Annotated in this window: 119 protein-coding genes and 1 riboswitch (2 of these 120 only partly in view); of the genes, 35 read left to right on the top strand and 84 right to left on the bottom strand. The window is 62.2% G+C overall.

Annotated features, from left to right (window positions below):
- Positions 1–290 carry the 3' portion of a glycosyltransferase family 2 protein gene (locus VWZ81_RS02580; protein ID WP_416542005.1) on the top strand. 832 nt of this gene lie to the left of the window's left edge, so the window shows 290 of its 1,122 coding nt (coding positions 833–1,122); its start codon lies beyond the left edge, outside the window; it ends in the stop codon at positions 288–290.
- A gap of 29 nt (positions 291–319) precedes the next feature.
- On the opposite strand, the gene VWZ81_RS02575 is transcribed toward VWZ81_RS02580, so the two are convergent.
- The 16 genes from VWZ81_RS02575 to VWZ81_RS02500 form a co-directional block, all read right to left on the bottom strand.
- A complete protein-coding gene (locus tag VWZ81_RS02575; protein WP_416542004.1) occupies positions 320–1,936 on the bottom strand; it encodes an AMP-binding protein in 1,617 nt (538 codons plus the stop codon).
- 1 nt (position 1,937) lies between these two features.
- Positions 1,938–3,098, bottom strand: coding sequence for an acyl-CoA dehydrogenase family protein (locus VWZ81_RS02570; protein ID WP_260104928.1), 1,161 nt, complete (start codon positions 3,096–3,098; stop codon positions 1,938–1,940).
- A 102-nt stretch (positions 3,099–3,200) separates the two neighbouring features.
- Entirely contained in the window at positions 3,201–4,004 is an 804-nt protein-coding gene (locus VWZ81_RS02565) for an enoyl-CoA hydratase family protein (RefSeq protein WP_416539075.1), read from the bottom strand.
- Entirely contained in the window at positions 4,001–4,459 is a 459-nt protein-coding gene (locus VWZ81_RS02560; RefSeq protein WP_260104930.1) for a MarR family winged helix-turn-helix transcriptional regulator, read from the bottom strand. Before VWZ81_RS02560 ends, VWZ81_RS02565 begins: the two co-directional genes overlap by 4 nt.
- Complete coding sequence (locus VWZ81_RS02555) at positions 4,459–5,217, bottom strand: SDR family NAD(P)-dependent oxidoreductase (RefSeq protein ID WP_340546107.1); 759 nt, start codon at positions 5,215–5,217, stop codon at positions 4,459–4,461. Before VWZ81_RS02555 ends, VWZ81_RS02560 begins: the two co-directional genes overlap by 1 nt.
- On the bottom strand, positions 5,214–7,508 hold the full coding sequence (locus VWZ81_RS02550; protein ID WP_340546108.1) for a bifunctional salicylyl-CoA 5-hydroxylase/oxidoreductase: 2,295 nt from the start codon (positions 7,506–7,508) through the stop codon (positions 5,214–5,216). The genes VWZ81_RS02555 and VWZ81_RS02550 overlap by 4 nt, the downstream gene beginning before the upstream one ends.
- Positions 7,509–8,182: 674 nt before the next feature.
- Positions 8,183–10,423, bottom strand: coding sequence for a phosphoenolpyruvate--protein phosphotransferase (ptsP, locus tag VWZ81_RS02545; RefSeq protein ID WP_340546109.1), 2,241 nt, complete (start codon positions 10,421–10,423; stop codon positions 8,183–8,185).
- Positions 10,424–10,468: 45 nt separating this feature from the next.
- Complete coding sequence (locus VWZ81_RS02540; RefSeq protein WP_340546110.1) at positions 10,469–11,707, bottom strand: aspartate kinase; 1,239 nt, start codon at positions 11,705–11,707, stop codon at positions 10,469–10,471.
- A 157-nt stretch (positions 11,708–11,864) separates the two neighbouring features.
- On the bottom strand, positions 11,865–13,313 hold the full coding sequence (locus VWZ81_RS02535) for a TrkH family potassium uptake protein (RefSeq protein ID WP_340546111.1): 1,449 nt from the start codon (positions 13,311–13,313) through the stop codon (positions 11,865–11,867).
- Between the two features lie 64 nt (positions 13,314–13,377).
- Entirely contained in the window at positions 13,378–14,142 is a 765-nt protein-coding gene (locus VWZ81_RS02530) for a hypothetical protein (protein ID WP_416542003.1), read from the bottom strand.
- 370 nt (positions 14,143–14,512) lie between these two features.
- Positions 14,513–15,616, bottom strand: coding sequence for a GTP cyclohydrolase FolE2 (folE2, locus tag VWZ81_RS02525; protein ID WP_416535065.1), 1,104 nt, complete (start codon positions 15,614–15,616; stop codon positions 14,513–14,515).
- A gap of 212 nt (positions 15,617–15,828) precedes the next feature.
- Complete coding sequence (gene metZ / locus VWZ81_RS02520; protein ID WP_416542002.1) at positions 15,829–17,019, bottom strand: O-succinylhomoserine sulfhydrylase; 1,191 nt, start codon at positions 17,017–17,019, stop codon at positions 15,829–15,831.
- 60 nt (positions 17,020–17,079) lie between these two features.
- Positions 17,080–17,158: riboswitch (SAM riboswitch) on the bottom strand.
- 99 nt (positions 17,159–17,257) lie between these two features.
- Positions 17,258–17,872, bottom strand: coding sequence for an inner membrane-spanning protein YciB (locus VWZ81_RS02515; protein WP_416542001.1), 615 nt, complete (start codon positions 17,870–17,872; stop codon positions 17,258–17,260).
- 69 nt (positions 17,873–17,941) lie between these two features.
- Complete coding sequence (locus tag VWZ81_RS02510; RefSeq protein WP_340546116.1) at positions 17,942–18,844, bottom strand: EamA family transporter; 903 nt, start codon at positions 18,842–18,844, stop codon at positions 17,942–17,944.
- A 97-nt stretch (positions 18,845–18,941) separates the two neighbouring features.
- On the bottom strand, positions 18,942–20,156 hold the full coding sequence (gene ftsY / locus VWZ81_RS02505) for a signal recognition particle-docking protein FtsY (protein WP_416542000.1): 1,215 nt from the start codon (positions 20,154–20,156) through the stop codon (positions 18,942–18,944).
- A gap of 125 nt (positions 20,157–20,281) precedes the next feature.
- Positions 20,282–20,959 carry a lysoplasmalogenase gene (locus VWZ81_RS02500; RefSeq protein WP_416541245.1) on the bottom strand — a complete coding sequence of 226 codons (678 nt, stop codon included), beginning with the start codon at positions 20,957–20,959 and terminating at the stop codon, positions 20,282–20,284.
- Positions 20,960–21,210: 251 nt separating this feature from the next.
- Between VWZ81_RS02500 and VWZ81_RS02495 the strand changes: the two genes are divergently transcribed.
- Positions 21,211–21,624, top strand: a complete 414-nt coding sequence (locus VWZ81_RS02495; protein ID WP_340546119.1) for a hypothetical protein — start codon at positions 21,211–21,213, stop codon at positions 21,622–21,624.
- Between the two features lie 19 nt (positions 21,625–21,643).
- Here the strand turns inward: VWZ81_RS02495 and xseA are convergent, their stop codons facing one another.
- Positions 21,644–23,224, bottom strand: coding sequence for an exodeoxyribonuclease VII large subunit (gene xseA / locus VWZ81_RS02490; protein WP_416541998.1), 1,581 nt, complete (start codon positions 23,222–23,224; stop codon positions 21,644–21,646).
- A 134-nt stretch (positions 23,225–23,358) separates the two neighbouring features.
- Here xseA and purD point away from each other — a divergent pair, with 134 nt between their 5' ends.
- From purD to VWZ81_RS02475, 3 genes are all read left to right on the top strand, one after another.
- Positions 23,359–24,624, top strand: coding sequence for a phosphoribosylamine--glycine ligase (gene purD / locus VWZ81_RS02485; RefSeq protein WP_416541997.1), 1,266 nt, complete (start codon positions 23,359–23,361; stop codon positions 24,622–24,624).
- Positions 24,625–24,986: 362 nt separating this feature from the next.
- Positions 24,987–25,868 (top strand): bestrophin family protein, encoded by an 882-nt coding sequence (locus VWZ81_RS02480; RefSeq protein ID WP_416541996.1) that lies wholly within the window; start codon positions 24,987–24,989, stop codon positions 25,866–25,868.
- Positions 25,869–26,087: 219 nt separating this feature from the next.
- Entirely contained in the window at positions 26,088–26,702 is a 615-nt protein-coding gene (locus VWZ81_RS02475) for a LuxR C-terminal-related transcriptional regulator (RefSeq protein WP_416542444.1), read from the top strand.
- Positions 26,703–27,018: 316 nt separating this feature from the next.
- On the opposite strand, the gene VWZ81_RS02470 is transcribed toward VWZ81_RS02475, so the two are convergent.
- From VWZ81_RS02470 to VWZ81_RS02460, 3 genes are all read right to left on the bottom strand, one after another.
- Positions 27,019–28,794 (bottom strand): DUF1217 domain-containing protein, encoded by a 1,776-nt coding sequence (locus tag VWZ81_RS02470; RefSeq protein WP_416541995.1) that lies wholly within the window; start codon positions 28,792–28,794, stop codon positions 27,019–27,021.
- A 189-nt stretch (positions 28,795–28,983) separates the two neighbouring features.
- On the bottom strand, positions 28,984–29,853 hold the full coding sequence (locus tag VWZ81_RS02465; protein ID WP_416541994.1) for an FG-GAP repeat domain-containing protein: 870 nt from the start codon (positions 29,851–29,853) through the stop codon (positions 28,984–28,986).
- Positions 29,853–30,176 (bottom strand): 2Fe-2S iron-sulfur cluster-binding protein, encoded by a 324-nt coding sequence (locus VWZ81_RS02460; protein WP_340546125.1) that lies wholly within the window; start codon positions 30,174–30,176, stop codon positions 29,853–29,855. Before VWZ81_RS02460 ends, VWZ81_RS02465 begins: the two co-directional genes overlap by 1 nt.
- Positions 30,177–30,509: 333 nt before the next feature.
- Between VWZ81_RS02460 and VWZ81_RS02455 the strand changes: the two genes are divergently transcribed.
- Together VWZ81_RS02455 and VWZ81_RS02450 are read left to right on the top strand one after the other, a co-directional pair.
- On the top strand, positions 30,510–31,085 hold the full coding sequence (locus VWZ81_RS02455; RefSeq protein ID WP_416541993.1) for a peptidoglycan-binding domain-containing protein: 576 nt from the start codon (positions 30,510–30,512) through the stop codon (positions 31,083–31,085).
- 39 nt (positions 31,086–31,124) lie between these two features.
- Positions 31,125–31,877, top strand: a complete 753-nt coding sequence (locus VWZ81_RS02450; RefSeq protein WP_340546127.1) for a Crp/Fnr family transcriptional regulator — start codon at positions 31,125–31,127, stop codon at positions 31,875–31,877.
- A gap of 617 nt (positions 31,878–32,494) precedes the next feature.
- Here the strand turns inward: VWZ81_RS02450 and VWZ81_RS02445 are convergent.
- The 7 genes from VWZ81_RS02445 to VWZ81_RS02415 form a co-directional block, all read right to left on the bottom strand.
- Positions 32,495–34,009 (bottom strand): Do family serine endopeptidase, encoded by a 1,515-nt coding sequence (locus VWZ81_RS02445; RefSeq protein WP_416539086.1) that lies wholly within the window; start codon positions 34,007–34,009, stop codon positions 32,495–32,497.
- 255 nt (positions 34,010–34,264) lie between these two features.
- Positions 34,265–35,155 (bottom strand): protease modulator HflC, encoded by an 891-nt coding sequence (gene hflC, locus VWZ81_RS02440; RefSeq protein ID WP_340546129.1) that lies wholly within the window; start codon positions 35,153–35,155, stop codon positions 34,265–34,267.
- On the bottom strand, positions 35,155–36,306 hold the full coding sequence (gene hflK / locus VWZ81_RS02435) for an FtsH protease activity modulator HflK (protein ID WP_416541992.1): 1,152 nt from the start codon (positions 36,304–36,306) through the stop codon (positions 35,155–35,157). The genes hflC and hflK overlap by 1 nt, the downstream gene beginning before the upstream one ends.
- Positions 36,307–36,374: 68 nt before the next feature.
- Positions 36,375–37,730, bottom strand: a complete 1,356-nt coding sequence (gene gor, locus VWZ81_RS02430) for a glutathione-disulfide reductase (protein ID WP_340546130.1) — start codon at positions 37,728–37,730, stop codon at positions 36,375–36,377.
- Positions 37,731–37,880: 150 nt separating this feature from the next.
- Positions 37,881–38,393, bottom strand: a complete 513-nt coding sequence (locus VWZ81_RS02425) for an AAA family ATPase (RefSeq protein WP_416541991.1) — start codon at positions 38,391–38,393, stop codon at positions 37,881–37,883.
- 39 nt (positions 38,394–38,432) lie between these two features.
- Entirely contained in the window at positions 38,433–39,221 is a 789-nt protein-coding gene (gene rpiA / locus VWZ81_RS02420; RefSeq protein WP_340546131.1) for a ribose-5-phosphate isomerase RpiA, read from the bottom strand.
- A gap of 176 nt (positions 39,222–39,397) precedes the next feature.
- Positions 39,398–39,790 carry a hypothetical protein gene (locus VWZ81_RS02415; RefSeq protein ID WP_416541990.1) on the bottom strand — a complete coding sequence of 131 codons (393 nt, stop codon included), beginning with the start codon at positions 39,788–39,790 and terminating at the stop codon, positions 39,398–39,400.
- Between the two features lie 200 nt (positions 39,791–39,990).
- Between VWZ81_RS02415 and VWZ81_RS02410 the strand changes: the two genes are divergently transcribed.
- The 3 genes from VWZ81_RS02410 to VWZ81_RS02400 all read left to right on the top strand — a co-directional run bounded on the left by VWZ81_RS02410 (position 39,991) and on the right by VWZ81_RS02400 (position 43,167).
- Entirely contained in the window at positions 39,991–40,722 is a 732-nt protein-coding gene (locus VWZ81_RS02410) for a glutathione S-transferase family protein (protein WP_416541989.1), read from the top strand.
- Positions 40,722–42,095 (top strand): L-serine ammonia-lyase, encoded by a 1,374-nt coding sequence (locus tag VWZ81_RS02405; protein ID WP_416535053.1) that lies wholly within the window; start codon positions 40,722–40,724, stop codon positions 42,093–42,095. Before VWZ81_RS02410 ends, VWZ81_RS02405 begins: the two co-directional genes overlap by 1 nt.
- 109 nt (positions 42,096–42,204) lie before the next feature.
- Positions 42,205–43,167, top strand: a complete 963-nt coding sequence (locus tag VWZ81_RS02400) for a DMT family transporter (protein WP_416541988.1) — start codon at positions 42,205–42,207, stop codon at positions 43,165–43,167.
- 10 nt (positions 43,168–43,177) lie between these two features.
- Here VWZ81_RS02400 and VWZ81_RS02395 read toward each other — a convergent pair whose 3' ends face one another.
- Complete coding sequence (locus VWZ81_RS02395) at positions 43,178–43,840, bottom strand: thiamine diphosphokinase (protein ID WP_416541987.1); 663 nt, start codon at positions 43,838–43,840, stop codon at positions 43,178–43,180.
- Positions 43,841–43,979: 139 nt separating this feature from the next.
- Between VWZ81_RS02395 and VWZ81_RS02390 the strand changes: the two genes are divergently transcribed.
- Complete coding sequence (locus tag VWZ81_RS02390; RefSeq protein ID WP_416541986.1) at positions 43,980–46,250, top strand: chemotaxis protein CheA; 2,271 nt, start codon at positions 43,980–43,982, stop codon at positions 46,248–46,250.
- A gap of 107 nt (positions 46,251–46,357) precedes the next feature.
- Here the strand turns inward: VWZ81_RS02390 and VWZ81_RS02385 are convergent, their stop codons facing one another.
- The 19 genes from VWZ81_RS02385 to VWZ81_RS02295 form a co-directional block, all read right to left on the bottom strand.
- Positions 46,358–47,338, bottom strand: coding sequence for a phage late control D family protein (locus VWZ81_RS02385; protein ID WP_416541985.1), 981 nt, complete (start codon positions 47,336–47,338; stop codon positions 46,358–46,360).
- 2 nt (positions 47,339–47,340) lie between these two features.
- Complete coding sequence (locus tag VWZ81_RS02380) at positions 47,341–47,547, bottom strand: tail protein X (protein WP_416541984.1); 207 nt, start codon at positions 47,545–47,547, stop codon at positions 47,341–47,343.
- Complete coding sequence (locus tag VWZ81_RS02375; protein ID WP_416541983.1) at positions 47,544–47,987, bottom strand: phage tail protein; 444 nt, start codon at positions 47,985–47,987, stop codon at positions 47,544–47,546. The genes VWZ81_RS02380 and VWZ81_RS02375 overlap by 4 nt, the downstream gene beginning before the upstream one ends.
- Entirely contained in the window at positions 47,980–50,991 is a 3,012-nt protein-coding gene (locus VWZ81_RS02370; protein WP_416541982.1) for a phage tail tape measure protein, read from the bottom strand. The genes VWZ81_RS02375 and VWZ81_RS02370 overlap by 8 nt, the downstream gene beginning before the upstream one ends.
- A 166-nt stretch (positions 50,992–51,157) precedes the next feature.
- Positions 51,158–51,427: a phage tail assembly protein gene (locus VWZ81_RS02365; protein WP_416541981.1), complete on the bottom strand. Its 270-nt coding sequence runs from the start codon at positions 51,425–51,427 to the stop codon at positions 51,158–51,160.
- A gap of 27 nt (positions 51,428–51,454) precedes the next feature.
- Positions 51,455–51,967 carry a phage major tail tube protein gene (locus VWZ81_RS02360; protein WP_416541980.1) on the bottom strand — a complete coding sequence of 171 codons (513 nt, stop codon included), beginning with the start codon at positions 51,965–51,967 and terminating at the stop codon, positions 51,455–51,457.
- Between the two features lie 23 nt (positions 51,968–51,990).
- Complete coding sequence (locus tag VWZ81_RS02355; protein WP_416541979.1) at positions 51,991–53,157, bottom strand: phage tail sheath subtilisin-like domain-containing protein; 1,167 nt, start codon at positions 53,155–53,157, stop codon at positions 51,991–51,993.
- Between the two features lie 4 nt (positions 53,158–53,161).
- Positions 53,162–53,617, bottom strand: a complete 456-nt coding sequence (locus VWZ81_RS02350; RefSeq protein WP_416541978.1) for a hypothetical protein — start codon at positions 53,615–53,617, stop codon at positions 53,162–53,164.
- A 13-nt stretch (positions 53,618–53,630) separates the two neighbouring features.
- Positions 53,631–55,316 carry a hypothetical protein gene (locus VWZ81_RS02345; RefSeq protein WP_416541977.1) on the bottom strand — a complete coding sequence of 562 codons (1,686 nt, stop codon included), beginning with the start codon at positions 55,314–55,316 and terminating at the stop codon, positions 53,631–53,633.
- Positions 55,309–55,872 carry a hypothetical protein gene (locus VWZ81_RS02340; protein ID WP_416541976.1) on the bottom strand — a complete coding sequence of 188 codons (564 nt, stop codon included), beginning with the start codon at positions 55,870–55,872 and terminating at the stop codon, positions 55,309–55,311. The genes VWZ81_RS02345 and VWZ81_RS02340 overlap by 8 nt, the downstream gene beginning before the upstream one ends.
- The gene (locus VWZ81_RS02335) at positions 55,862–56,578 is read right to left on the bottom strand and encodes a phage tail protein I (protein ID WP_416541975.1); all 717 of its coding nucleotides are present in this window, start codon (positions 56,576–56,578) and stop codon (positions 55,862–55,864) included. The genes VWZ81_RS02340 and VWZ81_RS02335 overlap by 11 nt, the downstream gene beginning before the upstream one ends.
- A complete protein-coding gene (locus VWZ81_RS02330) occupies positions 56,571–57,494 on the bottom strand; it encodes a baseplate assembly protein (RefSeq protein ID WP_416541974.1) in 924 nt (307 codons plus the stop codon). Before VWZ81_RS02330 ends, VWZ81_RS02335 begins: the two co-directional genes overlap by 8 nt.
- Entirely contained in the window at positions 57,491–57,838 is a 348-nt protein-coding gene (locus VWZ81_RS02325; RefSeq protein ID WP_416541973.1) for a GPW/gp25 family protein, read from the bottom strand. The genes VWZ81_RS02330 and VWZ81_RS02325 overlap by 4 nt, the downstream gene beginning before the upstream one ends.
- A gap of 2 nt (positions 57,839–57,840) precedes the next feature.
- A complete protein-coding gene (locus VWZ81_RS02320; protein ID WP_416541972.1) occupies positions 57,841–58,131 on the bottom strand; it encodes a PAAR domain-containing protein in 291 nt (96 codons plus the stop codon).
- Entirely contained in the window at positions 58,131–58,514 is a 384-nt protein-coding gene (locus VWZ81_RS02315; RefSeq protein WP_416541971.1) for a phage baseplate assembly protein V, read from the bottom strand. The genes VWZ81_RS02320 and VWZ81_RS02315 overlap by 1 nt, the downstream gene beginning before the upstream one ends.
- Positions 58,511–59,005 carry a hypothetical protein gene (locus tag VWZ81_RS02310; RefSeq protein ID WP_416541970.1) on the bottom strand — a complete coding sequence of 165 codons (495 nt, stop codon included), beginning with the start codon at positions 59,003–59,005 and terminating at the stop codon, positions 58,511–58,513. Before VWZ81_RS02310 ends, VWZ81_RS02315 begins: the two co-directional genes overlap by 4 nt.
- An 8-nt stretch (positions 59,006–59,013) precedes the next feature.
- Complete coding sequence (locus VWZ81_RS02305) at positions 59,014–59,436, bottom strand: hypothetical protein (RefSeq protein ID WP_416541969.1); 423 nt, start codon at positions 59,434–59,436, stop codon at positions 59,014–59,016.
- 4 nt (positions 59,437–59,440) lie between these two features.
- Positions 59,441–60,391 carry a hypothetical protein gene (locus VWZ81_RS02300; RefSeq protein WP_416541968.1) on the bottom strand — a complete coding sequence of 317 codons (951 nt, stop codon included), beginning with the start codon at positions 60,389–60,391 and terminating at the stop codon, positions 59,441–59,443.
- A complete protein-coding gene (locus VWZ81_RS02295; RefSeq protein ID WP_416541967.1) occupies positions 60,388–61,335 on the bottom strand; it encodes an XkdF-like putative serine protease domain-containing protein in 948 nt (315 codons plus the stop codon). Before VWZ81_RS02295 ends, VWZ81_RS02300 begins: the two co-directional genes overlap by 4 nt.
- Positions 61,336–61,491: 156 nt before the next feature.
- Between VWZ81_RS02295 and VWZ81_RS02290 the strand changes: the two genes are divergently transcribed.
- From VWZ81_RS02290 to VWZ81_RS02255, 8 genes are all read left to right on the top strand, one after another.
- Positions 61,492–62,754, top strand: a complete 1,263-nt coding sequence (locus tag VWZ81_RS02290; RefSeq protein ID WP_416541966.1) for a phage portal protein — start codon at positions 61,492–61,494, stop codon at positions 62,752–62,754.
- 14 nt (positions 62,755–62,768) lie between these two features.
- Complete coding sequence (locus VWZ81_RS02285; protein ID WP_416541965.1) at positions 62,769–64,505, top strand: terminase large subunit domain-containing protein; 1,737 nt, start codon at positions 62,769–62,771, stop codon at positions 64,503–64,505.
- On the top strand, positions 64,502–64,924 hold the full coding sequence (locus VWZ81_RS02280; RefSeq protein ID WP_416541964.1) for a hypothetical protein: 423 nt from the start codon (positions 64,502–64,504) through the stop codon (positions 64,922–64,924). The genes VWZ81_RS02285 and VWZ81_RS02280 overlap by 4 nt, the downstream gene beginning before the upstream one ends.
- 36 nt (positions 64,925–64,960) lie before the next feature.
- Positions 64,961–65,506 carry a glycoside hydrolase family 108 protein gene (locus VWZ81_RS02275; RefSeq protein ID WP_416541963.1) on the top strand — a complete coding sequence of 182 codons (546 nt, stop codon included), beginning with the start codon at positions 64,961–64,963 and terminating at the stop codon, positions 65,504–65,506.
- The gene (locus VWZ81_RS02270; RefSeq protein ID WP_416541962.1) at positions 65,503–65,709 is read left to right on the top strand and encodes a hypothetical protein; all 207 of its coding nucleotides are present in this window, start codon (positions 65,503–65,505) and stop codon (positions 65,707–65,709) included. Before VWZ81_RS02275 ends, VWZ81_RS02270 begins: the two co-directional genes overlap by 4 nt.
- Positions 65,709–65,927 carry a hypothetical protein gene (locus VWZ81_RS02265; RefSeq protein ID WP_416541961.1) on the top strand — a complete coding sequence of 73 codons (219 nt, stop codon included), beginning with the start codon at positions 65,709–65,711 and terminating at the stop codon, positions 65,925–65,927. The genes VWZ81_RS02270 and VWZ81_RS02265 overlap by 1 nt, the downstream gene beginning before the upstream one ends.
- 261 nt (positions 65,928–66,188) lie before the next feature.
- Complete coding sequence (locus VWZ81_RS02260; RefSeq protein WP_416541960.1) at positions 66,189–66,635, top strand: DUF1353 domain-containing protein; 447 nt, start codon at positions 66,189–66,191, stop codon at positions 66,633–66,635.
- Positions 66,625–66,828, top strand: a complete 204-nt coding sequence (locus tag VWZ81_RS02255) for a hypothetical protein (protein ID WP_416541959.1) — start codon at positions 66,625–66,627, stop codon at positions 66,826–66,828. Before VWZ81_RS02260 ends, VWZ81_RS02255 begins: the two co-directional genes overlap by 11 nt.
- 86 nt (positions 66,829–66,914) lie before the next feature.
- On the opposite strand, the gene VWZ81_RS02250 is transcribed toward VWZ81_RS02255, so the two are convergent.
- From VWZ81_RS02250 to VWZ81_RS02170, 17 genes are all read right to left on the bottom strand, one after another.
- Complete coding sequence (locus VWZ81_RS02250; RefSeq protein WP_416541958.1) at positions 66,915–67,403, bottom strand: hypothetical protein; 489 nt, start codon at positions 67,401–67,403, stop codon at positions 66,915–66,917.
- Positions 67,404–67,785: 382 nt separating this feature from the next.
- Positions 67,786–68,448, bottom strand: a complete 663-nt coding sequence (locus tag VWZ81_RS02245; protein WP_416541956.1) for a hypothetical protein — start codon at positions 68,446–68,448, stop codon at positions 67,786–67,788.
- Between the two features lie 55 nt (positions 68,449–68,503).
- Complete coding sequence (locus VWZ81_RS02240) at positions 68,504–68,896, bottom strand: hypothetical protein (RefSeq protein ID WP_416541954.1); 393 nt, start codon at positions 68,894–68,896, stop codon at positions 68,504–68,506.
- Entirely contained in the window at positions 68,872–70,245 is a 1,374-nt protein-coding gene (locus VWZ81_RS02235) for a hypothetical protein (RefSeq protein ID WP_416541952.1), read from the bottom strand. The genes VWZ81_RS02240 and VWZ81_RS02235 overlap by 25 nt, the downstream gene beginning before the upstream one ends.
- Positions 70,242–70,472: a hypothetical protein gene (locus VWZ81_RS02230; RefSeq protein ID WP_416541950.1), complete on the bottom strand. Its 231-nt coding sequence runs from the start codon at positions 70,470–70,472 to the stop codon at positions 70,242–70,244. The genes VWZ81_RS02235 and VWZ81_RS02230 overlap by 4 nt, the downstream gene beginning before the upstream one ends.
- Positions 70,473–70,482: 10 nt before the next feature.
- On the bottom strand, positions 70,483–70,719 hold the full coding sequence (locus VWZ81_RS02225) for a hypothetical protein (RefSeq protein WP_416541948.1): 237 nt from the start codon (positions 70,717–70,719) through the stop codon (positions 70,483–70,485).
- Between the two features lie 266 nt (positions 70,720–70,985).
- Positions 70,986–71,474, bottom strand: coding sequence for a regulatory protein GemA (locus VWZ81_RS02220; protein ID WP_416541946.1), 489 nt, complete (start codon positions 71,472–71,474; stop codon positions 70,986–70,988).
- A 64-nt stretch (positions 71,475–71,538) separates the two neighbouring features.
- Entirely contained in the window at positions 71,539–71,781 is a 243-nt protein-coding gene (locus VWZ81_RS02215; RefSeq protein WP_416541944.1) for a hypothetical protein, read from the bottom strand.
- 69 nt (positions 71,782–71,850) lie between these two features.
- A complete protein-coding gene (locus VWZ81_RS02210; protein WP_416541942.1) occupies positions 71,851–72,123 on the bottom strand; it encodes an HU family DNA-binding protein in 273 nt (90 codons plus the stop codon).
- Between the two features lie 172 nt (positions 72,124–72,295).
- On the bottom strand, positions 72,296–72,832 hold the full coding sequence (locus tag VWZ81_RS02205) for a host-nuclease inhibitor Gam family protein (RefSeq protein WP_416541940.1): 537 nt from the start codon (positions 72,830–72,832) through the stop codon (positions 72,296–72,298).
- 13 nt (positions 72,833–72,845) lie between these two features.
- Positions 72,846–73,094 (bottom strand): hypothetical protein, encoded by a 249-nt coding sequence (locus VWZ81_RS02200; RefSeq protein ID WP_416541938.1) that lies wholly within the window; start codon positions 73,092–73,094, stop codon positions 72,846–72,848.
- A gap of 28 nt (positions 73,095–73,122) precedes the next feature.
- Positions 73,123–73,848, bottom strand: coding sequence for an AAA family ATPase (locus tag VWZ81_RS02195; protein WP_416541936.1), 726 nt, complete (start codon positions 73,846–73,848; stop codon positions 73,123–73,125).
- Entirely contained in the window at positions 73,841–76,102 is a 2,262-nt protein-coding gene (locus tag VWZ81_RS02190; protein ID WP_416541934.1) for a hypothetical protein, read from the bottom strand. The genes VWZ81_RS02195 and VWZ81_RS02190 overlap by 8 nt, the downstream gene beginning before the upstream one ends.
- A 3-nt stretch (positions 76,103–76,105) precedes the next feature.
- Entirely contained in the window at positions 76,106–76,315 is a 210-nt protein-coding gene (locus VWZ81_RS02185; protein ID WP_416541933.1) for a TraR/DksA C4-type zinc finger protein, read from the bottom strand.
- Positions 76,312–76,530 carry a hypothetical protein gene (locus VWZ81_RS02180; protein WP_416541932.1) on the bottom strand — a complete coding sequence of 73 codons (219 nt, stop codon included), beginning with the start codon at positions 76,528–76,530 and terminating at the stop codon, positions 76,312–76,314. Before VWZ81_RS02180 ends, VWZ81_RS02185 begins: the two co-directional genes overlap by 4 nt.
- Positions 76,527–76,670 (bottom strand): hypothetical protein, encoded by a 144-nt coding sequence (locus VWZ81_RS02175; RefSeq protein ID WP_416541931.1) that lies wholly within the window; start codon positions 76,668–76,670, stop codon positions 76,527–76,529. The genes VWZ81_RS02180 and VWZ81_RS02175 overlap by 4 nt, the downstream gene beginning before the upstream one ends.
- 35 nt (positions 76,671–76,705) lie before the next feature.
- Complete coding sequence (locus VWZ81_RS02170) at positions 76,706–76,990, bottom strand: hypothetical protein (protein ID WP_416544445.1); 285 nt, start codon at positions 76,988–76,990, stop codon at positions 76,706–76,708.
- Between the two features lie 135 nt (positions 76,991–77,125).
- Between VWZ81_RS02170 and VWZ81_RS02165 the strand changes: the two genes are divergently transcribed.
- Positions 77,126–77,824 (top strand): XRE family transcriptional regulator, encoded by a 699-nt coding sequence (locus tag VWZ81_RS02165; RefSeq protein WP_416541929.1) that lies wholly within the window; start codon positions 77,126–77,128, stop codon positions 77,822–77,824.
- A gap of 325 nt (positions 77,825–78,149) precedes the next feature.
- On the opposite strand, the gene VWZ81_RS02160 is transcribed toward VWZ81_RS02165, so the two are convergent.
- From VWZ81_RS02160 to nthA, 5 genes are all read right to left on the bottom strand, one after another.
- Positions 78,150–78,395 (bottom strand): DUF2842 domain-containing protein, encoded by a 246-nt coding sequence (locus VWZ81_RS02160; protein WP_340546138.1) that lies wholly within the window; start codon positions 78,393–78,395, stop codon positions 78,150–78,152.
- A complete protein-coding gene (locus tag VWZ81_RS02155; RefSeq protein ID WP_416535050.1) occupies positions 78,395–79,708 on the bottom strand; it encodes an adenylosuccinate synthase in 1,314 nt (437 codons plus the stop codon). The genes VWZ81_RS02160 and VWZ81_RS02155 overlap by 1 nt, the downstream gene beginning before the upstream one ends.
- A 648-nt stretch (positions 79,709–80,356) precedes the next feature.
- Positions 80,357–80,698, bottom strand: a complete 342-nt coding sequence (locus VWZ81_RS02150) for a nitrile hydratase accessory protein (RefSeq protein WP_416539093.1) — start codon at positions 80,696–80,698, stop codon at positions 80,357–80,359.
- On the bottom strand, positions 80,695–81,408 hold the full coding sequence (gene nthB, locus VWZ81_RS02145) for a nitrile hydratase subunit beta (protein WP_416541928.1): 714 nt from the start codon (positions 81,406–81,408) through the stop codon (positions 80,695–80,697). Before nthB ends, VWZ81_RS02150 begins: the two co-directional genes overlap by 4 nt.
- On the bottom strand, positions 81,405–82,031 hold the full coding sequence (gene nthA / locus VWZ81_RS02140; protein ID WP_416539095.1) for a nitrile hydratase subunit alpha: 627 nt from the start codon (positions 82,029–82,031) through the stop codon (positions 81,405–81,407). The genes nthB and nthA overlap by 4 nt, the downstream gene beginning before the upstream one ends.
- A gap of 245 nt (positions 82,032–82,276) precedes the next feature.
- Here nthA and secG point away from each other — a divergent pair, with 245 nt between their 5' ends.
- The 3 genes from secG to VWZ81_RS02125 all read left to right on the top strand — a co-directional run bounded on the left by secG (position 82,277) and on the right by VWZ81_RS02125 (position 85,697).
- Entirely contained in the window at positions 82,277–82,639 is a 363-nt protein-coding gene (secG, locus tag VWZ81_RS02135; protein WP_340546143.1) for a preprotein translocase subunit SecG, read from the top strand.
- Positions 82,640–82,901: 262 nt separating this feature from the next.
- Positions 82,902–84,545 carry a CTP synthase gene (locus tag VWZ81_RS02130; protein ID WP_340546144.1) on the top strand — a complete coding sequence of 548 codons (1,644 nt, stop codon included), beginning with the start codon at positions 82,902–82,904 and terminating at the stop codon, positions 84,543–84,545.
- A gap of 249 nt (positions 84,546–84,794) precedes the next feature.
- Positions 84,795–85,697: a fructose bisphosphate aldolase gene (locus tag VWZ81_RS02125; protein WP_416541927.1), complete on the top strand. Its 903-nt coding sequence runs from the start codon at positions 84,795–84,797 to the stop codon at positions 85,695–85,697.
- 102 nt (positions 85,698–85,799) lie between these two features.
- Here the strand turns inward: VWZ81_RS02125 and VWZ81_RS02120 are convergent, their stop codons facing one another.
- Entirely contained in the window at positions 85,800–86,585 is a 786-nt protein-coding gene (locus VWZ81_RS02120) for a crotonase/enoyl-CoA hydratase family protein (RefSeq protein WP_340546146.1), read from the bottom strand.
- Positions 86,586–86,712: 127 nt separating this feature from the next.
- On the opposite strand from VWZ81_RS02120, the gene VWZ81_RS02115 reads away from it, so the two are divergent.
- Positions 86,713–87,822, top strand: a complete 1,110-nt coding sequence (locus VWZ81_RS02115) for a pyridoxal phosphate-dependent aminotransferase (RefSeq protein ID WP_416541926.1) — start codon at positions 86,713–86,715, stop codon at positions 87,820–87,822.
- 24 nt (positions 87,823–87,846) lie between these two features.
- On the opposite strand, the gene VWZ81_RS02110 is transcribed toward VWZ81_RS02115, so the two are convergent.
- On the bottom strand, positions 87,847–89,103 hold the full coding sequence (locus VWZ81_RS02110) for a pyridoxal-phosphate-dependent aminotransferase family protein (protein ID WP_340546148.1): 1,257 nt from the start codon (positions 89,101–89,103) through the stop codon (positions 87,847–87,849).
- A gap of 375 nt (positions 89,104–89,478) precedes the next feature.
- Between VWZ81_RS02110 and VWZ81_RS02105 the strand changes: the two genes are divergently transcribed.
- From VWZ81_RS02105 to VWZ81_RS02095, 3 genes are all read left to right on the top strand, one after another.
- Positions 89,479–91,320 carry an ABC transporter ATP-binding protein gene (locus tag VWZ81_RS02105; RefSeq protein WP_416542443.1) on the top strand — a complete coding sequence of 614 codons (1,842 nt, stop codon included), beginning with the start codon at positions 89,479–89,481 and terminating at the stop codon, positions 91,318–91,320.
- Between the two features lie 55 nt (positions 91,321–91,375).
- A complete protein-coding gene (locus VWZ81_RS02100; RefSeq protein WP_416541925.1) occupies positions 91,376–92,116 on the top strand; it encodes a YgfZ/GcvT domain-containing protein in 741 nt (246 codons plus the stop codon).
- 101 nt (positions 92,117–92,217) lie between these two features.
- Positions 92,218–92,787 carry a hypothetical protein gene (locus VWZ81_RS02095; RefSeq protein ID WP_340546150.1) on the top strand — a complete coding sequence of 190 codons (570 nt, stop codon included), beginning with the start codon at positions 92,218–92,220 and terminating at the stop codon, positions 92,785–92,787.
- Between the two features lie 92 nt (positions 92,788–92,879).
- Here the strand turns inward: VWZ81_RS02095 and efp are convergent, their stop codons facing one another.
- Positions 92,880–93,443 (bottom strand): elongation factor P, encoded by a 564-nt coding sequence (efp, locus tag VWZ81_RS02090; protein ID WP_340546151.1) that lies wholly within the window; start codon positions 93,441–93,443, stop codon positions 92,880–92,882.
- Positions 93,444–93,659: 216 nt separating this feature from the next.
- On the opposite strand from efp, the gene VWZ81_RS02085 reads away from it, so the two are divergent.
- Together VWZ81_RS02085 and VWZ81_RS02080 are read left to right on the top strand one after the other, a co-directional pair.
- Positions 93,660–93,977, top strand: coding sequence for a DUF6280 family protein (locus VWZ81_RS02085; protein WP_008207990.1), 318 nt, complete (start codon positions 93,660–93,662; stop codon positions 93,975–93,977).
- A 187-nt stretch (positions 93,978–94,164) separates the two neighbouring features.
- The gene (locus VWZ81_RS02080; RefSeq protein WP_340546152.1) at positions 94,165–95,625 is read left to right on the top strand and encodes a cobyric acid synthase; all 1,461 of its coding nucleotides are present in this window, start codon (positions 94,165–94,167) and stop codon (positions 95,623–95,625) included.
- 62 nt (positions 95,626–95,687) lie between these two features.
- On the opposite strand, the gene VWZ81_RS02075 is transcribed toward VWZ81_RS02080, so the two are convergent.
- From VWZ81_RS02075 to VWZ81_RS02055, 5 genes are all read right to left on the bottom strand, one after another.
- Positions 95,688–97,028 carry a hypothetical protein gene (locus tag VWZ81_RS02075; protein ID WP_416541924.1) on the bottom strand — a complete coding sequence of 447 codons (1,341 nt, stop codon included), beginning with the start codon at positions 97,026–97,028 and terminating at the stop codon, positions 95,688–95,690.
- 129 nt (positions 97,029–97,157) lie between these two features.
- The gene (locus VWZ81_RS02070; RefSeq protein WP_340546154.1) at positions 97,158–98,576 is read right to left on the bottom strand and encodes a TolC family outer membrane protein; all 1,419 of its coding nucleotides are present in this window, start codon (positions 98,574–98,576) and stop codon (positions 97,158–97,160) included.
- A gap of 139 nt (positions 98,577–98,715) precedes the next feature.
- Entirely contained in the window at positions 98,716–99,369 is a 654-nt protein-coding gene (locus VWZ81_RS02065) for a protein-L-isoaspartate O-methyltransferase family protein (protein ID WP_340546155.1), read from the bottom strand.
- A gap of 105 nt (positions 99,370–99,474) precedes the next feature.
- Entirely contained in the window at positions 99,475–99,990 is a 516-nt protein-coding gene (locus tag VWZ81_RS02060) for a PhnA domain-containing protein (RefSeq protein ID WP_416539103.1), read from the bottom strand.
- Positions 99,991–100,244: 254 nt separating this feature from the next.
- Entirely contained in the window at positions 100,245–100,556 is a 312-nt protein-coding gene (locus VWZ81_RS02055) for a TraR/DksA family transcriptional regulator (RefSeq protein WP_416535039.1), read from the bottom strand.
- A 244-nt stretch (positions 100,557–100,800) separates the two neighbouring features.
- On the opposite strand from VWZ81_RS02055, the gene VWZ81_RS02050 reads away from it, so the two are divergent.
- Positions 100,801–100,950 carry an entericidin A/B family lipoprotein gene (locus VWZ81_RS02050; protein WP_340546158.1) on the top strand — a complete coding sequence of 50 codons (150 nt, stop codon included), beginning with the start codon at positions 100,801–100,803 and terminating at the stop codon, positions 100,948–100,950.
- A 68-nt stretch (positions 100,951–101,018) separates the two neighbouring features.
- Here VWZ81_RS02050 and VWZ81_RS02045 read toward each other — a convergent pair whose 3' ends face one another.
- Positions 101,019–101,258, bottom strand: coding sequence for a hypothetical protein (locus VWZ81_RS02045; protein ID WP_416541923.1), 240 nt, complete (start codon positions 101,256–101,258; stop codon positions 101,019–101,021).
- 542 nt (positions 101,259–101,800) lie between these two features.
- Between VWZ81_RS02045 and VWZ81_RS02040 the strand changes: the two genes are divergently transcribed.
- Positions 101,801–102,634, top strand: a complete 834-nt coding sequence (locus VWZ81_RS02040) for a DUF3800 domain-containing protein (RefSeq protein WP_416541922.1) — start codon at positions 101,801–101,803, stop codon at positions 102,632–102,634.
- A gap of 212 nt (positions 102,635–102,846) precedes the next feature.
- On the opposite strand, the gene lepA is transcribed toward VWZ81_RS02040, so the two are convergent.
- Positions 102,847–104,661 carry a translation elongation factor 4 gene (gene lepA / locus VWZ81_RS02035; protein WP_340546161.1) on the bottom strand — a complete coding sequence of 605 codons (1,815 nt, stop codon included), beginning with the start codon at positions 104,659–104,661 and terminating at the stop codon, positions 102,847–102,849.
- On the opposite strand from lepA, the gene VWZ81_RS02030 reads away from it, so the two are divergent.
- The 4 genes from VWZ81_RS02030 (at position 104,608) to VWZ81_RS02015 (ending at position 108,443) form a co-directional block, all read left to right on the top strand.
- Entirely contained in the window at positions 104,608–106,323 is a 1,716-nt protein-coding gene (locus VWZ81_RS02030) for a hypothetical protein (protein ID WP_416541921.1), read from the top strand. The two genes, lepA and VWZ81_RS02030, sit on opposite strands and share 54 nt — an antisense overlap.
- 173 nt (positions 106,324–106,496) lie before the next feature.
- Entirely contained in the window at positions 106,497–106,679 is a 183-nt protein-coding gene (locus tag VWZ81_RS02025) for a hypothetical protein (RefSeq protein WP_027246833.1), read from the top strand.
- 297 nt (positions 106,680–106,976) lie between these two features.
- Positions 106,977–107,288 (top strand): hypothetical protein, encoded by a 312-nt coding sequence (locus VWZ81_RS02020; RefSeq protein ID WP_340546163.1) that lies wholly within the window; start codon positions 106,977–106,979, stop codon positions 107,286–107,288.
- Positions 107,289–107,477: 189 nt separating this feature from the next.
- Complete coding sequence (locus tag VWZ81_RS02015) at positions 107,478–108,443, top strand: LysR family transcriptional regulator (RefSeq protein WP_416535035.1); 966 nt, start codon at positions 107,478–107,480, stop codon at positions 108,441–108,443.
- A 7-nt stretch (positions 108,444–108,450) separates the two neighbouring features.
- Here VWZ81_RS02015 and VWZ81_RS02010 read toward each other — a convergent pair whose 3' ends face one another.
- The 5 genes from VWZ81_RS02010 to meaB all read right to left on the bottom strand — a co-directional run.
- Complete coding sequence (locus VWZ81_RS02010; protein WP_416541920.1) at positions 108,451–108,891, bottom strand: low molecular weight protein-tyrosine-phosphatase; 441 nt, start codon at positions 108,889–108,891, stop codon at positions 108,451–108,453.
- A 148-nt stretch (positions 108,892–109,039) separates the two neighbouring features.
- Positions 109,040–109,510, bottom strand: coding sequence for a copper chaperone PCu(A)C (locus tag VWZ81_RS02005; RefSeq protein ID WP_416535033.1), 471 nt, complete (start codon positions 109,508–109,510; stop codon positions 109,040–109,042).
- Positions 109,511–109,563: 53 nt separating this feature from the next.
- Positions 109,564–109,920, bottom strand: a complete 357-nt coding sequence (locus tag VWZ81_RS02000; protein WP_416541919.1) for a DUF2946 family protein — start codon at positions 109,918–109,920, stop codon at positions 109,564–109,566.
- A 177-nt stretch (positions 109,921–110,097) separates the two neighbouring features.
- On the bottom strand, positions 110,098–110,388 hold the full coding sequence (rpmB, locus tag VWZ81_RS01995; RefSeq protein ID WP_260088093.1) for a 50S ribosomal protein L28: 291 nt from the start codon (positions 110,386–110,388) through the stop codon (positions 110,098–110,100).
- Positions 110,389–110,684: 296 nt separating this feature from the next.
- On the bottom strand, positions 110,685–110,840 hold the end of the coding sequence (gene meaB, locus VWZ81_RS01990; protein ID WP_416541918.1) for a methylmalonyl Co-A mutase-associated GTPase MeaB. Its footprint extends 882 nt past the window's final position; only the last 156 of its 1,038 coding nucleotides appear in the window; its start codon lies beyond the right edge, outside the window; the stop codon is at positions 110,685–110,687.

The raw sequence follows: 110,840 nt of genomic DNA, 5'->3' as shown, positions 1-110,840 counted from the left end.
ATCTCTCCATCCAGCGCCGCCTTCCGGCAACGAAAAAGGAACTGACCCGGCTCAAACGGCTCAAGGGGATCAAGGCGCTGCATGACGCTGCGGTCACCGCCCACCGCAGCAAGATCACCGAGCTGATGGCGCGCGACGACATGAAGGCCTTCTACGAAGAGATCTCCTCGGCAAAGCTGACGCTGCTTTCACGGCATCTGAATTTCGTCTCCCGTGCCCAGTTCAACGATGGCCCGGACGCAATCTCTCCCGACCTGATACGGCGGCTGGAACAGGTGCCTGTCCTCTAGCGGCCGGAATCCCGAGGCGAATCCCTGCGCTACTCCGCTTTCAGGCGAAACCGCTGGATCTTGCCGGTTTCGGTTTTCGGCAGCGCGTCGATGTAGACGATATCGCGGGGATATTTATAGGGCGCGATGGTCGCCTTGACGTGGTCCTGAAGCGCCTTGGTCAAAACATCCGACGGGCTGCTGCCCTCGGCCAGCACCACATGCGCCTGCACAATCTCTCCGCGCGCCTCATCCTTGGCGCCAATGACCGCGCATTCGGCCACCGCCTCATGCGACAGCAGCGCCGCCTCAACCTCCGGGCCTGCGATATTATACCCGGCCGAGACAATCATATCGTCATTGCGCGCCGCAAAATGCAGATAGCCATCAGCGTCCATCACAAAACTGTCGCCGGTGATGTTCCAGCCATCGCACACATAGCTGTCCTGACGCCTATCCGCCAGATAGCGACAACCCGTCGGCCCCTTGACCGCCAGCCGGCCAACCTCACCGCGCGGCGCCTCTTTGCCCTCCGCATCCAGGACCCGCACCTGATACCCCCGGACCGGCTTGCCAGTACAGGCCGGGCGATGATCGTCGAACCGGTTGGAGATAAAGATATGCAGCATCTCCGTCGCCCCGATTCCATCCAGCATCGGTTTGCCAGTCTGCGCCATCCAATCCTCATAAACCGGCGCGGGCAGCGTCTCGCCCGCGGAAACGGCCGCCCGCAGCGACGACAGATCGGCCCCCTCCTCCATCGCGCGCAACATCACCCGATAGGCGGTTGGCGCGGTAAAACAGACGGTCGCCCGGTATTTCTCGATAATCTCGATGAGATTCGGCGGCGAGGCATTCTCCAGCAATGTCGCCGCCGCCCCGAACCGCAGCGGAAAAATCGCAAGCCCGCCAAGACCGAAGGTAAACGCCAGCGGCGGCGAGCCGACAAAGATATCTTCGGGCGTCACGCCCAGTACCTCCGCCGCATAGCCATCCGCAATCATCAACAGATCACGGTGGAAATGCATGGTCGCCTTTGGCGCGCCGGTGGTGCCCGAGGTAAAGCCCAGCAGCGCCACATCGTCCCGGCCCGTGGCCACAGCCTCGAAACTCACCGGCTTTTCCAGCGCCAGCCGGTCCAGCTCGGCATCATGGTTGGAGGTGCCATCAAACCCCACAACGGACGTCAGATATGCCGAGGTCTTGGCGCAGCTCACCAGCTCCTCCATCAGCCGCGTGTCGCAGAGCGCATGGCTGATCTCAGCCTTGTCAACGATCTTGGCCAGCTCCCCCGTCCGCAGCATCGGCATGGTGTTCACAACCACCGCCCCCGCCTTGGTCGCTGCCAGCCAGCAGGCCACCATGGCCGGGTTATTGGCCGAACGGATCAGCACCCGGTTGCCCGGCTTCACCCCCAGATCCTCGACCAGAACATGGGCCAGCCGGTTGGTCCAATCGGCCAGTTCCTTGTAGGTGCGTCGCCGCCCGTTGCCGATCAGGGCGGTATTGTCGCCAAATCCCCTGGCCACCATGGCATCGGTCAGTTCGACCGCGGCATTCAGCCTCTCGGGGTAGTCGAACCCCTCCATCAGGAACTCCGGCCACTGATCTGCCGGCGGCAGGTTATCGCGGGTGAATGTGTCGATATGTGCGCTTGGTCCCAGCATCTCAGCCCCCTTTTTGAAACGCGGAAATCGCCTGACGGGCGATCACCACACGCTGCACATCCGAAGCCCCCTCGTAGATCCGCAACGCTCTGATATCGCGATAGAGTTCCTCGACCTTCTGGCCCTGCCGTACGCCGTCACCGCCATGCAGCTGTACCGCCCTGTCGATGACCTGCTGCGCCTGGTCGGTAGAAAACAGCTTTGCCATGGCGGCCTCGCGGGTGATCCGCGCCGCGCCGCTGTCCTTGGCCCAGGCGGCGCGGTAAACCAGCAGGGCGCTTGCATCCACATCCAGCGCCATATCGGCGATATGACCCTGCACCATCTGCAAATCCGCCAGCGGCGCGCCCTGCACATGGCGCGTCGTCACCCGTGCCAGCGCCTCGTCCAGCGCCCGGCGGGCAAACCCCAGCGCAGCCGCCGCCACGGTGGAGCGGAATACATCCAGCACCGACATCGCAATCTTAAAACCGGCCCCCGCCTCCCCCAGCAGGGCGCTGCGCGGGATCCGGCAATCTGTGAACCTCAGCCTCGCCAATGGATGCGGCGCCAGTGTCTCCAGCCGCTCCACCACCTCAAACCCCGGCAGGCCCGCAGGCACCACAAAGGCCGAGAGCCCCTTCGCCCCCGGTCCCTCGCCGGTACGGGCAAACAGCGTATAGACATCGGCAATCCCGCCGTTGGAGATCCAGGTCTTCTCCCCGTTCAGAACGTAATGATCGCCATCCAGCGTCGCGGTCATGGTGGAATTGGCCACATCCGACCCCGACTGCGGCTCCGTCAGGGCAAAGGCCGCGATCGCCTTGCCCGAGCGGGTCAGCGGCAACCACTCCTGCTGCTGTGCCGCGCTGCCAAACAGGGAGATCGCCCCGGTCCCCAGCCCCTGCATCGCAAAGGCGAAATCCGCCAGACCGTCGTGCCGCGCAAGCGTTTCGCGGATCAGGCAGAGCGTGCGCACATCCAGTGCCTCTCCGGCCATGGCGCCGGAATGCTGCGTCCAGCCGCCTGCACCAAGCGCCGCAACCAGCGCCCGGCAGGCCGCGTCGGTATCGCCGTGATCGATGTCCGCCAGCGCCCCGGCAGCCCAGCTCTCCAGCTCCTCAGCCAGCGCCCGATGGCGTTCTTCGAAAAACGGCCAGCTCAGAAACGTCCTATCCGCCATATCGCTCCTCCCGGGACAGGGCAGCGCCTGTCATCTTTCCCCAAATACTCCCGCCGGAGGCCTCTGCGCCCTCCTCCGGCGCCGCGGTCTCCGGGGATCGGATCAATCCCCTTCAAACAGGGGTTTTTCTTTCTTCACAAAGGCCTGATAGGCGCGCTCGAAATCGGCCGTCTGCATGCAGATCGCCTGCGCCTGCGCCTCGGCCTCGATGGCCTGTTCGATCGACATCGACCATTCCTGCGCCAGCATGGTTTTGGTCATCATGTGACCAAAATTCGGACCCGAAACGATCCGCTCGGCCCAGTTGCGCGCCTCAGCCATCAGCTCGTCAGCCGCCACGATACGGTTGTGAAACCCCCAGGCATGGCCCTCATCCGCGCTCATGGATCGCCCGGTATAAAGCAACTCCGCCGCCCGTCCCTGACCGATGATCCTCGGCAGGATAGCACAGGCCCCCATGTCGCAGCCTGCCAGCCCGACGCGAGTGAACAGAAAGGCCGTCTTGGCCTCGGGCGTGGCGATCCGGATATCCGAGGCCATCGCGATGATCGCACCGGCCCCGACACAGACGCCGTCCAGCGCGGCGATGATCGGCTTGCCACAATTCACCATCGCCTTGACCAGATCGCCGGTCATGCGGGTAAAGGCCAGCAGCTCCTTCATCGACATCTGCGTCAGGGGGCCAATGATATCATGCACATCGCCGCCGGAGCTGAAGTTGCCGCCGTTGGGTGCAAAAACCACCGCCTTTACGTCGTCATCGTAATGCAGCTCGCGAAACCAGTCGCGCAGCTCGGCATAGCTCTCAAAGCTCAGCGGGTTCTTCCGCTCGGGCCGGTTCAGCGCAACCGTTGCGACACCCGCGTCAACAGAGCACAGAAAATACTTGGTATCCGTCGAGATCATCCCTTGCGTCCTTCATTCTCAAGCCGTTTAGCCACCTGATCCAGCGCGTCGGACAGTGTCTGCACCTCCGCCTCCTGCACGCTGTCAAACATCCGGTCGATCCAGGCCTCATGCGCGGCGGCCTGGCGGGCAAATTCCGCCACCCCCGCCTCGGTCAGCCGCACCCGGCTGGCGCGCCGGTCACCGGGGACCTTTTCGCGCTGCACGTGGCCATCATCCACCAGCCGCTCGACGATGCCGGTCACATTGCCGTTGGAGACTTTAAGCACGCCGGAGAGTTCACTCATCTTCAGCCCGTCAAGATGCTGGCTTAGCGCTGCCATCACGTCAAAACGCGGCAAAGTCGTGCTGAACTCCTGCCGCAGGTTCTCGCGGATTTCGCTTTCCACGGCGCGGGTGGCCTTCAGAACCTTGAGCCACAGCCGCAGCCGGTCCTTGGAGCGGTCGGTCTGCATCAGATCTCGCCTCCGGTGATCGGCAGCGCACTGCCATTGATGGATGCGGCAGCCGTCCCGGCCAGATAGAGCGCGGCATCCGCCACCTCCTCCGGCTGGATGAACCGCCCCTGTGGATTGCCTGCACGCAGGGATTTCGCCGCGTCTTCAGCGCTCATGCCGGTGGTCGCCACAATGGTGGCGATCGACCGCTCCAGAAGCGGCGTCTCAATGAACCCCGGACAGATCGCATTCACCGTGATCCCGCTGCGCGCCAGCTCCTGCGCCAGCGCCCGTGTCAGACCGATGACCCCGTGTTTGGCCGCACAATAGCCCGCGACATAGGGGTATCCCTTTAGCCCCGCAGTGGAGGCCACGGCGATCATCCGTCCCCAGCCTTCGGCCTTCATATCGGGCAGCGCCGCCTGCCACAGGTTGAACACCCCCGACAGGTTGACGGCAAGCGCCGCTGCGAAATCGCCCTCATCCATTCTGGCAAAGGGCTTGGAAGGCGCCGCACCCGCGTTGGCAATGGCAATGGTGATCGGGCCCTGCTGTTCACGGGCCGCCGCAAGCGTCTCGCGGACCGCCTCGGCATCGGTGACATCACAGGCCAGTGGCAGGCCATCCACCTCGGCGGCGACCTCCTCCAACGGTGCCTTGCGCCGCCCCAGCAGCGTTAGCCGCGCGCCCTGCGCCGCAAAGCCCCGCGCAAGGGCGGCACCCACGCCAGAGCCGCCGCCGGTGATCACCACATGTTTCCCGCAAATCTCGCTCATGCCCGGATCACCTCCGCCTCGCGGTCGGCCAGACGCCAGGCCTGATCGCGCCCGGCCTGATAGGGCAACGGCCAGTCTGCATGGCGATCACCGATCCGCGCCGCCTCATGCAGCGTCCAGTAGGGATCTGCCAGATGTGGCCGCCCGACACAGACCAGATCCGCCCGGCCGGCCATCAGGATCGAATTGGCGTGATCCGCCTCATAGATATTGCCCACCGCCATGGTCGCAATGCCCGCATCATTGCGGATCCGATCCGAAAACGGTGTCTGGAACATCCGGCCATAGACCGGCCGTGCCTCGGGTGTGGTCTGTCCGGCGGAGACGTCGATGATATCCGCGCCCGCCGCGGTGAACGCCCGCGCAATCTCGACCGCCTCTTCCGGCGTGACGCCTTCATCGCCGACCCAATCGTTGGCGGAAATACGCACGGACATCGGCTTGCTTGCAGGCCAGGCTGCCCGCATCGCCTCAAACACCTCCAGCGGGTAGCGCAGACGGTTTTCCAGCGCGCCGCCATACTCATCGGTTCGAATGTTGGATTTGGGCGAGATGAAGGATGAAATCAGATAACCATGCGCCGCGTGAAGTTCGATCATGTCAAACCCGGCACGATCCGCCATCTGAGCTGCGGCCACGAATTGCGCCTTGATGGCCTCCATTTCCTGCGCTGTGATCTCGCGCGGGGCCGGATTATCCTCAGTCCACGCAAGAGCAGAGGCCGAAACCGTCTCCCAGTTCCCCTCTGGCAGCGGCGCGTCCATGGTCTCCCAGCCCAATTGAGTGGAGCCTTTGCGGCCCGAGTGGCCGATCTGACAGCAGATCTTGGCGTCGGTCTCGCTGTGTACGAACTCCGTCAGCCGCGTCCAGGCGGCCTCATGCTCGGGCGCGTAAAGCCCCGGACAGCCGGGCGTGATCCGCCCCTGCGCCGACACACAGGTCATTTCGGTATAGACCAGCCCTGCTCCGCCCTTGGCGCGTTCGCCGTAGTGGATCAGATGCCAGTCGGTCGGGCAGCCATCCTTGGCCTTGTACTGCGCCATCGGCGACACCACGACACGGTTCTTCAGCTGCATCTCCCGCAGCCGGTAGGGGGCGAACATCGGCGGGCGCACCGGGGCATCCTCGCTGGCACCCGCCCGCGTCTGGAACCATTTCTCAGCCGACGCCAGCCAATCCGCATCCCGCAGGCGCAGGTTTTCATGGGAAATCCGCTGCGACCGGGTCAGCAGCGAATAGTTGAACTGCACCGGATCCATATCCAGATAGCGTTCCACATCCTCGAACCACTCCAGGGAGTTGCGCGCCGCCGACTGCAACCGCAGCACATCCAGCCGCCGCTCCTCCTGATAGCGGACAAAGGCCTGTTCCAACGTCGGTTCGGTGCTGATGAACTCCGCCAATGCGATGGCGCTGTCAAAGGCCAGTCGCGTGCCCGACCCGATGGAGAAATGCGCCGTGGCCGAGGCATCGCCCAGCAAGACCACGTTCTGATGATACCATGTTTCGCAAAGCACACGGGGGAAGTTGATCCAGACCGCCGAGCCGCGCAGGTGATCAGCGTTGGAAATCAGCGCGTGCCCATCCAGATGATCGGCAAAAATCGCCTCGCAGGTGCGCAGGATCTCGTCCTTGCTCATCGCCTCAAAGCCCCAGTTTTCCCAGGTCTGGGCCGAGCATTCAACGATCACCGTCGCGGTGTCAGCGTCGAACTGATAGGCGTGGATCCACATCCAGCCATGCTCTGTCTTCTCAAAGATAAAGGTAAAGGCATCATCGAATTTCTGCTGTGTGCCCAACCAGATAAACTTGCAAGGGCGCACATCGACGTTTGGTTTGAAATGCGCGGCAAACTCGGTTCGCACCCGCGAATTCAGCCCATCGCAGGCCACGACCAGATCATAATCCGCCTGATAGCTCGCGGCCGATCCGACTTCGGTTTCGAACCGCAAATCAATACCCAGTTCGCGCGCCCGCTCCTGCAGGATCACCAGCATCGCCTTGCGACCGATGCCCGCAAACCCATGCCCGCCCGACACGGTCCGCACGCCGTCATGCACCACGGCGATATCGTCCCAATAGGCGAATTTATCGCGGATCCGCTCGGCGCTGACAGGATCATTGGCGGCCAGATTGTCCAGCGCGTCATCAGACAGCACCACACCCCAACCAAAGGTATCATCGGGCTTGTTACGCTCAAAAACCGTGATTTCGGCATCCGGCTGACGCAGCTTGGTCGAAATCGCGAAATACAGGCCAGCGGGGCCGCCTCCCAGACAGGCGATTTTCATGGTGCCACTCCCCTATTGCGATCAAAGCTGAGCACAGGATAAGCGCACGGCAATAAATTTCAAGCTTAAACTTTTAAACTTGAAGCTTTTGCCAGACCTGCAGGAGATCCGCGTTAAGGGAATATTCATCTCCGCCCTGCAATACTGGCAAGAGCATGACTCTTGCCCCGGTTTTCTCGGACGCCATCGCCATGGGCGCGGGAAACCCAAGCTATTCAGCCATAATTTCCCGATAAATTTCAAGTGGATAAGCCTCACAATTGATGTAGAGAACTTGTCTCAAACGGGTCATCCGATCTCCCGCAAAACCACAATTAATTCAATGTTTTCAGATAGATAAAACAACCTGAACAACAGGGACGGCGCTGTGGATAAGTTGGGGGACAGTTTGGGCATTCTCAACCCAAACGAGACACCCTGCCGGGACATTCAGAACCGACAAAAATATCGAGATAAGTCAATTTTGGAAGGTATTAACAAAATGTTAAAGAGTAAATTCGATTGCGCAGTCACGATTCATCAAGAGCAAACCAAAGCCACCAGCCAGACCCGTTACCTACGGCTATCCACAACACACTCATAGGCTGCAGCCCCTGACCTGATACTCAGTCAAAAAATCCGCGCAGCCTCGGCTGCGCGGTCCCAATGCAGACTATGGTGCGAAGGATCCCGGCTCAGAGCTCTCGCAGATATTGCATCACAGCCGGCCGCACCGTTTGCTCGCCTCGGTGGCGTGCGTCAGCAATGATTTTTCGAATAGCATTCAGATCGACACGCATCAGCAGCGATTTGACCGGGCCAACCGAGGCAGGTCGCATCGACAGAACCCGCAACCCCATCGCCGCCAGGCAGACCGCCTCAATCGGGCGCCCGGCGTCCTCGCCGCAAAAGCTGAGCGGTGTCCCGGAAATCTCGCAACGCTCAACGATTTGCGCGATAAAGCTCAGGTAGCTCACGTTCAATGTGTCGTAACGCTTGCGCACCCTCTCGTTTTCACGGTCCGCAGCAAAGAAAAACTGCTTGAGGTCATTGCCGCCGATCGACAGGAATTCGACCTCGTCGAAAAACTTCTGCGGCGCAAAGGCCAGCGACGGGGTTTCCAGCATGGCCCCGACTTCCAGTTTTTCCGGCAGCGGATGCCCGAGGCGCCGTTCGCGTTCCAGCGTCTTGGCGACCTCGGCCTTGGCGGCGCGGAACTCCTCGAACTGCGCCACAAACGGGAACATGACCGTCAGCGGACGCCCGTTGGCGGCGCGCATCAGCGCCTGCAACTGCATCCGCATCACACCGGGCTTGTCGAGACCAACCCGGATCGCCCGCCAGCCAAGCGCCGGATTCGGCTCATCGGTCGGCTTCATATAGGGCAGCACCTTGTCCGACCCGATGTCCAGCGTGCGGAACACCACCCGCTTGCCGCCAGCCGCATCCAACACCCGCTGATACAGCGCCACCAGTTCGGATCGTTTCGGCATCTGGTTGCGGACCAGAAACTGCAACTCGGTTCGGAACAGCCCGACGCCTTCGGCACCGGAGTTTTCCAGCGACGGCAAATCGGCCATCAGCCCGGCGTTCATCAGCAGGTTCACACGTGTGCCGTCGCGAGTCAGCGCCTGTTTGTCACGGATCGAGGCATAGCGTTCCTGCGCCTTGGCCTGCATCGCGATCTTGTCGCGAAAGGCCCCCACAACGGTGTCATCCGGCCGCAGATGCACGACGCCCTGCTCCCCGTCCACCATGATATGGTCGCCGTTCAGCGCCTCGGTGGTGATGCGTTTGGTGTGAACCACCAGCGGAATGGCCAGCGCGCGGGCAATGATCGCCGCATGAGAGCCGACAGAGCCTTCCTCCAGCACGATGCCACGCAGGTTGCGGCCATATTCCAGCAGTTCACCGGGGCCGATGTTCCGTGCAATCAGCACCGGGTCCTCGGGCAGCTCAGCACCGGTTTCACGGCCCTGCCCGGTCAAAATCCGTAGCAGCCGGTTGGACAGATCATCCAGATCGCTTAGCCGCTCGCGCAGATAGGCATCCTGCACCTGCCCCATGCGCGCCCGCGCCTGGGACTGCTCTTTCTCCACCGCCGCCTCGGCACTCAGACCGCGGCCGATGTCCTCTTCCATCCGCCGCATCCACCCTTTGGAATTGGCGAACATCCGGTAGGCTTCCAGCACCTGCAACTGTTCCTTGTCACCGGTCTGGGAGACCTCCAGCATCTTGTCGACGCCGACCCGCAGCTCCTCGACCGATTCATGCAGGCGCTCAAGCTCGCGGTGCGGGTCATCGGCAATCGGATTGGTCACAACAACGCGCGGCTCATGCAGCCAGACGTGGCCTTCAACAGCGCCTTCCTGCGCGATGGTTCCCCGCAGCAGAACCGGTTGCTGGTGCAGGGGCGACAGCGCCGCGCCCTCGCCAACAAAGGCGCCAAGCTCGGTCATTTCGGCAATCACCATCGCCACCACTTCCAGCGCATAGACCGCATCGGCGGAGAATTCGCGCGCGTCCTTGGACTGCACCACCAGCACGCCCAGCATCTCGCCAAGCCGCTGAATCGGCACCCCCAGGAAAGAGGCATAACGCTCCTCCCCGGTTTCCGGCATATAGCGGAACCCCTTGGCGTTGGGGGCATCCGGGGTGTTGACCACCTTGCCATAGCGCGCCACACGGCCCACCAGCCCCTCGCCGATCCGCATACGGGTCTGGTGTACGGATTCAACGTTCAGACCCTGAGTCGCGCAGAGCTCAAGCGTCTCCTCGTCCCGGAACAGATAGACCGAGCACACCTCGCTGCGCATGCTATCGGCGATCAGCTGGGTGATCTTGTCCAGCCGGGCCTGACCGGCATCATCACCGGCCATCGCCTCGCGCAAGCGCATCAACAGATTGCGACTTTCGGATTCGGTCGTCTTTACCATGGGGGCCGTTCACACAGGTTTCGGTGTCAGGCAGCCAGGTCCAGATCAGGCCGCCTTGTCCAATTCAAAGGCATCATGCAGTGCTTGCACTGCAAGTTCCATGTATTTCCGGTCGATCAGAACCGAAATCTTGATTTCGGAGGTGGTGATCACCTTGATGTTGATGCCCTCGTCCGACAGCACCTTGAACATCTTGGCTGCAACCCCTGATTGTGAGCGCATACCGATGCCAACCACCGAGACCTTGGCAACATCACGGTCAGCCAGCAGTTCGGCGTAGTTCAGCTCGCCCTTCTGCTTTACCGCCTGCAACGCCTGTTCGGCGCGCGCCACCTGATCGGTCGGGCAGGAGAAGGTCATATCGGTGCGACCCTCGGCCGAGATATCCTGAACGATCATATCGACGTTCACACCTGCATCGCTCAGCGCGGTAAAGATATGTGCCGCGATGCCGGGACGGTCGGCGACCGATTGCACGGTCAGCTTGGCTTCGTCACGGGAATAGGCCACACCGGCCACAACATTGGATTCCATGATTTCCTCCTCGTCGCAGACCAGGGTTCCGGCCTCGTCGGACTGTTCCTCAAAACTCGACAACACGCGCAGCTTCACCTTGTAGCGCATCGCCAGTTCAACAGAGCGGGTTTGCAGGACCTTGGCGCCCAGCGAGGCCAGCTCCAGCATTTCTTCAAACGCGATCCTATCCAGTTTGCGCGCCTTATCGCAGATCCGCGGGTCGGTGGTATAGACCCCGTCCACATCGGTATAGATATCGCAGCGCTCCGCCTCAAAGGCCGCGGCAAAGGCAACAGCGGTGGTATCCGAACCGCCCCGGCCCAGCGTGGTGATACGGCCTTCGGGGCTGATCCCCTGAAACCCTGCAACCACGGCGACGCGCATGCCTTCGCCGAACTTCGCATTGATGTTCTCCGGCGGGATCTCTTCGATCCGGGCCTGACTGTGGGCGCTGGTGGTTTTCAGCGGCACCTGCCAGCCCTGCCAGCTGCGCGCGGGGATATCCATCTCCTGCAGCGTCAGCGCCATCAGACCCGCCGTCACATTCTCGCCCGAGGAGACCACAGCATCATATTCGCGCGCATCAAACAGCGGCGAGGTCTCATTGACCCAGCCGACCAGCTCATTGGTCTTGCCCGACATGGCAGAGACGATAACGATCACGTCATAGCCCTTGGCCACCTCAACGCCCACGCGTTTCGCCGCGCGGCGGATGCGGTCCAGATTGGCGACAGATGTACCGCCGAATTTCATCACAAGAACGGGCATTGGGCAAAACTCTCCGTGCGCTTGCGGGTTTCAACTCCCCGCCTCTTATGCGAGCGGCCCCACAAGGGCAAGCCTGCGGATTGTAGCGATACACGCAGAAACGCCGGTGCAACACGCAATTTTGATGCGTCAAAGCGGCGCGTTTCGGTCGATCTGCCTAGTTGCGCCAAAAACGGATGGTCAGAATGGCATAGACCGCCATCAGCTCCAGCCGCCCGATCAGCATCGCTGCGCTCAGGATCCACTTGGCCCCATCGTTCAGCGTGGAGAAGTTGCCCGCAGGCCCGATCCGGTCGCCAAGGCCGGGGCCGATATTGGCCACAGCCGTTGCCGCCCCCGACACCGCCGTCACAAAATCAAGGCCGGTCAGCGCCAGCGCCCAGGCCACGATCCCCAGCGTGACCACAAAGAACATGAAAAAGGAGATCACCGAGCTCAGCACCTCGGCGTCCACCGCCCTGCCCTGATAGCGCGGGACAAACACCCCATGCGGCGAATGAATGCGCTGGATCTGCACCCGGATCGAGGCGAACAGCAGCTGATAGCGGAAAATCTTGACCGAACAGGCGGTTGACCCCGCACAGCCGCCAATCAGCCCGATAAAGAAGAACAGCATCACCAGAAAGCTGCCCCACTGCATGTAATCGACGCTGGCGTAGCCGGTGCCGGAGATGATCGAGGTGATATTGAACAGCGCCTCGCGCACCGCCTGCTCGGGGTGGTGAGGAAACACATAGACCAGCACACAGGCCGTCACCACGACAAGGATCAGGATGGTGGCCAGAAAGGTCTGGATCTGGCTGTCACGAAACAGCGGCTTGGAATGGCCGTTGACCATCTGCACATAGCGCACAAAGGGCAGCGCCGCGAGGATCATGAACACCGATGCAGCATATTCAGGCGCGCCGGTAAAGGTGCCGAAAGACGCATCATAATTGGAGAAACCACCGGTGGAACATGTGGTCAGCGCATGCACCAGCGCGTCAAAGGGCTGCATCCCCAACAGCATATAGACCACCATGCAGGCCACGGTCAGGCCGACGTAAATCAGCGAAATCTGCTTCGCGATTGCCTGCGCGCGCGGCAGGATTTTCCCCATCGTGTCAAAGGCTTCGGAGCGGAAAATCTGCATGCCGCCAACCCGCAGCTCCGGCAGGAACACCATGGCCACCACGATGATGCCGATGCCGCCCAGCCATTGCAGGATGCCCCGCCACAGCAGCAGTCCGCGCGGCAGACCATCAAGGCCCGAAATCACGGTGGAGCCGGTGGTGGTAAGGCCGGACATCGCCTCGAAGAACGCATCGACAAAGCGCAGTTCAGTGGCGCCCAGCATCAGGGGGATCGCCCCGAACACCGGCAGCGCCACCCAGACCAGCGTCGTCAGCAGAAAGGTCTGCTGGATCGTCAGCCCCTCGCGCACCCCATTGGCACAGGACAGCGCAATCAGCCCGCCGCCGAGGATGGTGATGACGGCACTTTCGAGAAAGACCGGCCATTCCCCCTGCCCGTCGTATAGATCGACAGCCAGCGGGAACACCATGGTTGCCCCAAGGATGGCCACCAGAAGGCCAATGACATATCCAACCGGACGCAGATCCAACATGCGCGCAGCGTTGGCCTCCACCGGGCGGAGTGTCAAGAGACTGCGCGACTGTTGCGACCCGGGGTTAGGGTTTTGTCGACTTCTGTGACACCGTGCCGACCTTCGCCGTCATCGCACTGGCCGACGTGCCGCCCCCCCCGCCCTGACCGGTCATCAGCGCCTGAGTGCTGGTGGTTCCGGCCTGTTTCGCGCCAACCGGCGACAGCTGAGCCCGCGAAGCGGGCTGCGATGCAGGCGAAGATGCCGGGGCCGGATCCTTGGCGGGCATCGCTGCCGGTTTCGACGGCGCGCGGGTGGTTTTGCGGCTTGGTCCGGCGGCGGCGGCCTTGGCGGCGGGCGTATCGGGTGTCACGGCGGCAGCAGCGGCAGGGGCCGCAGGTTTTGCCACATCGGCTTCGCTCGTCGCGACCTTGCGCTTGCTGGAAAAATCGGACGCCCCGGCTGTATCCGCCTTGTCGGTGGGCTGCGGCGTTGGCGCAACCGTCGGCGTGCTGGTCGCCGCCTTGGTCCGTGCCGGGCGGGTTTTCTTGCGGGCAGGCTTGCGCTGCGGGGCGGGCTTTGGTTTTGCGGCCGCAGGTTTCTCCGCAGCGGTTGCGGCAGGCTCGGCACTGCGGCTGGCTGCCTCCGTGCTGCGCGCGGCGGTGGTCTTGACACGGGTCTGGTTCAGCCCCACCGCAATCGCATGGCTGGCAACCGCCATCTGCGCGGCGGGCATTGCCCCCATCAGGGCCACGGCCCCACGCCAGAACCGCATCTGGCGCCCAACAAGCGTACCTGCCAATGCAGCAGGTGTCCGGGGAAGGTCGGTGAAGTCGAGTAGAGGGATCATCAAAATCTCCTGTTTGGCGGGTGGCATCCGCCGCGATATGGCTGCGCCAGACATCAGGGCCAGCGATCAGACGGCCTTGCTGGCGCAGATGAACAAGAGACATTGGTCTGACCATCTTCCGAACCCGGTAAGCTCGGCGCGACAGCCCTGGCACGAGGCCCCCTCCGCCCCTCGGACAGGGGGAACGACGCAGCGCGCACCCCCACAGGTTGCAACTCTACCTGATTCCTTTTGCATTGCAGCATAAATAATGCCGCATTGCAGAGGCGCCCGTAAAAAGCGCGAAAAACCGCCGCCTAATCAGGCAGCGGTGTCGGGTCTATGTCGGAAAATGGGGCGACAGGCACGATTGGCGTCCTGCGCGCCCGGATCACCCCTGATGGATCAGGGTTGCGAACATCCGCGGGTCGATGCTGCGCGCCGCAAAGGTCGGCCCCTGCGTCAGCACGCTGATCGCATCATGGCTGTGCAGGCTCTCCTGATGGCTGGCCACCACCCGAAAGTCGCCGATACGGGAATCCGATTGCAGCGCCTCGCAAAACAGCCGCGCGGCATCTTCGACAAAGATCGGATTGGCCGCGTTCAGCTCGGCAAAGGCCTGCTCATCCTCGCGCTTGACCATGACCTGGGTCTCGGTCGGCACCGCGCGGCGGCAATGGTCGATCACATCCTCGAACCACAGAACCGGCGCGCCCGGCTCCTGCACCAGCGAAATCCGCGCCACCGAGCGCTGCGAATGCGGCGTCGCCAGCTGGCCACGGGCACTGCGGGCATGTTCGCTCAGCTCAAGCGAACAGGGACAGGTCGAGGAATAGACGTAATCCAGATGGATGATCTTCGTCCGCTCGCCATCGTGATCCACGATTTCCAGAGCGATATCATAGTATTGATAGCCCGACAGGCCAGAACGCAGGCTTTGCACCTTCACCGGGAAGGAAAACCGCATCTGCAAACGTGCATCAAGGCTTTCGAGATCGGTGAGGTAATCATCAAGCGCCGCTTCCATCACTTCAAAGCTGAAAGTGCGTTCAGCGTGTTTGTAAAACGACCGCATGATCCGGGACATATTGATGCCCTTCTTGTCGGCATCCAGGCTGACGGTGCCGGTCACGCTGGTTTCCAGCGTCAAATCGCCATTGTCGCGGGTGTGAAAGCGAATCGGCAGGCGAAAATTGGAAATTCCGACGTGCTGGATCTGCTCATGGGCGCCTCGGATCAGGCTGGACGGCCCGTTCTGCAGGTCCGGCAGGGTCGCACGATAGCTGCTATCGGCCTCAAACTCCTCAGGGTAGTGGCGCGACAGATCGGGATAATTACCAACGGGTGCATCCGGCAGAAGCCGTGCAACCACAGGGTTTAGTTGAGCAATTTCGGTCTCGGTTGCCGTGCTGGCCCATTTGCGCAACAGCTCGAGTGCATCCTCTGCATCTGCTCGATCAGGCGCCTTGGTCAGATTACGCGAGTGAGAGTTCATGAAACAGAGACCTCCGCTGACGCTGCCCGATCATCAGGCAGCAGGATTAGTTTTAGTCTGTTACGCAGCAGATCGCAAAACAGATCATTCAAAAGCGTCGTGTTTTGCGCATTTACGGCGATTGACGCCAGATCCTTTTGGATCACGCTTGGCATCGGGGGCAGCGGCGACGCGCGCGCCCTGCCCCCTTATCGCCGTCGCTATTCAGCCGATCAGGCCTCCGCCACCGCCAGGGCCTGTGTCAGATCCGCGATCAGATCGGCGGCATCCTCAAGCCCGACCGAAAACCGGACCAGACCGGGCGTAATGCCCAGTTCGGCCTTCAGCTCATCAGACAACCGCTGATGGGTGGTGGTGGCCGGATGGGTGGCGATGGATTTCGCATCGCCCAGATTGTTGGAAATCACCGGGATGGTCAGCGCGTTCAGGAACCTGAATGCAGCCTTCTTGCCGCCCTTGAGGTCCAGCGACAGCACCGTGCCACCTTTGCCGCCCAGCTGGCGCTGCACCAGTGCGTATTGGGCATGGGTCTCAAGGCCGGGATACATCAGCCGGCTGAGTGCGGGATGTCCGCTCAGCGCCTGCGCCAGTTCCAGCGCTGTATCGGCCTGGGCGTTGACCCGCAGGGAAATCGTCTCCAGCCCCTTCAGCAGCGTCCAGGCATTGAACGGGCTGAGGCTGCCGCCGGTGTGCTTCATATAGGGTTCAACGGTGCCCCGGATGAACTCGCGCGTGCCAAGGATGACGCCGCCCAGCACCCGTCCCTGCCCGTCGATATGTTTGGTCGCGGAATAGATCACCACATCCGCGCCCTGCGCGATGGCATTGGAAAACACCGGCGTCGAAAACACGTTATCGACCACCACAGTGGCCCCGACCTCATGGGCCAGCTCGGCCACTGCGGCGATATCGATCACCTCAAGTGTCGGGTTGGACATCGACTCGAAAAACACCGCCTTGGTGTCAGGGCGCAGCGCTGCGCGCCACTGTTCAAGGTCGGTGCCATCGACAAAGGTCACCTCAACCCCGAACCGGGTCAGGATCGTCTCGAGAATATAGAGACAGGAGCCAAACAGAGCCTTGGCCGAAACCACATGGTCGCCTGCCTTCAGCATCGAGGTCAGCGCGCCATTGACCGCCGCCATGCCGGATGCGGTGGCAAAGGCGTCCTCGGCCCCTTCCAGCGCGGCAATGCGCTCTTCGAACATCGCCACCGTCGGGTTGCCATAGCGGGCATAGATGAATTCATCGGGGCCGGTCTCGATAAACCGCGCCTCGGCCTGTTCGGCGGTGTCGTAAACAAAACCCTGCGTCAGGTAGATCGCTTCGCTGACCTCATTGTACTGGCTGCGGCGGGTGCCGCCATGCACCAGTTTCGTGCGCTTGTTCCAGGTCTCGCTCATCTTCTGTCTCCTTGCGCGCGTTGCGCATTAAAAAACCCCCGTTCGGCCAAGCGAAAGGGGGTCCTTCACATCCTGACCTCTTTAGCGGGATTGTTTTACGTGGCCCGCAATCCGGTAACAAATCGCCACGATATATCCGTACCGGATAAGCCCAAACCGCCGTTTGGTCAAGTCCGCTGCGCGCAGATCGCGACACGCAGCGACACCACCGGGACGGGTCGCTGCGGCCCTGCCCGCGTCACTCGCTCTCGTCCACCTCGGCGTCCGGCATCGCATAGGCCTGAAAGACCCGCGCCTGTGTCATGAAAAAGGCAAACATCGCCAGCGACAGGCCAAAGGTCTTGAAATAAACCCAGGTGTCGGTGCTCTGCGTGCGCCAGATCAGCTCATTCAGGAGCGCCAGCGCGAAGAAGAAGTAACACAGCCGCCGCGTCAGGATCATCCAGCCTGCGTCCTGCAGCGGCATCAGCTCATCCATCGCCACCTTCAGATAGCTTTCCCCCCGGATCAGACCAATCGCCAGCGCACCGCCCAGCAGCACATAAAGGATCGTCGGCTTCATCTTGAAGAACCGCTCATCATTGAACCAGACCGACAGCCCGCCAAACAGGACCACAATCACCAGCGTCCCGACCTGGAGTCTGGAAATATGACCGGTCAGCCGCCACAGTGCCAGGCTCGACAGCACCATCAGCGGAATGAAGGCCGCCGTCACCACGATAAAGCCCTTGTACTCCTGTCCACCGATCATCAGCAGCTCATCGCGCAGGCGCAGATAGCCGACAAAGAACAGCACCAGCGGGCCGTATTCCAGCACCAGTTTAAGGGTTCGGTTGATCGGTTTTCCCGCCATTTCTATTCCTGTTCCTAACCTGAATTCACCGGCGGTGATCGCCGAGGCCTGGCCGCTGTGCCAGCCGGATCAGCCGCCCATCTCCACTATCACGGCCCCCAGCGCGATCAAAGCCATCAGGGCAATCCGTCGCGGCCCCACGGTTTCCTTCAACACCAGCCAGCCGATAAGCGCGGCAAAGACCGTGGAGGTTTCGCGCAGCACCGCCGCCTCTCCCACCTTGTCCAGCCGCGTGGCCAGCATGACCGCCCCAAAGGAGCCAAAGGCGATAAGCCCGCCCAGCAGCCCCTTGGCCATCAAAGGGCCGGGGTCCGGGCGCGGCACCATCGCCCGCCAGCGCAGATAGGCATAGGGCGGCATCGCCAGCCCGTCGATGAAGAAGAACCACGCAAGAAAGGTGAACGGATCCGCCGTCGCGCGAATGCCATAGGCGTCATAGGTGGTGTAGAGCGCCACAAAGACGCCGGTCGCCACCGCCAGCGCCAGGGCGCTGCCCAGGGTTTCGCGATTGTCGGTCAGATTGCGGTAATTGTAGAGCGCCAGTCCAAAAATCCCCGCCAGCAGCACCAGAACCCCCAGCCACTGCACCGCTGTAAAGCCTTCGTCAAACAGCATCGACGCGCCCAGCACGGTGAACAGCGGCCCGGTGCCGCGCACCACCGGATAGACCACCGTGTAGCTGCCCTTGCTATAGGCCAGCCCCTGCAGGATCTTGTAGAGCACATGGATCAGCCAGACGCCCGCAAAGATCGGCCACATATGCGGCTCGGGCCAGGGCACCACGAACAGCGCCAGCGGCAGGGCCATCAACCCATAGGAGAAATCAATTGCACCGCGCGACAGCCAGGGGTCATATCGCCCCTTTTGCAGCGCTCCGAACACCGCGTGCAGGATCGCCGCCATCAGCGCCAGCGCAAGCGCCGCATGATGCCCCGCCTCGGTCCCCTCCAGAGAGATCAGCCAGTCGCTCAACCGCAGTACCTTTGCTCCAGAACAGATCGCCGGGGGTTTTCCACCCCCGGACCCCCGAGGATATTTTCAGCCAGAAGATGCGGCTGGCGCGCGCGGCTCAGGAGGTTTCCAGCCCGGTCAGGGCGGCCGCAAATTCTTCGGGATCAAACGGGGCAAGGTCGTCGATCTGCTCGCCCACACCGATGGCATGGATCGGCAGGCCGAATTTATCCGCCAGCGCCACCAGCACACCCCCCTTGGCGGTGCCGTCCAGCTTGGTCATCACCAGCCCCGACACATCGGCCAGTTTCTGGAAGGTTTCCACCTGATTGAGCGCATTCTGCCCGGTGGTGGCATCCAGAACCAGCAGGGTGTTATGCGGCGCGGTCTCGTCCTTCTTGCGGATCACCCGGACAATCTTTGCCAGTTCTTCCATCAGATCGGCGCGGTTCTGCAGGCGGCCGGCCGTGTCGATCATCAACAGATCCGCCCCCTCTTCCTGCGCCCGTGTCATCGCATCAAAGGCAAGGCTGGCAGGATCCGATCCCTCGGGCGCAGTCAGGACCGGCACACCTGCACGGTCGCCCCAGACCTGCAACTGCTCCACTGCCGCGGCGCGGAAAGTGTCGCCTGCGGCGATCACCACTTTCTTGCCCGCGGCCTTGAACTGGCTGGCCAGCTTGCCGATTGTGGTGGTCTTGCCGGAGCCATTGACGCCCACCACCAGCACCACCTGCGGGCGTTTCTGGTAGATTGGCATCGGGCGGGCGACCGGTTCCATGATGCGGGCCACCTCTGCGGCCAGCAGCTCCTTGATCTCACGCGTCGAAAGCCGCTTGCCAAACCGGCCCTCGGCCATATTGGCAGTGACACGCAGCGCGGTATCGACCCCCATGTCGGCGGCAACCAGAAGATCCTCCAGCTGCTCCAGCATGTCGTCATCCAGCGCGCGGCGCGGCTCTTCCGCCTTACCGCGCCCTATCAGACGCCCCAAAAGCCCAGGCGTTGCCGGAACCGGGTCCGGGGTCGGCGCGGGCATCGGCTTCATCGCCGGTTTCGCCATCGGCTCTGCTGTGCGGGCGGGCTGTGCGGGTGTCTCTGCGGGGATCTCGGACGGCGCCTCAGACGGCACCTCCACTGGCGGCGCCTCTGGTGCCTCAACAGGCTGTTCAGACGGCACCTCCACTGGCGGTGCGGATGGCGGCACCTCGGGCGTCTTCTCCGGTGCGGGCTGTTGTACGGCTGCGCCCTCTTCGACGATGGCATCAAGCCCTTCCTCAAGCTTGTTCGACGACTTGAACAGCCGGTCCTTCAGTTTTGAGAAAAACGCCATGTCGGTCTCCGCATATTGGGTCTGTGCGAGTTGTCACGCGGACACCTAATGCGGTTTTGCGGCAAGTGCAAAGCACCTCGGTGCGCCGACCGCCACAAAACCGATGCAGGAGCCGGCCTAAGCCGCTACAGAAACGCCAGCAGAAACCCCGCCTGCGCCCCCCAGTAGAGCGGCCAGACCGCATAGGGCGTGAACCGCCGCGCCGGGTGATCCTCGGTCAGCACAAAGGTTTCAAAGGCCAGAACGATATCGGACGCCATGAAGGCGAGCGCCGCAGGCAGTACCAGCGCCAGCCCTTGCAGACTGCCCCCCAGCGGCAGGGTCAGGGCTGCCAGCCCCATGCTGATGATGATCGGTACATAGGCCAGCACCGGAGCTTTCAGGGCACCGGCACGCGGCGCCAGCAATCGCGCCATGGCAATGCCCGCCAGCGCCAGCACCACAACGCCGATCAGCTGCGGCATCTGCAATAGCCGCGCGGCCTCGCTGCTGTCCTGACCGAGGAACAGAAACACATAGACCAGATGCCCCGCTGCAAAGGCCCCGACCCCGGCCATGAAAGCGCCTTCGCCATCCCGCGACAGGCAGAAATCGCCAATGGCACAAAGCCCAAGCGCGAGGGTCAGCAGCACTGGCCCACCGCCAAGCCAGGCGGCAATCGCCAGCAGCAGCACCGCCAGGGTCTTGGTCGCGCTGCGCAGCACGCTGGTCGGCCGCGCGGTCAGCCCCAGATACACAAGCGCAAATAGCGCCGCCGCGCCGATCAACGCATCCCCCATAGGGCTGTTTCCCAATTCCGGCATCCCACTCTCTCCCCTCGCTCTGGCCAATGACCTCAGCCGCACCGATCTGCACCAATCTGCACCGGGCAACCACCTGAGGCTGCGGCTTTTTTCCACACCGATGTTGCCCAGCACACCGGCCCCGGTCAAAGGTGACGCCGCGCAACCCTGCGCCCGCGCCGCCGTGCCCGAGGCATCGCGCGATTCTGCCTGTCATCGCCCCCGCTGCGGAAACCATGGTCAGGGCGATACGGCTCTGGCACAGTCGATCCATGCGAATGCTCTGTCTGATTCTCTCGGCGATCCTGTTGAGCAGCGCCCTGCAGGGCCGTCCGGCCGCCGCCGGTGCGCCTCTGACAGCGGATCAGTTCGACCGCTACACCCAGGGCCGCACCCTGTTCTACGGTTTTGATGGCGTGCCCTATGGGGTTGAGCGCTATCTGCCCAACCGCCGGGTGATATGGTCGTTTCTGGATGGCCGCTGCCAGAACGGCGAATGGTATCCGCAAGCCGATCAGATCTGTTTTGTCTATGACGAGATCGGCACGCCGCAATGCTGGCAGTTTTCATTTGGCGACAACGGGTTAATTGCCCAGTTCGAAGGCGACCCGGAGGCAACCGAGCTTTACGAGGCGGAGGAGCTGGGCCAGGAGATGCTCTGCCTCGGCCCGGACGTCGGCGTCTGAGCACGCGCCAGAGGCCGGCTCAGAACAGGGAGCCTTGATCCCCCGGGTCTGATGTGTCGCGCTTCTGGCTGGTGGATTTGGACCGGTCGTCCGACGATGGCGCAACGGAGACCGCATCGGATTTGACGGCAGGGGCTGCTTCGCCGCCTGCGGTCGTTGTCACGGTTGGGGTCACCTCGATCTCGGCGTCGGCAAATTCGATATGAAGCCGCGCCTGCGATGCCGCCTCTGCGGCGCGGGTGATCACCGTCTCGCCGCTGCGCACCACCGCATAGCCGCGCCGCAGCGTGGCCTTGTAACTCAGAATATCCAGCTGACGCCCGGTTGCCTCCAGCCGTTGCCGCTGCCGGTCCAACCGCTGTGCCTGCACGGTGTCGAGCCGCTGGGCCAGCTGGCCGAGGCGGTCCTGCTGACGCGCAAGATCCTGCCGGATCGGGCGCAGGCTCAACCTTGAAGAGAGGTTGCGCAGCCGGTCGCCACGGGTGCTGACCAATTGGCGCAGGGTGCTGGGACGCAGCGCAGCTGCCGCCTCACTCAGCCGCAGGCGGCGACGCTCAACCCCCCGGATCAGCGCATCGGGCAATTTGCCCCCCCACAGATCCAGCCGCTGACGCGGGGTTTCCAGCAATGTGTCGGGTTTGGGCAGCGCGCGGGCCAGATCATTGAGCCGCTGGCGCCGCTGCTGCACCGCCAGACCGGCAGACCGCACCAGCCGCGCGCCCTGATTTTCGGTCCAACCCATCAGCTCCAACCGCACCGGCACCGCCAGCTCTGCCGCCGCCGTCGGTGTCGGCGCCCGGCGGTCGGACACAAAATCAATCAGCGTGGTATCCGTCTCATGCCCCACGGCAGAGATCAGCGGAATCTGCGAGGCTGCGGCGGCGCGGGCGACGATTTCTTCGTTGAACCCCCAGAGATCCTCGATCGAGCCACCACCCCGGGCCACGATGATCAGATCGGGCCGCGGCAGCGCGCCGCCCGGTGTCAGCCGGTTGAAGCCGTCGATGGCGCGGGCCACCTCCGGTGCGCAGGCCTTGCCCTGCACGGCGACCGGCCAGACCAGCACCTTGCGCGGGAAGCGGTCGCGCAGCCGGTGCAGGATATCGCGGATCACCGCACCCGATGGCGACGTGACCACGCCGATGATCTGCGGCAGATAGGGCAGCTGTTTCTTGCGTTCCGGCGCAAACAGCCCCTCGGCCTCCAGCTGCATCTTGCGCTTTTCCAAGAGCGCCATCAGCGCCCCCTGCCCGGCAACCGCCACCTCGTCGACGTTCATGTTGTACTTGGACTGCCCGCCAAAGGCCGTCAGCCGACCGGTGACCACGACCTCCAGCCCCTCCTCCGGCACCACCGAAAGGCTGGAAATCTGCCCCTTCCAGGTGGTGCAGGCCAGCACCGAGCGGTCGTCCTTGATGTCATAGTAAAGATGCCCGGACCGCGCCTTGAATACCCGGCCCACCTCGCCGCGCACCCGGATCCGGCCGAAAGTGCCCTCCAGCGTGCGTTTCACCTCGCCGGAGATTTCCGAAACGGTGAATTCGGGGGCATTCTGCCCGGGCCGGTCAGCCGGGGTGGGATCGTCAAACAGGTCGGACATCGGCGGGCTGCTCTCCTGCGTCACAGGTGGTTCTTGTTTTGAAGTCGCGCGCAGCATAGAACCCGCCGCAAGCAAGGCAAGCCCCGGCAACCGCCGACGGCGCCATTGGTGCAGGCAGATCGGAGAACACGGACATGAACATCCTTATCCTCGGCAGTGGCGGGCGGGAACATGCGCTCGCCTGGGCGGTGATGCAGAACCCCAAATGTGACAAGCTGATCGTGGCACCGGGCAACGCGGGCATCGCCCAGATCGCCGATTGCGCCACCTTTGATATCGAGGACGGCGGCACGGTGGTGACCTTTGCCGAGGAAAACGCCATCGACTTCGTCATCGTCGGGCCCGAGGCACCGCTGGCCGCAGGTGTTGCCGACCGGCTGCGCGAGGCGGGCCTTCTCGTGTTCGGCCCCTCCGAGGCCGCAGCAAAACTGGAAGCCTCCAAAAGCTTCACCAAGGAAATCTGCGACGCGGCAAACGCCCCGACCGCAGGCTACGGCCATTTCACCGACGCGGACGCCGCCAAGGCGCATGTGCGCGAGCACGGCGTGCCGACAGTGGTCAAGGCCGACGGTCTGGCGGCCGGCAAAGGCGTCATCATCGCGATGACCGAGGAGGAGGCCATGGCCGCCATCGACGACATGTTCGGCGGCGTCTTCGGCGGTGCCGGCGCCGAGGTGGTGATCGAGGAGTTCATGGAAGGCGAAGAGGCCTCCCTCTTCGTGCTGGCGGATGGCGAGGACGTGCTGGCAATCGGCTCCGCGCAGGACCACAAGCGCGTCGGCGAAGGCGACACCGGCCTCAATACCGGCGGCATGGGCGCCTACTCCCCCGCACCGGTGCTGTCGGCTGAGGTCGAGGCAAAGGCGATGGAAGAGATCGTGAAGCCCACCATGCGGGTGATGGCGGAACGCGGGATGCCCTATCAGGGCGTGCTCTATGCGGGTCTGATGATCAAGGACGGACAGCCGCGGCTGGTCGAATACAACGTCCGCTTCGGCGACCCGGAATGCCAGGTGCTGATGATGCGCCTCGGCGCCCAGGCGCTGGACCTGATGCAGGCCGCCGCCGAGGGCCGCCTGGGTGACGCGCAGGTGAACTGGGCCGATGACCATGCGATCACCGTGGTGATGGCGGCAGAGGGCTACCCCGGATCTTACGAAAAATTCACCGAGATCAAAGGCCTGGACGCGCTGCCCGAGGACAGCAGCAATATGGTGTTCCATGCGGGCACCAAGGAACAGGACGGCAAGGTGCTCGCCGTTGGCGGCCGGGTGCTGAACGTGACCGCCCGTGGCGCTTCACTGCAAGAAGCCCGCGACCGCGCCTATGCGATGGTGGAGGGTGTCATCTGGCCGCAGGGCTTCTTCCGCCGCGACATCGGCTGGCGCGCGCTGAAGTAAGACCGGCCGAGCAGGCACTCCCGTCTGTTTCAGAACCATCACAGATGGCTCAACACAGTTGGGCATGGCCGGGCGCTGCTGCGCCCGGCGGCGCAAGCGGCAAGCCCCGACGCCCAGTGAGGATACCGCACGCCGGGCTGTCCAGACCCGCCCGGTCGAATCCGACAGGACACCGCGCAAACTCCCCCCAGTCTGACGTTTTCGGCCACGTGCAGCGGTGGGGCGGGCCCTAGGTTGCAGGCGCGCCAAGGCGAGCCTCCCCTTTCGGGACCGGCACTCTCAGTTCCCGGTCTCGGATCCCCCGTCAGCCAGTTGCGCAATTGCCCTAGTCCCGCCTTTGAGCGAAGCGGAGTCCACTTTCGATGATCCTACGCGACAAACCCGGCCTGATGCAGCTGCTGTTTGCGCTGCGCGGCTCTGTCCTGCCCCGCATTCTGCCCCGTATCCTCGGCCTCTCCGCCCTGTCGGCGCTGGTGCTGTGGATTGACGCCGATATCACCCGCCTGCCCCATACCAATGCCGCGCCTTTTGCGGTCTTTGGCATCGCGCTCTCGCTGTTTCTTGGGTTTCGCAACAATGCCGCCTATGACCGCTGGTGGGAAGGTCGCAAGCTCTGGGGACAGCTGGTCGCGGACCTGCGCAGCCTCAGCCGTGAGGTGGACCTGTTTGTTGCCGACTCGCAGAGCCGACGCCGGATCCTGCGGCTGGCCCTTGCGTTTTTGCATCTGCACCGCATCAACCTGCGCAAAGAACGCGACACCAGCGCCGCAACCCGCTGGGCAGGCGACGATTTCACCACCGCGCCACATCCGCCCTGCGCAGCGCTCGACGCCCTTGCCGCGACGCTCGCAACAGCCGCCGACGATGGGTTTGCCCGCAAGGCGCTGGCCGAACGCACCGCCAGCATGGCGCTGGCTCAGGCGGGCTGCGAACGCATTGCCACCACGCCGCTGCCCTATGTTTATTCACTGCTGGTGTTTCGCACGACCTACCTCTATTGCCTGCTGCTGCCCTTTGCGCTGATCGACAGCGCGGGCTGGCTGACACCGATTTTCGTCGGCATTGTCGCCTATGTCTTCTTCGGCCTTGCAGAGGTGACCGAGGAGCTGTCTCACCCCTTTGGCGAAACGGTGAACGGCCTGCCGCTGGATGCCATCTGCCGGACCGTTGAACGCAGCCTGGCCCCAAAGCTGGGCGAGGAGGTACCGCCACCGCTGCAACCGATCGACTATTACCTCTCCTGACCCCCACAGGATCAGCATGCCGGCTGGCAAGCACCTGTTTTCACGCTGCCTTCACTCCGCTAAGATCCTTGTAACAGCGACCGCCCCCGCTCCCGAAGGCTCAGCCCTGCCGCGGAGCTGCGGTCGCCGCGACAGGCAGGACATATGCAGGAACAGCAGGACCAGATGACGGCCAATAGCCAGCAGCCCCGCCCCGGCCTCGACGTCGGCACAGCGCCCATGGGCGATCCCGGCGACGAGACGCTCGACCAGCTCTTTGCCACCCGTGACCTGATGCAGCTCGCCTATGATTTCCTGCCGGTGGGGATCGTTGTCACCGAAAACCGGGTCCTGCGCGACTGCAACCGGCGGTTCTGCGAGATGTTCGGCTACACCCGGCTGGACCTGCTCGATCAGCTCTTTGCCTTTCTCTACCCATCGCAGGAAGAATTTCTCAACCTGCGCAACCGGGGAAATGAGACATTGGGAGCCGGCGCGCCCTATTGGGACGAACGGGTGATGCGGCGCAAGGACGGCAGCCTGTTCTGGGTCCGGGTCCGTGGCCATAGCTTCACACCGCAAGAGCCGCTGGCACGCGCGGTCTGGAGCTTTGCCGATCTGTCCCGATCCCGACCCTATCAACCCCTGACCCGGCGCGAACGCGAGGTCTATTCGCTGCTGTGCGAAGGCAAGACCAGCAAGGAAATCGCCCGAAGTCTGGAGCTGAGCTACCGCACCGTCGAGGTTCATCGCGCCCGGCTGTTGAAGAAGGTCGGCGTCAGCAATACCGCCGCGCTTTTCTCCTCTCTGGGTGATATCGACGGCGCCCATGTGGTGGGCACGCCCAGCCCGTGACGGCGTGAAATGCGCTCGCAATCGCACCGGGGCCCGCAAGATCCAACCGCTGTCACGGGCTGGGCGCGGGTTGCTCCACCATAGCCCTCCCCGGTTCCGGTTCCGGTTCCGGTTCCGGTTCCGGTTCCGGTTCCGGCAAAGATCGCGCCTCATGCCGCCGAAGTCGATCACGGGGCCGAGCGTCGGCACAAATTCCGCAGGCGTGGCCGATCAGATCAGCCCGCGTCCCTGATCGTACCGGGTAAGGCGCCAATGTCACGAAGGGTGACCGCAGGGGCCGACACTGGCCCGGCACCTTTGTCGCACTACCCGCGCGCTATCGGAACAGCGTGAAGACGGGATCGCTGAAGCCGCTCGACGCCAGATCACTGTTCAGCCCGCTCAGCAACAGGAAGCGGTTTCTGAACTCGTCCAGCTTGTCAGGCTTCAGAAGATCCGCCGGATGGCTGGTGCCAAAAGACGACTGCGCACGTTCTTTCATCTCATCGACCTGGCGATCCACGTTCAGCTGGCCAAAGCTGGATGGCAGGCCCAATGCCGTCTCAAACACCGCTTTCAGCGGCGGTGAGCCGATGATGCCGAACCAATGGGCATCTTCGCTGCCACCGGCATCCGCGATCGCTTGCAGCTCGCGCTCCAAGGCAAGGGCAAGGCGCATGTTCGGGTCACTCTCCCCGATGGCGGCCTCGAAATTCCGATCCTTGTATAGACCCGCGATCTCCTCAGCGAAACCCGCGGGATAGGTGCGGTCATTGGTACCGGGGTTAAAAGCAAAAGCATTTGCCATAGCCTTCAGGTTCGGATCCCGATGCAGGTTTGCATAAGAAATTTCGGAGGACAGATCGGACTCAAACGCCTTGATCATCACGTCAAAATCAAGCTGCCGCTCGCTGATGTTGAACACATCCAGCCCCGCCTCAAAGGCATCGAAATCAAACACGAACTGCCGTGGCAGCTCATAGTTCTCCAATTTGCCGTCGACCTCATCGGCCAGCACCTTCATCCGGCTTGGCGCGGTGGGCCATTCGTTCTGAAACGCCTCGGCAAAATTATGGAACGCAAGATTTCCGGGCTGATTCACAAAAGAGCTTGGGTCCGAGAGATCGGACTCCAGCACATCACGCAGATAATCCTCGCCTGGGTTGCTCAGGTAGAACTGCTCCAGCGCATCCGCGAGCAGTTCAGGCTGCGACAGCAGCTCGTCGGGGCTGGTGAAACTGTTGATATCGGGGATCCCGAAACCAAAGGCGCGCGACATCGCCAGATAGCGCGGATCCTCCTGCTGGTTGACGGGCGATTCCGGATCATAGGGGTTTGATTCTAGCATCCGCTTGAGGAAGATCGAGTTGGTATATTCCAGATCGAAACTGTCCACGACTGCCTTCAGCAGATCCTCATTGGCCAGCAGCTCATCCGCATTGGCCGGACCATTGCCATCGTTCACGGCGAGGAATTCGCCCACCAGCGCCTCCATGCTGGTGCTGTAATCCGGCGGCCGGTTGAATTCGAACGCCTTGGCAAAATCCGCCAGTTTCGTATCGCTCAGCCGGTTCACAAAAGAGTTCGGATCGGTGGTATCGGATTCCAGGACCCGCATCAGAAAGAACTCGTTACCGGCGTATTTCTTCAGGCCAAAGTCATCCAGAGCCTGATTGAGCAGGGTCTGGTTCGACAGCAGATCCTCCGGGCTGGCGACCGCCACATAGGGTTTTTCTATGCTTGTGCTCGGCAGCTGCGGGCCGCTCTCACTGCCAAAGCCAAAGGTCTGCGCAAGACCAAGATAGCGGCTGTCGTTCAGCCGGTTGGCAAAAGAGGTGGGCTCAGACAGATCTGATTCCAGCACCTTCTTGATGAAGGCGCGGTTGTTGATGTCCTCTTCCAGACCAAAGGCGCCCAGGGCAACCTTCAGCACGTTATAGTCGCCGAGCAGCTGATCGGCGGTCTGGATATTGTCGATTTTCCGCGTGAAGTCCTGCACCGCGCGATCAATGATCGGCGATTTTTCAAAAATCTCCTGCTGCTGGGCGCGGGTTCGGTCCAGAAAATTCCATCCGGCGATACCGGTTCCCAGCACATAGGGTGAAAAGGTCACGCGCCTGTCTCCTGCTTGCAAACGGGTTCCGCCACCGGCTGCGACAGCGCAATCCGGGGGGTCTTGATCAAGAGAATACGCGCAAAGTGGTGAACAAATCTGCAACGCAGGGGCGCACTGCGGCAACAGCCGGCAAGAAAATAAACCCAACTTTACCGAAGCGGCGCCGAGCATCTGCCGCCTGCCCGCTCAGTCGGCCTGAACCGGCCCCTCGCACCGCAGCGCCGCCGCCAGACCCGTCGCAGGCGAATATGCACCAATCTCCCGGCTGATCACGCGACCAGCCACAAGGGTGCTGACCATGATCCGGCTCCACCCGGCGTCCACAGTCAGCAGCTGCGGGCCATCGCCGCAGTCCCGCAGCCCCGAGGTGATGAAACCCTCCCCGATGCGATGGTTCGTCAGCCCGGACCGCTGTGCGACCTGATGCAGCGCACCGTCGCGATAGCGCCAGATCCGTAGGGTTTTCGCCAGATGAGGACGGTCGATATAGGCGATCTCGATATGGCCGTCGCCATCCAGATCAGCCGCCGCGATCGGGGCCAGCCAGCGAAATCTCGTGCCGATATGCGGCGTCGCTGCCATCTTGCGCAGCGCCCCGTCATGCAGACCATAGATCGCCAGCTGCGCGCCCCTGTCCGGATCGCTTTCGACCACCACCACCTCCGGCAGCGCATCGCCAGTCACATCCCAGAGCCGTGGCGCCAGGTCCTCGAAGACCGCACCAGCGACAGGCAGGGCCACACGATGGCGGGTGCCCCGGCTGTCCTGCACCACCAGGGCCGAATACTCGATGTGATCGCCCAGCACCCCATGCGGATAATGCGCGGTGGGTGCGGCGAATTCAGCACTCGTGAGCCGGAGCGGATCCTGCGCCGCCGCAGCCGAAACCATTGCGGACAGCAGCCCGCCTGCACAGATCGCCCGCGCCAATGCGCCAGGAATGGCAGGGCCCGCCCAGGACCCCGCCCGCCACGGGCGCAGCGCCTGACCTGCGCGGCGTCGAGACAGGGGCCAGGCGCGCCACAGATGACGCCGCGCCTGCGGCCCCAGCCGCATCAGATCTGTTTTTCGGGCATATGCACCACGAGACCGTTCAGATCATCCGTCACCTTGATCTGGCAGGTCAGACGCGAGCGCGCGGGATCCGGCTCATAGGCGAAATCCAGCATATCCTCTTCCATGTCGTCCTTGGCGGGGAGCTTCTCAACCCAGGCGGCATCGACGTAGACATGGCAGGTCGAACAGGCGCAGGCGCCGCCGCAATCCGCTTCGATCCCGGGAATATTGTTGTCGCGCGCCCCTTCCATCACGGTCAGGCCATTGGCCACATCCACAACATGTTCGGCACCATTGTGTTCGACATAAGTGATCTTTGCCATCGTCAGCTGCATCCTTTTTCGCGTTGCGTCCGAGGTTGTAGCCAACCGCTGGCCACCGCGCCAGTCAGAAACCACCCGCAGGGCAAAACTCCTGCGCCGCGTTGCACCAGGCCCCTGCCCTCCCTGCGTCCTCCCCCTTTGGGTTGGTGGCCGGTCACGCGCCTTAGCTGAGCCATCAGAGGATGGAACACCAACAGGCCCGGCGATAACGGGGCTTTGCGCTGGGGCGCGAACTGCGGTAGCCTAGCCCCGGATGCGCTCCGACGCGGGGCCATCCCGGCATCACGGCTGCCGGTATTTCGACACAGGTGTTTCGACACGGGGACTTTGTTCATGTCTGACCTCTTGCGCCCGCACGGGCCCTGGCTGGGGCAGGCCTTTTTGCGGCATATCTGCCGAGGCACAGTCCTGCCGGCCACGGCGGGGCTGGTGGTGCTGCTTGCGGCCTGTACCGCGCCACAGACCGGTAGCAGCAGCCTGCAGGTGTCGCGCAATGCTCCCGCCGCCCCGCCCGGCGCTGCCCCCGGCAGCTGCTGGGGCACCCATACCACACCCGCCGTGATCGAAACCGTCACCGTTCAGGTGATGACCCGACCGGCCAGAACCGCCGCCGACGGGCAGGTGCTGGAACCGGCGCGGTTTCGCCGCGAGACCCGACAGGACATCGTGCGCCCGCGCCGCGAAAGCTGGTTTGAAACCCCCTGCCCGGTGGATATGACGCCGCAATTCGTCGGCTCGGTCCAGCGCGCCCTGGCGGTGCGTGGCCTCTACCAAGGCCAGATCACCGGCATCCTGGATCGCGACACCCGGGCCGCCGTGCGCAAATTTCAGGAACGCGACGGGTTTGACAATGACCAGCTGTCACTGGTCAGCGCCCGCAGACTGGGGTTGGTAGCCGTTGAGAACTGATCCCCGCCCCGCCCCGTCCCCTAGCACCGAAGGTCTGACATGAGCCCATCTCCAGCCACCGGTGCCCTGCACAGTTCGGGCAGCTCCTCCGGCAACAGCACCGGTCGCGCGGCCTCCTCGGCCCGCCGCAAATGGCTGTTGCCCGACCGCGGGTTCCTCTCTGGTGCCTCCGACCGGTTGCTGGAAATGCTTGACAGCCAGGCCAGTGAAGTCCTCCTGCAGGCTGGCGAAGAACTGTTTGAACAGGGGGATGAGGGCGACGCGCTCTATGCCATCGTCAGTGGCGCGATTGAATTCTCCACCCTGTCCTCTGCCGGGCGCAAACTGTCGCTGGACATCATGCGCCCCGGTGCCGTCTTCGGCGAGATCGCCCTGTTTGACCCCGGCCCCCGCACCGCGACCGCAACCGCGCTGGAGCCCAGCCGCCTGCGCCGACTGCGCAGCGGCGACGTGCTCGCCAAGCTGCAACACCATCCCTCGCTCGCCGGAGATCTGCTGCGCCTCGCTGGTCAGCGGATGCGCTGGATGAACACGCAATACAGCGAACAGGTGTTTCTGCCGATGCCGGTGCGGCTGGCGCGCAAACTGCTGTATCTCACCACCGAAGGCGGCGACGGGCGGCTGTCGCTGTCACAGAGCGAGCTGGCTGAATTTGTCGGCGCCACCCGCGAGGCGGTCTCCAAAACCCTGTCGCAGTGGAAACGCAGCGATGTGATCGACATCAGCCGTGGCGGTCTTACCATCCGCGACCGGGCTGCGCTGCGGCTGCTGTCGGACCCCGACATCGGCTGACAAAGCCGCAGGCTCGGATCTCCGCAGGCCCCGGACCCTCCCGCCGCACCTTTTCCCAAAGACTGCCCTCGCCAGCCGGGGAGCCCGCCGCGCGCGGGACCGGCAATCGGACAAATCTTAATCCATTGTGAACTGGGTTACAGACCAGACCGCTCCGGGCAGGGCATGGTCATGACAGGATGCCGTTATCCGTTCCATCCCAACGGCATCCTGTCCCATCAAGAGCCATGTGTCACGGCACATGGCTCGACGGGACCCAGGGACATCCGCCGGGCGCAACCGGGGACCAATGCGCCATCTGGGGCGGCGGATATCTACGAACAGCTTGTTGGATCGAACAGAAGGTGCCTGGGGGGTGCCTGGGGTCATTGGACCCATGTGCAGACGCCTCCCGTCGGCGTGAGTCCGTGACACGCCGGACCTGTGGGCCGGGGGCAATTTCGCCACCCTGTGATGATCCACGCAAAAGGGCCGAGCATCCCTGCCCGGCCCTTTTGTTATTGTATCTGCTTGTTATGGTATCTGCCTTACGCGCACGTCAGGCGCCTGTCTGCGGCCTGTCTGTGGCAGGTGACCGGACAGATCGGGCCGCCCACCGACGGGCGGCCCTTGACGGATCACTCCGACAGGTTCAGCGCCACGAACCGCGGCTCACCGGCACGGCGCACCAGCAAGAGCAGCGACTTGCGACCGGCTTCCTTGGCTTCGTCGATACGCGCTTCCAGCTCACTGATCGAGGTCAGTTTCTGCTGGCCCGCCTCGGTGATCAGATCGCCGGCACGCATGCCTTTTTCCCAGGCTTCTGAACTTTCATCCACCGAGGTGATCACCAGACCATCCATGCCATCGGGCACGTTCAGCTCGCTGCGCTGCTCATCGCTCAGACGGCTGACGGTCAGACCCAGCAGCTGTTTCTCCGCCGTATCCGGCGCGCTGTCATCACCAGCGGCAGGCGTGCTCTGGCGCTGCGCATCTTCGCGACGGCCAAGGGTCACCCGCAGGGTTTCGGTCTTGCCTTCGCGGAATACCCGCACCCGCACGGCTTTACCGACTTCGGTATTGCCGACCTGACGCACCAGACCGCGGGTGTCCTTCACATCGACCCCGTCAAAGGACAGGATGACATCACCCGCCAACAGGCCGGCCTCTTTCGCCGGGCCTTCAGGCACATCGGTCACCAGCGCGCCCTTGGCACTGTCCAGCCCCATTGCCTCGGCCACATCGGTGGTCACATCCTGAATGCGGACGCCCAGCCAGCCGCGGCGGGTTTCGCCGAACTCTTTCAGCTGGTTCACCACCTTGCTGACCACATTGGAAGCCATCGAGAAACCGATCCCGATCGAGCCGCCATTGGGCGACAGGATCGCCGTGTTCACACCGACGACCTGACCATCCATGTTGAACAGCGGTCCGCCGGAGTTGCCCCGGTTGATCGCCGCATCGGTCTGGATGTAGTCGTCATAAGACCCCGACAGCTCGCGGTTGCGCGCCGACACGATCCCGGCAGACAGCGAGAAGCCCTGCCCCAGTGGGTTGCCCATCGCGACAACCCAGTCGCCAACGCGGGCCAGATCACTGTCGCCAAATTTGACAAAGGTCAGCGGCATCGGCGCATCGACCTTCAACAGCGCGATATCGGTGTTGGGGTCAGTGCCAACCACCTTTGCGGGCAGCGGCTGCGACGGCTGGCCTTCACCGGGGAAGAATTCGATCTCGATCTCATCGGCTTCTTCGATCACGTGGTTGTTGGTGACGATATAGCCATCTTCAGAAATCACAAACCCCGATCCCAGCGCCGAAGAGCGGCGCGGACGGTCGCCCTGATCGCCGTTGCGGTCCTGGAACTCCCGAAAGAAATCCTCAAAAGGTGAGCCCTCGGGCACGATGCCCTGCGGACCGGTGCGTCCCTCAACAACAGTTGTCGTGGTGATATTCACCACCGCCCGGCTCACCTTGTCGGCCAGCGGGGCCAGGCTTTCAGGCCGGGCCTGGGCGATGGCCACCTGCGCCAGCACCATCAGGGTGCTGATCATGGCCAGCCAGAGCAGGCGCCACTGCGTCGCCTGCCGCGCGGGGGCGCGGGCAAGGGCGCGGGCGCCGCTGATTGTGTTGTTCTTTGCCTGTGGCTGCACGAAACTACTCCTTAGTTGTCGCCATATTCCAAATCCTGCGGCGGGCCTGGGCGGGCGGGCGCCTCTGGATCCGCTGCGGGTCATGGGCGTTAATGTAGTCTTTCCAAGAACCGTCACAACGAATGTTGCACGTATTCAATTCGAAGTGAAACCCGGTGAGCTGCCGCCGGGGAAGCTTTTACAGAAAAGGGGCCAGCCTCACGGCCAGCCCCTGTCTGATGTCTCGTCAATCCACGCAAAGCTTCTGCGGGCCGATCATTGCTGCGCAGCCGCTGCCGGTTTGCCGCTTGAGGATTTCAGATAGTTGAAAAACTCATTGTTCGGCGACAGCACCATGGTGGAGTTCCCGGCCTGCAACGAGGTCGCATAGGCATTGAGCGAACGGTAGAATTCAAAGAACTCCGGGTCCGCGCCATAAGCCTGCGCAAAGATCGCGTTGCGTTCGGCGTCCGCTTCACCGCGGATGATCTCCGCTTCGCGCTGCGCATCTGAGACCAGCTCAACCACGGTCCGGTCAGCCTGCGCCCGGATCCGCTGGGCGGCCTCGTTACCACGGGCGCGCTCATCGGTCGCTTCGCGCACACGCTCCGCCCGCATCCGCTCAAAGGTCGCGTCGAGGTTTTCGGTGGGCAGGTCGGTCCGCTTCAGCCGCACGTCGATGATGGTGATCCCCAATGAACGGGCATCGCTGATAGCCCCGTTGCGGATCCGCAGCATCAGCGCCGCCCGGTCCGAGGACAGGATGTCGTTTGAGCTGACAGAGCCGAGGATCTCACGGGTTTGCGCCCGCAGGATCGAGTCCAGCCTGTTTTCAGCCGTTGCGATACCACCGGCACCCACCGCCTGACGGAACCGGTTCACATCGGTGATCCGATAGCGGGCAAAGGCATCGACCACCAGACGGCGGTCATCCGACGGGGTGATTTCCAGCGGGTCGATATCCCGGCTCAGAATGCGGTCGTCATAACGCACCACTTCCTGGATCAGCGGGATCTTGAACGCCAGCCCCGGCTCTTCCTTGACCGAGACAACCCGGCCGAACTGCAGAACCAGCGCCTTTTCGCGCTCGTCGACGATGAACACCGACGACAGTGCCGTGATCGCCACAATCACCAGCGCGGGCAGCAAGAGAGTTGATTTACGCATCAGTTGCTTCCTCCACGGCGCAGTTCATTAAGCGGCAGATATGGCACCACGCCCTGTCCTTCGCCGGTTTGCTCATCCAGGATGATCTTGTCGACGCGGCTCAGCACCTTCTCCATGGTCTCGATATAAAGACGCTTGCGGGTCACATCCGGGGCCTTTTCATATTCGGTCAGAACCGCAGAGAAACGGCTGGCTTCACCCTGGGCTTCGTTCACGACACGTGCACGATACCCTTCGGCTTTCTCCAGCAGTTCCGCCGCCTGACCACGGGCCTCGGCCAGCGCGTTGTTGGCATAGGCATCCGCTTCGTTCTGGCGCCGGTCACGTTCCTGTTCAGCCGCCTGAACATCCCGGAACGCCGCGATCACCGATGCGGGCGGGTCGGCCTTGTCAAAGTTCACCCGGATGATGTTGATCCCACTGTCATAGTCATCCAGCGTGAACTGGATCAGGTCCTGCAAACGCGAGGCAATCGCGCCCCGGTCCCGGTTCAGGATCGGCGCCAACTCGGACTGGGCGATAATCTCGCGCATTGCCGATTCCGACACCGCGCGGATCGTGGTGCGGGCATCGCGCAGGTTGAACAGGTATTTCGCCGGATCATTGATGTTCCAGACCACCTGAAAGTCGATATCGACGATGTTCTCGTCGCCGGTCAGCATCAGCCCTGCATCGGAGCTGATACCGCCACCGACGCCGATGTCTTCGGTTTGTTCACGGGTCACGGGAATCACCTCAGCTGTAACAACCGGCCAAGGTGCGAAGTTGAGACCATCGTTACGCACTGCATGAAACTCGCCAAAGAAAAGTTCAACCGATTTTTCGAAGTTCTGAACCCGATAAAAACTTAAATATAGCCACAGGAAAGTTACCCCCAACAGGCCCAGCACCACTATGCCCTTTGTCAACTCTGGACCGCCGCCGCCAGCACCACCGCGACCGCCGCCGCCGGTGCCACCACCGCGACCGCCCATCAGAACGCGCAGCTGCTCCTGGCCTTTCTTGACCAGCTCGTCGATCTCGGGGATCTGACCTTCATCAGGACGACGTCCGCCGCCCCGGTTGTCGTCACCGCCCTGGTTGTTGCCTCTGTTGCCTGAGCCGCCAGAAGAGCCGCCGCCCCCCCAGGGGCCACCATTATTGCCCGCCATATGTGTCCAATCCCTATCTTGCCGCCCATCGCGGCTTGGTGTTCTACCTGTGTGTTCTGCCTGAAAAATCAAGCCGTCCGCACCGGTGTCTTCATCGTGACCAGCTCTTCCGACATCGTCGGATGCACCGCCACGGTGCGATCAAAGTCTTCTTTTGTTGCGCCCATTTTTACGGCGATGCCAGCCAGCTGGATCATTTCACCCGCACCGGGGGCGACAATATGACATCCCAGCACCTTGCGCGTGGCCTTGGAGACGATCAGCTTCATCAGCACCCGCTGCGCCCGCCCGGCAAAGGCCTGCTGCATCGGTTTGAAGGAGGTCGCATAGACCTCGATCTCCTCCTGCTCTGCCGCCGCTTCCTCGCTCAGCCCCACGGTGCCCATTTCCGGCTGGGTGAAGATCGCCGTCGGAATAAGGTCATGGTCCGGGCTGGTCGGATTGCCGTTGAACACCGTCTCGACAAAGGCCATGCCCTCGCGGATGGCGACCGGTGTCAGGTTCACCCGGTTGGTCACATCCCCCACCGCATAGATCGAGGGCACGCCAGTCTGGCTGTACTGGTCAACCACGATGGCGCCCGCGCGATCACGGGCAACGCCCAGATCCTCCAGGCCGAGGTTGTCGGCATTGGGGCTGCGTCCGGTGGCGAACATCACTTGATCGAACAGGTTCTCATCGCCATTGGTCGCTTTCACCCAGATCTTGTCGCCTTCTTTGCGCATCTCCAGCACATTGGTGCCCAGATGCAGATCAATACCGGACTGGCACATCTCTTCGGAGATCAGCCCGCGTGCCTCATCATCAAAGCCGCGCAGGATCTGCGCACCGCGATAATACTGCGTGGTCTTGACCCCCAGCCCGTTCATGATGCCGGCGAATTCGCAGGCGATATAGCCACCGCCGACAATCAGCATGGTTTCGGGCAGTTTCTCCAGATGGAAGATCTCATTCGAGGTGATCGCCAGCTCCGAGCCGGGGAACTCCGGCGTGATCGGCCAGCCACCGGTGGCAATCAGGATATGTTTTGCCGTCTTGCGGGTGCCATCGGCCAGTTCGACCGTATGGGCATCCGCCAGTTTGGCACGCTGATCAAAGGTCTCGACCTCGTTGTTCTTCAGGATGTTCCGATAGATCCCTTCCAGCCGGTCCAGCTCGGCGTGCAGTTTGGTCTTGAACCGATCCCAGTCAAAGCTGCCGGGCGACAGATCCCAGCCATAGGCCTGCGCGTCCTCGACCATCCCTGCGTATTCGCTGGCAAACACCATCAGCTTCTTCGGCACACAGCCCCGGATCACACAGGTGCCGCCGTAACGGTCTTCCTCGGCCAGCGCCACCTTCACGCCCTGCTGCGCAGCCACCCGCGCCGCACGCACCCCACCGGAGCCGCCGCCGATAACAAAGAGATCGTAATCAAAGCTCATATAAGTCGCCCTTCTCATATCTTGCGCGAGGTATCCCATAGCGCAGAGGTAATTGCCAGTCTCGCAGGTGGGGACACTGCGCCCTGATTGTTATGCCCAAGGGCGGTTTAGTCGCGAAACCGTGAAAAGCGCGTGAAGAGACCGGCCGGATCACTCAGCAGCGCGATGTATCACCAGATTAAACCCCTCCGGTGGAGTTGGCGGGGCAAAATAGCTACTGAAAAGGTGAAACTGCGCTTCGGTTGCTGCAAAGGGGTGTTTTCCCCCGGCGTTGCGCAGCCGCAGACGCTCCAGACAGATATCATCGGGGACATCCAGCAGATGCAGCTGATGGGCGGCGCCGGTCTGATCCAGCAGATCCCGCATCCAGGCGCGGGTGTTGATCGTATTTGCAGGGAAGTCCAGCACAACCGAGATCCCGGCCTTCAGCAGCGATGCAACATGCGGCGCCATGACAGCACGCAGCTTTGCCGCGCAGCGCATGTAATCCGCAGGTGACGCTATCTGATCGGCGAACAGACCGTCCAGCCAGTTATCCTCTGCCAGCAGGACAGTCGCGGGTTCCGCTGCCAGACGCGAGGCCAGCGTGGATTTTCCAGCCGCGATCTTTCCGCAGAGCAGGTGAAGCATGGGCGCCGAAGGTTTCGCTTGGGATTGAGTCATGGTTACCGCCGATCAGGACAAAACAAAGCTGCTTTCACCTCAATCCATCAGATCCGTAAACAGATTCTCGGTCTCGACAAAATCCAGCCGGTCGATTTCCACCGTACCCTCATTGATGTCGCGCACCTCGACCCTGCCATCGCCATAGCCGACCACCACGGTGTCACAGATATCGACGAACAGCCCGTTCTCGACCACGCCGGGGATCTGGTTCAGCACCAGCGCCATCTGCCGCACATTGCCGATCCGGTTGAGATGCAGATCCAGAATATGGTTGCCCTCATCGGTCACCAGCGCCGCATCGCCGTTCATCCGCAGCGTTGTCTTGCGGCCCATCACGTCCATCGCCACCAGTGTCTCCTCCAGCAGCGCCTGCGTGGTCTGCCAGCCAAAGGGGATCACCTCCACCGGCAAGGGAAAGGCGCCGAGCGTCTCGACTTCCTTGGCCTTGTCGGCGATCACCACCATCCGGTCCGAAGCAGTGGCGACGATCTTTTCCTGCAACAGCGCACCGCCGCCCCCCTTGATCAGGTTCAGATCCCGGTCGAACTCATCAGCGCCGTCAATGGTCAGATCCAGCCATTTCGCCTCATCCAGCGAGACCACCTCGATGCCCACTTCCAGCGCCAGCTCCGCCGTACGGCGCGAGGTCGGCACGCCCTTGATCCGCAGCCCGTCGGTCTGCACCATCTCACCCAGACAACGCACCAGCCAGGCCGCCGTCGACCCGGTCCCGAGCCCAACCCGCATCCCGTCCTCGACCATCTCCGCTGCCCGTTTGGCGGCAACGAACTTGGCCTTGTCGATAGGCGATAGTTCTCCTGTCATGGCAGCATCTCCCTGAAGCTATCTTCTGGTGGTATAAGCCTAATCCGCCCCCGGCGCGAGAGGCCAGCGCCCGCGCGCACGATTTCGCAACACGGGCATAAAATCTAGTTCCAGAATACGGGCAGAAAAACGGGCATGATACCCGGCAGGATATCTGGCCAGACGATCGTGGCAGGTCAGCGCGATGTGCTCAGGATCTCGGCAAGCGTCGCGTATTCCTGCCGGTAGTCGAAGGATCCGAACTGCCCGCCGATCCGCACCGCCAGATAGAACAGCACACTCAACAGCAGGGCCGTCGGCACCGTCACCAGCGCCAGGGGCCAGCGCTGTGTCACCGCGTCATGCAGCATCGCGACAAAGAACTTCCAGTCGCAGCGCGCCCGGTCCCAGCGATCACCGCCCACCGCATAGCCGAAATCATGGTGCCGCCAGCTGGCATCGCAGAAAAACCAGCTTGCCGTGTCGGTAATCAGCGCCCGCAGGCGATCCGGCAGCCAATAGGGGCCAACCCCATTGCCGAACCGCAGTTTCTGGGCCTCTGTCAGGTCATCAAAAGAAGGGCGCGACATCCGCTCTCACCTGTTTATCCTTGCAGCCAATTCCGCATATTGCGCCGCACAGTAGGATCACGGATATCGGGAATTCAACCGTCCGGCGCATCATTCGCGCCGCCACCTGTGCCAGCTTCTGCGCAAACTGCGTGTTTCCTATTGGAAACGTCGGAAACGGGCGTTACCCATGGCGGCGGAGATCTTAGAATGGTTCCACGATGGACAAGTATCGCCTGCATTACGCCCCCGACAATGCCTCGCTGGTGATCCGGCTGGCGCTGGAAGAGATGGGCCTCAGCTATGACACCGCGCTGGTCGACCGCCGCGCCGGTGCGCAGAATGGCGCTGCCTATCGTGCGCTCAACCCCACCGGGCTGATCCCGGTACTGGAGACCCCCGACGGTGCGATCTTTGAAACCGCCGCCATCCTGCTGTGGCTGGGCGACACACACCCCGAGACGGCGCTGGTGCCTGCCCCCGACAGCCCGCAGCGCGCCGCCTTCCTGAAGTGGCTGTTTCATGCCTCCAACACGCTTCATGCCGATCTGCGCATGTTGTTCTACCCTGAAAAATACATCGGTGCGGCGCCGGACGACCAGCGCCGGCTTCAGGCCATGCTAAAGGTCCGCATCGCGACGCATCTGCGCAATCTGGACGCCGCCTGCGCAACCGCGCCGACCTTGTTCATCGGTCCCTCCGCCAGCGATGATCGCGCCGGTCCCAGCGCACTTGCGCTCTATCTGGCCTGCATGATGCGCTGGATGGCGCTCTATCCGCGCAACAGCGACCGCAGCTGGTTCCGGCTGAGCGACACCCCGGACCTCGCCCGGCTGCTCTCCCGGCTTGAGACCCGCGCCAGCACAGTTTCTGCCGCCAGGGCCGAAGGCCTTGGCCCGACCCCGTTTACACAGCCACATCTCGCGCAGCCGCCAGAAGGATCAGCGACCTAATGTTTCTCTCCGTCTTCGACATGTTCAAAGTGGGCATTGGCCCGTCCTCCTCTCACACGATGGGGCCGATGGTGGCCGCCGCGAAGTTTCTGGACCTGATGCGCGCCTCGCCCTTCGACTTTCACGGGCTGCGCGCCTCGCTGCATGGCTCGCTTGCCTTCACCGGTGTCGGCCATGCCACCGACCGCGCCACCATCCTCGGGCTTGGCGGCTTTGTCGCTCATGACTATGACGACGCCAAGGCCGAGGCCTTTCTGGCGGAGCTGGACAAGACCCATAAAATGCACCCCGAGGGTCTGGGCGCGCTGCATTTCGACCCCAAGGCCGACATGATCTTCGATTATGATCACGCCCTGCCGGGCCACGCCAACGGCATGATCCTGATGGCCACCGATGCCCAGGGCGACGTGATCCTGAAACAGGTCTACTACTCCATTGGCGGCGGCTTTGTCCTCACCGAGGAAGAGCTGGCCGCAGGCAAGGCCACCGACGAAGGCGATCCGGTCCCCTACCCGTTCAAATCCGCAGCCGAAATGCTGGAGATGGCCAAGGCCAGCGGCAAATCCATCGCCCAGATGAAACGCGCCAACGAAATCGCGCGCGGCTGCGAAGAGAGCCTTACCAAAGGCACCGCCCGCATCTGGCAGGTGATGAACGACTGTATCAACCGCGGACTGGAGCGCGACGGCATCCTGCCCGGCGGCCTCAAGGTGCGCCGCCGCGCCAAGGGCATTCACGATGCGCTGCTGGCTGAACGCGGCATGAACATCAACGCGCCGCACACCATCAATGACTGGATGAGCGTCTATGCGATGGCGGTGAACGAGGAAAACGCCGCCGGCGGTCAGGTCGTGACCGCCCCCACCAATGGCGCCGCAGGCACCCTGCCGGCGGTGATCCGCTACTATCTCGACCATGTACCGGGCGCGTCCGAATCCCATGTTGAGGATTTCCTGCTGACCGCCGCCGCCATTGCCGGGCTGGTCAAATACAACGCGTCCATTTCCGGCGCCGAGGCCGGCTGCCAGGCAGAGGTCGGCTCTGCCGCCGCGATGTCCGCCGCAGGTCTCTGTGCGGTGATGGGCGGCACGCCTGAACAGGTGGAAAACGCCGCCGAGATCGCGCTGGAGCATCACCTCGGGATGACCTGCGATCCGGTCAAAGGCCTGGTCCAGGTCCCCTGCATCGAGCGCAACGGTCTGGCGGCGATCAAGGCGGTCTCCGCCGCGTCGCTGGCCCTGCGCGGCGACGGCCAGCACTTCGTGCCGCTGGACGCCTGTATTGAGACCATGCGCCAGACCGGCGCCGACATGCACGACAAATACAAGGAAACCTCCCTCGGCGGCCTCGCCGTGAACGTGCCGAACTGCTGAACCATAATCCCACAGGATCGGGCCCATTGCGGCCCGATCCACGCAGGGGTTTCGCAGCCGGGTTCAACCCCTACTTGCATCCCCCCGCCACCACGCCTAGCGTGGCGTTATGACTCATGACCGCCCCTCACTAGGCATCCTGCTCATGCTCGGCTTCTGTATCGTCGCCCCCTTGGGTGACGCGGTGGCCAAACTGCTGGGCGCTCATATCCCCTTGGGGCAGCTGCTGTTTGTCCGCTTTGCCGCGCAGGTCCTGCTGCTGGTGCCGCTGATCTGGGCCACCGGGCGCCTGTGGCGGATGCGGGGCCGCGTGCTCTGGCTTACCTTCCTGCGCACGCTGCTGCATATCGCGGGCATCGGCGCGATGTTCACCGGCCTCAAATACCTGCCGCTTGCGGATGCGGTGGCCATCGCCTTTGTGATGCCCTTCATCATGCTGCTGCTGGGCAAATACGTACTTGGCGAAGAGGTCGGCATGATGCGCCTCTTGGCCTGCATCGTCGGTTTTGGCGGCACGCTTCTGGTCATTCAGCCCAGCTTTGCCGCCGTTGGCCTGCATGCGCTCTGGCCCCTGATGGTTGCCGTGGTCTTTGCCCTGTTCATGCTGGTCACCCGCCAGATCGCCAAGGACACCGATCCGGTTGGCCTTCAGGCGGTCTCCGGCACCATGGCCTGTGTCATGCTGCTGCCGGTGCTGCTGCTGGGACAGATCACGGACATCCCCGCCCTGTCGCTGGTGACGCCAAGCGCCGAACAATGGGGGCTGCTGGCCGCCATCGGCAGCCTCGGCACCGCCGCCCATCTGCTGATGACCTGGAGCCTGCGTTACGCGCCTGCCGCGACTCTCGCCTCGATGCAATATCTGGAGATTCCGGTGGCCGCACTGTTTGGCTGGTGGATCTTTGCCGACCTGCCCAATGGCATTGCCGCCCTAGGGATTGTGATCACCGTTGCGGCCGGTCTCTTCGTGATCCTGCGCGAGCGTCAGATCCAATCCCGCAAGAGTGCTGCCGAGCGGGCTGCGCTGCTCACCCGCGACCCGCCCATCGCGCCGGAACAGCCGGCCGTCTGACCCGCCAGCCTCAGCCAGCAGCCAGCGCACCCACCACCACGCCCAGCCGCGCCCGTGGCAGGATCACCAGCAGCCCAGGCCCATCGGCCCGGATCCGAACCGGCCCCGTCGCCCGGTTGGAGGTCCCGACCCGCGCCATCGGATCCAGCTGCAAGCCCTCGATGGGCCATTCCAGCCCCTCCGACCAGCCGCTCACCCGCTGCATCGGAAACAGCGAGACCACCTCCCCCGCCACCAGCGGCAGGGCGATCTCGCCGCGCAGATGAAACACCACCTCCTGCGGCCCCAGCAGCACGCAGGGGCTGGGATGTGGCTGCATCAGTGTATTGAACCCGGCCAGCTGATGGTCAATCCGCCCGCCCAGAAACCCGACCCCCAGCACCACCGGCGCAGAGATCGCGCGCAGCGCCTTGTCGAAATCCGTCGTGGTCTGCTCGGCCACATGGTGCAGCGTGCCGGGGGCGAGCTGCGCCTGCACATCCGCCGACAGCGAATCCAGATCGCCAATGACGGCGACCGGCCGATGCCCCGCCGCCAGCACATGGCCTGCGCCGCCATCCGCCGCCACCAGCACCGGTGCCAGCGCCAGCGCCGCCTCCAGATCCCCGGGATCCACCGCGCCCGCCCCGACCAGGGTTACCGGCTCAAACCGTTCAACAATCAGCTCTTTCATGCTGGGATTACTCGCAGAAAAGGAAACAGACCACAATGTGGACACAAAATGATACGATCAATTGCACGGATTCGGGCGCAATTTGACCCCCTGGGCGGTCAACGTAGACGGCACTGACTTTGGCGAGGACACCTATCCGATGGTACAGAACAATAAGGTTTTGACAGTCTCCTACGGGACTTTTTCCTGCACATTGGAGGGGTTCGACGATTCTTTCGGCACGATGAAGGCCATTGCGGAGTATTTCCGCGATCTGGCCTCCGATGACCGCTACTTCGGGGCCGAACCGCCGCAGCCGGACGCCGAAATGCTGGCGCGCATCGCCCAGCGTGAGGTCGCCCGCCAGGTCGAGGCGCGCACCAGCGCCGAGGGCATCCACCTGCGCGCCGCCACCCTGCCGCCGCCGCCGCAACAGACCGCACCGCCGCAGAGCGCAACACCGCCCCGCCCCGCTGCCCAGCAGCCCAGCGCAGAAACCTCGCAGCATCGCGCCACCGGCGCCCTCGCCGCCCCTGCTGCCCCGGCCCCTGTCAGCGCTGCCGAACCGACAGACCCCACCGCCCGCACCGCCCCGGCCAGCGCGCCCAAAGTCCGCGCGCCGCTGTCGGAGCCCTCGGCGACGCCTGTGGCTGAGGTGAAGTTGCAGCCGGTCCAGCAGACCGTACCCACCTCTGCCGCCGCCAAAATCGCCGCAGCCCCGGCAGCCGCTGCCGCCTCGGCCCTCGCGGCCCAGGATGCCCCAGACGATAGCGGTACGGCCGCCACGGCCGGTGCCGAGACCAACGCCGAAAGCATCGCCGCCAAGCTGCGCCGCATCCGCGCTGTTGTGGCCAAGACCCCGGTTGATGAGTTCACCGAAGACCAGCACGCCGAACAGGCCCGCGAAGAGGCGGTCAAGGAAATCACCAACGCGCTCTCCGCCGATCACGATGCCGTCGACGCTCCGCGCGCCGCAGATGGCCAGATCGCAGCGCAGGACCCCGACGAAAACGACGAGGATGACGCCGCCATCGCCGCTGCGCTGAACCGGCTCGACCTCGGCAACACCCCGTCAGTTCCTGCCACACCCAGCGTGCCCAACGTCCCCGAAGGCGCCGAAGAATTCTTCGCCGACAGCAGCAGCGCCACGGATGACACCGAGGCCGACAGCCTTGAGGACGATCTCGACGAGAGGGTCGCGCCCCTGTCGGAAACTGCCCAGCCACAGCCTGCGAAGGCAGAGGTCCAGCAGGCAGAGGTCCAGCAGGCCGAGCGCGCCCCGGAAGAAACCTCAAAGAGCGAGACCGCCGCCGAGACCCCAGCCGCGCCCGAAACCGCCGCGCCCCGCAAACGTGGCCGCGTGCTGCGGATCAAGCGCCGCGATATCGAAGGCGCCATGGCCGATGGCACGCTGGAAAAACTCGACGACACCGCCGCCGCGACTGTGCCCGATACCCCTCCGGCGACACCCGCCGCCCCGGCGCCCGAGGCCGCCGAAACATCCGAGGCCCGACCAGAGACCCACAGCAGCCTCTCACCCGATGACGAGGCCGAACTGCTGGCCGAACTCGCCGCCGTCGAGGCCGATCTGCTGGGCAGCGATGATGATGAGGCCTTCTTTGACGACGAGGATGACGAGGACGAGGACAGCGCCGCACCGGCCGCAGCTGTGCGCGCCTCGCCCCGCACTGACGCACCGCTCAACAGCGCCGCAGAGGCCGCCGCCGCCGTGGCGCCCGGCTCCCGACGCGGCGCCACCAGCACCGCCGACAGCGATATCGCCCGTCTGATGGCCGCCGCTGACGAACGCCTGGAAGATCCCGAAAACACCACCTCGCGCGAAACCTACAGCCAGCTGCGCGCGGTCATGGCTGCGGCCTCGACCGAGCGCTCTGCCGGTGGCGCGCTGGAGGCCGAGGACGACGCCCAGGTCTACCGTGACGATCTGGCCAGCGTGGTGCGCCCGCGCCGCCCCGAATCCCGCGAGACCGCCGACCAGCGGCCCGCCAAACCGGCGAGCCGCCCCGCACCGCTGCAACTGGTCCAGGAACAGCGCATCGACGACAGCGCCGCCGCCCCCGTGCGCCCGCGCCGGGTCTCCGCCGCCGTGCTGGCCGAAGAGGCCCCGCGCAACAGCGGCAGCGACGGCGGCTTTGCGGCCTATGCTGCGAAATCCGGCGCCGTGGAACTGGCCGAACTTCTCGAAGCCGCCGCCGCCTACATGAGCTTTGTCGAAGGCCGCGATCACTTCTCGCGTCCGCAGCTGATGAACAAGGTCCGCGATGTCGATGGCACCGACTTCAACCGCGAGGACGGGCTGCGCAGCTTTGGCCAGCTCCTGCGCGAGGGCAAGATCGAACGCGCCGACAATGGCCGCTTCACCGCCTCCGGCCAGATCGGCTTCCAGCCTGGCAACCGCGCCGCAGGCTGATCCCCGACCCAGATGACACTAAAAAAGGCGGCCCCCAAAGGCCGCTGGACCGGCCCGAAAATTTTTTGACTGGGGCGCATTTAAAATTTGAACGCGCCCCGGTTAATTCACCCCTCACTCTTTGGCAGTTCACCCCGGATCTGGGTGGTGTAACCACCACCGCCCAGCCGGTGGGTCACTCCGGTGATCGACCATAGCGGCGGGATGCTGGGGCGCAGTCCAATGACCAGGGCCTGACCCTCGGCCCGCAGGATCGGATTGCCAACCAGGGTCAGGCTGATGGCATGACCTGCACGGGCCTGCTCATCAAGCTTGGATTTGGCCGCCCGCTGGGCGGCCTCTTCCGTTCTGTAGGGGTGCGTGATCTCGTAGGCTGGGGAACCCTCGCCTGCCGTCACTGTTTTTTTCTCCCCCACCTTCTTATCGTGCCAGATGGCTTTCACACTCTTGTATGCGGTGGCCTTGTCCTTGCTGACGCGGGAACCGGGCATCAACTGGGATTTGAACACCCATGTTTGCGGCAGCACTGCACCACTGGCGGATTTGCCCTCTCCCTTGCCGATGAACAGCAAGCCGCCGTCTTTGACCGACACGATGGCGTCATGTTCCTTGCCGATCCGGGCAAGAAAGTTGATGTCGCTTTCCGATCTCTGGGCCAGGTATTCGTGCTTGATGCCTTTGAGGCGCTCGGCAACCTTGGGTTCCAGCTTATGCTCGGCGGCGATCTCGGCCACGATCTCACCGTTAGTTTTGCCGTCCCAATTCCGGGTTTTCTGATCTTTGAGCGTGCTGCCGAAATGCGCGGCCTTGCCGTGGATGATCATGCGATCCGGGGCGATCTCATACTCTACCTTGTCCAGGACAAAGACGCCCATCGGCATCGGGAACAATTCCTCATAGCCCAGGGCCACCAGGATAAGAGTGCCGTCAGGCGGTTCCACAATGCTGTTATCGCGGTCATCCAGCTCAATGCGCACGGTGTCGGACTTTGACCCGGCCTCATCGTTGACCGTAATGCTCAGCACCCGCTTCTTGATCCTGCCGGTGATGTCGATCCCATCCATGAAGATTTCAAACGCAGGCGTCATGCTCAATCCACCAGCCGGATCATCTGTGGCTTGGGATCAACCCGGGCATCTTCCGGCAGCTCTATTGTGATCCCCCTGGGAAAAACCGGCCCAAGGGCGGCCAGGCCCATGTTGGCGGCCAGCACCTTTTGCAGGTCAAAACCGTTCGCGCCATAGTGCGCCGCGCAGATGGCGTCCAGCACATCGCCCTTTTCAGTCAGGTATTTCATAGCAGCCTCGAAGCGATAGACAGGCCCAGGGACAGGAGATCCACGCCGCGCCCGTCATCGCCGCCGTATTCCTGCAAGGTAACCCCGAATTCGATCTTGAGCGGTGCGCCATTGAAGTATTCGGAGCCGGTTTCAGATACGCTCGCGATCTCCCAGCGACCCCAGCTTTGACCGAACCCGTCGATCAGCTCGTGCGCATCGCCGCTGTCTGCCATGGCGCGCAGCCGGTCCATCTGGCCCCAGCCGCCGTTCCAGTGCGGCAGGACGGTGCCATTCATCTTAATGGTGCCCACATTTGTGCCGAGGTGCTGGGTTGCGGATTTGCCCCCAACCCGCTTCAAGACAGCCTTGTTCTGATCGTGGCGGCGCTCCAGGCTCTGGAACTGGGCGGTGCTGATCTTGAACTCAAACCCTCCGAGGATCATTACAACGTCAATCATCGAACAGGCTCTCCAGGCTTTGGCGGGCTTCGCGGGTGTGTTCTTCCAGGAGCTGACGCAGGCGCGTTTCCATATCCGGCGACACGTCACCCGTGATCGGGATCGTATAGCTGGGGTTCATGGTGACGGTGACCTGCTTACCAAGCCCGCCCAGTTGCGAGGAAATGCGCTGGAAATCCAGATCGCCTGCCTGCGGCCCGGCGGCTGCGGCGGTGGCGAACGCACCGGCCCCGATAGCGCCAATGCCGCCTTTGGCGATGCCATCCAGGTTGAACCCTTGGGCAAAGCCGCCGAGGTTGAGGCCACCCATCAGGCTGCGCGCGCGGCTGGCCATGTCCAGCATGCCCCGTAGTGCACGGTTATGGGCAATGAAACCGCCCTTGTCGGCATAGCGCAGCTCTGGGCCTTCCTCGCCGGTCAGCAGCCAGCCGGGGCTAAAGCTGCCGCCGCGTGCCCGCGCCTGAATATTAGTGGCCTGCATCTGTGGACCCGCACCGCTGGCGGCAGCCAATTGCAGATGCGCGGACTTGGGCAGGGCATTGCGGATGGCTACGGTGACTTCCTCGGTTGTTCTGGTGACCTGCGCGATCTGCGAGCGGATGCCCTCGGCCAAGGATTGCATCAGGCGCTGCCCCTCGCTTACCAGGCTGGTGGCCTGCAAGTCGGCAATGATCTGGGCCATGGATGCCGCAACGGCGGTTTGCGTTTCCTGGGCGGCGGCGGTCAGGGCTGGATATTGTTGGGTCAGTTCCTCGGCTGCGCGGGCCGCCTCCACCAGTGTCTCAGGGTTCTTGATCTCGGGCAGCTCTGCCGGGGCCTCATCCAGCTCTTGCAGCAGTGCCAGCATATCCTCGGCGCGGTTCACCTCAAAACTGTTGAACATCGCGCCGTTTTCGCTGGCCACCTTGGCCTCCAGCCGGGTGCGCACCTCCTCGATGCCGATCAGGCCTCGCCGGTACTGGCCGATCAGGTCCAATCCTTCCTGCCATTCGCGGCCCACCATATTGGATGCCCGGTTCTCCAGGCGCACATCAATGGTTTCGCCCGCATCGGTGAACATGCCCTTGAGATCCGGCAGTTCAGGGATAATGGCGCTCCAGTCCCAATCCGGCAGCACGTCGGCCCAGGAGAAATCAAACCAATCGCTGATGTCCAGTGCATCCCGGATTTCCGCCCATTTGGTGGTGAATGTGGTTTTGACGCCCTCCCAGAGGTTACCGAACCAGGCGGAAACATCCTCCCAATGGGTATAGATCAGCCCTGCCGGGTGATATTTGAAGAACCCGGTTTTGATGGCATCCCAGCCCGTCGCAACGCCTGATTTGACCTTGCCCCAAAGGCCGCTGAACCAGGTGGTGATGCTGTCCCAATGGGAAATGATCAGCCCGTGCGGGGTGTAGTTGAAGAATATCGACTTGATGTTTTCCCAGCCATTGGCCGTGAAGGCCTTCACCCCAGCCCATAGGCGCTGAAAGAACGCTTTGATCGGCTCCCAATTGCGGTAAATCAGGTAAGCACCACCCGCTATGGCAGCCACGGCCAGGCCGATGGGATTGGCCAGCAGCGCACGCCCCAGGCCCATGGCGGCGATTTTCAGGAAGCCGAAAGCGCCTGTCAGCACCTTGATGCCCCTGGCCAGCAGGCCGGTTTTCGTGCCGGTCCCCTTCAATGCCACCCCCATAAGCACACTGCCATGCCGCAAGGCGGCAAAGGTGGTCACCAGGGATGACGCGGTGAACAGAACCGGGGCGGCGACGGACGCCAGGCCGAACAGGCCCACAACAATTGACCCGAAACCGGCAACCAGCGCAGGATTGCGCTGAATGAAGCTGCTGACAATCTGGGCAATATTGGCCATAGGTGCAGCAAGTGCATCCATTGCGGGAAATAGGCCTTCCCCTACTTCTTCTTTGATCGACTTGACCTGCTGGAGGAAAAGCTCCCATTTGGAACCGTCGTAGTCATCGACATTGGACGCCATATCCTCGGTGAACTCCGCGCCTTTTTCTGCGGCTTCATCCAGCGCAGCGATGTTGGCACGCACGGCCTCCTCACTGCCGTAGAGTGCTTCAATCAGCTTCATAGCTTCTTCCGTGCCGAAAGCCTTGGCGATCTCAGCTTTCTCGAAGCCGTTGAGGGTTTCACCGTAGCGGGCTTTGATGTCCGCCAGGATGTCAGGCATTGCACGCAGCATGCCGTTCTCATCCAGCACCCGGACACGCACAGGATGCTTGGAGGTCACTTTCATTTCGCTGAAAGCTTCGTGCGCTTTGGCGGAGTTGGCTGCAAACGCTTTGAGCGCTGTACCAGCTTCACCGGCCTGCATTTGCTGCTGCATCATGCCCAGGAGTGCCATTTGCTCGGTCATCTTCACGCCGAGGCCGGTGGCACCGGCACCGGCGCTCTCAATGGCCTGCTGCATCTTCGCGCCATCCGTCTTGAACTGCTGCACGGATTTGGCCAGCGCCGCGCCGAACATGTCGCCCCAATCGGCGTCCGACATCTCGGCAAATTGCTTTTTGAAGATGCCGTATGAGGTCGCAAAGAGCGATGTCATGCTTTCCGGCACGCCTTTGGTGGCTTTTGCCACGGTCAGCGCCGAGGCGGTCATGGCAGCCACGCCCTCATCGGTGAGGGAGCTGACGCCGGAGCGGATGTCATAGGCCGCGCGCACAAAGGCCTCTGTGGTGAGGCCCACATAGGTGTTTTGCAGCCGCCGCCCTTCACGGACCACGGCCTGAATATCCTTCATGCCCAGTGCGCGCAGGTCACCGGATGCGCGCTGGATTTCCTTGGTGCTTTCGGTGAAATCGCTGATGATCTTGCTGGTGGCGATCTTGATACCAGTGGCCACGACCCCCGCACCGCCCAGCTTGAGCGAAAGCGACATGCTCTTGCGCATGCGGTCGGTAGAGTCCTTGATCTTGCCCTCCGCATCTTTCAGCGGCTTGGCGAGATCTGCCGCCATCTTCACAAATACGGATACGTCAAGGCCTCGGGTCATATGCGGCTCACTGGTTTATTTTATTGAGATTTCAGAAGCTCTTGGGCAAGCTCCACATCTTCCAGGAAGTCGATGGCGTCCATTGCGTCCATTTCACTGGGCTGCCAATGGTACACCCTCGACATGAGCAGGCGCGCGGCACGAATGCCGCGCCCATAAGGGTCGCCTACTCGGGCGACAACTTTCCCAGAACTTCTTGCGTCCATGCCTGCATGGGTGCGTAGTCCTCGGGGTCCAGCTCGTCGATCAGCCCAATTGGCTTGCCAGCCAGATCCGCTACGGTCTGGGATGAGGCTGCCAACGACTCTCCTTTGGCCGCCGCCAGCTTTTTCACATCCGCCATTTTGGGGCGGCGCAGGGTGATTTCGCCGATGTCCTCACCCTTGTAAGAGATCGGATATTGCAGGTCGAAAGTCTGTTCGCGTTCAATGCTCATGTGCCTGTTTCCTTCTTGGTATCGGGCTTAGCTGCGGCCCATAGCGGCGTTGAGATCAGCCAGGAGATCGGTGCCCCCGACGATGAGTTTGGCGGGCGGCCCCCGGTGCACCTCGAACTCCTGCACCCCGTCGCGCAGGATCTCGCAGTACACGATGTCGCCCTTGGCCTTGGTTTTGCTGGGATCTCCCGGCTTGAAGCCGCCGAAGTCCGGTCCGCCAAAGCTCACCTCGTATTTGTGCACCCAGGAATGCAGGGTACCGTCATCATCCGAGGTGGCGCATTTGGCGGTAAACAGCCGGGTTTCGCCGGGCCGCACGTCCACATAGCGCAGGAATTCCGGCGTCTTGTTCAGCATCTCGAATTCGATCTCCGGCTCCTCGAACCGGAAATTCTTGACGCGCGCGGACCAGAGCATGTTGGAGCCGAGCAGCTCATGCACCTTGGGCATGAACTTGGGCGGCGTCAGGGTTTCGCAGACGCCGATAAAGCTGTCATCCTCAGAGTAGAGGTCAACATCAATGAAGATTTCAGGGATCATGTGTGTGTCTCCTCAGATCGGGGTTAGACCGGCAGGATGTTGGCCAGGTAACCGTTGTTGATGTGGGCGGTGAAGGTGATGCGCTCGGCCTCGCCGTACTCGACAAAGTCGTAGTCGAAGTAAGCCGCACCGCTCTCCATGCTCTCAGGCGTGTTGAGCTTTTCGTTGACCCAGCAGCGCCCGCCCGCGATGTGCTCCAGCGCGACCTCATGGCGGATCCACTTGTTCATGCTGTCCACGACGCTCTCGAAGTAGCGGCGGGTCATGTTCCTATCGACCGCCCATTGCATCTGATCGAGAATGGTGCGGGCAAAGACATTCATCACGCGGGCGCGCTTGAAGAACACAAACTTAGGATCGGTGCCCAAGCCCCGCCCGCCCAACAGCTTATAGCCGCCCTTGGGATGGCGCACGACGGTGGCAGCGTGGTTCTGGTTCAGCAGCTCGGCCCGGCTGGTGCCGTCACCGCCCCTGTAGTCGATGTCCTTGGCCAGCCCGTTGATGCCATACATCTTGCGGCTGGACACACTTTGCCACCAGGGGGTGGCGGCGATGATGCCGGCCACCCGCGCGGAACAGGGTTCAATCACCTCCTGATCGGCATCGGTATCCCAGACGGACACATGTGGGTCGATCAGCATGCCATGCGGCTCATCAAAGTTGCCGCGATAGGTGATGGCGTCCTGGATCTTCCCGTTCGGCCCGTCCAGGGCAAAGACAGCAGCCAGTTTCTTGGAAACGGATGCCATTTCAGTTGCCACTGCCTGATGCTGAGACACACCGGGCGCGATGAAGATAGACGGATCAATGCCAAAGCGCTGTTTGACATCAAACGCCGCCTGCAAGCCATGGCGCTTTTCGGTGTCCACATCGACGCCGCCGATGGTGTTGGAAATCGTTTCTGCCTCGTCCGCCCCCTCGGGCAGGCGGTGCAGGAACACACGCGCATCCACCTGGTCAAAGATCCCGTCAATGAACTTGGGCGCATCATCGCCATTGCCCAGACCGGCGATCAGGGCAGTGTCATTGCTGCTCGAAATCAGAGTAGTTTCGCCAACCGGAAATTTGGCGGCATCCGCGTTGGGTGCCTCGCAGGCGATGAAAATGCTCTCATCGGATTGGGTGACGATCGGGCGGGTGCCGGTATCGTCAAAGACGTGCTTTAGCCCGTGAAAATAGCCTTCAGGCATTGGATTATCCTTTCTGCGCAGCAAGTACGTTTGCGGTCTCGGTGGAGCGGCCCAGGACTTCATCCAGGACAGCGGGCAGGCCTTTGACGCTGGCAGTGAGTTTCGCCTCACCACTGTTCAGGCGGGCCAGGGCGGTTTGCGCCAGGGCAACGATGTCATCATCCCCGGCCAGCCCCTGAAGGATCTCCAGACGGCGCGCGGCGGTGGCGTCACCGGGGTTTTCGGAGCTGGCGGCCACATCAGCCAGCAGAAACGCCAGGCCGACGCCTGCCACATCCGACAAGGTGCCCAGAAGCGATAGCGCGTCTCCGGCCTTCGCTTCGATTTGCTTACGGATCGACGCCTTGGCCGCCCGTTGGATACCCCTTTCAATAGCTTCAGGGGTGGCGGTCACATCTGTGCCCGCCGGGTAGGTCTTGCCGCCAATGATGGCAGCGGCTTGGAGCGTGGTGGTTTGCATGCTCTGCGCCTCCTTACGTGTTCAGCTCAATGATGGATGAGATGTCGAACACCTTGGCGGCGGTGCTCGTGGTGGCCCGGATGTCGTGCTGGTAAGCTGACGCCGAGGGCAGCTCGAACACGGCAGTGAGCGAGCGCACATTGCCGTCCGCGCTGTCCTTGTATTCCACCAGTGACGGGGTGTAGCGTGTGTCCCCCACCTTCAACGCCGGATCAAAGGTGTGATAGGTATCCACAAAGCCCACCAGCTCATAGGAAACCCGCACGTCCTGCGCCTCCGGGCGCTCGGTCGAATAGAACTGCATTTCCTCCGCCGGGCGCAGACCAATGACCTTGGAGCCGGTCACGTCGATCAGCGGCATGGCGTCTTCGGTGCCGGTCATGACCAGCCGCATCGGAGTGTGGGCAGGCAGGCTGTTCAGCTCCTCGACATCCTCAACCGACAGCCAGGTGCCGCCCAACTGGAATTCGGTCTGCACGTCACCGCCTTCGGGCACTTCTGCCAGCAAGTCTTGCTTGATCGACGCAATGCCGCCGGACAGGGACATGGGGCTGATGTTGATGGTTTCCGAAGCGCCCGCGAATTTGGCAAAGCGGAGCTGAAAGGCGAAGTCATATGAAATCTGCTGATCCCAGGCAGCGCCGTCCTGCGTATAGAACACGCCGCCGGTTTTGTCCTCATTGGACACACGACCCATGTGGAACGCTGCATCGGCGACAATCACAAATGCATAGCTCTTACCTGCCTCCAGCAGCACCGGGCGGTCAAAATCCACATTGCAGAGCTGCTGCTGACGGGATGTTGACGTACTGCTGTAGTTGTAGGCGGTGGTATCGCGGAAGGTCCCGTTTGCCACCACCTGTTCGAGGTTAGGATGACCATAGGCGGTTTCACAAAGGACAACGCGGGGATTGGCGGTCGCCTTCCAAGCGCCGGGCCGGTCAACGTAGACGTTCAAGCCGGTCAGCACCTTTTGCGCATCGACCCGGAATGTCTGGGCCATCATCGACCCTTCCAGCGCGGTTGTCACAGGCTCAACGGTGGTCACGGTATAGCGGCGCGTTACCACCACCCGGCGGGTGCGGCGACGCCAACGCAGCCAGCGGTAATAATGGCCGACGCGGTAGGAGCGGCGGGTATAGCTGCGGGTACGGGTGCGTGTGCCCGTCTGGATCTGATAACTATAGACGTCAAGTACGTGGTTGTAGTTCGGGACTGACGTATGACGTTGCTCAATCTCTTCCGTGTGGTTGGGCAGCAGCCAGTTTCCGATGCGCGCGGCATCGCCTTCAAACTGACGGTCCACAAAGATTTCATAATAGCCGTCAAACGGCATTCGCAGGCCATCTTCCACCTCGGCCCGGAACAGGATTTCCGTGCGGTCACCGTCGCCATCTTCTTCCAGAACCAGAGGTGACCAAAAGGGGCTGATCCGGTCTAAGCCAACCTCCCCGGCGATTTCGTCAACCTCCTGGATCAAGCCGCGCGACAGAGTTTCGAGATCCCCCACACGGACGCCGAGGTTTCCCGCCGAAAGCTGCTGTTGAAACATCGGGATCGACGGCACTTCAACCGGCGTATCCAGTTCGAAACGAACAAGAGCGGTGGTGTTCACCAGTTGCGGGAGCTTGCGCAGCACTTCGACAGCAAGTGCGCGGTCCTTCTCAATCGTACCGATGAGGGTGGGAATATCAGACATGGGATGCCTCCAAAGTGTTCAGTTTGTTTTGCTGGGCCAGCAGGTCGCGGTTCAGGCCGGAAAGGTGGGTGACGATCTGGATCATTGCGGCATCTGTCTGCGCATTGATCCGCGCGGTGGCCTCGTCTGAAATCCGCTTGGCAGTCTCATCCAGATCCAGGGCCTCATAGCGGATCACCAGCCCGTCAAAATTCTCCTCGGTCAGCAGCCCGAAGAATGTGAAAGTGGTGGAGGCGTCGATGAACGTGCCGCCCGCGTCCGGGTTATATTCAGCCGTCGCATACAGCGTTCCATCTTCCAGCAGCAGGCCGACATGCGCCATCTTCCCCGCCGCCTCGGGCGGGATATTGCCCGTCAGTTCAATGGTGTATGCCGACTTGCTTTCCTTGGAGAGCAAGGGCACCTCAGTCCAGACATTCTCAAGCTGAGTGGCATGAACCAGATCCGCTGTGCCTCCGGATGAAATGGCAAAGCGGTCCAGCGGTGACATGTTGGTGCCGTTCAGCAATGCTGCCTGGCGCGCAGCATGGCCCGCCGCAGTTACGTTAAGCCGCATGGGCAACCTCCTTTTCTCGAATGATGCAAAGCAGCGCACCAGCAGACCGCGCAGCCAGGCGCAGCGGCATGGGGGACGGCTTCACCTGGCGCATTTGCACGGCAATCACGCCCGACGAACTGACGCTTGCATTCACCTCGGCGTTCAGCTCATCGGCCTTGCGGCCAAATGTGCGGGCGAGCAGCGCACCGGCAGAGCGCACGGTTTGCGTGGCGTGCTGCTCGAAACTGAATGTGTAGTGGGCCGCCAGGGGCTTTGCCGCGTCGATCACGGACCTGGCATTGCGCGCCGCCAGCGAGGTGTTGCTGGGAACAAAGCCGCCCGCAGACACGCTGTTTGAAACGGTGAATGTGCCTGGCTGCGGGGAAACCTCGTGATCTTCGAACTCGAACCACTCGCGGATCTCGGCCTCAAAGCCGATGGCGGCCAGGGCTTCCTCAACAGCCCACCGGGTGCCCTTCCAGCGGTGCACCGCAATGGATCTCTTGATGACGGCGCGCTTTACATCGGCAGGCCAGTTATGATCCCAGACCTCAACGGAACGTTCCCAGGCAGGCCAGTGCAAGAGGTGCTCGGGGTATGTGTCAGGATCACCCAGCGCACGGATGATGTCGCCAAAACCTACCTTGCTTTCGGCAAGCACGATCTCAAGCGCCCGCATTAGCAGGCTGGTGCGTTCGGGCTGGAGCGATTGAATATCAGACATCGCGGCCCCCAATCGTGACCGAAAGCCCGGTGCAGTAGGCGGCCTGGTGCGGCTCAACAATCAGATCAGTGGCGAAATCGCCCAGGCTGATGTTGTGCAGATTGGCTTGCCAGATAGCGCCATGCAGGCCCGCAATCGTGATGTCATGGCCAAGCTGGTGGCGCTCCTCGGTGAAGTCGCGCAAGGCCTCCTCGGACGTTTCGCGCAGCACCTCGGCATCCGGCCCGTCAAAGACCGTGATCACTGCGTGCGCTTCAAAAGTCAGGATTTCAGCGGATTGCACCAGAACCTGGGTGCCCAGGGGACTGCGCGGCTCGACTTCCCGCAGAACCGTATCAAGCAGCTCCTGCGAGGCTGTACCGTCGCCTTCGGTGGAAAGGATAGTGAGGATCACCTGGGCCGGTGCGGGGCTGACCGGCTTCACGGATTTCACCAGCGGCGAGGCGTTGAGCGCCCAATAGATGAGCATGCCTTCGGTGCCGCATGTGGTATAGCTTTCCGGCGCAAGCTGGGTGCGGCGGCGCAGGCGTGCGTCGCTCTCCTGAACCTCATGGACAGGCGGGTTTGCGCTTGGGTCCGCAGGGATGACAACGGCACGTTCAACGCCGTAACCTGCTGCGATATGGTCAAGGTTTCCATCGCTGGCAAAGGCCAGCAGCCGTTCCATGCCCGCATCCTGCACCTCGGCGCGCAAGCCAACCTCGCGGTAGCTGTCCTCCTGAAGGATCTGCACAACCGGCTCGCTTTCCAGCTCCAGCGCCGCCGCAGCCTCCGCCAGCTCGGCCTCGCTCGCGCCCAGGTCTTTGGCGACTTCCAGCAAGCGCGTTTTGCGAGCGGCCAGAATGTCCTCATAATCGGGCTGGTCAATGAATTGGGGCGGCGGCAGGCGGTCAAGATCAATCGGGGTAAAGCTCATAGCTCAATCCCTTCCAGCGTGACCGGGCGTCCATTGGGCAGGTAAATGCCTTCAACCGCCAGGCTGACGGTGTTGTGTGCATTGGCGCTGGGTTCGGCAAAGACCCGCTGCACCTCAAGGCGCGGCTCCCACTTGCGCAGAGCTTCGACCGTGGCCGCAAACATCTGCATCCGCAGGGATTGCGTGATGTTCTTATCCACCAGCTCGGGCAGGCGCGAACCAAAGTCCCGGCGCATCACCCGGCTGCCAATGGGGGTGGTGAGGATCGTTTCAACCGACTGGCGCAGATGCGCGATGCCGGTAAGCCAGCGGCCTGTCTGACGGTCCATTCCTGCAAAGCTCATGGTCAGCCCCCCGCAAACACGGTTGATGCGCCGGTTGCGACGGCAGATCCGCAATCCACAGGATCACCGATGCGCCCCAGAACCCTGCCGTTAGCAAAGACAGTGCCGGAACCGCTGGCCAGAGCACCGCCATGCGGCGGGCACACGGCGCAGCCATGGGGTGCCCAGGCATCGCCCTGACGGTGAACGCCCAGCCCCTCGGCAAAGACATTGCCGCTGGCGCCCGTTGCGGCGCGCGGCGGGAAACAGCCGTGGCCGGTGCATTGGTCTGTTATGCGGGCAACCTGCGGCATCAGTTCAGATCAATCCTTGCGCCTTTGATGGAAACGTTGCCGTCGGCAACCAGTTGGATGTTGCCGGTGGAATGGATTTTGAGGTCATTGGCGGAGGCATGAGCCGGGCTTTGTCCGTTGGCCAGGGAGCACAGAATGAACCCTTCCTGCGCATCGCCAGAGACGGTGGCATAACCAACCTCCTCACCCACGGTGTAAGGCCAGGTCTGCTCGCCCCCGAAAGCCCGCATCATGCCCATGCGCAGCCAGCCGGTGACCAGATCGCCGTCTTTGACGCGCGCGGTGTAATCTTCCAGCCGCACATCAACGATTTTGCCCATGCCGATCATGCTGCTCAGGCGGCGGTCATTGCCGTTCTGATCCTGGCGGGGATTGCCGCTCATGCCGCGTCCCCCAGCACCAGCCGATCCTCAAGCCCGTTCCGCAGCTTTGCGTCAGGGCGGCCCGGATCGGGTGCGTACAGGCAGATTTCGCCGGTCACATCGAACCGCAGCGCACCAATCACTGCCTGATCGCGCACGGTATCGCGCACGTCCTTGAACACCAGGCGGGCTTTCGGCCAGGCCTCGCCCTCTGCAATTACGGTCATTAGCGGTTCAGGCAGGCGCACAAAGATCGGATCACCCGCCAGCGAAACCGCCAGCAGCTCGGGCAAAGAGCTGTCCACATCACCCGTGCGCAGCTCGGCGCGCAACACCCCGTCAAAGCTGGCCTTGCGCTGCCAGTCACCTTTGAAGCCGCTGGCGGGTTTGAAGTTTAGGTTTTCCACCATGACCAGCACGGCGCTGGTGTCCCAAACGGTTTCCATCGCCGCAGGAAACGCGGCTTCGAGCCGGGCTTGCAGTGCTTTTGCTGCTTCGGAACGCAATCGCATGGGCTTCCTCAGATCGACATGAGGGAGACGGCGCCAACACTCGCGTGATCTTTGGCGGTTTCGTCATCCTCAGCGGGGGTGATGATGGCCACCAGCTCCTCAAAGCGGGCGGTCAGGGTGTTCACTTGCTCCTCGACCTCCTCAGGGGTCAAAAAGCGATATTCTACAGAGCCTTCCAGGCGTCCCACCTTGGCAGCGCCGCTCAGCGCGAAGGTGTTCAGCCAGGGAAAGACGCTGGCCAGGGCGCAGAGCGTGAGCGCCTCGGCCCATTCCTGGTCCAGTCCCTCAGGCGCAGCCGCCACACCCGTTGTGCGCACTAGGTCGCGCTCAGCGATCCCCAGGTGCTTGGTTAGCAGAGCCTCCGGCACCTCCGGCGGGAGGTTCGCATAAGCCCGGATCTCTGCGGGTGTGACGGCTGCGGCCTCAGGCATGGGATTACTCGCCCAGGACCGCGAATTGCTTCACTGCAATCTCGAAATCGAACGACATGTCGAACGTGTATTCCAGTGCGCGGCGGCGCTGGTGATACGCGCGGTTGCGGTCAATCGTGGTATGCAGGCCGTAAATCAGGTTCTTCAGCGGGGTGAGCATAACCGATCCGCGCGGCATATCCGGGTGCGCCTCAATGGGCTTGCCTTTGTAGCGCCGTGCCGGGCTACCGGTCTGGACTTCATGGCCAGTCACGGGGGCGTTGATTTCCTCGGCATATTCATCGGCATCCGCTTCGTTCATCACAAATGCCGACATCGAACGTGCCCGGTCATCCTGCTTTTCCAAAATGGATTTCAGCGAGGCCACCCAGCCATCCGTTGCCGGGTCGATGTCGACCTTGGGTGCCTTGTCAGCATCCCGTGCGATCTGGAGCCAGCCCTTGTTCAGCCTGATAAACTTGGCCGCGCGGTCTGCACCAACAGCATCATCAGCCACACCGTTAAAGCCGAGATCAACGATGTCATTGCCCAGACGGGTGTTGAAACCCTTCTCAACCTCTTTCTGGAGGTTCGGATTATCCTTGTTTTCCCGCAGAAAATCCAAGGTCAGCGAGGCGAAAAGCTGCGCATCAAGCGCGGTCAGCTTGCACCCGAACTCGCCCGCGCCGGTCAGATCATCATCTTCGGGCTCTTTGCCCTGGGCCACGCGCACAAGCTGGCGGCGCATGATATCCATCACATCCACATCACGGGTCAGCTTGGACATGCGGATGGTGGTCACTTTGGACAGGAAGCTGTCTGCAAACAGCATCGAAATGAGCTTGGCTGCGCCTTGGGGCGTCAGGCCGCCGCCATTGCGCAGATCTTCCGGCTCGATCAGGCCCTTGGACAGGGCCACAAAGTCATGCATGCGCTGACCTTGGAGGGGGCCGGATTTGAGAGTGATAAGGCTCATGCAAAGCTCTCCTCAGCGTTGCCCGCAGACGGGTCGGTTTCGGTCACGCCCTTGGCCAGCGCCTTGGCAACAGCGTCTTCGACCTTGGTGCCGATTGCCTTGGTCAGCTCGGTGTCAGGGCTTTCCGCCTTCGGCTCGACGCCATGCGCCTTGAGCGCGGCAGCTACGGCCTTTTCAACATCGGTCTGCTCCGGCTCCACCGGCTCGACGCCAGCAGCTTTGAGCGCGGCGGCCACTGCCTTTTCCACTTCGGTTTGCTGGGGCGGTGCCTCGGGGGCTTTGCCGATGCCAGCGGCCTTGAGCGCCTCTGTCACGGCATCACCGACTTCCGAGCGCACGATGCCGCGCACTTGGTTCTCATCCATTTCAGTCTCCTCGGTAGGGTCTTGGGGGGTGTTCTTGCCTGTCAGCGCACGCAGGAGGGCTTTCACCAGGCCTGTCTCCGTGTCCTTTTCGGTGTAGCTGGCGCGCGGCTCATCCGGTTGCACACGGGCAATCCCCGCCAGGGAAATGCCAGTCAGATCGCCGGATTTGAGCTGTTTCCAGAGATCGGGATCGCCGATCTGGATGCCCACGGCCCACGCGCCCTCAGGCTCATCCGGGAACAAGGCATCGCCTTTGCGCACCAGCCAGCTTTCAGCCACAAAAGCCATCTCGGCGGTGAAAGAATGCTCGGTGTCGATGTTCTTGAGGCGGCCTTCGCGCATGAATTCGGCCTGTGCCTTGCGGATCGTGGCCGCGTCGGCGGTGTCGCCGTGGGCATCTTCCTGATCCGGGGCGTAGACGATGCCATAGGCGCGCATCATTTCATCATTCTTCACCACCAGGTCAAAGGCGGCGGCACGCTCGCCAGGCTTGGCGGATTTGAGTGTCAGGCCCTTGCCAGTCGCGGGTGCTGCGACCAGCGAAAGGAAGCTGACGGAAAGGTCTTTAAGCTGGGCCAAGGCGCTGTCTCCGGCGGGTTTCGATAATCTCTGAAAACAGTCTTGCCCGATCCGATTTCGTGGTGGAAGATAGGCAGGGTTGAGAGTGTCAGAACCTTGACAATCAATGGCTTAGGGGAATATCGCCGCCGGTGATCGGCCTGTATCTCTCATCTCATGAGCAGTGATACAGATCCCCAGAATGACGCCGCAGCCGTCACCATCTCCATTGAAAAATCGGAGGTTGAAAACCTGCTGTCAGGCCGTGCTGAGGCCGGGCTGGATGGCGAGTTCCTTTGGCCGATTGAGCCGCGAAGCCTGGCGCTCTTGTATCGCGCCAGCGCCGAACATGGCCGCGCTATCCAGATCAAAGCGGAAAGCGCATTCGGCGGCGGCTTGATTGGGGACGCCGAGCGGATTGAGGAGCTGTGCGAAACCGGCGCGGCGGAAATGTTCACGCTCCTGGGGCTGGATCTGGAAACCTACGCCAACGCCTTTCTGCAAAAGATCCGCTCCAATGATGGTGAACGGATCATCGGCCTGCGCCGTCTGCCTGCAATCACCATGAGCCGTTACCGGGCCGGGTTCATGCAGCGCATCGGCCTGCCGAATGGCCAAACCCGCAAAGTCACCTTCACCGCCGATGAAATCATTCATCTGCGCGAACCCTGCCCGATGGGGCGGCGATACGCCTTGCCCACCTGGATCGGGGCTGAGGGCATGCTGGAGCTGGCCTATGCCGCCACCCGCTACAACGCCTCGTTCTTCAAAAACAACGCAATCCCGGAATACGCCATCATCTTCAAGGGCGTGACCCCGACAGCAGAGCAAAAGAACTCAATCCGGGAGTTCTTCCGCAACGATTTCCAGGGCATGGATAACGCGCATAAAACCCTGATCCTCACCACTGGCGGAGGCGAGGAATGCGAGATCGAAATCAAGCGCCTCACCGCCGATGTCAAAGACGGGGATTTCCTCAAGCTGATCGACGCCGCGCGCGACCGCATGCCGGTGGCGCATGGCGTGCCGCCGCGCATGCTGGGCATCATGACCGCTGGCCAGCTTGGCGGCGGCGGCGAGGTGTCGGGCCAGCTTTTCACCTTTGAGCACCTCACCCTCAAGCCCAAGCGCCGCCGCATGCTGGACCAGATCCGCCCGGTGCTGCGGGAACTGGGCCTCAAGCCTGGCGACCCGGATAAGCCATTGGGCGACAATGAGGTTCTGTTCCGCCCGCTGGATCTGACCCCGCCCAAGGATGACGCCGAGGATCTGCCCGGACTGGTGCAAGCCGAGATCCTGACGCCAGCGGAAGCCAAGGCGATGCTGCGCGGCGCGGCCAAGGCATCGCAGGGCGACGCAGGGGCCGCCACAGAGCCGGTTGAGCGCAGCGCACCCGCTGATCCGATTGACACGCTTGCCGCCCTCCTGGCGCGTCTCTGAGGGGTTACGCGGCTATGGCGAACCACACCGGCAAACACAAGATCGGCTCAGAAGCCCCAGGAGCGGTGGAAAACACCTCTCCGCACCCTTCACCCGGAAAAGGTGATAACGCCGCTCAGCGAGTCGCTCCGGGGCGCTCAGGCATATCCAAGCGGCGCGGGCGGCCAGCCAAATACACCGACGCCCAAAAAGAGCAAGCGCTGGCCGAATATCTGGCCGGTGACAGCACCGCCGAGATCGCCCAGCGGATCGGCTGTTCCGACCGCACAGTGCGCGAATGGGTCAAGGCCGGTGACTGGTCTGCCGAGCTGCGCAAGCGGCGCGAGACAACCCAGGGGCTTGAGGCCCAAATCCTGCGCCTTACCCGGCTGAAGAACCCCACAAACGCCCAAGCACAACGGCTGGCCATGCTGTCCAAGACACTGGAACGCATGCGGAAAAGCGCACCAAAGCCCAAGCCGCGCCCGAAGGTAGCCAGGGCCGTATGCGAAACCGCCCTGGGGCGCGTCACAGACCCGGAATACGGGCTGTACGAATACCAGCGCGAGTTCCTGGAAAGCGAGGAACGGTTCCGCATCATCCTCAAAGCCCGGCAGATCGGGTTCTCCTACGTGGTGGGCCTGGCGGTGCTTCTGGGCGCGATGGCCGGCCGCCCGCAGATCGTGGTTTCCGCATCTGAACGGCAGGCCCAAATCATCCTCAATTACGTGCGCCACCATGCCGAGCGGCTGGAGGTGCTGCTGGAGGAGGACAAGGCGAACAAGATCACCGTCATGGGGTCTGACATCGTGGCGGTGTCGACCAACTTCCGCACGGCCCAGGGCTGGCCCGGTGATGTTTGGCTGGATGAGTTCGCCTGGGTCCGCAATCAGCGCATGCTCTGGGCGGCGGTGATCCCGTCGATCACGGCCATTGGCGGGCGGGTCACGGTGTTCTCAACGCCCTTCCTGCCGGGTTCGCTGTTCTGGGAGATCGCCACTAACCACAAGAACAAGCACGAACACTGGTGGCGCAGGACGTACACGATTGAGGATGCCATTGCCCAGGGCATGCCGCTGCCCGGCGGCCTGGATGAACTGCGCATGCTATTCGACAGCGAAAGCTGGGCGATGTTTTACGAATGCCAGTGGGCTGAAAATGGTTCGGCGCTCCTGTCCTGGGAGCTGCTGCACTCGCTCACAACTCAGCAAATCATCAGGCCGGATTACGGGCGTCTGCGCGGCGGTATCGACGTTGGCCGGATCAATGACCGCACGGCCATTGCCCTGGTCGGCCAGGAAAGCAACGGCAAAAAGTGGAATGACCGCTTTGCCCTGATCCACCACGAAATGCACAAGGGCCTGAAGTTTGATGCGCAGAAAGCCCGCATCCATGAGGTTGACGTGCGGTTCGACATCGAAGGCTGGAAGATCGACAAAACCGGCATGGGCATGCAACTGGCCGAGGAGCTGCACACCGCAAGCCCGGAACGGTTTGAGGGCGTTTGGTTCTCCGCACAGCGCAAGGCAAAGCTGGCCCTCAACATGCTGAAGCTGGCCGAGGAACGCCGCCTGCTGCTGCCCAATGACCTGGATGTGCTGGCGCAGCTCCATTCCATCCAGAAGATCGCCAGCGGCACCAGCATCAAATACGACGCCGAGCGCAACGATGATGGACACGGGGATTTGTTCTGGGCCGTTGCCCTGGCTGCCGATGGCCGCGCCAAGCCTGGCGGCGGGTCAGGCGGCCTTGGGGTGGAGGTGCTGTCATGACGCTCAACCTCCAAAGCCTGGCGCTCAAGATTGCCGAGCGGCTGCGCGAGATCGCAACGCGGCAGGGTAACGTGCCCTTTCGCACGGGGGATTTGCGCAAGGGGCACGTCGTGGAACCGCATGGGCAGAATGATGCGATCCTGTCCGTCAACACCCCTTATGCGCGCGCTGTGCACGATGGCCGCCCAGCCATCACCATCAGGCCGAAAAAGGGCAAGGCGCTGCACTGGAAAGGTGCCCGCCATCCCGTGAAATCCGTGAAGCAGCCAGCGCGCGAGGGCAACCCTTGGCTGCTGCGCGCGGTCGAAGACATGGAACGTGAGGGGCTGGATTTCCTCGCCCCCGAAGTCGGCCAGGAGGTGGCCGATCAGCTTGCAGACGCCCTGCGCGCCCACGGGCTTGAGGTGCGCAAGCGCTGACCCTCCAAATCAACCAAGCCATTGAAAGGAAAAGACATGGCAGGAAACAACTCCAAAACCACAGCAGCGGCCAAGGCCTCCGCAACGATCTTCGAGCAGGCCGTTGGTTTTGCTCTGAAAGAGCAGATCGAAGGCGGCTACGTGAACGATCCGCGCGACCCTGGGGGCGAAACCAACTTTGGGATCTCCAAGCGCAGCTATCCCAAGGTGAACATCAAGGAACTCACCCGTGAGGACGCTATTGCGATCTACAAACGGGATTACTGGGACGCCTGCAAATGCGATGAGTTGCCGCCGGAAATCGCCGTGGCCGTCTTTGACTGCGCTGTAAACCAGGGCACTGGCATTGGCGCGCGCCTGCTGCAAAAGGCCCTGCGCGTCACCGCTGATGGCATTATTGGCCCGAAGACCCTGGCCGCCGCGCACCGCGCCGACACTGCCGAGCTGGTGCTGGATTTCTTGAGCTGGCGCCTGCGCCGCTATGCGCACACCGCCAATTCCACCACCTACATGCGCGGCTGGTCCAAGCGTGTGTTGTATCTGCTGAACTTTCTGACTGCCGAAATTGAGGTGCCCGTATGACGGTCAAATACGTCAAGCCGAAATCCGTCACCTGGTGGGCCGGTGCGGTCTTGATCGGTCTGGGCGGCCTGATCGGTGTCGATGCCGGGCACGATCTGGGGGCTGCGGCGGACATCGCCCGCGCCTGGACCGGCAACGTAGGGGCAAGCGTCCTGATCGCCCAAGGCGCAGGCCTCATCGGCATCCGGGAGGCTATCGGGTAATGCGTTTCATCCCCTCGCGTGCGGCGGTCCTCGCCGCACTTGCCGCAGGCTTTGCCGCCTTTCTTGCCTGGCTCCGCAGGGATGCCAGGCAGCAAATCACCGAAACCCTTGAGAAAAAGGATCTCCGAAATGCCAATGCGATCACTGATCGGGTCAGTTCTGCCCGTGCTGATCCTGACAGCGTGCAGCCCTACAGCGATGCCGGTTACCGCGACTGAGGATGCGATCTGCCGCGCATGGGGGACCAGCCTGCCGACCCGCTCGCGCAGTGACACGCCCCAAACCCAAAACGAAATCGGCGAGGCCTACGCGGTGTTTGCGGCGGCCTGCCCGAACCAATCACATCTGATCCCGCGAGGTGCCAATGCTGGCTCTTGAAATCATCGGTTGGGGCTTCATCGCAGGATGTGCGCTGGCAGCGGCCATAGCGCCAGTGGCGCTCGTTCTGAACGCCATCTTCAAAGACGGCGGGTGATGCAATGTCGGTATTTACACAACCACTCATCGTCAGGGCTGTGCCTGTAAGGGCAACGGGCTGGGCACGCTTTCTCCCGCCAGGTTTTCGCCGTCCGAAATGGGAGGTCATTGGCGGCTTTCGCTATGCCGTGGGCAATCTGAAAACGCCTAGCGAGGTGATCAATGTGCCTGACGGGTTCACGTTTGATGGCGCATCGGTGCCGCTGCTGCTGCGCCTGTTCGCGCCTATGGCACACCCCGACTATATCCAGGCCGCAGCCCTGCATGACTGGATGCTGGAGCACGAGGATTGCAGCCGCTGGCACAGCGACCGGGTCTTTCGCGAAGCCTTGGAAGTTCTGGGGATGCCGCCGCTTTGGTGCGCTTTGATGCACCGGGCCGTCAACACCGCCACAATCCGCTGGCATATCCGCCGGTTGTTCAATGCAGGAGGCCTCCATGCAGGTTGAGCTTAAAGACCTACTGACCTGGGGCGGTATGGCCATCGGCCTGATTGCGCAATGGTTTCACCTCAAAGGCCGCGTGGCACTCATAGAAGCGCTCCAAAAGCGTGATCGCGAAAACGTGCGCGAAGGCTTCAAGGACATCAAGGATGGCATCCAACGCATTGAGGACAAGCTGGACGGGAAGGCAGATAAATGAATGCGCGTTTCTGCAGAGCAAAAGACGGCTCCGCATACGTGGAGCCGTCAAGTGACAGAAAACGTTATTGCGGAATTTGCACCAGTTTAACCAAAGACTCTGCCCTGAATACGGCTTGGCTGGCTTACTTTCTCCCTCGGGATTTTGGCATCGCAGTTGCCACAGCTGTACAAGTACCCCTTTTTCTGCAGCGGGTAGAACTCTTTATGTTTTACAACACAGTTAGGGCAGACTGCTTCAAAAAGCAGGCCGACGTAGGCGTCATCATTTAACGCCATGTATGTGCCGCCCGCGTCGGTGTCCATTGGCATGTAGTGACCTAGTGTCTCTTCGAATTTTTCTTCGGCTTTGGCGTGAGCCTGGAACTCAAGAAGCTGATTTTGAGCCTCCAAGGCTGTCATTCTAGCCTTGTAGAGTTCTTCTGCGAGCTGTTGAGCTACGCTCTGGAGTTCTTCTTTTGTAGGGTCTTCTGCCTGACGTGCAAACGTCTGATAGAGTTCACTACCTGCTTTGAGGGTTTCAATGCTGCCTTTTACTGCAGCTAGCGCAGCCCCAATAGTTGTTAGATCGACCAAACCTCTTTCCCTTTCCCTTTTGCTTTTGCTTTCGGGCCAAACTCAAGATGAAATCGTGCTCATGATTGCAAGAATAGGTCCGCAAAATCTACACAACAATCTGACATACCTTACAAGATGCGGGCTGAGTTGACCAAAATTCTCGGAGCACTGGCAAAGGCCTCCCCGAACGATCAGCCTATGTTCCTCCTAATCCAGCTCAAACGCTTGAGCCGCTTCGGTGTAGATTTCGCTATTGCTCCCCAACCAGTCCGGCCGCTCTACTGTGATGCTAAGAGGAGCGAGAAAACCATGGGTTCCACCCGGCTTAAGTGGTGACGGCAACGTGACCACAACGGATTGCTCAACAAGCGGTCTAACGGGCTCGGTTGCCAGATCAGAACTAGAGAAGATCTTTGGGTTTCGGCACCGTATAAACAAGATCACGTAGTGATGAGCGTTTCTCTTTTCCCATAGCCTCAGCATCAGCGAATAAGAAAGTCAGCGAACGATCTATTTCGCTTTCAACGTGGGCGATTGTGTGAACGAGCAGTTTGTACAAGAGATTCAGGTGTTCCTCATCAAACACCTGGGCCACCATTTTAAGTGAGAGAATGTCAATTACTTCGTCATCGTGGCCAAGAACCAATCCTGTTTGACCGAAAGAAAGGGTGTCTTCCTCATGAATGACATGAGTGTCTCTGATAGCCTTCCAGTACCTAAAGCACTCCTTTGCATCCTCCATGCCCTTAAACACGCGATCAGGTTGCAAGGGGGCGTAGACATTATTCTTTCCAAAACATGAAAAGTACTGGGCGACAGCACCGATGATTGCAGAATATCTTGCATTCTCCAAATCTGAAGGCAGCCGCAACACTTCCTGCATTGCTGCCTCACATTGTTCAAGGCGTTGCTGGTGGATTCGTAGAGCCGCTAGGCGCTTTGCTGGCTTAGTATCCAGTAGAGCAACACGTTTACCTTCTGCATATCCATCAATGTGAATTGAGTTGTCTTTGAAGCTGACATTAGTTGGCCCGGTGTAGGTGGGCGCAGGCTCATCGTTCATCTTTGTCCTCAATATTGGCGTTTACTCTAGAACGCTTCAATGCACCGCTTCGTGGTTATTTGGTTGCGAGTGTTAGGTTAGCTCTTTCTTCTGAAATGGGAAACCACCACCAGTGCCCGCGCGGGATCGGGGGCACGTCGCCATGTTCATCCTGCACAAAGCCGGTGAGCGCGGTGGCCTTATCCTCTTGGAAGTGAAACACCGCGAAGGCAGCATTAAACGCCTCCGGGTTCGCCTTCCAGTAGGCATCTACTTGGTCCAGCTCGGCCCGCTGCGTATCGGTGAGCTGATCGCGCACCAGCTCATAGGCCGAACGCTCATGCAGGCATTCGTCTCGATCCAGATCAAAAGCAGCATCGCCGATGGTGTCATAGCAGCCGAACATGCCGGACAGCAGCGGCTCTCCGGCTAGGTCTTCGGGCTTCATGCCAAATACTGTATAAGCCATTTCATAATCCCCCGTCCGGGCTGTTTCTGTGCGGGCACCTCATCGCCCGTGGTTTCAATCTTAGTGCGCCAGTGGTGGCTGGTGATCTTATTCTCGGTCACATCCACGGCGGTGACTTCAAAGCCCTGGCGCGTTTTTCCGCTAGCCAGCGTGATGGTTTTGCCCCGCACGAAGGTGGCGTTCAAAACACCCTGACGCATAGACAGATACACATCCCGGTCACCGCGCCGGATCAGATCCACCGCTGCCTGGCTGTAGTCCGCCTGAGTGTTCCTACCCAGCCTGCCGCCGTGCGTGCGGTAGTGGCCGCGCACCACTTTGGTATGCGGCCAGCGTGCGCTCTTGGCCCGGTCGATCACTGTGCCGATGTCCGTGCGGCTCAGAGGCTCGCGGTCATAGGCGGCACGGGTCCAGCGGTCAATATCGCTGTCACCGCTGCCGAAATATGCCACGGTGATGGTGCGGCACCGAAAGTGATAGGGCGGCCCGGCGGTGCCCCGGCCCAGCTTGGACGTGGGGGTGTTGCTCAGATCTGCATCACCGCCGTGCATGGTCCAGGCAGCCTTTGCGGCAGGCTCATTGCGGCGGCTGACCGCTTCCAGATACTCATCCCGCTGTTCGCGCAGCCGGGGCACATCAATGATGCGTCCGTGCATGTGGCGACATATCCTGGTGGTGCGCTCATCCAGATGGGCGCGCACCTGAACGCGGGCAATCCCCGCCCGTTCGTATCCAGATACGCGCCCCATTTCGCGGGTTTTGGTCGCGGTGTGATCCGCCAGGATCTCCCAATATCTCTGCCCGCGTTCCGCGAGTGTTCCAAAATCATTGGCAAAGCGCGCGGTCAGCTCCTCCCGCGTCATGCCCTCGGTGAAATAGTCCTCCAGCGTTTTGGCCATAAGGTTCTGGGTGTTCACGTTCCAGCTATTGCCGACCCAGTACAGGTTGCCGGATTTCAGGATGTCGAGCGCATCCAGATCCGGGCGCATGAAGGCGATGGAAACCCCGGTGGCCTTGCCGACTTCCTCAGCTCCGACACGGTATAGCGCATCGGTCAGGCTGATCACCGGCTCACGCATGGCGGCGCTGATCGCCTCGGCCCCCACCGATCCCTCAAGCACCCGCAGGATCATCTTGCCATCCTGATCGGTGAACTTGCCGGGGCCGAGGTCGCGCAGCCGGTCCAGTGCCGCCGCGATCCCCTCGCGCATGGCATCGGACCAGGCATTGCTCATAGCGGTCTGTAGCTGGCCGTAGAGCGCCTCATAGGCCTTGGCATCCTTGATCACCACCGCCCGCGCCATACGGCGGCGCACAGCGGATTGGAGGGCTTGCTGCGCGATGGTCATACGTCCATTTCCTCATGCACCCTGATCTCTTCATCCATGCATTCACGGATCGCGCCAATATCTGTCCTGAGGTTTTCTAGGGTTAGATCAATTTGGCCGGTAACTTGGCCTTCATCCCAAAACACAGCAATCTCAAGAAGATGCTTTCTGAGGTGCCGTTCAACAGCCTTTAGTTTGCGTTCGGATCTTGCTCGCGCCTCGCATTCGGATCTTGGAAAACGTGTCATGCTTTTCTCCTCAGTTCTTGTCTTTGGCCCGGCTCATGCGCTGAATGCATGTTTTCATGATGCGGCGGCGTGTGGCCCTATCCTCTTTCAGTCCCATTTCGCGCAGCCAGATCCGCGCTTGCAGCTTGGCCAGGCGCGTGAGCTCGGCTTCCGTCGCGTACTTGGTCCAGGGGGCGCCGCAATGGAACGGCACGGCGGTTTCAGTGGTGCGCGGGCCGATCAGCGCAAACAGGCGTTCCGCTTCCATATCCGGGCCGCCGTTGTGGCCGATCCCGGCATGTAGACCTGATGCAGGTCTACGCGCTCTTTTCGCCATTCGCGTAACCTTCTGTTTTATCTTCTAATTCCGCGAACAGATCCGCGCGCACTGCTTTTTTTTCGTACTTGCGCAAGGTCCGGTCTTCGATTTCTTCCCAGGTGGGATACCGATGATCACAGATCCGGCAGCGGCGGTATCGCTGCCGCAGGCTCCCATGCGACCGACCACCATAAACCAGCGTTTTCCCGCCGCACTTAGGACATTGCATCCGGCACCCCCTCGGCATTGCCCTGGCGCACCCATTGCTCCAGGCCGGTGATCACGTCCGTGGCTTTGGCACGGCTCAGGAACCGGGCGTTTGAGATCTTGGCGGTGCGCTTCACAAAGCTTTGCAGCCGCGCATCTTCCAGCCCGTCCCAGCCCAAATCCCGCGACAGCCCGCCAATTTTGGCCCATTGGGCCGAGGTGGGCCGATCCTCGCCGCCCACAGTCTGGCCATGGCCGCCGCGCCCCTTTTCCGGGATAAGCCCCTCCTGGCGAAGGATCTTGATCAGCTCCACGCGCTCGGCCACGGTCAGCTTGCCCGCTGACCGCTTGCCGGTGTGGCGCGCCAGCCAATCCTCATAATCGGTGCGGCCATCACTGCCCTTGGAGACATCGCCAAACAGCCGCTTGGCAGCGATATGGATCATAGCCAGATCACCGTTGCGGCGGTTGGGGGAGGTCTTTTTTGAAGCACTCATCGTTATATTCCTTCTGGTCAATGCAGGAGCTGGAAACGGTCATTCAAATTCAATTTGCGCCGGGCTAGATGAGCGGGAGTTCCCGCTGATCCAGCATCACAAACGCCTCGCGGATGTGGTCCGGCAGGGTGGCGAACACGACCTCCGGGCCGTGCTCCCCTTTTTCAATGCGCAGGTTGGCGCCAAACCAGGTGTCGCGGGTTTCAGGCTCCGCGCCACGCGACCGGCCAATCATCCGGCGCACATGCTTTTCAGTGCAGCCAACAACCTCGGCGATCTCGGCGGGGGTGACGCGGGATGGGGTCATTTGTCCTTGCTCGCCTCGGTTGTTGAAGTGCCTCCGCGCCAGCAAGCAGACCGGCGCGGCGGCGGGAGGTCAGGCCAGGTGATCAGCCAGGGACTTGGCGGGCTTGAACTGCGCCACCGTCTTGGCGGGAACAGCCACCGGCTGGCCGGTCTGCGGATTGCGGGCGGTGCGGGCGGCGCGTTCTTTGGTCATGAGTGTGCCAAAGTCAGGCAGCGCCACTTTCTTGCCGTCTGCCAGTGCGTCCCGCGCCACCTGAGTGAAGGCATCAAGCACGTCCTCCGCGTCGCCTTTGGTGACTTCTGCTTTGGCGGCAACTGCTGCGATAAGTTCAGATTTTTTCATGGTTTTCCTCGTTTCCTATCTGAGAAAGGTTAGGGTTTCTGCGGCTTGTTCGGGCCGGGGCAAACTGCCTGGTGGGCCTTCAAGCCTTTCTGTCCGCGCACGGGCTTGCCGCAGGCGTTACAGACGGTTTTGGAGCCATCGCTCGCAATCTTGGTGGTACGTGCGCTCATGATTAGGACGCCTCTGCCAGCTCGGTTTCAAAGGGTTCCACAATGAAATCCTCGCCATCCGAACCGATGGTCACGCCTTTAATGGCCGCCGCCGTGGCGCGGTTGCCCTTCTCCAGCATGGCCTCTTTGTTGATCTTCTCCTCAACGCGGATGAACTTCTTGCGCAGGCCAGCCGCCTTGATCGCCTCAACGACGGCATCAACGCCCCGGATGTTGACCTTGGCCGGGCGCAGCCGCCAGGAGATCTCGCCGGTGGCAAACTTGTGGAATTTCACCTTGCCGCCATTGGTCAGCCGGTCGCGGTTGACCTCGCAGAACATCTTGAGGCCTTCCTGTTTGGCCACGGCCTGCTCGCGGATCGGCGCGACCAGCTCGCCATATTCCTCCTGGATTTTGGCAATCTTGTCGTTCATTTCGGTTTGAAGGCGCAGGGCCTCGCGGTTCAGCTCGCCGATCTCGCGGATGACGGTGCGCGCCTCGCTGTCATCCTGGGGCACCGGAAAGTTGGTTGCGGTCGATTTCATCTTGCGGGTTGCCATGTCTTTCTCCTGTTCAGAAGTGTGAAATTACGGGTGGTTCGGGGCGGATCGGGGCCGGTTGGCCCGGTTCCGTGTCTTCAAGAAACAGGTGCGCGAACCAGGCCAGCGCCTGGATCTCCTCCCGGCTCAGCATCGACCAGCCACGGGCCGTGGCCTGCACCTTTGTCTTGGCACCAGCAGCCAGCCGGGTGAGTTCACTGACCGTGAAGCCGGGGCAATCTGGGCCAAAGCTGATCACTGTTTGATCCCGGCCTGTGGCCATGTCGCATCCGCTGCGCATAACGGCCCCCTCAAGCATGCCCGGCCATCAGGGCCGCAGCGGTTTCAACAACCGTGTGATCCAGCTTCTCAATCTCGTTGGCCTGCATCATGCGCTCGCAGGTGTCCGCCAGCTCCAGCGCCGTGCGCCAGTTGCCGCCGCAATCAACCCGGAACCGATGCGCCGTTTTCTTGGTGATGGAACCAAAACGCGGGGCGAGGACGTAGTTCAGCATTTCCGCCTCGGTCCTGATCTTGTCGATCACCACCCGCTTGGCCCCGATGCGCGAGGCGAGCTGGCGCAGGTAGATTTCTACACGCCCGTCATTGAACCGGCGGGACAACAGGTCAGTGCCGCACAGGACAACACCAGCGCCGCCCAGGTCAGAAAGCGCACGCAGCTTTTCCAGCATCGCCCAAGGCAGATGATTGGCCTCATCCACCAGGATCAGCATGCCGGAACAGGCCGCTTTCAGGCGCGCAAAGATGGTGTTGGAGGTGCCTTGCTCCTCAATCGAAATGCCCCGTTCGTTGAAGGCGCGGGCCAGCTCCTGCATCAGGGATTTGGCGTTCATGCCTTCCCAGCATTCGATGCGCACGCCTTCCAGCTCATCGACCAGCCATTCGGTAATGGCCGTCTTGCCGACGCCTGGTTTGCCGATGATCTGCCCGACGCGGCTGTATTTACGCGCCGCAAGCGTGGCCTGGCACACCTCATATGCACGGGCTGCGTTGGGGGTTTTCACAAAGTCACTCATCCTCATCCTCCAGGAATTGCGCGGTGCCAATCAGGGCGTTTTCATCAATGCCCCATTGGTCATTCGTTCTTGGTTTTTCGGTTTTGGGTTGGGCCAGTTGCTCGGCAATCGCCTGGTTGCTGAGTTTGGCCATACGGTCGATGATCCCGGCATCCACCACGGCGGCCACAGGGGCCTCCGGCGCATCCGGCATGTGGGCAATGTGGCGAGCGGTTTCCTCGGTGAGGGACAGCAGAGCAACATGACGCCGTTTCTCGGCGATCTGGCGGCGGAACGCTTTGCTGCGCCGGTTGACTTCCTCGGCCCCGCGCGTGTCCAGCACGCCATAGGTGCGCTCTGGGAAGGCCTGGCAGATCAGCTCATCACCATCAAAGCAGAACACGAATTCAGGATTGAACGCAGGCACGCGCAACGTGATCTTGCGATCATAGCCCAGCAGCTCATCCGCATAGTAATAGAGTGTCTGGCCGCGCCGTGGGGTATAGCTGACCCGTCCGCGATCCGGCGTGCGCTCGACTTCCTCGGAAAACGCCAGGGCAAGCACCTCAGGGCGTGACAAGGTGGTTTTGCCCCAGCCGTGGTCAATGAAGCCGCGCAGCATTTCATTCGGGCTTGCGCCGTTCAACCGCCCATACTGCGGGCGCTTGTGATACCACTCCAGGGCCTCGCCTGCGGTATTCAGGAAGTCATTGGCATCACCCTGGAACGCGATGGGGTCTTTGCCCTTGGCATGGGTTTTCTTGTTCATCCGGTCCCCAGCAGTCCAGCCAGGGATGGTGGCAAAGAACACCTGTTCGATGTTGCCGAATGCGCCCTCAATGCCGGGCTTGCCCTTCGCGTTATATGGGCGGGAGCGGGCAATTGCCTCGCGGCCCTGCGCCACACGCTTGGCAACATCCGGGCTGCCTTCAAGGTCATAGACCTTCATGCTGCCTTGGGTCAGGCGGGAAAGCTGGGTGAAGCCGCCAATCATGGCATCCCAGGAATACTCGCCACCGTTGTCGAGATAGAGCATCTGCGGCAGGCCCCATTCCTCAACCATGGCCTGGAAGCTCATGGCCACATGCTCGCGGCGGATGCCCTCTTTCGGCTCCAGCAGCACAAAGGTCATGTGGATCTCATTGGTGGCCACGTCATACCAGGCGATGGCCTTGGGATAGACCACGGTGCCATCCGGGCGGCGCATCATGATGTCCACCGGGTGCACGTCGCCCACCACGATCTGGCGCGGCAGCAGATCCGAGTAATCGCGCCGGATCGACGGCATATACTTGTCTTGGAAAACCGCGTTGTCCTTATCCTTGACCGCGATAATCCGGTAATCCCGCTCGACCTCGACCTTGCGGCGGTTCACATAGCAAACGCCAAACTGCGTTGCAGCCTTGGCCGTGTCACCGCAGCGGCCCAGATCCAGCACATCAAAGGCCACCACGCGCAGATCCCGCGACAGCTCAATCAGCCGGGTGGTGGATTTCTCCGAGATCGACCGCCAGCCGCGTTCGCCCGATGCCCACAGCGACCTTATATATGTGGTCAGTTCGTCGCTGACCTTGGCTTGGGTGTTTGCATCAATGTGCATGGCAAAGAACGCATCCCATGCCCTTGTGACCTTCTGGCGCTTGGCTCCGGTATCGTTGCGCTTCTTGCGGATCAGGCCGCTCAGCCCCTCGGCCTCGAAGGCATTCAACCAGTTGTAAAGCGTCTGTTTGGTAACGGCCTTGCGATTGCCGTTAGGGAACAGGCGCGGCACGGCTGCCAGTTCCCCGATCAGCGCGGCGCGTTCAGCCGACTGCTTTTCCAGGGCCAGGAGCGGGCGGATCACCTCATGCCGCCAGCGCGCCAATTCCAGATCGGCCTCAAATTTGGCGTCATTCTGATATGCCTGCTCGGGCACCAGCACCTGTTGGCCGGTTTCCGCATCGGGCTTTTCATGCAGGACAATGCCGCGCTCCAGATACCAGGCCTCGCGCAGATCGGCCGGCAGGCTGTCCACGTGCACTTGCAAAGTCTTGCCGCCGCGCCCGCGTCCGGTGATCTCCTCACGCACCAGCAGTTCGCAACCGCGCCAGGTGCGTTTAGACAGGGCCTTGTGAACCGCCGCCTGCGAAACTCCTGCCAGTTCCTCAAGTTGGACACTGGCAAGCCATTTCTCGGGGTTGTTTTGAGGTTGTTTAGCCGGTTGTTTTGGCTGGACCCGGTCCAGCTCAAAACAACCCCCTTCGATCAGCTCAAATTGGTGAAGTGCCTGACCCATGGATTACACCGCTCTTTCTGCAATCTGCTGGCAGGCCACACAGCGCACCGCAAAGGGTGCGGCTGCGCGCCGCTTGGGTTCGATCCCATCCCCGCAGTCCAGGCAGGCCTTGCGGCCTGTTCCTGCTACTGCGCTGGTCACGCGCTGCACTGCCCGTGCGCGCTCGGCCTCAACGGCCCGTTCTGCCTGATCCAGAAACCGCTCATCCATCATGCGCACTCCTGCTCGAAGGCTTCGCGCATCAGGATGCGGGCGTGCTCATCGGCGCGCTTTGCTGCAAAGTTCAGCGCTGCTGCGGCTTCCGGGTCCGTGGTGTCTGTCATGACCTTGACGGCAAAGTGCACCTTGGCCGTGTCGGTCAGCCCTGCCAGCGCGTGTTCTGCGAATTCACGCTGTGCTGCCTCAAATTGTTTATGGTTGGGGGTCATGCCTTATCCTCAAGGATCTCTTGGATGTTCAGCCCGATGCGGCGGGCTGCCTCGATCTCGTTGACGGCTTCGGGGTGGTGCTGTTCCACGTAGTCGGCATAGGTTTGCAGGATCTCTGCCAACTCCTCGCCGCTGATCATGTGACGGTCACACAGCCCTTTCAGCCATTCCGCGCTTACGCTGCCGCCCCGCTCTCCATAGCGGGGCAGGAACGTTTTAAGCGGGAGGCCTCCATGACCATGCGTTTGGTGTAGGCGGCCTTCACGGTGTCGCGCCCTGCGGCATCAATGATCCGTTCGCGGAGCTGTTCGCCACGCACGCCGGAGGACTGGCCGTATGTGGCATTGCGCGCAGTGCTGGAATGCACGTCGTTTTCGCGGCACCAGGCCTCAAAAGTGGTGCCCATCGACCGAAACGCGCCATCAATTACCTCATGCAGGATGGTTCCAGGCTGGAACATTTTATTTTTTAGTGCCATATTTTCCTCGCAATGCTCGTTGCGTTGTATCTTGCAAACTAAATCTGGCAAATATTTCCAATCTATGCAAGCCTGATGGGGAAATATTTTACTGATTTTAAGCGCTTTGGGTGTTAAATGGATGTTTTGGCGGCAAATTTTGCCCAACTTAGATCTGATCTTGGACTTTCTAGGGCAGAATTTGCCCGACGTCTTGGCGTATCATCGGACAAAATCAAACATGTCGAGTCTGGTCACCAGAGGGCCGACCACGAGCTATTGATAGCTGTGGGGACCAATTTTGATGTCGATATGAATATCTTGCTAGGCCTTGAACCCATGAGGCAAAATTTGCCAACCCAAGACGGGCATTTTGCCAGCCAAGACGTGGGGCTAAATTTGCCACCCGAGGCTGGGCCAGACAGCGACTTCGTGCATGTTCGGCGGTATGACATTTCAGTTTCGGCAGGAAATGGACGGCAAGCCACTGACGAAAGTGTTGTTGGCCACTATGCGTTTAGCCGACGCTGGCTAACCCGCCGCAACCTTAACCCAGACAATCTGGCAGTTGTTCGGGTGGCTGGCGACAGCATGGAACCCAAACTGTCAAACGGTGACCTTGCAGTCATCGACACAACGGCCACAGAGATGAAAGACGGCGTTACCTATGTGTTCCGCCTCGGGGATGACCTGCTTATTAAGCGGCTCCAGATTTTGCCGCAGCGGCAAGTAAACCTGTGCAGCCACAACCCTGAATACTCACCGATACAGGTCGAACTGGCCTCAGGTGAACTTACCAGCATCGGGCGGGTTGTCGCTTCAATGCACGAATGGTGAGGTGTTTGCTTCCGCACTTGGCATCGTGCGGCAATCAACGGCAGTAATAAAATCTATTGTGCGCCACAGCGCCTAGGTGGTGGGGAGAACCGCCAAATTGGGTTTGCCAGTAAACACAGGGCTTTCACGATGCACCCGAAGGCCACGTTCAAATTTACCCCGTGCTCACCATTCCAATTAATTCCGATCCCCCCCACCGCCTTTTTAGATTGAGACCAGCCCGGCGTGACACTGCCGACCTGTCATCTTTCCCGAAATACTCCGGGGTGAATTGACCGTCAGGTCAAGAGGGGCAGCGCCCCTCCCCGGCTCTTATCCCCGCGCCTCAGCCCTGATCCTGATCCGCATCATCCGGATCCGCCTTGCCGACACCGCGAAAGACGAATTTGAACGGCAGGATCCACAGGACACCCAGCAGCACATAGACAATCAGCTCAACCAGCAGCGACGGCCGGTCCAGCCAGCTGATCACATTGACCGCCAGCACGATATAGACCGGCATGCCAATCAGCAGGATCACCAGCGCCCAGCGCCGCCGCGCCTTATAGCTCAGACCACCCTCGCCCGACATCAGTCGGCAAAGGGATCGGTCACCAGAATGGTGTCGTCCCGCTCCGGGCTGGTGGACAAAAGCGCAACCGGGCAGTCGATCAGCTCTTCCACGCGCTTGACGTATTTGATGGCATTGGCAGGCAGGTCGTTCCAGCTGCGCGCCCCTTCGGTGCTCTCGCTCCAGCCCGGCATCTCTTCATAGATGGGGGTGCAGCGCGCCTGCTGGTCGGCTGCGGTCGGCAGATAGTCCAGACGCGCGCCGTCCAGCTCATAGCCGACACAGATCTTCAGCGTCTCGAACCCGTCCAATACGTCCAGTTTGGTCAGCGAAATGCCGGTGATGCCGGAGGTGGCACAGGTCTGACGCACAAGGCAGGCATCAAACCAGCCACAGCGGCGCTGACGGCCGGTGGTGGTGCCAAATTCATGACCACGGGTGCCCAGACGCTCGCCATCCGCATCCGGGGTGCCGTCTTCCTTCAAAAGCTCGGTCGGGAACGGGCCTTCGCCCACACGGGTGGTATAGGCCTTCACGATGCCCAGCACATAGTCGATGGAGCCCGGACCAATGCCCACACCGGTTGCCGCCTGACCGGCAATCACGTTGGAGGAGGTCACAAACGGGTAGGTCCCGAAATCAATATCCAGAAGCGCACCCTGCGCCCCCTCAAACAGGATCCGCTTGCCCGCCTTGCGCTTTTCATTCAGCACTTTCCACACCGGCGCGGCAAAGGGCAGGATATCCTTGGCGATCTCTTTCAGCTGCGCGATCAGATCGTCGCGATCCACGGCTTCGATGCCCAGACCCTTGCGCAGCGGATCATGGTGCTGCAACGCACGATCAACACGCGCGACCAGGGTCGCCTCATCCGCCAGATCCGCGACACGGATCGCACGACGGCCCACCTTGTCCTCATAGGCCGGGCCGATGCCACGACCGGTGGTGCCGATCTTGGTGCCCTTGGAGGCCGCCTCTTCGCGCGCCCGGTCCAGCTCGCCATGCAGCGGCAGGATCAGCGGCGTGTTCTCCGCAATCATCAGCGTCTCGGGAGAGATGTCCACGCCCTGGGCGCGCACGGTCTCGATCTCCTTCATCAGATGCCAGGGATCCAGCACCACGCCATTGCCAATGACCGAGAGCTTGCCGCCACGCACCACGCCCGAGGGCAGCGCGTGCAGCTTGTAGACCTTGCTGTCGATCACCAGCGTATGACCGGCGTTATGGCCGCCTTGAAAACGCGCAATGACATCAGCGCGTTCGCTGAGCCAATCGACAATCTTGCCTTTACCTTCGTCACCCCATTGGGCGCCGACTACCACGACATTGGCCATCTCAGGTCCTCATGTATGCTGGTTGAAACCGACGCTCCGTATAACGAGACCGCGCAGACAGGGGAACCGGTTTTTCGTCGCAGGCGCGGGAATCCACGGCAAAGCCCCCTGCTGCGTGGCGAAAATGGACGATCAGGCCGCCGCGCAGCGCTGTTGCGCGTGGAGCGCCCGTCGCAGGGCCGTTGCGTCCGCAGCGCGCGCCCTCTTCACCCCTTCGGGACCAGGATATGTCAGTCTGGACGCGGATCGATCCCCCGCGTCAGGGTCACTTAAGCCCGGCGCACCCACACGCACAGGAGACCGGCCCCGATTCCATCGGGGGCGTGTCAGGATATCCTGCCTCCGCAGGCCCCATCCGGGCCTGTCCACCTCCACCGGCGGCGCCGCCATCCCTGTTTTTGGCACAGCGCGAGACCGCAACCGAGACGAGACAGACAAACAGACCGATAGACTGGGACGGCGAAACAGAGACAGGAAGGACACGAGAGAGCGACAGAAGAGACACCCAGACCCGAACGACCCAGGCCCGAACGACCCAGACCCGGTGCGGATCTCCCCGCGCCGCACCATCAGCTGTGGCGGTGGCGCCCCGAACCGGTGCAGCTGCGCCCGGCCCTCCGCAGACGATATTTCCGGCCACTCGCCCGACTAATCCGCAGGCAGCTCAACCGGCATGCCATGTGGCGTCGACAGATAGGCCGCCTCCCAGCGGGCGCGCATCCCCTCGGCATCGACAGGGGCCACCCGGCCTGTCTCTGCCAGAAACATCTCCAGCGTCTCCAGCCAGACGGCAAAGTAATCCTCGCCCCCGTTCAGATCGCGCTCCAGCCCATGGCGGCGCAGGCTGGCAGAAAACCGCGTCACCCAGTCGCCCCAGGACAACGCCCCGCTTTCATTCAGATGCACCGTCAGCGCAAAGACCTGCGCATGCCACGGCTGTTCAAAGGCCGGTTCCGGGCGCTCTGCCACCGGCGTGTCAGTTGTGCTCATGCCGGCTCCAGATAGCTTTGCCACAGGTCGAGAACCACCTCGTCGCGCGGATGCTCCGGCGCGCTCCACAGCTCGGCCGCCGGGAACACCACCGCATAAAGCGGCTCCGGCGCCTCCCCCAGACCATGTGCGGCACTGTCCGGCAGAATATGCGTCCCATGCAGGCGCAGCACGCGACCGCTGGCGCCCACTGCATAGCCGGGCAATCGGGTGTGACCGCCCGCCACCAGCCGGTTGCCACCGGGGCGGCGACAGCGCACCGCATCGCCGGGGGCAAAGACCACCGGCACATCAGAGGGCCGGTCCGCCGGTCCGCCCTTGGCGAGGGTTGCGGCCACATCCGATGCCTTCAGCGCACGGGCAGCGAGCGGATGCGGGGCCACGGCCTCTGCGCCCGTGCCGTCTTTCTGACGCCCCCCTGCCTCGGCTGTCGCCAGATCCGCGCGGCTCAGCACACCCTTTTCCACCAACAGCGTCGCCAGACCGGCCAGCCATTTCTCGTAGTAGGAAAACCGCGTGTAATCCTTCGGTGCCAGCCGCTCGCGGGCGTGGCGCGAGGTGTCGATATTCCACTGCCCCAGCGCGCCGCAGGCCAGCGTCACCGCCAGGGCACGGGCGTGCCAGTCTTCGGCAAAGACCGGGGCATCCTCTGCCTCGGGCACCACCGGCCCGTCCCCGAATCGCCCGCCCATGTCATGCACCCGGGTCATGCTGGCGCCTCCCCCGGCGCCTTGGCCAGACCGGTGCCGATCATGCTGTCGCGGCTGACCAGCGCCGCCAGCGCGTCCTCGCTCAGCCCCTCACTGCCCGCAGGCCGCATCGGCAGCACCAGATAACGGACCTCAGCGGTGGAATCCCAGACCCGCACCGCGGTGCCGTCGGGCAGGCTCACGCCGAATTCCGCCAGCACCTTGCGCGGCTCGCGTACCGCTCGGGCGCGGTAGGCGTCGGATTTGTACCAGCCCGGCGGGATCCCCAGCAAAGGCCAAGGGTAACAGCTGCATAAGGTGCAGACGACCATGTTATGCTGCTGCGCGGTGTTCTCGACCACCACCATATGTTCACCCTGACGGCCATAATACCCAAGCTCCGCCAGCACCGGATCGGCATCAGCCAGCAGACGCGCCCGAAACTCAGGATCAGCCCAGGCCCGCGCCACCACGCGGGCGCCATTGGCCGGGCCGATACGGTTCTGATAGGTATCGATAATTTCATCCAGCGCCGCCGGATCAATCAGCCCCTTTCGGGTCAGCACCGTCTCCAGCGCCTTGACGCGCAGGGCGGGGTCCGGGGGCAACAGGCTATGCGGGGCGTCTGCGTGATCATGAGGCATAGGGCGAGACTGCCCGCAGCGGCGCAAAGCTGTCCAGTCACAATCCGTCATGATCCCGATCACCAGCCGTGATGCCCGCGCGCAGCCGCGGCAGCCGGACCTCTCATGCGCCGTTTTCTGCGGATTTGATGCGCCCGAAACGCCGCAGGCCCGCCTTCTCCGCCCTTCGGCAAACTGAGCCCTTGCCCCTCAGAGCAATCTTCCCTATTTACCGCCCGATACTCAGCCAACCGCCGTAGGATCCTATGGAAAACGTCGTACTCATCATCCATCTTCTTCTGGCCCTGGGGCTGATTGCCGTTGTCCTCTTGCAGCGCTCCGAAGGCGGCGGCCTTGGCATGGGCGGCGGCGGCGGCGGGGCTATGTCCGGCCGTGCAGCAGCCACCGCGATGAGCAAGGTGACTTGGATCCTGGCCGTGGCCTTCATCGCCACATCCATCACGCTGACCATTCTGGCAGCACAGAAATCCGCAGGCTCTTCGGTTGCAGATCGCCTCTCGGCGCCTGCCGCAGAAGGCGCTGCCGACACACCCGACACCCCGCTGGGCAGCGACCTGCTGCCGCCGGTGCAGGGTGACAATGCACCGCTGGTTCCCAGCGCAGACTAATCCGGCCACCCGGCCCGGAGGACCCTCGGATCAGCCCGACAGCCAATTGCGCTTCGGGCAGATCCGGCAAGACCAGAGCGTCTGACGCGGGATTCGCGAGGATCCACTACACTTAGAATGAACAAAAGCAGCCGTAACAGCATCTTGCGGCTTGCTTGCGCATTTTGCGCGAATCCTTTATATGTAAAGCCCCGTGATGCTGCGGTTTCTGCAACCGCCGGGCAGCTGAATTCTGACTTCTCACGGGGGCAGCCGAACAGACATGGCGCGTTTCATTTTCATTACTGGCGGTGTTGTATCATCTCTGGGCAAAGGGCTGGCATCCGCCGCTCTTGGGGCACTTTTGCAGGCGCGCGGCTATTCCGTCCGCCTGCGCAAACTGGATCCCTATCTGAACGTCGATCCGGGCACGATGAGCCCCTTCGAACATGGCGAGGTCTTCGTCACCGATGACGGTGCCGAAACCGATCTCGACCTCGGTCACTACGAACGTTTCACCGGCGTGGCCGCCCGCAAGACCGACTCGGTCTCCTCGGGCCGGATCTATTCCAACGTGCTGGAAAAGGAACGTCGCGGCGACTACCTCGGCAAGACCATTCAGGTCATTCCGCATGTGACCAATGAAATCAAAGACTTCATCTCCATCGGTGAAGATGAGGTTGATTTCATGCTCTGCGAAATCGGCGGCACCGTCGGCGACATCGAGGGGCTGCCCTTCTTTGAAGCGATCCGCCAGTTCGCCAATGACAAGGCGCGTGGCCAGTGTATCTTCATGCACCTGACCCTCCTGCCCTATATCAAGGCCTCCGGCGAGCTGAAGACCAAGCCGACCCAGCACTCGGTGAAGGAGCTGCGCTCCATCGGTCTGGCACCGGATATCCTGGTTTGCCGCTCCGAAGGGCCGATCCCGCACAAGGAACGCGAAAAACTGGCGCTGTTCTGCAATGTGCGCGCCGACAGCGTGATTGCCGCGCAGGATCTGAAATCCATCTACGAGGCCCCGCTGGCCTATCACCGCGAAGGTCTCGATCAGGCGGTTCTGGATGCCTTTGGCATTGCGCCGGCCCCGAAACCCAATCTGACCCGCTGGGAAGATGTGGCCGATCGCATCTACAACCCCGAAGGCGAGGTCAAAATCGCCATCGTCGGCAAATACACCCAGCTGGAAGACGCCTATAAGTCCATCGCCGAGGCGCTGACCCATGGCGGCATGTCCAACCGCGTGAAGGTGAAGATCGAATGGGTCGATGCCGAGCTGTTCGACAAGGAAGACGCCGCCCCCTACCTGCAAGGCTATAACGCCATTCTGGTGCCCGGCGGCTTTGGCGAGCGCGGCACCGAGGGCAAGATCAAGGCCGCGCAATATGCGCGCGAGCATAAGCTGCCCTATCTCGGCATCTGTCTGGGTATGCAGATGGCTGTCATCGAGGCTGCGCGCAATGTCGCGGGCATCGCGGAGGCAGGCTCCGAGGAATTCGACCATGAGGCAGGCAAGAAACGCTTTGAACCGGTGGTCTATCACCTGAAGGAATGGGTGCAGGGCAACCACACCGTGGCGCGCAAGGTCGATGACGACAAAGGCGGCACCATGCGTCTGGGCTCCTACAACGCCACGCTGGCCGAAGGCTCCAAGGTGGCTGAGGTCTATGGCACCACCCGGATCGAGGAACGCCACCGTCACCGCTATGAGGTGGACACCAAATACCGCGAGCAGCTGGAAGCCTGTGGCCTGAAATTCTCCGGCATGTCGCCGGATGGTCGCCTGCCGGAAATCGTCGAATGGACGGATCACCCGTGGTTCATCGGCGTACAGTTCCACCCCGAGCTGAAGTCGAAACCGTTTGAGCCGCACCCGCTGTTCGACGATTTCGTCCGCGCCGCCAAGGAAGCCTCGCGGCTGGTCTGACCGGCACAGCGCCCGACGCATCGGGCCTGACTGAAACACACCAAAAGGCAGACCACCCCGGTCTGCCTTTTTTGCGTGCGAACGCCTGACGGATATGCCTGCCTGCGATGTTTCGCCGAACCGCCGCCCGGTCGCGTCACTGTTAGCGGAGGCGTTAGCGCAACCACTTGATACAGATAGTTGTTTCCTGCCGCAGGCGCGGTATAGACGATGCCAGACAGACAATCCCTTTTCGTGGAGACCCGACCTATGGCGCAAGAAACCTCGACCCAGACTGCTCAGCTCGATCGCATCGCAAACGGCAAGGGCTTCATTGCGGCGCTCGATCAGTCCGGCGGGTCAACCCCGAAGGCGCTGGCGCTTTATGGCGTGACCGAAGACGCCTACAGCAATGACGACGAGATGTTCGGCGAAATCCAGAAAATGCGTGCCCGCATCATCACCGCACCGGATTTCAACAGCGAAAAGATCCTCGGCGCGATCCTGTTTGAAAAAACCATGGATGCCGAAATCGACGGCCTCCCGGTGCCCGCCTACCTGTGGGACAACTGCGGCGTTGTACCTTTCCTCAAGGTCGACAAGGGCCTCGCGGATGAGGCGGACGACGCCCAGACCATGAAACCGATGCCCGATCTTGATCAGCTGCTGTCGCGCGCGGTACAGGCCGGGATTTTCGGCACCAAGATGCGCTCGGTGATCAAGGGCGCCAATGCCACCGGCATCAAGAACGTCGTCGGCCAGCAGTTCATCGTCGGCCGCCAGATTGCCGCTGCCGGTCTGCTGCCGATCATCGAACCCGAAGTGGACATCAACTCCGCCACCAAAGCCGAGGCGGAAACCCTGCTGAAGGCTGCGATTCTGGACGAGCTGAACGCCCTGCCCGCCGATACCAAAGTGGCGCTGAAACTGACCATCCCGACCGAGGCCGGTCTCTATGACGATCTCGCCGCCCATGCCAATGTGGTGCGCGTTGTTGCGCTGTCCGGCGGCTATACCACCGATGACGCCTGCGAAAAGCTGGCGAAGAACAGCACGATGATCGCCTCCTTCAGCCGCGCCCTGACCGAAGGTCTGAATGTCGCGATGAGCGACAGCGACTACAACGCAGCGCTTGGCTCCAACATCGACAAGATCTACCGCGCCTCGATCTGACGATCACGCCGCCCCTGTCGGGGACAGACACCAAGGTAAAGAGCCGCGCCGGTCAGATCCCGGCGCGGCTCTCTTTCATTTCAGATCGAACTGACGTCGGCCTCAGTCGAATTTGGGCGCGCGGTTCTGCATCTGGGCGGCCACCACTTCCATCTGCTCAGGCTTGCCGATCAGACCGACCTGAACACGGGACTCCTCCAGCAGCACCTCGGCGCGATCCGCGCTGGCCTCGGCCGTCTCGATCAGCGTTTTTGCCGCGCGGATGGCGGCGGGGCTTTGCCCGGCGATCACTGTCGCCAGTTCATGGGCGCGGGCGATGGGATCCTCGGCCAGCTCGGTGACCAGCCCCCAGTCCAGCGCCTGCGGCGCCGACACTTTCTCCGCCGTATAGGTCAGCCGCCGCAGCACATCGGAGCGCAGCAGCCGCGGCAAGAGCACCATGCCGCCCATATCCGGCACGATCCCCCATTTCATCTCCATCACTGAAAACCGCGCATCGGGTGCAGCAATGCGGATATCGGCCCCCAGCGCCAGTTGCAGACCGCCGCCAAAGGCCACGCCGTTGATCGCCGCAATCACCGGCATCGGCAGGCGACGCCAGACCATTGCCACCTGCTGCACCTGATTGGCATCGCCATGAGAGCGGCTCATCAGCCACTCTGTCGGGTCTTTCATCCCCATCTGGGCAAAGCTCATCAGATCAAGGCCGGCGCAGAACGCCTTGCCCTCGCCCGAGAGCACAACCACCCGCGCCTTGCTGTCCATCAGGCTTTCGCCAGCGGCAATGATCTCTTCGATCATCTGGCTGTCCAGCGCGTTCATCTTGTCACCGCGGGTCAATGTCACCCGTGCAATATGGTCTTCGATCTCTACCGATACCCGTGCCATCTCGGCGCCCTCCTTCTTGGAATTTCCGTTGGCCGCAGACTGCCCCGGATCCCGGCAGTGATCCAGCGTAACGCCGGGGCAAAGCGACGCGCTTGCCCGGACGCACCGGATCACGTTATCTCAGCCCATGACACAGCCACGCTACACCCCGCTTGCCCACTCCCTCCCCGCCTCTGTCCCCTTTGTCGGGCCGGAAACCCAGGAGCGCCAGCGCGGCGCGCCCTTCACGGCGCGGCTGGGCGCCAATGAAAACATCTTTGGCCCGTCGCCCAAGGCGATTGCGGCCATGCAGGCCTCGCTGGGCGAAATCTGGAAATATGGCGACGCCGAGAGCCATGACCTGCGCGAGGCGCTGGCCGCGCATCACGGTGTTGCGCCCCAGAACATCATGATCGGCGAAGGTATCGACGGGCTGCTGGGCTATCTGGTGCGGCTGCTGATTGGCGAAGGCGATGCGGTGGTGACCTCGCTTGGCGCCTATCCGACCTTCAACTACCATGTCGCGGGCTTTGGCGGCCTGTTGCATACCGTCCCTTACAAGGACGACCACGAAGACCCCGCCGCGCTCTTTGCAAAGGCGGCCGAGGTGGATGCCAAGCTGGTCTACCTCGCCAATCCCGACAATCCGATGGGCAGCTGGCACAGCGGCGCTGATCTGCTGGCCGCGATGAACGCCCTGCCAGAGGGCTGCCTGCTGCTGCTGGATGAGGCCTATATCGACTGCGCCCCCGAGGGCACTGCCCTGCCGATAGATATCGACGATCCCCGCGTGATACGCACTCGGACGTTTTCCAAGGCCTATGGCATGGCCGGTGCGCGGGTGGGCTACGTGCTGGCAGAGGCCGGGCTGGTCAGCGCCTTCAACAAGGTGCGCAACCATTTCGGTATGAACCGCACCGCTCAGATCGGCGCATTGGCGGCCCTGCAGGATCAGGCTTGGCTGGCTGAGGCCCTTGGCCGCATTGCCACCGCACGCGACCGGATTGCGCAGATTGCCCGCGACAATGGGCTAACGCCCCTGCCCTCGGCCACCAATTTCATGGCCATCGACTGTGGCAGTGACGGTGCCTTTGCCAAATCGGTGCTGGAGAGCCTGGTGGATCAGGGCGTGTTTGTGCGGATGCCCTTTGCGGCGCCGCAAAACCGCTGCATCCGGGTCAGCTGCGGGCCGGAGGATCAGCTGGACGCCTTTGCCCGCGCGCTGCCCCTCGCGCTGGAGCGGGCGCGCAACGGCTGAGGCTGCGTCAGGGCCTGCTGCGGATCACCCGCAGCAGCTGCCTCTCTCTGATGTGTCTGCAACAGATGCCGCGCCACCCCCGGCGATCACCTGTGAGGCCGCCTCCAGCGCGCCGGATCCATGCGGGATCTCCAGCGCCTTCAGACCGGCATCAACCCCGCCCAGCAGCCCCATGATCATTTGACCGTTCACATGGCCCATATGGCCCAGCCGCAGGAACCCGTGCCACTCCGGGCTGTTCGGCGGCGCCATGCCAAGGCCGATGCCCAGCGTCAGCCCAAGGGTCTGTTCCACCCAATTGCGCAGGCGCGTGCCGCGATCGCCGCCGATATGCAGCGATGTGACCGCGTTTGACCGCAAAGCGACCTCCTGCACATTCATCCGCAGCGGGCCACCTTCGCCCCAGCGGTCACAGGCCGCCCAGATCGCCTGCGCCAACAGGTGATGGCGCGCCCAGACGGCCTCCATCCCCTCACCGTGGATCAGATCCAGTGCGGCCCGCAGACCATAGAGGTGATGCGTGGGCGCGGTGCCGCCGAAATACTGGTAGAATTCCTCAGGGTTGGCGCGCGGCTGCCAGTCCCAATAGCGGCTGACCCGTGGCAGGCGGGCGCGGGCCTCCGCCGCCTTTGGCCCGAAGAAGACAAACCCCATGCCCGCAGGCACCATCAGCCCCTTCTGGCAGGCCGAGACCATCACATCCACGCCCCAGTCGTCCATCTCGAACCGGTCACAGCCAAGCGAGGCAATGCAGTCGACCATCAACAGCGCCGGGTGGCCGCAGGCATCCAGTGCCGCGCGCATTGCCGTCACATCATTGCGGATCGCGCTGGAGGTATCGACATGCACCGTCAGAACCGCCTTGATCCGATGGGCGGTATCGGCGGCGAGATGGCTGGAGATCTGGTCCATGTCCCAGGCCGAGCCGGTGCCGAAATACAAAAGCTCCACCTTGATGCCGAGCGCCTCCGCCATTTCCGACCAGCCAATGCCAAAACGGCCCGAGGCGGCGACCAGCACGGTGTCACCCGGCTGAAGGGTGTTCAGCAACGCCGCCTCCCACGCGCCGTGACCGTTGGAGATATAGATCGCCACATCATGATCGGTGCGCGCCACCCGGCGCAGGTCCGGGATCAGGGTTGCCGTCATCTCCACCAGTTCACCGGCGTAGATATTCGGCGACGGGCGGTGCATCGCCTGCAACACCGCATCCGGCATGACCGAGGGGCCGGGAATGGCCAGATATCCGCGTCCCGCGGCAAGGGAAACACCCGCTGTCATGCTGCACTCCTATGTTTATCTGGGCAAACTGTGACGCGGGTCTGCGGTGGCTGCAACCCCTTGCAACGGCGCCGCACGCGCATTTGACGCAGCGGTTTTACCGCCGCCCAGAGCTGGCCCATCGGCTGCGAAACCCGCGCCATGCTTGCACCTTTTCCCCCAGCTGCTTAAATGGCTCAGGCCTGACGTGGATGTCAGCGCCAGAAAAAACCACATCGGTTGTGATCCTTGCCCCAGACTGACCCTAAGACGACGCCCCCATCCGCAACGCCGGACACGCCGGACGCCCCTGCGGTGGATGCCGCCCTCTCGCCCAGGCGGGCGGTGGCACCCGCCACGGCAGAGGCCCCGGCCATCAAGTCAAAGCCCGAGCACATGTCCTCGCGCGAGCTGCTGGGCTGGCTGTGGCGCGGCTATCTGCGCCATTACATGGGCCTTCTGGGACTGGCGATCGTCTTCATGCTGATCGAAGGCGGCACCGTCGGCGGCCTCAGCTACATGATGCAGCCGATGTTCGATCTGGTGTTTGTGGCGGGCAATACCACGGCGCTGTTCTGGGTCAGCCTGGCGTTTCTGATCATCTTCTCCATGCGCGGGATTTCCAGCGTCTGTCAGAAGGTCATTCTCAGCAAGATTTCCCAGACCTCCGCTGCCCATATGCGCAAGGACATGCTGGCGCGGCTGATCCGGCAGGATCCGTCCTTTCATCAGGTGAACCCGCCCGGTTTCCTGATCCAGCGGGTGCAGAGCGATGTGATGGCGATCAATTCGGTCTGGCAGGCGCTGATCACCGGTGCCGGCCGCGATGTCACGCAGATGGTGGCCGTTCTGGCTGTGGCGATCAGCGTTGACTGGCGCTGGACCGCGATCATGCTGGTCGGCCTGCCGATGCTGCTGTTGCCGCTGGCCGCCGTACAGCGCTATGTGCGGCGCAAGGCCTCGCAGGCGCGCGATCTGGGGGCCTCGCTGTCGACCCGGCTCGACGAGATCTTTCACGGGATCGTGCCGATCAAGCTGAACAATCTCGAAGACTACCAGACCGATCGTTTCGGCGGCCATATGGACCAGTTTGTCCGCTCCGAAGTGCGCGCCTCTTTTGGTGTGGCCTCAACCACCGGGATGATCGACATCATGGCCGGCTTGGGCGTGATGGGCGTGGTGCTTTATGGCGGCGCCGAGATCATCGAGGGCAAGAAGACCGTGGGCGAGTTCATGAGCTTTTTCACCGCCATCGGTCTGGCCTTTGACCCGATGCGCCGGCTGGCCTCGATCAGCGGCACCTGGCAGGCCGCGGCCGCCGCCATGGAACGCATCAAGGAACTGATGGACTCGCCGATCAAACTGGTGTCGCCGGAGACGCCGGTGCCCGCCCCCAATGGCCTGCCCGAGGTGGCGCTGAGCGATGTCACCCTGCGCTATGGCGACTCGGATGTGTTGCGCGAACTGTCGCTGGTGGCAGAGGCCGGCAAGACCACCGCGCTGGTTGGCGCCTCCGGGGCCGGGAAATCCACCATCTTCAACCTGCTCACCCGGCTGGTGGACCCGCAGGAAGGAGCAGTGACCGTGGGCGGCGTCGCCGTGCGGGACATGGATCTGGATGATCTGCGCGGGCTGTTCTCGGTGGTGACCCAAGAGGCGCTGCTGTTTGACGAGACCCTGCGCGAAAACATCCTGCTGGGGCGCACTGATGTGAGTGATGCGCGGCTACAGGAGGTTCTGGAAGCCTCGCATGTGGCCGATTTCCTGCCGAAACTGGCCAATGGGCTGGATACGCTGGTGGGTCCGCGTGGCTCGGCCCTGTCCGGTGGCCAGCGTCAGCGGGTGGTGATTGCCCGCGCGCTGCTGCGTGACACGCCGATCCTGCTGCTGGATGAAGCGACCTCGGCGCTGGATGCGCAATCTGAAAAGGTAGTGCAACAGGCGCTGGAGAAACTCTCGGGTGGGCGCACCACGCTGGTGATCGCACACCGGCTGTCGACCATCCGCAATGCCGACAAGATCGTGGTGATGGAACGTGGCCGTGTGATGGATCAGGGCACCCACAAGGAACTGCTGGAGCGTGGCGGCATCTATGCCGATCTCTACCGGTTGCAGTTTCAGGACGGCAAAACGCTGGTGGACCGCGCAGGCGTCGCCGCGCAGGCGCCCAGACAGTTCAGCGAAGGCGGCGACCAGCCGCGCTGGTTCCAGAAACTGGCCCGGCGCATGTTCGGCTAGGCCTTGCCCACTTCGCGACCTACATTGCCTTCGTGATCTTTCAGGAGCCTGACCCATGACCAACCGCCGCATCCTGCGTCTTTCCGGCGCTGACACCCGCGACTTCCTTCAGGGGTTGATCACCAATGATGTCGCCAAGGTGGATCAGGGGCTGGTCTATGCCGCCCTGCTGACCCCGCAGGGCAAATATCTGGCGGATTTCTTTGTCGCCGCTGATGGCGATGACCTGCTGGTGGACGTGGACGAAAGCCTCGCCGCGGGGCTGGCGAAACGGCTGACAATGTACCGGCTGCGCGCCAAGGTCACCATTGAGGAAACCGATCTGGCCGTGCGCCGGGGCACCGGGACGGCGCCTGAGGGCGCGCTGGCGGATCCGCGCCACCCGGATCTGGGCTGGCGCGCCTATGGCACCGAAAGCGGCGAGGACGGCAGCAACTGGGACGCCATCCGGGTCGCCCATTGCATCCCCGAAACCGGCATCGAACTGGGGCCGGAGAGCTACATTCTGGAAGCCGGGTTTGAGCGGCTGAACGGCGTCGATTTCCGCAAGGGCTGCTATGTCGGCCAGGAGGTCACCGCCCGGATGAAACACAAGACCACCCTGCGCAAGGGTCTTTCCACAGTCGCCATCGAGGGTAGCGCGCCCATCGGCACCGAGATCCGCCGCGCCGACAAAGCCGTCGGGACGCTGTTCACCCAGTCGGGCGAACACGCGATTGCCTATCTGCGATTCGACCGTGCGGGCGAAGATATGTGTGCGCAGGACGCGCGGGTTCACTGGCAGGTTAAGACCTGAGGCGATTCCGTGGCCGCCACCCGAGATCGTGACGCGACGTCACATCGGGAGCGCGGCCTCGGGCGGCTATGTCTCAGACATCATTTCACGAGGATAATTTCATGCGATTGCTCCCCTGCCTTGCCCTGACGCTGCTGCCCCTGCCCGCGTTTTCCAGTGACTACTGGGAATATCAGGACTGGTCCGTCGCCGCCGATATGCGCGTCACCGAAGAGCACGATTGGCGCGATTGCACCGCCTGGACCGGCGGCGACGGGCTGCCGCTGCTGCGCCTCACGGTGACCGAAGGCGATGTCGGCCCGCCCGAAACCTATCCCCAGCTTGAGCTGTTTGAGAGCGCCGCGCGCCATTATCCGACGCAGGTTCAGAACGGTCAGGCCATCGGCTTTATCATCGACCAGAAGGCGGTGTTCTACGGTATCGCCGATGCCGAGATCAACGAGGAAGGCATTGCCGAAGCGCGCGCCATGGTCCGCTGGATGGATGCGCTGAACACCATTCTCTGGATGCAGGACGGCGATCGGATGGAGGTGCGGACCGTGGTGCCCTATGGCGCGGGCGAGATGGTTCTGGATGCCTCTCTGGCCGGGTTCACCGCTGCCTATGGCAAGATGATGGACGAATGCGGCCACAGCCTGGAACTGCGCAAGATTGAAATCGACTACAACTGATCGGCTCTGCCACCTGTTGTGACACCATGAAAAACCCCCGCAGGACAGCCTGCGGGGGTTTTTTATTTGCTGAAGCTGTTGGCGCTAACCGCTTAGGCGCGCTCAGAATATTCCATGGTCTCGGTATTGACGACGATCATCTCATCCTGACCAACAAAGGGCGGCACCATGACCTTGACGCCATTGTCCAGGATCGCAGGCTTGAAGGAGTTGGCAGCGGTCTGACCTTTGACCACCGGCTCGGTCTCGACAATCTTGCAGGTGACTTTCTGCGGCAGCGTTGCGTTCAGCGCCTCGGATTCATGGAATTCCACAACGATGGTCATGCCGTCCTGAAGGAACGGGCGGCGATCGCCCAGCAGGTCGGCGGGCAGCTCGATCTGCTCATAGGTTTCGGCATCCATGAACACCAGCATGCCGTCGCTCTCATAGAGGAACTGCTGGTCCTTCTGTTCCAGACGGACCTTTTCGACCTTGTCGGCGGAGCGGAACCGCTCGTTCAGTTTGGAGCCGTTGCGCAGGTTGCGCATCTCGACCTGGGCAAAGGCGCCGCCCTTGCCGGGCTTCACGTGATCGACTTTGACAGCGGCCCACAGACCGCCGTTGTGTTCGAGAACATTGCCGGGGCGGATCTCGTTACCGTTGATTTTGGGCATGACAAAAATCCCTCTCGGGTGGTTGATGAACTGTTAACCGCCCCTATATCTGGCAGGGAGTCGGCTGGCAAGACAACGATATGTCGTGTGAGGGACCGGGGAGCCATGCAAATTGCGCATAAAAGATATGCGTATGAAGGCTATCCGAATCGTCACAATTCCGCCATAAGGAGCGCTACGCCGAAATTGCAATAGCAAGAACAAAAAGGAAGCACGATGCGAGATTTCGTTGACGGCACCGCATATAACAACGAGCAAGGCAACCGGGCACGCAAGCTGTTTGCGGCGGTGGTATTGGCTGCGCTGGACGATGCGATTGCTGATGACAAGAAATACGGTAACGGCCCCGAGCAGATCGCTCGGTGGGCACGGTCGCGCGACGGGCGCGAAGTGCTGAGCTGTGCAGGCATCGACCCGAACGAACGTGTGGTCGGCGGCCTGATGGAATTTGTGGGCCGGGGTGTCCGTACCTCTGTTGCACTGTCGCGCGAAGAGAGCGAACGCCGCAACGCGGCACAGGCCGAAGCGGCCTGATCAGACCTGCCAGTCTGACGGACAGTTAACCGTCAAAGAAAAGCGCGTCCTGGGGGGCGCGTTTTTTCTTTTGGCGATGGCGGTTTCATGGCGAAATCGGCCGCTCGCCGGGCTTTTCATGGCCCGAAAAATCCGCCATGGCTGACAGGTGACAGATCACACCAGCAACAGCGGGAAAGAGGCGGCCATGACAGCACGGGCCATCATGATCCAAGGCACCGGCAGCAATGTCGGCAAATCAATGATTGTCGCGGGGCTGGCACGTGCCTTTGTGCGCCGGGGCCTGTCAGTGGCGCCATTCAAACCGCAGAACATGTCCAACAATGCCGCGGTCACGCCCGAGGGCGGTGAGATCGGCCGCGCGCAGGCGTTGCAGGCACGGGCCGCGATGCGCCCGCCTCATACCGATATGAACCCCGTGCTGCTGAAACCGGAGACGGAGACCGGCGCGCAGGTGATCGTACAGGGCAAGCGGCGCGGCACCCAGGCGGCAGGCTCCTTCATGCGCGATAAGACCGGCCTGCTGGAGGCCGCCTTGGAGAGCTTTCGCAGGTTGGCGGCGGATGTCGATCTGGTCCTGATCGAGGGCGCCGGATCCCCGGCGGAGACCAACCTGCGCCGGGGTGATATCGCCAATATGGGATTTGCCTGCGCGGCGGATGTGCCGGTGGTGCTGGTGGGCGACATTCACCGGGGTGGTGTGATTGCACAGATCGTCGGCACCCATACGGTGCTGGAGCCGCAGGATCTGGCGCGGATCAAGGGCTTTGCCGTCAACCGGTTCCGCGGCGACCGCAGCCTGTTTGATGCCGGTCGCGATGATATCGCCGCACGCACCGGCTGGCCGTCGCTGGGGGTGATCCCCTGGTTCTGGGAGGCCTGGAAACTGCCGGCCGAGGACATGATGGACATCGCCTCGCACCGGGGGGGCGCCTGCAAGATCGTGGTGCCGCAGCTGGAGCGGATGGCGAATTTCGACGACCTCGACCCGCTGGCGGCAGAACCCAATGTCACGGTTGAGATCGTGCCCGCCGGGCGCGCCCTGCCCGGCGACGCGGATCTGGTTCTGATCCCCGGCAGCAAATCCACCATTGGCGATCTCACCTATCTGCGGGCGCAGGGCTGGGACATTGATATCCTGGCGCATTACCGGCGCGGCGGCCATGTGATGGGGCTCTGCGGCGGCTACCAGATGCTGGGGCAGACAATTGATGATCCTGATGGTGTCGATGGCCGACCGGGCAAGGTGGCCGGGCTGGGCCTGTTGGATGTGCATACCGTGATGGCGGGCGAAAAGCGGGTGACGCTGACCGAAGCGGTGACCCGCGACGGCAATCTGCCGGTCAGCGGTTACGAGATCCACATGGGCCGCACCGATGGCGCGGATTGCGCCCGCGCCTGGCTCAGCATTGAGGGCCGTCTGGAAGGGGCCGTATCGCCGGATGGGCGCGTGCGCGGCTCATATCTGCATGGTCTGTTCAGCTCGGATGCGTTTCGGGCGTCGGTCCTATCTGGTCTGGGACATGAGAGTGTCGCAGGCTATGACGACGGGGTCGAGGCCACGCTGGATGCGCTGGCGGCCCATCTGGAGGACTGCATGGATCTGGACGCGCTGCTGGCGCTGGCCGAACCGGTTCGGGGCGCATAGGCGCGATGAGCGCAGCTATGGTGCCGCCAGAGACGCGCGCCAGTGGATCGGTCGGGATCTGATCAGAGCAGGTTCTGGGCCGACAGGGCGCGGTGGATCTCGCGGCGCACCAGTTTGCGGACGTTGCGGGTGATCCGCTCACCCAGGGCGCCCTGCAACTCCTCGCGGACGATTTCAGAGACCAGCTCGCGCAGGGCCTGTTCATCCAGAATGCCCTCGTCGGCGCTGAACCCCACCAGCGCCTCCAGCGCGGTGTCGGTGACAGCGGTTTCGGCCAGATCGCGGTGACCGTCGGGGGGACTGTCAGGGGCCTGCGCCGCAACTGCGCCCTCCGTGACCTCCTCCGTGATCTCTTCCGGGTCTTCGCTGACGGGCGTCTCCTGCGCCTCGCGGTGCGAGCTATCAGCCTCTATCCCCGTCTCCGGTTCTGCGATCTGATTCTCCTCCGGGGTCTCGGCCTGCGGTGCCGAAGCGGCCAGCTGAACCTCCTCAGCGGCCTCCGCGTCACTGTCCTGATCCCCCCAGGCGAGGGTCTCCAGATCGCTGCCGGCATAGGGCGTATCGCGGGAGCCATCCGGCTCCCAGAGCACGGGGCGGGCTGAGTTTGCAGCCTCCATCTCGGCCAGTTTCTGCACCACGGCGCCCACCTTCGGGTTCAGCTGGGCATGTGGTTTCACCACAACCGCTGGCGCCTCTGTCTCGGGCCGGCGTTCGGGTGCGTGTTCGGGCCTGTGCTCAGGTGCGTGGCCGGTGGTGGCGGCCGCCTGATAGAGCGTGGCAGAGGGGTCGGTCCAGGGCGCGTCGGCGCTGCGCGCAGCAGCAGCCGGTTGCGGCGCGGGCTTGGCCGCATCAGCGGCAGCCTTGGCGGCATCAGCGGCAGTTGCGGCGGCGATACCGTTGAAAAACGCCAGATCCTCATGGCCGGGATCATTGTCATGCAGCGCCAGCCCCTGCGCGATACGGTCCTGCGGCTCATCCCAGAACTCAATCGCATCAACGGCCATCAGCGCCTCGAAACGCGCCTTGCCGGATGTCGCGGCATCAGAGGCCTGCTGCGAAACCGGTGCGGTGTCCGCGTCCTTGGCATCCTGGGTGATCGGCCTGTCAGCCACGAATGTATCGGCAGTCGGCGTATCGGCGATGGGCGCAAGCTTGTTCTCGGGGACGCGCAGGGCCGGTGTCAGAACCAGCCGTGTTACCGGCTGGCTGCTGTTGGCGCTGTCCGTTTTCGGCTGCACGCCCGTGTTGCGGTGGATCCGCTGCGGCTGGGCGATCTGGGCGGCCAATGCCACCTCGCCCCCCTTGCCAAGCCGGGGATCAGCCGTGCGACTGTCCTCGCTCACCAGACGGCGGATCGATGACAGGACGTCTTCAATTTCAGCTTGGGTAACCGGTTCGGACATTTTTGCTTATCACTCTCGCCTCTTGAGGCTGAGTGTAGCGATCTGTCCCGGTTCAGACAACCGTGTGAATTAAGCGGTTTTTAAGGAGGCCCGCCGCTGCGGACCCCCGGTCGAGCGCTCAGCGAGGTCTCAGTTCTTGCCCAGAGCGCGCATCACGCGGTCCAGATCCTTGCTGCGCTGGCTGACATGGGCCGGCGCATCCTTGACCAGATTGTAATAGAGCGTCGGATCGTAGATTTCGACAGCCAGACCAAGGTGTTCTGCGGTCAGAAGTCCCTGCGCCTGCAACAGCGCATAGGCCGCCAGCACCTGATTGGCGCGGGACTGCACGCGGTCGGTCTGGGCGTTCAGCAGCTCCTGCTCGGCTTCGAGCACGTCGAGCGTGGTTCGCGCGCCCAGCGTTGCCTCCTCGCGGACACCGTCAAAGGCGACCCGCGCGGCGCGGACGCGCTCATTCGAGGACACCAGGCTGGCGCGCGCGGTTTCCAGCGCCACAAAGGCCGCCGATACATCCTGTGTCACGCCGCGCTGGGTGGTGATCAGGGCACCGCGTTCGGCCTGAAGACGGGCAATGCTGGCACGGCGCGCCGAGGCCAGAGAGCCGCCGGAATAGAGCCGCTGTGACAGCGTCACGCTGGCGCCGGAGGTGTCGCGCGTTCCCGGCCCGCTGGCGTCAGAGGCATGGGTGGCATTGGCTCGCAATGTGACCGATGGCCCGAGGTTGCGGGTGTTGCTCTGCGAGGCGTAATCCGCAGCCTTTACCGCGTGTTGCTGCGACAGCAGGCTGGGGTGATTGCGCATCGCGATGGCTTCTGCCGATTGCAGCGAGGCCACGCGCTGCGGCAGCGGCGGCTGGCCGGCAATCGTCCCCGGCGCATTGCCAACAGCCTGAACATAGGTCGCACGGGCATTGCGCAGGTCGCCCTGGCTTTCGATCAGGCTGGCCTGCGCGCCGGCCACGCGGCTTTCGGCCAGAGCCACATCGGTCCGGGTGACTTCGCCCACTTCAAAGCGGTCATTGGCGGCGCGCAGTTCCTCGCGCAGCAGCCGCAGGTTGTTGCTGCGCAGCGCCACGGTCTCCTGTTGCAGCAGCACGTTCACATAGGCCTGGACGGCGGCAAAAAGCACCTGCTGTTCAACGTCGAGCAAGGCCTGACGCGTCGCCAGAACGGTCTCCTGCGCGGCGAGCTGGCTGAGCCGGGAGACCCCGTTGTCAAACAGCAGCCAGCTGACATCAATACCGGTAGACAGGGTCGAATCATGGTTGGAGCTGGCAATGGTGCCATTGCCATTGCGCACATACTGACGCTCTGCCCGGGCAACCCAGTCGACCACCGGACGCAGGCGCGCCACTGCGGCGGCAACGTTTTCGTCCTGCGCGCGCAGCAGGGCGCGGTTCTGTTCCAGCAGGCCGCTGGTCTTATAGGCGCCGATCATCGCATCCGAGAGATTGTCGGCAGCAGCCTGTTTCGGAGCACCCAGCAGCAGTGCCGCGCTTCCTGCGAAGACGAAGGCCTTAACCAGGTTTGCCGTCAGTTTATTGCGCATCTTAAGCCTCTTGTGATCCGGCCTACCGACGCGGCAGTGCCGTTCTGCTCTCTCTGGCGCACAGGGGTCTCAGGCGCCGATCTGTCACGATCCGCCCGGACCAAGGTCAGCGCGGATCACCTGTGAACTCTCTGACGGATCAGAGAGCGAATTCTTCAACAGCCGCAAAACCGGGCAGCACCGGGGCGCCCGCATTAAAGGCCAGACGCCAGGAGATCTGGCCGCCGGTCTTATAGCCGACTTTGACCTCTCCCAGCGGACCGGACATGAAGATTGCTGCCATCCGGCCGCCATCCTTCAGCTGATCCAGCAGCGCCTCCGGCAGGGTTTCCACCCCCCCCTCGACGATCATGACATCATAGGGGCCGTGTTCTGCGGCGCCCTCGACCAGCGCACCGGTGTGCACGATCGCATTGTCGGCGCCAACGGCCGACAGCTGGCCCTGCGCTTCGCTCGCCAGGGTCTCGTCTTCCTCGACGCCGATCACCATCTGCGCCACCCGCGCGATCACCGCAGTGGAATAGCCCAGACCGCAGGCCACATCGAGCACCAGCTCATCCGGCTGCACGTCAACCGCATCCAGGATCTTGCCCAGGGTGCGCGGCTCCAGCAGCACCCGACCGGGTCCGATATCCAGATTGCCATCGGCATAAGCCGCCTCGCGCTGCGCATCGGCAACAAAGGCTTCGCGCGGCACGGCCAGCATGGCTTCGATGATCGGGAACTTGGTGACATCCGACGGGCGGATCTGCGTGTCGACCATCATGCGGCGACGTTCGGCAAAGTCAGTCATATGCTAAACTCATCTGTTCAGTCAGTTGCTGTGGTTGTGCCACATCCGGGACAGGGCGGCAACGGGCGGGCGCGCATTTCTGCTGCGTTGTGGCGGGTGAGACGCCTATTTCTTTTTCACGAATTTGGTCAGGATGACGATGCGCTGCCCCTCGACCCGGCCTTCGATATGTTCGGGGTTGTCGGCAACAAGGGAGATATTGCGCACGGCGGTGCCACGTTTGGCGGTAAAGCCTGCGCCCTTCACCGGCAGATCCTTGATCAGCACCACGCTGTCGCCATGGGCCAGCGGCGCGCCATTGCTGTCGCGGTGGGCGCCGGGCTGAGGTGCCGCATCGACCCAGGCGCGCGTGTCCTCGTCAAGCCAGAGCTGATCGGAGAGATCCCGCGCCCAGTCCTGATCCGACAACCGCGCCAGCAGACGGGCCGCCAGCACCTGAACCGCCGGCGTTTCTGACCACATCGCTGAGGACAGGCAGCGCATATGTGCGGGATCCGGATCGCCCGTCACCTGCGCAGCGCAGGTCTGGCAGATGGCAACCTCGTCCAGCTGGCCCTCGGGGGCGCCAGCGACCTCATGGGTGACAAGCGGCGTTTCGGCGGCACATAGGGCGCAGGACATCGGCAAAGCTCCTTCAGGACAGGGTTGCCCCTGCTTTAGGCGAGCGGACCGACAAAGAAAACCGCGAAAGAAAAGCGCCCGCGTGGAGGCGCGGGCGAGTTGGGATGCAGCACGGAGACCTGCTGCGGGTCCACAGGGGAACGGGGGTACTCGTAAACGCAAACTTGCGGAGGCGGGGGAATGCGGGCTCGGTTGGAGGTACCCGGCCTGCATTTCCGGCCTGCATCTCCGGCCTGTATCGCCGGCGCGGGCGGCTAGCCTGCGCAGGAGGCGCAGAACGGCGTGGTCGGATGCTCGCGCAGGTGGCTGTCGGTGATGCGATCACCACAGATCTGGCAGTAGCCATAGGAGCCTTCGTCAAGCCGGGCCAGAGCGCAGTCGATATCCCGGCGCAGTTCCAGCCATTTGCGGCTGAGCAGCGCCTCCGACGGCTGCGCGACTGCCGGGCTGGCGCGGCGCGGCGTCATCGGTACGACGTTGCCCGCGGCATCCGCGAAAGCGGCGCCAACGGCAGGCAGGCCATTGCGAAGATGTGTCAGTATGTCTTTCTGAGCGGCGTGGTTCATTGAGAAATCCTCCCCGGATCGGTGACAGGTTGTGCTGACGAAAATTGATCGACCCGACTCAACCTATGCGGTTTTGACCGAAAGTGGTACTCACCGGATATGGGGGATGGGGTCGGCGCGGGCGACGGGCAGCCGGGGCGGCGGCGGTCGTGAAAATGCCGCCGATATATCGCCCCGCAAACCACTGGAACGCGCGCCGCGCGCTTGCTATCTGTTGGGCAAGATCGACCACGGGAGACATGCGATGATCCGAACCGCCCTGACCGCCCTCGCCCTGACGGGCGCGCTGTTTGGCCTGACCGCCTGCGAAACCACCAAAGGCGCCGGCCGCGACATTTCCAAAGCCGGCCAAGCCATCAGCGGCGCCGCACAGGACGTGCAGAACAGCTTCTGACGACGGGATGCGAAAGATGTGGAAACGCCCGGTTTGCCGCCGGGCGTTTTTGTTTGCCCTGCGGGGCCTCAGATGCCGAGCATCGCCTTGGCCTCGGCCAGGGTCTGAACCGAGGCATCATGGTCGCCCGCGTCATGCAGGCTCTGCCCCTCGTCGCGCAGCTCCTGAACGGTTGCCAGATCCGCCTCCGACAGTTCGGTGCCCGCGGCAAGTGCCGCGTCGATGGCGGCAATGTCGGCAGGGCACTGCCCGGCCAGAAGCGGCGCGGCCAAGAGGGTGATCGCGGCGGCCAAAGTCAGCTGTTTCATGGTGTTCTCCTCCCCAGATGAACGGGGTGGAGGATAGCACGGAACGGGTGCGGTTTCAGCGGGTTGGTGCGGTGAGGCCGCGGATGGGCGGAGAGTGGCGCATGGGGTTTGGAGAGGAGCGGCGGTTGGCCGACAGCGTAGGGCGAGACTGCCAGCTTAACGGAGTTTGCCCGACATCAGATCGCACGCGGAGGGCAGCGCCCGGCCCGGCGGGGTGGGATGCGAAGCGCCCGCGTCTTTCTATTGGCTTCGCCAGTTCAGCCCGAGCCAACAATCGATGCTGACGTGAGATCTGTGCAAGAAAGCGCAGAGTCTCGCTCCCCCCCTGTAGGCACAAGTGCCTACAGGGGGGGAGCCCAAAAGTCCAACAAAAATGCACAGATTCATGGACGCAACAGCCAGAAACAACTATAGCCACCCTAGGGTGGCTATAGGATTTGCCGCCTGCAGTGCAGTTCGGCCTTTAGCATTTGCTACAAACAGCATATGGCGTTTGCGACCACTACTGTCAATGAAAACTGGAAAAACTAGGTAAACGAGCGGTGAAAATTTGCTACATTGATGAAGCTGGGTGCACCGGCGGCCTCCCGACCACTACATCTAGTATCCAGCCCACCCTGACAATCTCGGGAATTTTCTTAGACTACTCAAAACTTCATCAGTTAACCACCGACCTAATCGAGTTGAAGCAGCGATTCTTTCCAAAACTTCTTCCGATCACAGCGACGCATCTAGACTGGATCAAGGCTGAAGTTAAGGGCTCTGACCTTCGAAAGCGAGCTTGCTCCGGTAGCCGCAGCGATACAAGACACGCATTTGGCGTTTTGGACAAAACTACAACCCTAATTGACAGGGCTGAGGCAAAACTGGTTGGCAGAGTTTGGGTCAAGGGAATTGGAAAGGAGATGAAAGGCATCCCAGTGTACACCTCCTCAATCCAATCAATTTATTCGGATTTCCAGAGATATTTAACAGAGACAAATGACTACGGGTTCGTTGTTGCGGACAGCCGTGTTCAACACCTCAACACTCAGGTTGCTCATTCTATTTTCACACAAAAATTCAAGGGGACAGGTGACGCTTACGACCGCATCATCGAACTCCCTGCGTTTTCGCATTCAGACAACCACGCTGGGCTGCAAGTATCAGATCTACTCGCATCTGCTTTTATTACGCCGATTGCTATTAACACCTACTGCGAAGGCCACCTAACATCCGTGCATGTAAGGTCGAAGTATCACCTCATCAAAGACAAGTACCGCACATGGCTCAAGGGCTTACAGTATCGCTACAAAGAGGCCAGCGGGCGCAGCCGTGGGGGGATTATCGTTTCAGACTCCTTAAGCGCCCGTCCTGGCGGGGAAATGTTCCGATAGTACGAAACATCCCTGAATCTCCATAAATGCAGGGGGCTAATAAGCAGGAAGTGAGAAAAGCTCCCCCTAGATAGGGGATTCAGGCCCAAAGTTACAATCGATTGCAGAGATGCTGCTCAACCTGACAAGCACGGCAGAACACGCCGGTGCGGGCACGCAGTTGGCTGCGCCAACCGCTTTCGCTCGCCCGCCCGCCTTGAAAATGGCCAGCTTTAGCTGTCCATTTTCAAGGCGGAAATGAACGCTTCCTGCGGGATGTCGACCTTGCCGAACTGGCGCATCTTCTTTTTACCGGCCTTCTGCTTGTCCAGCAGTTTGCGCTTCCGGGTGGCGTCGCCGCCGTAGCATTTGGCGGTCACGTCCTTGCGCAGCGCCGAGAGGGTCTCGCGCGCGATCACCTTGCCGCCGATGGCGGCCTGGATCGGGATCTTGAACATGTGGCGCGGGATCAGGTCCTTGAGCTTTTCACACATGGCGCGGCCCCGCAATTCGGCGCGGTCGCGGTGCACCATCATCGACAGCGCATCCACCGGCTCGTCGTTGACCAGCACCGACATCTTGACCAGATTGTCCTCGCGATAGCCGGTCATCTGGTAGTCAAAGGAGGCATAGCCCTTGGTCACCGATTTCAACCGGTCGTAGAAGTCGAACACCACCTCGTTGAGCGGCAGGTCATAGACCACCATGGCGCGGGAGCCGGCGTAGGTCAGGTCTTCCTGAATGCCGCGACGGTCCTGGCAGAGCTTCAGCACATCGCCGAGGTATTCATCGGGCACCAGAATGGTCGCCTTGATGCGCGGCTCCTCAAGGTGGTCGACCTTGGACATATCGGGCATGTCGGCGGGGTTGTGCAGCTCGATCATCTCGCCCTCAACGCCTTCCTTGCCCTTCATATAGACATGGTAGACCACGGAGGGCGCGGTGGTGATCAGCTCGATATTATATTCGCGTTCGATCCGGTCGCGGATCACCTCAAGGTGCAACAGACCAAGGAAGCCGCAGCGGAAGCCAAAGCCGAGGGCCGCGGAGGTTTCCATTTCAAAGGAGAAGGACGCGTCATTCAGCGCCAGCTTGTCGATGGCGTCGCGCAGGTCTTCGAACTCGGAGGAATCCACCGGGAAGAGACCGCAGAACACCACGGGCTGTGCCGGTTTGAAGCCCGGCAGGGCGACCTCGGTGCCGTTACGGTCATTGGTGATGGTGTCGCCGACGCGGGTGTCGCGCACCTGTTTGATGGACGCGGTGAGGAAGCCGATCTCGCCTGGTTCCAGCTGGTCCACCACCTGCATGGCCGGGCGGAACACGCCGATGCGGTCCACATGGTGCAGGGTGCCGTTCGACATGAATTTGACCCGCATACCCTTTTTCAGCACGCCGTCCATGATGCGGACCAGAACGATCACACCGAGATAGGCGTCATACCAGCTGTCCACCAGCATCGCCTTCAGCGGCGCGTCGCGGGTTCCGGTTGGCGCGGGGAGTTTCTTCACGATGGCTTCGAGCGTCTCGCGGATGCCCTGCCCTGTCTTGGCGGAAACCCGGATCGCCTCGGAGGCGTCGATGCCGATCACATCCTCGATCTGTTCGGCGACGCGGTCACAGTCAGAGGCCGGCAGGTCGATCTTGTTCAGGACCGGCACGATTTCATGGTCGGCGTCCAGCGCGTGATAGACATTGGCCAGCGTCTGCGCCTCAACCCCTTGCGAGCTGTCGACCACCAGAAGCGAGCCTTCGACCGCGCGCATGGAGCGGGAGACCTCATAGGCGAAATCGACGTGACCGGGGGTGTCGATCAGGTTCAGCACATAGGTCTCGCCGTCATCGGCCTTGTAGTCGATGCGGACGGTGTTGGCCTTGATGGTGATGCCGCGCTCGCGCTCGATATCCATGGAGTCGAGCAGCTGCTCCTTCATATCGCGGTCCTCAACCGTTCCGGTCTCCTGAATGAGCCGGTCAGCGAGAGTGGATTTGCCATGGTCGATATGGGCGACGATGGAGAAATTGCGGATGTGAGCGAGGTCTGTCATGCAAGGGGATATGATTTGGTTTTAGGGTTTGGTCAAGCGGGCGCTGCAGGATCAGATCAATCATTTTTATCAGCTCAGGTCATGGACAGCAAAGTGAAAGCAGATTTTGAAGAAGAGCTCTCCGAGAGACTATCATCACTGTCAGCGCGAGACAGACAAGCTATCAGCGTTAGAGCTGCTCTCCGAACTCTACCAATGCTCTGGAACAACCTCGGCCCCGACCCCCAAGTTGCGGAACCAAAACTACTGCTACTTGCCTGCCGCACGTTAATCATGGCCGCGGTTGAAAGCACTAAAAACGAGCACGCGGAAGACGGCATACAATATGCACGCAAGAAGACTGCTGACTTTGTAGCGCCACGCTTTCAAGCCGTCCGCTCTTCCCACACACCTTCTTTCAATGATGCTGGTGACGCTTATTTCTTTTGCCTTTGGGCAAGCGCTGAAGACAATGGAATCTCTACCGCCAAAAGCGTTTCCTACTCTGCTAAGTTTCTGGAACTCTTCTCTAGATCCGGAGGGAACTCACTCATGCAGTCTGTCGCTACGGATCTTAGCGCGTTGGAGGCCAGTAACAAAAATACGAACGACTCTCGGCTATTCGCAACCCATCTATGGGGCAGCGGATTGGAGAACTTGGAACTGGCCAACTCACTGATGTACGCGCGGTCAAGATTCATTGACTATCTTGTCGCTAAAGACGCTTGGTACTTTTGGCACGAATGGTACGACGGCTTTCAGAAGGGGACCCCCCTTGACTGGGAACTGCAACGCCGGATTGCCCTGATCGACGATGCGATCTGGGACGCTGGCCCAGAAACGGTCGCTGCCGAAATCGAGCGGATCAAGGCTGAATTCCTCGCTGAAAAACTACCATTGGCCGAGACCATCGAGCTGAACCCGGAGACTGGCAAGTTCCGCGCGGTGCCGATCCCGGTGGAGAATGCCCCCTATATGTCCGCTCTGCTGTCGCAGATCGGCGACGCACTGGAGGATTGCCTTGGCGGCCATAACGGGCTGTCGGACCATTCGGGCGATGTAAAAAAGCTCAACCGGGTGCTGACCAAATACAGGAACGATCCGCAGAACGCGGAGCTGACGCTGACAACAGTCGCCGGCAGCCTGCGGCGGCAATTGATTGAGACCAGAGAGCTTCCGCCGAATGAGGATAACCACGCCCTTCTCCACACTGTAGAGGAAGGCGTGCGCGGCATTCGGGCCAATCACCCGGACGTGGCGGCGAACCGCGAACAGCTTGCAAGGCAGGCGTTCAAAACGCTTGCACTAGAGGAAAAGCAGGTGCTGGAAGAAGCCTTGCCCATCCTTACAGCGATCAGCGAGGCAGAGCTTGCGGAAGATTTCGCGCAGGATATTCCAGAACTGATCAACGATGCCACATTGCCGCTGGCAAATGGCGCGCCCCCTTTGCCCGGCGCGGATGCGGCAACACGGGTGTTCAGCCGTGTTTCCAAGATGGCCTTGTTGAAAGATCAGTATGACACGGTCACACGCAAAGGTGCCGAATGGTTCGACAGCGACACTCGAAAGACAGTGCAACTCGCTGGCTTGGTAGGTGGTGGTGCAATTGCGGCAGGGGTCAATTTTGGCCCCAAGTTGCTTGAACTCGTAAAAATTGGCCTGCGCCTGCTCGGTGTTCTCTGAACAGGCCCCCGCCCAGTCCCAAGGTCAAACCGCGCCTGCCCTCCCCACACCGCCAAAACGCCGCAAATTCGTCTGGCCTCCTGCGGGCGGGTCGAAAATACGCTATACTGTGGCCATTCCGCGAGACGCGCGCCCCCGCTGCGGGGGATCCCACTGCTCAGGAGGACACCGAAATGGATGCCATCAGAACTGCCGAATATGCCCGAGCGCTCTATTCAGCGCATGGGGACAAGGCCGAGGCCGAAGTGGCGCAGAAAATGCGGCGTTGTCAGGAGGCTGGCAAAACCGCCGAGGCCGAGGACTGGAAGTCGGTCCGCCAGATGATCCTGTCCCTGCGCGGGCCAAATCAGTCCTGACCTGCGCCCGCTGGCCGCTCGGTCGAACAGCTGCCCGAACGGGGGGCCGGACTATCGGACAGGGCCGCATCGCCATAGCAGATCACCAGAGGGGCCGGCGCCCGATGGGCGCGGCGGCGGCTGGGCTGTGCCCGGGCCGCGGCGGAGGCCCTCTCGCCCGTTGGCGGGTTTCCGCCGAGGGCTAACCAGCTGTTTACCTAGATTGAAAGCCTCCGCCGCTTGCGTCATAGTCCCGGCACACGCGGGCATCAGACCCGTTCAGATCAGAGCACTTGCAGATTTCTAGGGACAATGAAGATGAAGCTACTGCTGACTGCCACGCTATGCGCTGTGATGATCACCGGTGCGATGCCTGCCCCCGTCGACGCCGGCGCCATCGAGAAGGCCTGCCGCCAGTCCAACCGCGCCGCAGCCTCGCCGTCACTCTGCCGCTGCATTCAGTCGGTGGCCAATGCAAGCCTCAACCGCAGCGAACGCAAGACCGTGTCGAAATGGTTCAGCGATCCGCATCAGGCCCAGGTCGTGCGCCAGTCGAGCCGCAGCTCGGACGAGCGGCTGTGGAAACGGTACAAATCCTTCGGTGAAAACGCAGCCCGGGTCTGTAGCTGATCCGCTGCGGCGGGGTGGGTTCATCACGTCCAACCCGGCGCCCGGATGACACCGGGTGACATCGGATAAGACGCCCCGCAGGCAGAGGCTATCACGGACCGCAGCTGAGCAGACGATGCGCATCGCCCCTCCCCTTTCCCATCGACGGGACGCAGAACGGCGCCCGCACCATCAGGCAGGACCGCAGATATGTTGATGAAAGGGGTGACGCTGCGCGGGCTTGAGGTGTTCGAAGCGCTGGCCAAGACCGGGTCGGTGGCACAGACGGCCGCGCTCACCGGGCTGAGCCAGCCTGCGGTCAGCCAGCAGCTGCGCAATCTGGAAAGCGCGCTGGGGGCGGAGCTGGTCAACCACGGCCGCCGTCCGATGGTGCTGACCCCGGCGGGGCGCAATTTCCTGGCGCGGACGGAGGCGGTGCTGACCGAGCTGCGTCTGGCGCAGAGCGAATTGAGCGTGGTTGACCTCAACCACCTGTCGACGCTGTCCATCGGTCTGATTGATGATTTCGACAATGATCTGACCCCGCGTCTGGCCACCACGCTGGCCGAGAGCCTGGTCAACTGCCGTTTCAAGATGATCACCGCAGGCAGCCACGACATTCTGGACGCACTGGACGCGCGCGAGCTGCATATTGCCGTGGCGGCTACCTCAGGCGCGCTGCGCGAGGGGATCACCGAATACCCGCTGGTGCGCGATCCCTTCATGCTGGTGGCGCCGCGCGGGATGCTGCGCAAACCGGAGGCGGAGATGGATATCCTCAGCGCCCTGCCGTTTCTGCGCTATGAGAGCAGCCAGCTGATTTCGCAACAGATCGAGGCCCATCTGGCGCGCCAGAAGCTGCTGTTTGAGGAACGGTTCGAAATCGGCTCGCATCTGTCGCTGATGGCGCTGGTGGCGCGGCGGATCGGCTGGGCGATCACCACGCCGCTGGGCTATATGCGGGCTGGCCGGTTCCATGATGAGATCGAGGCCTTTCCGCTGCCCTTTGGGGCGTTTTCGCGGCGAATTTCGCTGTTTTCCAGTGCCGATTGGGCCGACCGGGTGCCGCGCGACGTGGCGCAGACGATGCGGCGGCTGGTGCAGGGCCATATGATTGACCCTGCGGTGCACCGCCTGCCCTGGCTGGCCGGTGAGCTGAAGGTGCTGGAGGACTGAACCCGCCTTAGCGTAATGTTCTGGCCAGCCCGGCTGCGGCGGCTTCGATCAGATCGAGGCATCCGTCAAAGTCGCGGGTGTAATAGGGATCCGGCACGTGATCGGCGCCATGATCCGGGGCGTAATCGGTGAACAGCCTGACCGGCGTCGTGGCTCCCTCGGGGCGCAGCGCTTCGATATCGGCGAGATTGTCGCCATCCATTGCGATGATCAGATCAAAGCGGGCGAAATCCTGTGGTGTGAACTGACGCGCGCGCAGATCCGACAGATCAATCCCCCGCGCCCCGGCTGCGGCCTGCATGGCGCCATAGGGCGGCGCGCCCACATGGTAGCCTGCGGTGCCGGCGCTGTCGGTCCCGACATGAGGGCAGAGCAGTCGAAACACGCCTTCGGCGGCGGGGGAGCGGCAGATATTGCCAAGACAGACAAAGAGAATGTTCTGCGTCACGGATGCGGCCTTTGCTGGATGCGCCGCGATTTGGCGCGAGGGGAGAGGCCCATGGTAACGCGCCCGCAGAAAAAGAAAATGGCCAGCCCAAGCGGCGGTCTGCGCGGGCTGGCCAAAAAAGGGCTGTGGTTTCAGATCAGACGGGCGATCAATGCGAGTGTTTCATCGCACCGTGATCTGCCTTGCGCTCCAGATCGACGGGCACGGTCACGGTGACCTCACCGGCCTTTTCGAACACGAGGGTAAGATCGACCGTATCGCCATGCTCCAGCGGTCTGGTCAGCCCCATCAGCATCACATGATCGCCGCCACGTTGCAGCATATGGGTGGCACCGGCAGCAACGGCAAAGCCCTCCTCGACGTGCAGCATCTGCATGACGCCGTTTTCGCCTTCCTTATGGGTGTGCAGCTGCACCAGCTTTGCGGCGTCGCTGCTGGCTGCGATCAGGCGGTCGTCGCTGTCGGAGGCGTTTTCGATCATCATGAAGGCAGCGCCGCTCTTGGCGGCTTTGGAGGAGACGCGGGCGTAGCTGTCTGTCACGGTGATGTCGGCGGCAAAGGCGGCACCGGCAAAACAGATGGCAGCGACGCTGGCGGCAAAAGTGGTCTTGAAGGTCATTGGTCGTGATCCTTGATACGTAGGCTTCGGAATTCGGGTCTGGTGGAGCGCGCTCAGACCACGCGCAGAGGCACCAGTTCCGGTGGCCCACGGGCCCAGGCCGCCAGCCGCACCATAGGCAGGATCGCGACGGATTCGCCCAGATCGCGCGTCAGCTGTCGCGGCAGGGTACTCCGCGCCGGAAGCGGCAGCGACAGCGCAAGATCGGCGGTGAAGGTCAGGCATTCGGGGCAGTCCATCGGCGGCGAGACCGGCTGGCCGTCGCTGTCGATATAGACCATCACCGGCCCGGTGCCGGTACAGATCACCATCTGCCCCGTAGCATCGCGCATACCAGCCTGCGCGCTGACGCCGGTGACGGCCATCAAAGCGATCAGGGCCAGAGCCAGATATGAACGCAGCAAGGTCATTGTGCCGCGAGATATGCGCCCGCGACCGCGCCGCTGCAAGGCGAAAAAGGGACGCAGGCAAAGCAGGCGAGACAGGCCAGCAGGCACGCCAGTGGCACACATGAAAACGCCGCGCATGAGGGTCATGCACGGCGTTTCGAAATCTTGTCCCTGCCCGCTGCGGGCCGGGTCTGGCGATCAGGCCTCGGCGGCTTGTGCCTTGGCGATCTCTTTCTTGACCTTCAGCGCTGCGGTGGACAGCTCTTCGTCCTTGGCTTTGGCCAGGAATGCGTCCAGACCACCACGGTGATCAACGGTGCGCAGAGCAGCCGCGGAGATGCGCAGCTTGATACCACGACCCAGAGTCTCGGACTGGAGGGTCACGTCGTTCAGGTTCGGCAGAAAGCGACGTTTGGTTTTGTTGTTGGCGTGGCTGACATTGTTGCCAGTCATCGGGCCTTTTCCGGTCAGTTCGCAACGGCGCGACATAGGTTCATCCTTCGTATCTGGGGCGCCCGTGGATCATTGTTCGAATCGAGCACCAAATTACAAGGGGCGCGGCCATTGGCTGCGCCCGAAAACTGGTTGGATGCGTTTAGGAGGAATCGCGTGCAGGGTCAAGCCATATGAAACGGATTTATGGGACAACCCGTGCACAACCTCCCAGCGGGCTGTTTCAGCACCCAAGGTCTGCGCCCTCATAGCCTGTCTGAGGCGCGGACTCCAGCGTTTATCACAGCATCTGCGCCTGCCGCAGCATCCCCTCCCGGCAGCCGGTGCGGACCTCAACCGACGCCCAGCCCGGCCAGCAGATCCCGGGCCGCCGCCGCCGGCGTGATCTGCCCTGCTGCCACATCTTCGGAGAGTTCCGCCATGCGGCTCCGCGCCCAGGGGGTTTCCAGCCGTGCCAGCAGCGCCTGACGCACATCCTCGCCAAACCA

The sequence above is a fragment of the Phaeobacter sp. JH20_34 genome, assembly GCF_048056095.1.
In the GTDB taxonomy this organism is placed as follows: Bacteria; Pseudomonadota; Alphaproteobacteria; order Rhodobacterales; family Rhodobacteraceae; genus Phaeobacter; species Phaeobacter bryozoorum.
The sequence above is the reverse complement of the archived record's forward strand: the minus strand, read 5'-3'. Positions and strand labels throughout refer to the sequence as shown.

Bases quoted from the DNA above. Each gene is read 5' to 3' on its own strand.
- VWZ81_RS02575 (WP_416542004.1), bottom strand. From the start codon at position 1,936: ATGCTGGGACCAAGCGCACATATCGACACATTCACCCGCGATAACCTG.
- VWZ81_RS02570 (WP_260104928.1), bottom strand. From the start codon at position 3,098: ATGGCGGATAGGACGTTTCTGAGCTGGCCGTTTTTCGAAGAACGCCAT.
- VWZ81_RS02565 (WP_416539075.1), bottom strand. From the start codon at position 4,004: ATGATCTCGACGGATACCAAGTATTTTCTGTGCTCTGTTGACGCGGGT.
- VWZ81_RS02560 (WP_260104930.1), bottom strand. From the start codon at position 4,459: ATGCAGACCGACCGCTCCAAGGACCGGCTGCGGCTGTGGCTCAAGGTT.
- VWZ81_RS02555 (WP_340546107.1), bottom strand. From the start codon at position 5,217: ATGAGCGAGATTTGCGGGAAACATGTGGTGATCACCGGCGGCGGCTCT.
- VWZ81_RS02550 (WP_340546108.1), bottom strand. From the start codon at position 7,508: ATGAAAATCGCCTGTCTGGGAGGCGGCCCCGCTGGCCTGTATTTCGCG.
- ptsP (WP_340546109.1), bottom strand. From the start codon at position 10,423: ATGGTAAAGACGACCGAATCCGAAAGTCGCAATCTGTTGATGCGCTTG.
- VWZ81_RS02540 (WP_340546110.1), bottom strand. From the start codon at position 11,707: ATGCCCGTTCTTGTGATGAAATTCGGCGGTACATCTGTCGCCAATCTG.
- VWZ81_RS02535 (WP_340546111.1), bottom strand. From the start codon at position 13,313: ATGTTGGATCTGCGTCCGGTTGGATATGTCATTGGCCTTCTGGTGGCC.
- VWZ81_RS02530 (WP_416542003.1), bottom strand. From the start codon at position 14,142: ATGATCCCTCTACTCGACTTCACCGACCTTCCCCGGACACCTGCTGCA.
- folE2 (WP_416535065.1), bottom strand. From the start codon at position 15,616: ATGAACTCTCACTCGCGTAATCTGACCAAGGCGCCTGATCGAGCAGAT.
- metZ (WP_416542002.1), bottom strand. From the start codon at position 17,019: ATGAGCGAGACCTGGAACAAGCGCACGAAACTGGTGCATGGCGGCACC.
- VWZ81_RS02515 (WP_416542001.1), bottom strand. From the start codon at position 17,872: ATGGCGGGAAAACCGATCAACCGAACCCTTAAACTGGTGCTGGAATAC.
- ftsY (WP_416542000.1), bottom strand. From the start codon at position 20,156: ATGGCGTTTTTCTCAAAACTGAAGGACCGGCTGTTCAAGTCGTCGAAC.
- VWZ81_RS02500 (WP_416541245.1), bottom strand. From the start codon at position 20,959: ATGCCGGAATTGGGAAACAGCCCTATGGGGGATGCGTTGATCGGCGCG.
- VWZ81_RS02495 (WP_340546119.1), top strand. From the start codon at position 21,211: ATGCGAATGCTCTGTCTGATTCTCTCGGCGATCCTGTTGAGCAGCGCC.
- xseA (WP_416541998.1), bottom strand. From the start codon at position 23,224: ATGTCCGACCTGTTTGACGATCCCACCCCGGCTGACCGGCCCGGGCAG.
- purD (WP_416541997.1), top strand. From the start codon at position 23,359: ATGAACATCCTTATCCTCGGCAGTGGCGGGCGGGAACATGCGCTCGCC.
- VWZ81_RS02480 (WP_416541996.1), top strand. From the start codon at position 24,987: ATGATCCTACGCGACAAACCCGGCCTGATGCAGCTGCTGTTTGCGCTG.
- VWZ81_RS02475 (WP_416542444.1), top strand. From the start codon at position 26,088: ATGGGCGATCCCGGCGACGAGACGCTCGACCAGCTCTTTGCCACCCGT.
- VWZ81_RS02465 (WP_416541994.1), bottom strand. From the start codon at position 29,853: ATGCGGCTGGGGCCGCAGGCGCGGCGTCATCTGTGGCGCGCCTGGCCC.
- VWZ81_RS02460 (WP_340546125.1), bottom strand. From the start codon at position 30,176: ATGGCAAAGATCACTTATGTCGAACACAATGGTGCCGAACATGTTGTG.
- VWZ81_RS02455 (WP_416541993.1), top strand. From the start codon at position 30,510: ATGTCTGACCTCTTGCGCCCGCACGGGCCCTGGCTGGGGCAGGCCTTT.
- VWZ81_RS02450 (WP_340546127.1), top strand. From the start codon at position 31,125: ATGAGCCCATCTCCAGCCACCGGTGCCCTGCACAGTTCGGGCAGCTCC.
- hflC (WP_340546129.1), bottom strand. From the start codon at position 35,155: ATGCGTAAATCAACTCTCTTGCTGCCCGCGCTGGTGATTGTGGCGATC.
- hflK (WP_416541992.1), bottom strand. From the start codon at position 36,306: ATGGCGGGCAATAATGGTGGCCCCTGGGGGGGCGGCGGCTCTTCTGGC.
- gor (WP_340546130.1), bottom strand. From the start codon at position 37,730: ATGAGCTTTGATTACGATCTCTTTGTTATCGGCGGCGGCTCCGGTGGG.
- VWZ81_RS02425 (WP_416541991.1), bottom strand. From the start codon at position 38,393: ATGACTCAATCCCAAGCGAAACCTTCGGCGCCCATGCTTCACCTGCTC.
- rpiA (WP_340546131.1), bottom strand. From the start codon at position 39,221: ATGACAGGAGAACTATCGCCTATCGACAAGGCCAAGTTCGTTGCCGCC.
- VWZ81_RS02415 (WP_416541990.1), bottom strand. From the start codon at position 39,790: ATGTCGCGCCCTTCTTTTGATGACCTGACAGAGGCCCAGAAACTGCGG.
- VWZ81_RS02410 (WP_416541989.1), top strand. From the start codon at position 39,991: ATGGACAAGTATCGCCTGCATTACGCCCCCGACAATGCCTCGCTGGTG.
- VWZ81_RS02405 (WP_416535053.1), top strand. From the start codon at position 40,722: ATGTTTCTCTCCGTCTTCGACATGTTCAAAGTGGGCATTGGCCCGTCC.
- VWZ81_RS02400 (WP_416541988.1), top strand. From the start codon at position 42,205: ATGACTCATGACCGCCCCTCACTAGGCATCCTGCTCATGCTCGGCTTC.
- VWZ81_RS02395 (WP_416541987.1), bottom strand. From the start codon at position 43,840: ATGAAAGAGCTGATTGTTGAACGGTTTGAGCCGGTAACCCTGGTCGGG.
- VWZ81_RS02390 (WP_416541986.1), top strand. From the start codon at position 43,980: ATGGTACAGAACAATAAGGTTTTGACAGTCTCCTACGGGACTTTTTCC.
- VWZ81_RS02385 (WP_416541985.1), bottom strand. From the start codon at position 47,338: ATGACGCCTGCGTTTGAAATCTTCATGGATGGGATCGACATCACCGGC.
- VWZ81_RS02380 (WP_416541984.1), bottom strand. From the start codon at position 47,547: ATGAAATACCTGACTGAAAAGGGCGATGTGCTGGACGCCATCTGCGCG.
- VWZ81_RS02375 (WP_416541983.1), bottom strand. From the start codon at position 47,987: ATGATTGACGTTGTAATGATCCTCGGAGGGTTTGAGTTCAAGATCAGC.
- VWZ81_RS02370 (WP_416541982.1), bottom strand. From the start codon at position 50,991: ATGACCCGAGGCCTTGACGTATCCGTATTTGTGAAGATGGCGGCAGAT.
- VWZ81_RS02365 (WP_416541981.1), bottom strand. From the start codon at position 51,427: ATGAGCATTGAACGCGAACAGACTTTCGACCTGCAATATCCGATCTCT.
- VWZ81_RS02360 (WP_416541980.1), bottom strand. From the start codon at position 51,967: ATGATCCCTGAAATCTTCATTGATGTTGACCTCTACTCTGAGGATGAC.
- VWZ81_RS02355 (WP_416541979.1), bottom strand. From the start codon at position 53,157: ATGCCTGAAGGCTATTTTCACGGGCTAAAGCACGTCTTTGACGATACC.
- VWZ81_RS02350 (WP_416541978.1), bottom strand. From the start codon at position 53,617: ATGCAAACCACCACGCTCCAAGCCGCTGCCATCATTGGCGGCAAGACC.
- VWZ81_RS02345 (WP_416541977.1), bottom strand. From the start codon at position 55,316: ATGTCTGATATTCCCACCCTCATCGGTACGATTGAGAAGGACCGCGCA.
- VWZ81_RS02340 (WP_416541976.1), bottom strand. From the start codon at position 55,872: ATGCGGCTTAACGTAACTGCGGCGGGCCATGCTGCGCGCCAGGCAGCA.
- VWZ81_RS02335 (WP_416541975.1), bottom strand. From the start codon at position 56,578: ATGTCTGATATTCAATCGCTCCAGCCCGAACGCACCAGCCTGCTAATG.
- VWZ81_RS02330 (WP_416541974.1), bottom strand. From the start codon at position 57,494: ATGAGCTTTACCCCGATTGATCTTGACCGCCTGCCGCCGCCCCAATTC.
- VWZ81_RS02325 (WP_416541973.1), bottom strand. From the start codon at position 57,838: ATGAGCTTTGCAGGAATGGACCGTCAGACAGGCCGCTGGCTTACCGGC.
- VWZ81_RS02320 (WP_416541972.1), bottom strand. From the start codon at position 58,131: ATGCCGCAGGTTGCCCGCATAACAGACCAATGCACCGGCCACGGCTGT.
- VWZ81_RS02315 (WP_416541971.1), bottom strand. From the start codon at position 58,514: ATGAGCGGCAATCCCCGCCAGGATCAGAACGGCAATGACCGCCGCCTG.
- VWZ81_RS02310 (WP_416541970.1), bottom strand. From the start codon at position 59,005: ATGCGATTGCGTTCCGAAGCAGCAAAAGCACTGCAAGCCCGGCTCGAA.
- VWZ81_RS02305 (WP_416541969.1), bottom strand. From the start codon at position 59,436: ATGCCTGAGGCCGCAGCCGTCACACCCGCAGAGATCCGGGCTTATGCG.
- VWZ81_RS02300 (WP_416541968.1), bottom strand. From the start codon at position 60,391: ATGAGCCTTATCACTCTCAAATCCGGCCCCCTCCAAGGTCAGCGCATG.
- VWZ81_RS02290 (WP_416541966.1), top strand. From the start codon at position 61,492: ATGAGCAGTGATACAGATCCCCAGAATGACGCCGCAGCCGTCACCATC.
- VWZ81_RS02285 (WP_416541965.1), top strand. From the start codon at position 62,769: ATGGCGAACCACACCGGCAAACACAAGATCGGCTCAGAAGCCCCAGGA.
- VWZ81_RS02280 (WP_416541964.1), top strand. From the start codon at position 64,502: ATGACGCTCAACCTCCAAAGCCTGGCGCTCAAGATTGCCGAGCGGCTG.
- VWZ81_RS02275 (WP_416541963.1), top strand. From the start codon at position 64,961: ATGGCAGGAAACAACTCCAAAACCACAGCAGCGGCCAAGGCCTCCGCA.
- VWZ81_RS02270 (WP_416541962.1), top strand. From the start codon at position 65,503: ATGACGGTCAAATACGTCAAGCCGAAATCCGTCACCTGGTGGGCCGGT.
- VWZ81_RS02265 (WP_416541961.1), top strand. From the start codon at position 65,709: ATGCGTTTCATCCCCTCGCGTGCGGCGGTCCTCGCCGCACTTGCCGCA.
- VWZ81_RS02260 (WP_416541960.1), top strand. From the start codon at position 66,189: ATGTCGGTATTTACACAACCACTCATCGTCAGGGCTGTGCCTGTAAGG.
- VWZ81_RS02255 (WP_416541959.1), top strand. From the start codon at position 66,625: ATGCAGGTTGAGCTTAAAGACCTACTGACCTGGGGCGGTATGGCCATC.
- VWZ81_RS02245 (WP_416541956.1), bottom strand. From the start codon at position 68,448: ATGAACGATGAGCCTGCGCCCACCTACACCGGGCCAACTAATGTCAGC.
- VWZ81_RS02240 (WP_416541954.1), bottom strand. From the start codon at position 68,896: ATGGCTTATACAGTATTTGGCATGAAGCCCGAAGACCTAGCCGGAGAG.
- VWZ81_RS02235 (WP_416541952.1), bottom strand. From the start codon at position 70,245: ATGACCATCGCGCAGCAAGCCCTCCAATCCGCTGTGCGCCGCCGTATG.
- VWZ81_RS02230 (WP_416541950.1), bottom strand. From the start codon at position 70,472: ATGACACGTTTTCCAAGATCCGAATGCGAGGCGCGAGCAAGATCCGAA.
- VWZ81_RS02225 (WP_416541948.1), bottom strand. From the start codon at position 70,719: ATGGAAGCGGAACGCCTGTTTGCGCTGATCGGCCCGCGCACCACTGAA.
- VWZ81_RS02220 (WP_416541946.1), bottom strand. From the start codon at position 71,474: ATGAGTGCTTCAAAAAAGACCTCCCCCAACCGCCGCAACGGTGATCTG.
- VWZ81_RS02215 (WP_416541944.1), bottom strand. From the start codon at position 71,781: ATGACCCCATCCCGCGTCACCCCCGCCGAGATCGCCGAGGTTGTTGGC.
- VWZ81_RS02210 (WP_416541942.1), bottom strand. From the start codon at position 72,123: ATGAAAAAATCTGAACTTATCGCAGCAGTTGCCGCCAAAGCAGAAGTC.
- VWZ81_RS02205 (WP_416541940.1), bottom strand. From the start codon at position 72,832: ATGGCAACCCGCAAGATGAAATCGACCGCAACCAACTTTCCGGTGCCC.
- VWZ81_RS02200 (WP_416541938.1), bottom strand. From the start codon at position 73,094: ATGGCCACAGGCCGGGATCAAACAGTGATCAGCTTTGGCCCAGATTGC.
- VWZ81_RS02195 (WP_416541936.1), bottom strand. From the start codon at position 73,848: ATGAGTGACTTTGTGAAAACCCCCAACGCAGCCCGTGCATATGAGGTG.
- VWZ81_RS02190 (WP_416541934.1), bottom strand. From the start codon at position 76,102: ATGGGTCAGGCACTTCACCAATTTGAGCTGATCGAAGGGGGTTGTTTT.
- VWZ81_RS02185 (WP_416541933.1), bottom strand. From the start codon at position 76,315: ATGATGGATGAGCGGTTTCTGGATCAGGCAGAACGGGCCGTTGAGGCC.
- VWZ81_RS02180 (WP_416541932.1), bottom strand. From the start codon at position 76,530: ATGACCCCCAACCATAAACAATTTGAGGCAGCACAGCGTGAATTCGCA.
- VWZ81_RS02175 (WP_416541931.1), bottom strand. From the start codon at position 76,670: ATGATCAGCGGCGAGGAGTTGGCAGAGATCCTGCAAACCTATGCCGAC.
- VWZ81_RS02170 (WP_416544445.1), bottom strand. From the start codon at position 76,990: ATGTTCCAGCCTGGAACCATCCTGCATGAGGTAATTGATGGCGCGTTT.
- VWZ81_RS02165 (WP_416541929.1), top strand. From the start codon at position 77,126: ATGGATGTTTTGGCGGCAAATTTTGCCCAACTTAGATCTGATCTTGGA.
- VWZ81_RS02160 (WP_340546138.1), bottom strand. From the start codon at position 78,395: ATGTCGGGCGAGGGTGGTCTGAGCTATAAGGCGCGGCGGCGCTGGGCG.
- VWZ81_RS02155 (WP_416535050.1), bottom strand. From the start codon at position 79,708: ATGGCCAATGTCGTGGTAGTCGGCGCCCAATGGGGTGACGAAGGTAAA.
- VWZ81_RS02150 (WP_416539093.1), bottom strand. From the start codon at position 80,698: ATGAGCACAACTGACACGCCGGTGGCAGAGCGCCCGGAACCGGCCTTT.
- nthB (WP_416541928.1), bottom strand. From the start codon at position 81,408: ATGACCCGGGTGCATGACATGGGCGGGCGATTCGGGGACGGGCCGGTG.
- nthA (WP_416539095.1), bottom strand. From the start codon at position 82,031: ATGCCTCATGATCACGCAGACGCCCCGCATAGCCTGTTGCCCCCGGAC.
- secG (WP_340546143.1), top strand. From the start codon at position 82,277: ATGGAAAACGTCGTACTCATCATCCATCTTCTTCTGGCCCTGGGGCTG.
- VWZ81_RS02130 (WP_340546144.1), top strand. From the start codon at position 82,902: ATGGCGCGTTTCATTTTCATTACTGGCGGTGTTGTATCATCTCTGGGC.
- VWZ81_RS02125 (WP_416541927.1), top strand. From the start codon at position 84,795: ATGGCGCAAGAAACCTCGACCCAGACTGCTCAGCTCGATCGCATCGCA.
- VWZ81_RS02120 (WP_340546146.1), bottom strand. From the start codon at position 86,585: ATGGCACGGGTATCGGTAGAGATCGAAGACCATATTGCACGGGTGACA.
- VWZ81_RS02115 (WP_416541926.1), top strand. From the start codon at position 86,713: ATGACACAGCCACGCTACACCCCGCTTGCCCACTCCCTCCCCGCCTCT.
- VWZ81_RS02110 (WP_340546148.1), bottom strand. From the start codon at position 89,103: ATGACAGCGGGTGTTTCCCTTGCCGCGGGACGCGGATATCTGGCCATT.
- VWZ81_RS02105 (WP_416542443.1), top strand. From the start codon at position 89,479: ATGTCCTCGCGCGAGCTGCTGGGCTGGCTGTGGCGCGGCTATCTGCGC.
- VWZ81_RS02100 (WP_416541925.1), top strand. From the start codon at position 91,376: ATGACCAACCGCCGCATCCTGCGTCTTTCCGGCGCTGACACCCGCGAC.
- VWZ81_RS02095 (WP_340546150.1), top strand. From the start codon at position 92,218: ATGCGATTGCTCCCCTGCCTTGCCCTGACGCTGCTGCCCCTGCCCGCG.
- efp (WP_340546151.1), bottom strand. From the start codon at position 93,443: ATGCCCAAAATCAACGGTAACGAGATCCGCCCCGGCAATGTTCTCGAA.
- VWZ81_RS02085 (WP_008207990.1), top strand. From the start codon at position 93,660: ATGCGAGATTTCGTTGACGGCACCGCATATAACAACGAGCAAGGCAAC.
- VWZ81_RS02080 (WP_340546152.1), top strand. From the start codon at position 94,165: ATGACAGCACGGGCCATCATGATCCAAGGCACCGGCAGCAATGTCGGC.
- VWZ81_RS02075 (WP_416541924.1), bottom strand. From the start codon at position 97,028: ATGTCCGAACCGGTTACCCAAGCTGAAATTGAAGACGTCCTGTCATCG.
- VWZ81_RS02070 (WP_340546154.1), bottom strand. From the start codon at position 98,576: ATGCGCAATAAACTGACGGCAAACCTGGTTAAGGCCTTCGTCTTCGCA.
- VWZ81_RS02065 (WP_340546155.1), bottom strand. From the start codon at position 99,369: ATGACTGACTTTGCCGAACGTCGCCGCATGATGGTCGACACGCAGATC.
- VWZ81_RS02060 (WP_416539103.1), bottom strand. From the start codon at position 99,990: ATGTCCTGCGCCCTATGTGCCGCCGAAACGCCGCTTGTCACCCATGAG.
- VWZ81_RS02055 (WP_416535039.1), bottom strand. From the start codon at position 100,556: ATGAACCACGCCGCTCAGAAAGACATACTGACACATCTTCGCAATGGC.
- VWZ81_RS02050 (WP_340546158.1), top strand. From the start codon at position 100,801: ATGATCCGAACCGCCCTGACCGCCCTCGCCCTGACGGGCGCGCTGTTT.
- VWZ81_RS02045 (WP_416541923.1), bottom strand. From the start codon at position 101,258: ATGAAACAGCTGACTTTGGCCGCCGCGATCACCCTCTTGGCCGCGCCG.
- VWZ81_RS02030 (WP_416541921.1), top strand. From the start codon at position 104,608: ATGGTCGATATGGGCGACGATGGAGAAATTGCGGATGTGAGCGAGGTC.
- lepA (WP_340546161.1), bottom strand. From the start codon at position 104,661: ATGACAGACCTCGCTCACATCCGCAATTTCTCCATCGTCGCCCATATC.
- VWZ81_RS02025 (WP_027246833.1), top strand. From the start codon at position 106,497: ATGGATGCCATCAGAACTGCCGAATATGCCCGAGCGCTCTATTCAGCG.
- VWZ81_RS02020 (WP_340546163.1), top strand. From the start codon at position 106,977: ATGAAGCTACTGCTGACTGCCACGCTATGCGCTGTGATGATCACCGGT.
- VWZ81_RS02015 (WP_416535035.1), top strand. From the start codon at position 107,478: ATGTTGATGAAAGGGGTGACGCTGCGCGGGCTTGAGGTGTTCGAAGCG.
- VWZ81_RS02005 (WP_416535033.1), bottom strand. From the start codon at position 109,510: ATGACCTTCAAGACCACTTTTGCCGCCAGCGTCGCTGCCATCTGTTTT.
- VWZ81_RS02000 (WP_416541919.1), bottom strand. From the start codon at position 109,920: ATGACCTTGCTGCGTTCATATCTGGCTCTGGCCCTGATCGCTTTGATG.
- rpmB (WP_260088093.1), bottom strand. From the start codon at position 110,388: ATGTCGCGCCGTTGCGAACTGACCGGAAAAGGCCCGATGACTGGCAAC.